This is a genomic window from Ilumatobacter sp. (assembly GCF_046290335.1).
In the GTDB taxonomy this organism is placed as follows: Bacteria; Actinomycetota; Acidimicrobiia; order Acidimicrobiales; family Ilumatobacteraceae; genus Ilumatobacter_A.
The window spans coordinates 57,672-173,014 of the sequence record NZ_JBKAGH010000007.1; the positions used below are offsets into that span (position 1 = coordinate 57,672).

The window sequence follows — 115,343 nt, forward strand, 5'->3', positions numbered from 1 at the left end:
GGGGCCCCGATCACGCCGACCCGACTCCCGCGGAGTCGACCGTCGACGGCGGACGCCTCGGCCACCGCGGCCGGCTCGCCACGTCGCCCGACCGTGACCGGCACCGCCAACTCCCCGGATCCGGCGAGCGCGGACTCGATCGCCCACGCAACCCTCGCGCCGCTGGACGGGTGGAGGGGATCGATGTGGACGAACGCGCACGGATGTCGACGGCGCCGCAACGAGTACGCGGCGAGATTCGCTCCGCACAGCGAGTTCAGTCGGAGCCGAGCACCCTTCCTGGGTTCGGGAAACGACCACACGACGATCGGCAGTGGTGACGTCGCCGCCAGCGAGATGACGGCATCGGCATCCGCGAACGTGGCCTGCAACACGATCATGACGTCAGCGTCGTCGAGCGACACCGCATCGAGCGCTCCAGCGAGTCCCTCGGCGGCGGTGATCACGTCGTCGCCGCCGAGCACGCTGACGCCGAGGTCGCCCAGCACCGAACGAGCGGCGCGAGCCTGCTCGGTACCGAACTCGAGGTCGAAGGTGACCCGACCGATCGACACGACCACAGCTGAGATGGCGACCATGTCTCCACGGTGCGCTGATCAACCGGCTTCGCACCAGAGCCGAACGACCCACCCGCAGGCTGCCAAGGCTGCCTGGCTCGACTCCGGCCGCCTGGCTCGACTCAGGCCACCGGAGCGCCGACGGCGTCCGCGCCGACCAGGCCGCCGACGACTCGCAGCCATCCGGGGCCAAGGGTGCCACCGGTGTCGACGTCGCTGCGATGGAGCAACCTCGCGATCGCACACGCCACCAGCGATCGTGCAACCTCGTCACCAGCCCGGTCGGCAGTGGCCTCTGCCGCAGCGAGCTCGTCTTCCGCCTCGACGGTCCGCCCCGCAGCGAGCGAGGCGGACGCCGCTGCCAACCGGGCGAGCACGAGGTCGAGATACGTCGAGGTCGCGTCGTCGACCACGCGATGGGCGTGATCGAGGGCGGCGTCGACGTCGCCGAGCATCGCGTGCGCGAGCGCAGCGACAGCGTTGGAATACGGGCGCTCGACCACGACGTCGAGCAGCACGGTCAACGCCTCCTCGGGCGCGCCGACCTGACAGTGACCGAGCGCGAGCCCGATCCGCGCCTCGGAGCCGTCGGCATGCATCGCCGTCATCCGCTCGACGGCGACTTCGCCCAACGCCACGGCCCGTTCACCGAGCCCGAGATGCGCGGCGGTTCCGGCAGCCGCCATCGTCGGGAACGCGAAGTCGCCGAACGCATCGGCGAGCGACACCGTCTCCTCGAGTCCGCGCTCGGCTTCTTGACGGCGGCCCAGCGCCACCAGCGCGCGCATCTGCGGCGCCAACGCTTGCAGGATGCCGAACCGGTCGTTGAGCTCCCGGAAGCCGTGGAGTGCGCGCCTCGACAGTTCCTCGGACTCGTTGAAGCGTCCGCTCCACAACCGGATCGACGCGACGAGCGCATCCATCATCGCCGGCGCCCAGCGCTCCCCCAGTTCGAGCGCCTCCTTGCGCACGATCGTGGCCAGCGCTTCGGCGTCGTCGAAGCGGCGTTCGAAAAAACGGACGTAGGCGAGCAAGCCATTGGCCCACCCGGTGCCGGATCGATCGCCCAGATCGTCGAACAGGCCCGACGACGCCGTCAGACGCTCCTCGGCCAGTTCGGTGTCACCGGAGAGGAACGCGACCCAGGCCTGATGCTGACGAATCCAGGCGAGTCCACGTCGATCGTCGAGGGAATCGGCCAGCGCTTCGGCTTCGGCGAGAATCTCATCGGCGCGGTGCAGCGACCCGCCGAACACCTCGACGAACCCGCGATCACTCAGCGACGCAGCGAGTTCCCGATCGTCGCCGAGCTCGCGGAGGATCTCGACGCTGATCTGCAGCTCGTGACGAGCGGCGGTCAGATCGCCCTCCTGCTGCGCGATCACGCCGAGCAACCGTCGCGCCACCGCTTCGTCTGTCCGGTCTCCCGCGTCGATCGCTGCCGCCAGCGACGCCTCGGCATCGTCTCGCGCAGCGATGGTCTCGCGGCGCTCGACTGCCGCGGTTGCACGGAGCAGGCGCAGCGCTCGCACCTGGTCGACATCGGCAGCGCCGAGGTCGAGCGCCCGGGACACGTGGCGAATCGTCTGACTGAACGCGCCGACGTCGAGCGAGCGCTCCGCAGCGTGCTGCAAGAGCGCCACGGCACGAGGGCCGATGTCGAGCGGGACCGCCTCGACGCGACCGATGTCGGCGACCAGTTCCGCGGCGCACGCCGCGTGGTGGGCGACCTGATCGATCGGCGCGAGACCGTACTCCTGCATCACCAGCGCGGTGCCAGCATGGCGCTGCGCCCGCGACGACTTCGTGAGCGTCTGATACGCGACCTCGCGAACGATGTCGGATCGGAAGCGCCACCATCCGTCGACGAGATCGAAGAAGCCATCGTCGACGAGCGCATCGAGATCCGACGGGTCGAACACCTGCTGCATCTCGACGGCGAAACGACCGAGCGAACTCGACGGGCCAGACGCGCCGAGCACCGACGCGTTGTCGATCATCTGTCGCTGCGTCGTCGTGAGCGCGTCGAGTCGCGACGCGATCAGTGCCCGCAGCGAGCCCGGGAGTTCGTCGGTGCCCGGTTGATCGTGCGCCACTCTGGCGAGTTGCGTGAGGAACAGCGGGTTGCCGCCACTGCGCTCGTAGAGCCGGTCGCCGAGTTCGTCGGACACGCCGTCGACGAAGACCTCGGCCAGCATGACCTCGGCCTCGGCTCGACTCAGCGGTTCGAGCGGCATGTGGATCATGATCGGGTGGTCGGACTGCGGCGGCCACTCGATCTCGGCGTCATCGCGTTGCGCGGTGACCAGCAACACCGGGCGGTCCATCAGCGATCGTGTGATGCGTGACAGCAGCTCGACCAGCAACGGGTCGGCCCACTGGACGTCGTCGATCCAGACCACGACCGGCGCGAGTTGCGAGCGACGGTGCAGCCCCTCGATCACGACCTGCATCAGGATCTCACGCGCTTGTGACGGGGCCACCCGGTCGAGTTCCGACGGGTGATTGAACAGGTGCATCGCACCTTCGACGAAGCGCTGCAACCGCGGATCGGTGTCGTCGAACCCGTAGAGCTCCAAACCCTTCTCGCGCACCGTGATCCGCAACTGTGACGGATCGACCCCCCGATCGACCGACATCAGCTTGAACAACGCGTTGGCGATGGGGGCCCAGACGTTGTTCTCCCCATACGGCGCACACACTCCCGAGAAGACGACCACCTCACGGCTCGGGAAGCGGGCGAGCGACTCGTTGACGAGTCGGGTCTTGCCGCTCCCGGCCTCGCCCGACACGGTGACGACCGCACCGTTTCCGTCGGCGACGAGACTCATCACCGACTGGAAGAGCTCACGCTGGCGAACCCGACCGACGAACGACAGGTCGTGGCGGGACCCCGAGACGAGCGAGCGATTGACCCGACCCAGGATCTGCCACACATGCTCGGTTTGCTCGCGGCCGCGCACCTCGAGCTCCGCGACGAGCACGCGTTCGATCCCTGTTGAGAGTTGCGCTTCCGTCGACGCCCCGACGTAGGTGCCACCCGGCGGAGCCATTGCCTGCAAACGAGCAGCGACGTTGACCACATCACCCATCGCCGTGTAGCCCTCGGTACCCGACACCGCTCCGACGACGACCTCGCCGGTGTTCACCCCGACCCGCAATCGGACCTGTTGATCGATCTCCGGCTGCGTCGCGACGTAGTCGGCGAGCGCACGGTGCATCTCGATCGCCGCGCGCACGGCGCGCTCGGGATCGTCCTCGTGGGCGGTCGGTGCACCGAACAGCGCGAGAATGCCGTCGCCCAGCACCTTGTCGAGCTTGCCGCCGAAGCGTTCGACCTCGGCGATCATTCGTTGAAATGCCCCGTCGACGAGTCGCTTCACACGTTCGGGGTCGAGGTGCTCGGACAGTGCGGTGTACCCGACGAGGTCGGCGAACAGCACCGACACCACCCGACGCTCGTCGCCCACGATCGCGTCGACCTCGCGCCCGCAGAAGGGACAGAAGCGCGCTCCGTCGGGGAGCGGCCGCGAACAGGATGCGCACGCCATCAGCCCTTGATCGTACGCCCGATCCGCCGCGAGGGGGATCAGCGAGTACCAACCCAGGAGTAACGTCGTTGGTGCATGTTGGACGAGCGACCGATCCGATGGCCCGCTCCGAGCCCCTCATTTCGCCGACCTCGGCCGATTCGGTGGTTGCGCGAACATCCCCGCGAGGGTGACATGATCCTGGCGGTGCTGCTGACCGCCGTCACCGTGTCGGTGCACTTCGCTCAGGTCGAGGTCGACGGTGCCGAACCCGTCGAGCCGACCTGGTGGTCGGTGCCGCTCACCGTCGTTGCAACGTTCCCCATCGCGTGGCGGCGCAGTCACACGCTGTCGTCGACGTCGGTGATCGTCGCCGCCCAGGTCATCTTGTCGTTCGCAGGCGTCGACAGCTCTGGGTTCATCGGCGTGCTCGTCGGGCTGTACTCCGTCGGTGCGCATTCGAGCGGGCCGATACGAGCCCGGGTCCTGCTCGGGATCGTTCTCGCGCTCGGTGGCCTGTTCGTGGCCGGCGTGATCGTCGACGAACTCGACATTCCATCGTTCGTCTCCAGCTCGGTGATCCTCGTGACCGCGTTCGTCGTGGGCGACAACCTCCGCCGCCGACGCGACGCTGCCATTGCCATGCAGGAACGAGCCGAGCGGGCCGAGCGCGAGCGCGAACTGCTGGCACAGCAGCAGGTCAACGCCGAGCGCAGCCGCATCGCTCGAGAGCTCCACGACGTGGTGGCCCACTCGGTCAGCGTCATGGTGATCCAGGCGGCAGCAGCGCGGCGCAGCCTCCACACGTCCCCTGACGCGGCCGAACAGGCGCTCAACAACATCGAAGACACCGGACGGCAGACGATGAACGAGTTGCGGGGCATTCTCGGCGTGCTCCGTCGATCCGATCCGGCGTCGGCCTCTGGCGTCGACCTCGATCCACAACCCGGCCTCCCCGAGCTGTCACACCTCCTGCACATCGGCGACGGGCTGCCGGTCGAGGTGTCGCTGTCGGGCGACCTCGACGACCTGCCGCCGAGCGTCAGCCTGACCGGGTACCGAGTGGTCCAGGAAGCACTGACCAACGTTCGCCGTCACGCCGGCGAGGTGACACGCGTCGAGGTCGACGTCGCTCGCCACGACGACCATGTCGACATCTGCATCGTCGATGACGGCCGTGGTGCAGCGTCGGGCCACACGGAGCCCGGTTTCGGGATCGTGGGAATGAGCGAACGCGTCGCCGCCGTGGGCGGAACGATCAAGGTCGGGTGGCGCACCGGCGGCGGCTGGCAGGTCATCGCGCGCTTGCCGCTCGAACCGACCCGGCAGGTCGGTGCCGCAGCAGCACCGGTGACGTCATGATCCGCGTGATGCTCGTCGACGACCAGGCGATGGTCCGCACAGGCTTTCGAATGATTCTCGAGGCCGAATCCGACCTGACCGTCGTGGGCGAGGCGGTCGACGGCCTCGACGCCGTCGAGATGGTCGATCGGGCTCGCCCGGACGTCGTGTTGATGGATGTCCGCATGCCACGGATGGACGGCATCGAAGCCTGCCAGCGAATCTGTCGGCCGTCGACCACGCATGAGCCGGCCGAGGCCGTCCCGAGAGTGATGATGCTCACCACGTTCGATCTCGACGACTACGTCCACGCTGCGCTGCGCGCCGGCGCGAGCGGTTTCATGCTCAAGGATGCGCCACCCGAGCAACTCGTCGATGGCATCCGCATCATCGCGAACGGCGATGCGCTCCTCGCGCCGTCGGTGACCCAAGCACTCATCGACGAGATCGCACGGCGGCCGGCGAGTCAGCCCGATGCGTTTCCCGGCATCAACGAGTTGACCGAACGAGAGATCGACGTCATCAAGTTGATGGCAAAGGGGTTGAGCAACGCAGAGATCGCCTCGGCGCTGTTCCTCGGTGAGGCGACGATCAAGACCCACGTCGGCCGCATCCTCGCCAAGCTGCACGCCCGCGACCGGGTCCAGGCGGTCGTGGCCGCCTACGAGTCGGGGCTGGTCGTTCCCGGCGAGTGACCCCGGAGACAGCCCCGATGCCTCGACGACGCGGCAACGACGCTGCGCTGTTGATCCGCCGTCGTTCTCGCGACGGTCGTGAATCATCCTGAGGGTGGACTACGCGGGCGCCGATCGGCGCCACGATGGAGCGATGAGCACTGATCTGCAACCCCCCGTTCCCCCGGCCGGCGCCGACGCCACGGGGACGACGGCTGCCGCAACGAACGCCGCCGGCTCGGTCGACGCCACCAAGATCTACGGCACCGGCGACGCCGAAGTCCGGGCCCTCGACGGCGTCACCGTGGCGTTCGAGCGCGGCAAGTTCACCGCGATCATGGGCCCGTCGGGCTCCGGGAAGTCGACGCTGCTGCACTGTCTGGCGGGCCTCGACAGCCTGACGTCAGGTGCGACCTACATCGGCGACACGTACCTCGCTGCGCTCGACGACAAGGCGCTCACCGAGCTCCGCCGGACCAAGGTCGGCTTCGTCTTCCAGGCGTTCAACCTCATTCCGACGCTCACCGCCGAAGAGAACATCAAGCTGCCGATGATGCTCGGTGGCGATCCGGGCGACCGGGAATGGATCGATCTCGTGATCTCCACCGTCGGTCTCAGCGATCGCATCACCCACCGGCCAAGCGAGTTGTCCGGAGGCCAGCAGCAGCGCGTCGCCGTGGCGAGAGCGTTGGCGTCCAGGCCGGAGATCATCTTCGCCGACGAACCGACCGGCAACCTCGACTCGACCACCGGTGCCGAGATCCTCGACTTCATGCGGCGGGCGGTGCGCGAGTTCGGCCAGACGATCGTCATGGTGACCCACGATCCGAACGCAGCGTCGTACGCGGACCGGGTCGTGTTCGTCGCCGACGGCAAGATCGTCGACGAGGTCTTGAGCCCGAGCGCCGATCAGGTCTTCGACGTGATGAAGCAGATCGGCAACTGACGTGGCGGGCTCCACCTCACTCATCGCTCGCAAGAGCATCCGGGCTCGGCTCGGACGGACGATCGCCATCGTGTTCGCCGTCCTCGCCGGTGTCAGCTTCGTGTCGGGGTCGTTCGTGCTCGCCGACAGCCTGACGCGATCGTTCGATCAGTTGATCGAGGAACTCGTGCAAGACGTCGACCTCCAGGTTCGCACCGAAGCCGCGTTCGAGAACGACGATCTCGGTAACGACGGCACGCGCCCTCCGATTCCCGTCGAACTCGCCGACACGGTCGCCTCCGTCGACGGCGTGGGGATCGTCGAGCCCGACATCACCGGACGCGCCCAATTGATCGGCACCGACGGCGAGCCGATCTCGGCGGCGGGCGGACCCGTGCTCGGCGTGGTCTGGACCGGCGAAGAAGGTCTCACCGGCGTCGTGCTCAAGGACGGCCGCGCACCGACCGGACCTGGCGACGTCGCGCTCGACAAGGCGACCGCCGATCGTGAGAACTTCGACATCGGCGACGACATCACCTACGTGACCGACAACGGCCGCTTCACCGCCGAACTCGTCGGCACGGTCGGATTGTCCGACAGCGACAGCTTCCTCGGAGCGTCGGTGGTCGTGCTCGACATCGACACCGGACTCGACCGGTACGGCGCCAACGGGCTCGTCGACGTCATCAACGTCGGCCTCGCCGAGGGCGCCGACGCCGGCGAGGTGACCACCGCGCTCGAGGCCGCACTACCCGACAATCTCGAAGTGGTCACGCGCGAGGTGTTGATCCAAGAAGCGCAGGACCAGGTCGGCCAGTTCATCTCGATCTTCGGCACCGGTCTACTGATCTTCGCCTTCATCACGGCGTTCGTCTCGGCGTTCATCATCAACAACGTGTTCCAGATCACCATCGGCCAGCGCCTCCGCGAGTTGGCGCTGCTCCGAGCGATCGGGGCGTCGGCCAAGCAGGTCAAGCGCCTGATCTCGGTCGAGGCACTCATCGTCGGCATCGTCGGCACCGTGCTCGGCGTCCTCGGCGGCGTCGGCGTTGCGCAGCTGATCGTGATGGCGTTCAACGCCGCAGGCGCAGGGTTCCCGAGCCCGTCGCCGGTCATCCTGCCCCGCACGATCATCGTCGCGGCCGCGGTCGGCATCGGCGTGACCATGTTGTCGGTGATCATCCCGGCGCGTCGCGCCGCCAAGATCCCCCCGGTCGCGGCGATGCGCCCCGAGATCGGTTTTGCGTCGATGCGCCAGCGTCGCCTGGCGATCGGCGCGACCCTCACGGCGATCGGCGCAGCGATGTTCCTCGTCGGCTTGTTCGTCCGCCCCGGCGGAACCCCCGGACTGATCGCGTTCGCCGGTGGCGGCGGCCTGGCGCTGTTCCTCGGCGTGGCGAGCCTGTCGGCGACGTTCGCCGCGCCGGTGACCCGATTCATCGGCTGGCCGGTCGCCAAACTGTTCAAGACCCCCGGACGCCTCGCTCGCGACAACGTGGCTCGAGCGCCGCGCCGCACCTCGTCGAGCGCCGCGGCGCTCATGATCGGCGTCGCGCTCGTCAGCGCCGCGGCGGTCTTCGCGTCGTCGTTGCGAACGTCGATCACCGCGACCTTCGACCGTGTCCTCAGCGCCGACTACATCGTGCAGAGCGAGGGCGGCGGCGGGCCGGGCAATGGCTTCCCGCCCGTGGTCGTCGAGACGCTCAGCGGACTCCCCGAGATCTCGGCAGCCACGCCCTTCCGCGTCGCGTTCGCCGAAGTCGAAGGTGACGTGAAGACCCTCGCCGCCGTCGACCCGGTCGCCGCTGCACAGCTCGTCGACTTCGATGTCGTGGAAGGCGACCTCGAGTCACTCCCGACCAACGCACTCGCCGTCTTCGAGGACTCCGCCGAAGGCGCCGGGTTGGAGGTCGGCGACATGACCAGCGTCACCTTCGAGAGCGGCGACGTCCGCGACCTCGAGGTCGCCGTCATCTTCGCCGACAACTCGTTCGGGTTGAACTGGTTCATCGGCCTCGACCTACTCGACGACGTGACCAACGGAACCCAGAGCGACATCTTCGCCTTGGCGAAGCTCGCCGACGGCGTCGACCCAGCGGTCGGTGACGCTGCGGTTCGAGAGGCGATGGACGTCTTCACGCAGGTGACGTTCCAGTCGAACGCCGAGTTCCTGCAGGAGCAGGAAGACCAGATCAACCAGCTCCTCACCCTCATCACGTTGCTGTTGGCGTTTGCCATCTTCATCGCGATCATCGGCATCTCGATCACGCTCGCCCTCGGCGTGTTCGAACGCACCCACGAGATCGGACTCCTACGGGCGATCGGCATGAACCGGCGCCAGACGCGCCGTTCCGTCCGCTGGGAGGCGGTGATCGTGTCGGTGTTCGGTGCGGTCATCGGCATCGTGCTCGGCACGTTCCTCGGCACCGTGCTGTCGCTCGCCGTCCCCGAGAACATCATCAGCGAGTTGGCGTTCAACCCGACGATCGTGGCGTACATCCTCGTCGGTGCGGTCGTCGCTGGTTTCATCGCAGCGATCTACCCGAGCTCGAAAGCGAGCAACATGAACGTGCTCCAGGCAATCGCCACCGAGTGAGTCGACTCGTCGCACCGCAGGCGGGTGTGGCACCGGGTCGTTCGTCGGGGTAGAACGCTGTCATGGCGCTCGACCCCGACGATCTCTCCGACGATGTCCTCACCTTCCTGCGTGAGCGTCACCTGGCGACGTTGACCACACTGCGCACCGACGGATCACCGCACGTCGTGGCGGTCGGTTTCAGCTACGACGCTGCTGCGAAGGTCGCCCGCGTCATCACGTGGGCGACCTCGCAGAAAGCGCTCAACGCCGGCCGGATGGAAGCTGCTGGCCAGCGAGCGGTCGTGTGCCAGGTCGACGGCGGCCGGTGGTTGGCGCTCGAAGGGCCGGTGCGCCTCGTCACCGATCCGGACGGCGTCCAACCCGGCGTCGACGGCTACGCCGCCCGCTACCGGGAACCCAAAGCCCGCGACGACCGGGCCGTCATCGAGATCGACGTCGACCGCATCCTCGGCCGAGGCTGAGACCCGAGATTCCCGACGTCGTCACCCGACGTGACGATTCCAGGGGAGGTCGGCGAGGAAGCGTTGTGCGGCGGGGTGCGGGTCCATCGTCGGCGTCGCGTCGGCGGCCACGTCGACACGCGGGTCGAGGTGTGTCTGGCAGCCAGGGCACCAGTAGAGCATCCGGTTCTGCTCGCCCAGTCTGCGCATCTCGATCGAATCCGAACAGCGAGCACAGCGCTGGCCGATCCGCCCGTACACGGCGAGCCCGCCCTTCACCTCGGTGGTCGTCACCCGCGACGCTTGCGACAGATTCGCCCGCAACTGGCTCGCCGCCGTGTTGACGATGCGGATCGCATCGCGCTCGGTCAGCGAGCCGACCGGGGCGAACGGACTCAGCCCGGTCGCCCACAGCACCTCGCAGCGGTACACGTTGCCCACCCCGCACATCACCCGCTGGTCGAGCAGAACCTCGGCGAGACGAGCGTCGCTGTCGGGATACGACAGGAGCAGGTTGACGACGACGCCCAGATCGGTCTCGGGCTTGCACAGGTCAGGGCCGAGGCGCCCCATGCCAGGATGACGCCGGCGGTCCGGTTGGCGATAGGTCTCGACCAGCGGCGCGTTGAAGCACACGGCGACCCATTCCTCGGTCTCGATCGCCGCTCGCATCTGCTCGTACGGCTTGCGCCAGCGCTCGCCGCGTCGGTAGAGGTGCCACGACCCGGACATGCGCATGTGCGTGTGGAGCACCATGGCGTTGTCCCACTCGATCTCGAGGTGCTTGCCGTGGCTCTCGACGCGTTCGACGATGCGACCGGCCTGGGGAACCGGCCCGACGAGGCGCGGCGCATCGAAGCGCAACATCGGGCGTCCGGCGAGCGCAGTTCGCAACGCACTCGCAGCGCGATGGATGGTGTCCCCCTCCGGCATGGTCATGCCAACACTACGCGTTCGGGAGGCCCGACACGTGCCATCTTCGAACCCGATTCGCTCCGCAGCGACCTGGTGGTCAATCTGGTGTCAGGAGGTCGCGCGGATAGGTGACCATCCACCGGTCGGTGGGTTGGCTCGGTTTTCATACCGAGTGCGACCCAACTAACCGACCGGGGAGGTCACCCATATGATGCGCGCGCTCGATTCTGAAGTCCACGATGCGGTGTTCGAAACGATCCGAGGCTTGCTCCCGGACCGGCCCGAACATCCGTTGGGTTGTCATCGGCCCCGTATCGACGACCTGGTCTGTTTGCGGGGTCTGTTGATTCGTCTCGTGACGGGCGCATCGTGGGAGACCGTCGAGTTCTTGATGGGCTACACCGTGTCCGACACCACCCTGCGGTCCCGTCGCGACGAGTGGATCGACGCCGGGGTGTTCGATCAACTGCTCGAGCAAGCACTGGCCGCGTACGACCGAATCATCGGTCTGGACCCGACCCATGTCACCATCGACGGCAGCGAACACTTTGCCCCGTGCGGGGGTGAAGGAACCGCTGCAGGCCCGAAAACCCACGGTCGTCTGGGCTGGAAGTGGTGCGCCGGCGTCGACGCCGACGGCATCCCGATCGGCTGGGTCATCGACGGCGCAAACCGCCAGGACTACCGACTGTTGCAACCCACCCTCAACGCGATCACCGCACATCCCGTCACCGCACGGATCGGCACCCTGCACCTCGACCGAGGATTCGGCTACAAATCACTCCCCGACAGACTCGCCGACTACACGATCGGCGACGTGAACGTGATCCCACGAAACCAGCCAGGTCAGGGCCGCATCCAACTCGTCGGATTCGGGCGCCGCTGGGTCGCTGAACGCACCCACTCCTGGTTCACCAACTACGGCCAAATCCAACGCAACACCGACCGCCGAGCAACACACCGCCACGCCGCCCTCTGCCTCGCAACCGTGTTCCTCATCACCGCACGACTCATCGACCACCGCAACACCAACTACCGCCCTATCCGCTGACGCTCCAGACACCACGTTGATGCGTGAACTCGACGAAGGATTCGAAACGGTGTCCGATTCGGGCGGTGTCGTTCGTCGTGTCTGTGACAATCATCCACGAACACCCACCGAAAGGACCTTCGACATGAAATACATGCTCCTCCTCACCAGCGACCCGGCCGACGAACCGACACCCGACAGCGACGCCTTCGGCCCGTACATGGCCGAGTGGGCCGCCTACAGCGAGGCCCTCGTCGAAGCGGGGGCCATGGTCGCCGGCGAAGCGTTGCACGGCAACGAGGCCACCAGTACGGTCCGAGTCCGCGATGGGCAACGGATCGTCACCGACGGGCCCTTCATCGAGTCGAAGGAAGTGATCGGCGGGTACTACGTCATCGACGTCGCCGACCTCGACGAAGCGCTCGACTGGGCGGCGAGGATCCCGAACGCCCACTTCGGCACCGTCGAGGTTCGACCCGTCGTGGACTTCGACAGCTGACCGGCCGGCCTTCGAACCACCGACGAGACCCCGACGCTCGATGAGTATCGCCGACGTCTTCCGCACCGAATGGCCACGCTTGGTGGCGACGCTCGTGCGCGACGTCGGCGATCTCACGATCGCCGAAGACGCTGCTCAGGACGCGTTCGTCGAGGCATCGACGCGATGGCCCGTCGACGGCACACCCGATCGGCCGGGTGCGTGGTTGCTCACGACCGGCCGCCGCAAGGCGATCGATCAGATTCGGCGCCTTCGGCGCTTCGAAGATCGACTCCCCGCGCTGACGGCGAACGCGGCCGAGCTCGACGTGGCGAACGAGCAGCGCGACTGGCAGGCCGTGGGAGTCGCCGACGAGGGTGCGCTCGACGACCAACTCGCGCTGCTCGTCGGATGCTGCCACCCGGCGCTCGGGCCGGAGGCGCAAGTCGCCTTGACGCTGCGGATCGTCGCCGGGCTCTCGACCCCGCAGATCGCACGCGCCTTCCTCGTCTCGGAGGAGACGATGGCGCGACGGCTCACACGCGCCAAGTCGAAGATCCGTGCGGCCCGCATCCCCTTCGAGCCGCCGACGCTCGACAGCCTCGGCGAGCGTGTCGGGGCGGTCTGCGAGGTGATCTCGTCGATCTTCACCGAAGGCCACGCGAGCGCGACGGACACGGCGTTGATTCGAGGCGACCTGTGTGAGGAGGCGATCTGGCTCGCCGAACTCCTGAGTCGGCTCGTGCCCAACGACCCCGAAGTCTCCGGCCTCCACGCGCTCCTCTTGCTCACCGACGCTCGACGCCCGAGTCGCCTCGACCACCACGGCAGCCCGATACTGCTGGCCGACCAGGACCGATCGCTGTGGGACCAGCCGATGATCGGCCGCGGCCTCGCCGAACTGGCGAGAGCGCACTCGCTGCAACGAGGTGGTCCGTTCCAGTTCCAGGCGGCGATCGCTGCCCTCCACGCCACCGCCCCCAGCTTCGAAGCGACCGACTGGGCTGCGGTACTGCGGTTGTACGACGTGCTCCTCAACCGCCAGCCGACCGCGCTGGTCGCGCTCAACCGGGCAATCGCCGTCGATCACGTGCACGGGCCAGCAACCGCGCTCGCCGCGCTCGACGCGATCGCGCAGGCGGACGACCTGGACGGCGACGTCGACGGCTACGTGTACTTCCACACCGCTCGGGCCGACGCCCTACGACGACTCGGGCGTCTCGACGAGGCCGCTGTAGCGCTGGACCGTGCGATCGAGTGCAGCACGAACGAATCGGAACGATCATTCCTTCGCCGTCGCCTCTCGGAACTCTGACCCGCACGTCAACCTGGTGTCAGACACCACGTTGACGTGCGGCGACGGCCACGCGTCGATGGAGCGCAGTCGCCTACGGGAGTTTGCCGACGTGGGCGAGGGCGAGGCGGATCAGGCGGTCGTGGCCGCTCGTCATCTGGCTGCGGACGTCCGGGCTGACCGCCTCTTCGGGGGTGAACCACGTGAGGTCGAGCGCCTCCTGGGTCGGCTCACAATCCCCTTCGACCGGCACCACGTAGGCGAGGGAGACCGCGTGATGGCGCGGGTCGTAGAAACCGGATCGCTGCGGATCCGGGAAGTACTCGACGACCGTGAACGGCGTCGGGTTGGCCGGCACTCGCGGCATGGCGATCGGGCCGAGGTCCTTCTCGCAGTGTCGCATCAGCGCCTCGCGCACCCGCTCGCCGAACAGCACCCGCCCGGTGACGACCATCCGACTGATCGTCCCGTCGGCGGCGACGCGCAACAGCAGACCGACCTGGGTCACGTTGCCGAGCGAATCGACGCGCACCGGAACGGCGTCGACGTAGACGATCGGGACGTTGGCGCGCACCAGTTCGAGGTCCTCGGGCGACAGCCAACCCGGCTCGTGCTCGGTCTGAGTGTTGAAGACGTCGTCGATGTCGGTCACGGGTGACGATGATCTCACGTGGGGCGGTCGAATACGAGCATCAGCTCCGAGACACCGGGCACGGACACCGGGCACCTGCGGCGCCGACTCTGGGCAGGCACCGGCCGACCTGCTCGCGGCAGTACCGTGACGCCGATGTACACCGACGGCATGATCGACGTCTACGTCGACTCCGAGACGGCACCGCTGCGTTCGGTGATCGTCGGCTACCCCGACAACTTCCTGCAGGTCGAACCCGAGATCATCAACGAGACGCAACGCCAGTTCTACCACGGCCCCGACGCCCCGACCGTCGAAGCCGTCACCGAGCAGGTCAACGGGCTGATCGACGTGCTCGAAGCACACGGCGTGGCCGTCGTGCAGCCGCATCCGTTGCCGTATCTGCCCGACCAGATGATGACGCGTGACATCGGCGTGGTCATCGGCGACACGTTCGTCGTCACCACGATGGCAGCGCGGAGTCGACGCCACGAGTGGCGGGGCTACGCCCACCTGTTCGAGCACTTCCCCGAGCACGTGAAGATCCTGTTCGGACCCGAAGACCTCGTGATCGAAGGCGGCGACGTGATCGTCGACCGTGGCAAGGTGTTCGTCGGGATCGGTCAGCGCACGACGCTCGCCGGCGCTGCCTGGTTGATGCAGTTGGTTCCCGAGTACGAGATCGTCCCGATCCAGCTGAGCGGGCTCCACCACGGGGAGGACGTCCTTCATCTCGATTGCTCCTTCCTCCCCGTCGGCGACGGCTACGCCCTGATCTACCCCGGCGGCATGATCGACGTGCCCGCTGCGCTGCGCGAGACCTACGAGTTGATCGAGGTGACGCGCGAGGAGCAGCAACGGCTCGGCACCAACGTGCTGTCGCTGTCGCGCGAACTCGTGATCTCACAGCCGACGTCCACGCGCATCAACGCCGAGCTGCGAGCCCGCGGGATCGAGGTCATCGAGGTGCCCTACAGCGAGCCACCCAAGACCGGCGGCAGCTTCCGTTGCTCGACCCTGCCGTTGTACCGGGTGCACTGACCGACATGCACGACGACGCCACCCGCTGGGATGCCCGCTACGACGGTCATCGGCTGGCGAGCCCGTCACGACCCGACGCGTTGACCGACGAACTCGAATCGGTGGTGCCGACATCGGGCCGAGCGCTCGACGTCGCCGCCGGAGCGGGGGCGCAGTCGCTGTGGCTCGAGCGACGCGGTCTGTCGGTGGTCGCGCTCGACGTCTCGCCTGTCGCGGTCGGACTCGTCCGAGACGCCGCCGACGCGGCCGGGCTCGCGGCCGGCATCGAGGTGCGGGTCGCCGACCTGGACGACGGGCTCGATCCCGATCTCACGCGGTTCGACGTGATCGTCTGCCAGCGGTTCCGCGCACCGCACCTCTACGCGGCCTTCGTCGAGCGACTCGTCCCGGGCGGAATCGCCGTCGTCACCGTCCTGTCGCAGGTCGGCGCTGATCAGCCGGGTCCGTTCCATGCCCCGGCCGGTGAACTCCTCCAGGCGTTCGAACGAGACGACGTGGAGTTGCTGCGTCACGTGGAAGCCGACGGGCAGGCATCGATCGTCGTTCGTCGACGCTGAGCGAGCAAACCAGCCGACGCGTCACCAGCGCGGACCGGTCAGCCCGTCAGCTGCGTTCGTCGTTGGCGAGCATGACCTCGCGCAGCGTCGCCTGATCCGGACCGGGCTCGGTCGTGGCGAGGAAGTCGAGGAGCACCTCGACGAAGCGCTCCGGCGCCTCGACGTGCGGGAAGTGACCGATGCCGTCGAGGATCTCGAGGCGGCTGTGCTCGATTGCCTCGTGCGCAGCGACCCCGTGGGCGACCGGGATGACACCATCGTGGTCGCCCCACACGATCATCACCGGCACTCGCGCTGCGAGGTAGAGCCGGTCGGTCGCGTTGACCGTCTGGCCGCCCGGTTCGATCACCCCGCGCATCGTCTTCACGAACGCCTGGCGATTCGACGCACCGGCGAGCGACGAGTAGGCACGCCAGAACTCCCCGAGCTTGGCCGATCGGATGTTGCGCCGTCCGAGGAGCCGGCCGACGCTGGTCGCCCCGTCGACGACCACCTTCGGCATTCCGAGCGGCATCAGGTACTCGGCGCCCGGGAGCGCCAGCATCCGCAGGAGCGGCGACACCTCCCGGCCGAGCCCTCCCGAGCCGACGAGCACGAGCCGATCGACGAGGTGTGGGTGCTGGTACGCCAGTTGCATCGCGACGCCGCCGCCGAAGGAATGGCCGACGATGGTGACGCTGTCGACCTCGAGCATCGCGAGGAAGTCACGCAGACCACTCGCGAACGCGCCGAGGGAATAGTCGCCGACGGGCTTGGCGGACTCGCCGTGGCCGAGCAGGTCGGGAGCGATGACGTCGTAGCGCTCACCGACCGGCCCGATCACCGCGTCCCACGTCTTCGAACTCCCGGCGAGTCCGTGGATCAACAGGACGGCTTGGTCGTGTTCCTCACCGAGACGCCGGTAGCTGACGTCGTGCCCGTGGATGCGCACGTGACGGAGCGGCTCGCGCTTGACCATTCGCTCAGTATTGCCGCGTGGCAACGCTGTCAGACCACATCACGGACGTGACGCTCGACGCCCGGCCGCCGATCTCGCTCGCCCTCGGTGTGACATTCTCCCTCGGTGTGACGTTCTCCCTCGGTGTGACGTTCTCCCTCGGTGTGACCTCAGTGCCGGCGCGTTGCGAGCACCACGCCACCGCCGAGGACGAACAGCCCGATCGCCAACAGCATCAGCGTGGTGGTCTGGCCGGCGTCGTTGCCGGTGGCGGGCAGCAGCGTCGCGATCGTCGTGGACGGGCCTGCTGTCGTCGGCGCAGCGGTCGTCGGCGCAGCGGTGGTGGGCGCCACGCTCGTGGTGGTCGTGGTGGTCGTCGTGGCCGGGGCGGCGAAGCTCACCGTGACGACACCAGCAGCACGGTTCAGGCGGGTCAGCGTGAAGTCGGGTCCTGCCGGCGCCTCGACGTTGGCCGCTGCGCCATCGACCGGACGCAGTTGATTCGACGGGTCGGGCACGGCGGCGACGACCACGCTGGCCGTGTAGCCCTCGGGGACGTCGACGGCGAGACGGTAGGCACCGATCGGCAACTCGAACTCGGCCGAGGCGTTGCCCTCCCCGAGCGCCGGGTCGACTCCGGTGGCGACGATCTCGACGTCTTGACCGCCGACGGTCTTGATCACGCTGATCACGAAATCCTCCGACGTCGCCGGACCGGGATCGTCACCCTCGACGACCACGTCGGCGGTCACGATCTGGGTCACGTAGGTGTTGTAGAGCGTGCAGTACGTCGACTCGCTGGACTCCTCGCTGACGGTGAAGTCGAAGCTCGGTGACGGCAACATCTCGCTACCGCCAGGTTGCGCGACGAAGCACTGGAGGAACGCAGCCTCGTAGCCGTGCGTCGGCAGCACTTCACCCATCGTGTAGCTCCCTGGTGCCAGCGGCACCGCAGCGCAGTCGCTCTCCTCCACCGGTGTCACGAACGACTGCACGCCGGGCGGAAGCGGAATGATGATCCCACCACCTTCGCCGCCTTCGCCATCTTCGTCGTTGTCGGGGACGCACCCATCACGACTCGAGTCGATGATCGGCGCGTCGACGGGCACGAGTTCGCCGTCGGCGTCGTACACCTCGAGGGTGAAGTCAGCCGGGTCGGTGACGTCGTCAGCGCCCAGCAGACACACGTCGTTGCTGGCGAACCCGACGCACTGGTCGTCGGTGAGCACCACCTTGTCGATGTACACCAGCGGTTTGGGGTCGATGTCGACGTAGCACACCCACGTGTCACCGGGCGCCGGTGTGATCGGCGGTGGAGAGCTTTGGGAGCCCTGAGATTCGTTGTAGCAGTTGATGTTCCTGATGTAGAAGTGGTTCGGCAGGTTCGCCACACCGAAGTCGAAGGCCGATCCGGTGACGTCCACCGCGTCACACTCGAGGACCTTCTGGTAGCCCCGACCGTTGGTCGGATTCGGGCTCGTCGCCGTGTCCGGCTCGTCACAGACGGCCGTGCCGGAGATGTCGGCAGGAGCCGACCCGGCGGTGTCGAACAACTCGGGGTCGAGACCGTCGGCCTCCGCTTGCGTCAGGGACGCTGCCGTCCCGGGTTCACCGTCCTCGACGTTGTAGTTGATCGTGATCGACGCCGTATCCGGGCCCTCCTCGCCGGCGTCGACGACGCTCGGCCCGGCGACGCCGGCAAGGGCCACCGTTGCGGCGATGAGGGCAGCGCCGAGGGCGCGTCCGAGTGTGCTCGTCGTGGTCATGATGTCCGTCCCGCTTCCCGTGTGGTCGACGGCCACTGTAGGTGATGGCCCATTCAGGATGTCGACTTCATGACCGTCCGAGTACTGTCGCCCCACATGCCCGACGCGAGCGGACCCAGCAACGACGTGCGGCACGAGCGGCCCGAGATCGTGGTGCTCGGTGCGATTCCCGAGCCCGGCCTCGAGGTGCTGCGCGGCGCCGGAGACACCTGGTGCCTGACCCCGGGCGTTTCGGCGGGGGAGCTTCGGGAGCGGCTGGCGTCGGCCGACGCCGTCGTCTCGCTGATCACCGACGTCATCGACGACGCGTTCCTCGACACCGCACCGCGGTTGCGGATCGTGGCCAACGTGGCCGTCGGGTACAACAACATCGACGTCGACGCGTGCCGTTCACGCGGCATCGTCGTCACCAACACGCCGGGGGTGCTCACCGAGGCGACCGCCGATCTCGCGATGGGGCTGGTGCTGATGGTCACCCGCCGCCTCGGTGAAGGTGAACGACTGATCCGCTCCGGCACGCCGTGGTCATGGGGGATGTTCATGATGCTCGGCACCGGGCTGCAGGGACGTCGACTCGGGATCGTCGGCATGGGCGACATCGGCCAGGCGCTGGCGCGGCGAGCCGCCGCGTTCGGGATGGAGATCGTGTACCACAACCGCAACCGGGTCGACCCGACCGTCGAAGCGTCACTCGACGCGACGTGGCTCGAGCTCGACGAACTCCTCGCGACGAGCGACGTCGTGTCGCTCAACTGCCCGTACTCCCCCGCCACGCATCACCTCGTGGATGCCGCGGCACTGGAAACGATGCGATCGAGCGCGTTCCTCGTCAACACGGCTCGCGGCCCGATCGTCGACGAAGCGGCATTGGCGGCGGCACTGCGCGATGGCACGATCGCCGGGGCAGCCCTTGACGTGTTCGAGCACGAACCCGACGTGCACCCCGATCTGCTCGGACTCGACAACGTCGTGCTCGTTCCCCACCTCGGCTCGGCGACCGTCGAGACCCGAAACGCGATGGCAGCACTGGCGGCGCGCAACGTCGTCGCCGTCCTCGACGGCGACGACGCGATCACCCCGGTGGGCTGATCAGACGAAGCGTCGGCGCGAGCCGACGCCCATCAGTGCGAGGCCGGCGAGCAGCACGAGTCCGCCCGAACGCAGGAGCCAGTCGGTCTCCGAGCCCGTCGCCGGGAGTTGCGGAGTCCCCGCTGCGGTCACGACCACCGTCTCGGCGGGGTCGCCGCATTCGCCGATCGCCGGCAGGTTGTTCGCGTCGCCGCTGTACGACGCAACCCAGCGGTACGTCCCAACGACCAGCGGCGTGTACAGCGCGGAACGGATCGTCCCACCCGCAACCGGGTACGGCACGTTCAGGTCCTCGAACACCGGCGTGCCCGAGCACGTCGGATCGGTCGGGCCGTAGAGACGGAAGCTCACCGTGGCGCCCGGCTGCGGGTTGACGCGACCGTTGACGATCGCTTCGTCGGACAGCTGACCGATACCGACCGGCACGCTCGGCGACGCCTGCGTGACGATCGTCGGCTGGCCCAACCGGACCTCGACGGTCTCCGCGGGGTCACCGCACTCGCCGATCGACCCTTCGTTGTTCACGTCGCCGGAGTACTCCGCAACCCAGCGGTAGACGCCGACAACGGTCGGGGTGAACCCACTGGAGGTGACCGTGTCGGCATCGGCCGCGAGAGGCACCCCGAGCTGCTCGAAGATCGGGCTGCCCGAGCAGTCGTCGTCGTTCGGGCCGTACAGCCGGAAGTCGATCGTCGAGGCGAGCGGTTCGATCCGCCCGGTCACGGTCGCCGTGTCGGTGAGTTCGTCGCCGATGCGCACGTCGTCGCCGGCGTCGGTGGTGAGCACCGGCAGCGCCCGGTCGACGACGGTGGACTCACCCGGGTCGTTGCACTCGCCTTCGGCCGCAAGGTTGTTCACGTCACCGCTGTACGAAGCGATCCAGCGGTAGACCCCGGGTGCGGTCGGGGTGTAGCCACCCGAGACGACCGGGCCGTCGGCCACCGGCTGCGACACGTTGTTGCTCGTGAAGATCGGCGTACCGGAGCAGTCGTCATCGTCGGGCCCGTAGAGCGCGAAGCTGATCGTGGCGCCCGGCTGCGGGTTGATGCGGCCGGTCACGTTGGCGGTGTCGGTGAGTTGGCCCTCGCCGAGTCGCATCGCCGGCGACGCCTGCGTGGTCAGCGTCGGCTGACCCGGTGCGACCACGACGCTCTCGTTGGCGTCGTTGCAGGCGCCGGAGACCGGGCTGTTGTTGGAGTCACCCAGATACGAAGCGATCCAGCGGTAGGTCCCCACCGACATCGGCGTGTACGGCGGGCTTGTCACCTGATTGCCGGCGCTCGAGATCTGGACGGTCTCGTCGAACACCGGGGTGCCCGAGCAGGTCGCGTCATCGGGCCCGTAGAGGCGGAAGCGCACACCAGCGGTCGCGTCGGGATTCACGCGGCCCGTCACCAGCGCGGTGTCGGTCACCACGCCGTTGCCGAGCGTGATCGCCGGTGACGCCGTCGTCTCGATCTCCGGCTGCGCACGGTTGATCGTACGGCTCGAGCTCACCGCACGGTCGGCCGGCTCGAAGTTGCCCGGGTTGCCGTCATCGGGCGAGTAGCCGGTCACGGACGCGAGGATGCCGGTCTGTTGGCCCGTCGCGCCCGGCGACCAGTCGCCGGTCGGGAAGCTGACGACGTCGAGGCTGAACGAGATCGTGCACGTTGCGCCGCCGGGCGGCAGCACGATCTGGCCGGGGGCGGCCAGTCCGAGCGGCGTGAATCGCCACGTGCCGGACGCTTCGATGTTGATGCCGAAGGTGACGCCGGCACACACGCCACCGCCCGTCGCGGTCAGCGACGTCGGCTCGAAGACGCCCGGATCGAGCACGGCACACGTCGTCGAAGCACCTTGGCCAGCACACGACGGCGTGAGCCCGATTCCGATCTGGTCTTTCGGCGGCGCCTCGCTCGACGTGCCACACGGAGCGGGATCGCCGTTGTTGCAGACGAAGATCTCCTGGTTGACGTCCACGTCGTCGCTCGTGTTCGACAGCGTCAGCACGACCGGAAGGTTCGTGTCGCCGACCGTCAGCGGTTGCGGGGGGAACGAGAACGAGACGTTGAGGTTGACCGATGCCTGGGCGACGCCCGGCAGGAAGGCGATCGAGCCGACGACGGCGACGAGACCGGCGACGAGAATTCGGAAGAACTTGGACATTTTCGGGAGGTCTCCAGACGTCGTGACGAGCGGCAACGAGCGCCGTCGTCGACGACGACACCGTGCACTGCGGTCACGACACTAGTCAATTCTTTCAAGAAGTTTTCAAGTGTCGACGGCGATCGGCCATGAGCTGGCGCGATTGCGTCCGGCGACGCGTTCGTCAACCGCGCAACGCGGTCGACGCCGCTGAGGCGACGTCGTCGAAACGCTCGATCAGCGCTGTCAGCCAGGCGGGATCGTCGTCGGCGAAGGCGGCGCGAACCTGGGCGCGAATCGCCGTCGATGCATCTCCTGTCGGGTCACCGTGGGCGTGCAGCCATGCATCGGCGCGCAGCGCCTGGAGCACCGTGATCACGTCGACGGTGCCGAACTCGAGCGCCGCCGCGGTGACCTCGGCCGTCGGCACCCAGCCGTCGACGGCCGCCAGCCAGTCGCCGATGAGCGACGCCGACACGCTCTCGCCGTCGCGCATCGAACGCACGTCACCCCACCAGACTGCCCCACGCTCGTAACCGGGATCGCCGATCGACTCGTGGGAGATCAACTCGCCGTGCCCCCACGGGCCGAGCCCGGTGTGCAGATCGACGAGGCCCAGTCGGCTCGCCGACCCGACGAGTTCGGGCAGGTGCTGCTCCAACCAGCGATGCGACCACACCGGCCCGGTCCCTCCGTAGAACACCCCGGTCGGATGTGAATACTGACCGCTACTCACCATCTCTTGCAGCCGCTCGAGCCCGACCTCCGCGGCGACGTCCAGCAAGGCGCCAGTGGTCGACGCTTGTGTCTCCTCGTCCCAACTCGCCGGCACCAGCAGGTCGGCGATACGGGCGTAGCCGTCGTTGGTCGGTGGGTTCGTCCAATCGACGAAGTTCCGGTTCAGGTCGACGTTGTCCTCGTTGACCCGACGGACCCACGAGAACCCGACCGGGTTCAGCGCGTGCACGACCACGACGCGGACCCCCGCCGGCCGCTGCGAGCTGCGCTCCTCGAGCCACCACGACTGCAGCGCCGAGCCCGCGTACCCCTCCACCCCATGCGTTCCCGACACGATCACGAGTACGGCGTCGTCGTCGATGTCACCCAGCACGGCGACGTCGATCGCCAGTTCTTCGCCCTCGCGGCCGAGGTCGGGATGAGGAAACGACGTGAGCTCGGCGCCCGCCGTCGCCGCTGCGGCGAGGAATCGAGCACGAGCATCGGCATACGTCGAATCGAGTCGTCGACGCGTGGCGCCAGGGTCGCAAGCGGCGGGATCGTCCGGAGCACTCATGTGACGATGATTTCAGACCGACGACGATCCGCGACGATCCTGGTAGCCGGCCCCGAGATTTGGCAGAGTATGGCGTGCCCTTGACCGGACCAGCCGCCGCCAGGCTGTACGACGATCACGTCGACGCCATCCATGCGATGGTGACGCGTCGAGTCGGCCCGGCGCGCGGGGCGTCGGTGACCGCCGAAGTCTTCGAACACGCCATCCGTTCGTGGGATCGATTCGACGACACGCAGCGGACCGAGCGGTCGTTCCTGCTGGGCCTCGCCACCGTGGTGCTCCGCCGCCACAACGACGACGAACGCCAGCACCTGCTCGCCCTTCGCCCAGCCGACCGATCGAGCGGCATCAACCGCGACCCGCTCGTCTCGGTACGCGGACCGGACGGGCGCCTCGTCGATCAGAGCGCACCGCCGTACGACCAGCCGGCTGACGACGTGACGCTCACGATGCAGGCGGTCGTCGATCTCGACCCCGACGACCGCGACATCCTCCTGCTGTCGCTGTGGGAAGGCTGCCAGCACGCAGCGGTCGCCGAAGCGCTCGATCTGCCCGTCGGCACCGTTCGATCCAGCCTCACGCGCATCCGACGCGATCTGAAGAAGGCGGTCACGGCGGCAAGATCGGGCCCGCCTGGCGACACTCGAGGCGCGGCCTCGTGAACCCGGCCGACATCGTCGAGTCGGTTCGGCCCAGCGTCGACCCGATGCCCCTCATCGAACGACGCATGATCCGCGAGCGGCTGTTCGGCGCCGGGCACGGCGACGTCTCGCGAAGCATCTCGGCCCGTTCTGCGAGCGGCGCGGTCGTGTCGACCGCGCCGCGCGGGATGCGAGCGATGGCGGTCCCACCCTCGCCGCGCACCGGGTCGCTCCCGAAGGTCGTCGCTGGCTTGCTGCTGTTCGCCGCGCTCGGAGCGCTCGGGTGGGCCTTCCTCTCGGGCAACGATTCCGAGGAACAGACCGTGACCACGTCGACGCTCGTACCGACCAGCGTCGCGGCCACCACGACCGCCGCCCCGACCACGGTGGCGTCGACCGAGCGGACCGGGGTGAACGAGACCTTCCCACTGGTGCTGCCACGCGAGGCATTGGCGGTCGACACGGTGAACATCGGAGCACCAGCGCCGGGCAGTAGCGCTGCGCTCTTGCGAGCACCCGACGGCACGACCGTCTGGGTCGCCGAAGTCGACGGTGACCCAGCCAACACCGACGGGCTCACGGTGCAGCAGGTGGGTGCGATCGGCGTCGGCACTGCCAGCGACATCGGGGAAGGCGACCCGGCGTCGTACCAACTCCAGGTGCCATGCGGCTTCGTGATCCTGAACGACGCTCCCGGCCAGGCCCTCTACCGACCCGCGATCCAACAGCTCTTCCAGTCGATGTCGATCGATGCCTTGGCGACCATCGACATCTCGCTGCCGCCAGGGTGGAGCGTGGTCGACATCGGCACCAGCCTCAACTCGTTCACCGCTCAGTTCCAGGTGCCTCGGTTCGCCGACACGGTCCCGGTGATCCTCTCGCAGATCCCAGGCGGGTCACTCGCACAGCTGACCTTCGGTGGGCGGCAGTTGCAGGCGACCACGTTCCTCGGTGGCGACGCGTTCGTCGACAGCCAGCCGCTCGACCCCGACCTGACGAGCATCTATTGGCGTGACGCCGACACCGTGTTCAACGTGCGCAGCGAGGCACTCGACTTCGCTGCGCTCGAGGACTTCGTGGCGTCGCTCGAAGCCGTCGAGGCCTCGGCGTGGGAGACCCGCTTCGATCAGATCGCGCCAGCCGCTCCGGCACTCGAGAGTTCGTGCACGCCACAGCCTGCCTTCGGCCAAACACTCGACCCCTGAGCCGCTCTCGACGTTGCGAAAGGTCATGGTGCGAGGTCATGGTGCCAGGCACGATGACCTCGCACCACGCCCTCCTCACCGCACGCTCGACGAGGAGCCGACGTGCGGGTCGATCAGCTGGTCGTCACTGCGTAGTCGGTGATCTGCGCGTCGTCGACGCCGAGATCGGTGTAGTTGTCGTCGGTACGAGCCCGCATGTACTCGCGCCACACGAACGGCGAGTACCGGGGGCTTCCCTCGGCGAGTTCGGGGATCGGCTCGATCACCGCAGGACGAGACGGGTTGTAGAAGTACGGGATACTCATCCGATCGACCTCGGTCATCGGTAACACTCGGTGGACCGCGGCGCGGTACCGGTCGTTGGTCCACACCTGCATGGCATCGGCGAGGTTGACCACCACGGTCCCTCGTCGCGGCGCGACGTCGACCCAGTTGCCGTCGGCTTCTTGAGCCTGCAACCCGCCCGTCAGGTCTTGGAGTAGCAGCGTGAGCACACCGGGATCGGTGTGATGGCCGAGTGCAGTCTCGCCCAGTTCGCGCAACCCGCCGCGCTCCTCCTCCGGCACCGGATCACCCACTGGGTAGTGGTTGAGCCGAACCGAACTCGTCGTGCGGTCGCCGCGGTAGTTCGCTGCGACGTCATCGGTCAGGCCGAGCGAGCGGTGCACGAGCGAGACCGTTCGCTGCGCCAGGTCGCTGAATGCGTCGTAGAACGCAACCATCGTCGGGCGGAACTCGTCGACGTCATCCGGCCAGCGGTTGAACGCATCGACGGTGGCGAACGACGGGTCGGTGAAGTCGAACACCTGCTTGTGATCGCGGCGCCGTTTGGTGAGCTCACGATCGAACCAGCCGAGTGGGTTCTCGTCGTTGCGTCGCACGGCGAGACGCACCGCTCGGTCGGCGGTGAAGAACCTTCGAGCCGCAGCCCACGTCGCGTCGATCACCTCGTCGAGGCCGTGTCCCGTCAGCAGAAAGAAGCCGTGATTGCTACAGGCGCGGTCGAGCGCGTCGAACTCGGTCGCCGACGGATCGGAGATGTCGATGGTCGGCACGAGGTCGTCGATGGCCATGTGACGATTCTCGCAGACCCGGTACCGGGGTGTGACGTCCCGGTCCAACGACCCAGCGTTAGGGTCTCAAGTCCCTGGTCAGCGTCGACGAACGCCCCGAGACTGCACCGAACGCCCATGTCCCCGCATCCCACCACGTCGAATCGCCGAACCCCTCGCCGCCGAACCCCTCGCCGCCGAACCCCTCGCCGCCGAACCCGTCGCCGCCCCGCTGCCATCGTCGCGCTCGGCGTGACGGTCGCGCTCGGATTGTCGGCGTGCAGCGGCGGAGGATCCGACGATGGCAGCGAACTGCCAGCCGTCGATCTGCTCGACGCCGACGGCAACGTCGTGCCGACGCGTTCGCTGGTGGGTGAGCCCCTGGTCGTGAACTTCTGGTATTCGACCTGCCCGCCGTGCACGAAAGAGCTTCGCGAGTTCGCCGCCGTGCACGAGGATCTCGGCGAATCGGTCCGCTTCGTCGGCGTGAATCCGCTCGACGAGGGGCCCGCCATGGTCGCGTTCGCCGCCGAGCGGGGGGTCACCTACGAACTGCTCCGTGACGAACTCGCCGAGCTGCAGACCGAGCTCGAGATCACGGCGTTCCCGGTGACGCTGTTCGTCCAGTCCGACGGCACGATCCTGCGCCGGAGCGGCGTCCTCGACGAGGACGGTCTGCGTTCCGAGATCGACCTACTCCTCGAGGCCGAGGCATGACCCCGTCGAAGCGAGCCGGGTCGACGTCAGCGTCGCAGCGTGTGCAGGCGGTCGCGCACGCGCATCGTCTGCAGGCCGCGCCATCCGTTCCAGCCGGGCGAGCCGGCGATCATCCACACCAGGAACAGGCCGACGACTTCGGTGATGTGGACCGATTCGGCGAGTGCGCTTCGTCCGCCGTCAAGGACGTCGGCGGTCGCGCTGACCAGCATCGTCGCGATCAACGCCGAGGCGAACGGCAGGAGTCCGAACGCTCGCTGCGGCTTCCATGCCACGTACGCGAAGCCGACGGCGAGAGCGACTCCGAATGCTCCGAGGTGCCGAGCGAGATGCACGTCGGCCCCTTCGACTCGACCGAGGACGAGCGCAGCGCTGTTCTGCACGAGGATCACCAGCGACACCCAGGCGAGCGCCGGACGCAGCCAACCGCCACGGCCCAGCGTCGCCGGACGCACTCGATCGGTCACCGTCGCCACCAGATTCGGCACGGGCTCCGCCGGGCGGAGCCGAACCTGCCGATGCAGGTGACGCATCCGGCGTTGCAACAGCACGCAGTCGGCACAGTCATCGAGATGCGTCTCGAGCAGCGCCTGTTCGCTGGCACTCGTCTCGCCGTCGGTCTCGGCCGACATCAGTTCGAGCGCATGGTCACAGGAGAGAGCGTCGTGGCGCATGACGGTCAGGTCGTCGCCCACCCGTCGCCGGTTCCCGGAGGTGAGCGATGAGCGCGATGCAGAAGACGACCCAACTGCTGCTCGACGCGCAGGCGGGCGATCACGACGCTCTCGCCCGCTTCATCGGGGCAACGCAGGTCGAAGTGTGGAACCTCTGCCGATACCTCGGCGACGCGCGCGACGCCGACGATCTCGCCCAAGAGACTTTCGAGCGGGCGATCTCGTCGCTCCATCGGTTCCGTGCCGACGGTTCGGCGCGTTCGTGGATCCTGTCGATCGCCCGCCACGTCTGCGCCGACCACGTCCGGCGCTCGCAGCGGCGCCGCCGACGCGACGACCGCTACCTCCAGTCGACGATGGCCGGTGGTGGCGTCGGCGCGGTCGTGGCCCCCGACGACTCGGGTCGCACCGACCTCGACCTCCTGCTCGCTGCGTTGAGCGACGATCGACGTGTGGCGTTCGTCTACACCCAGGTGCTCGGCATGTCGTACGAAGACGCCGCCGAAGCACTCGATTGCCCGATCGGCACGATCCGTTCGCGGGTTGCCCGCGCTCGACTCGACCTCGTCCAGATGACCCAGGCCGGCCGTGACACCGGCCGTGACACCGGCAGAGAGACCGGCCGTGACACGGTCGCGTCGATGGGAACCAACGAGCGCCCGGAAGCGACCGGAACGTCATGAGGTTCGCACTGCTCTCACGCGCCACCGGATCGACCGCGCGCCGATTGGTCGGTCTCGCGACCGCGACGGCGTTGCTGGCGACGGCGTGCGGAGGCGGCGACGAGCAGGCTGGCGTGCTCTCGGGTGTCGTCCGCGATCCGCTGCCGACGATGAGCAGCGAGACGCTGCCGTCACTGAGCGAACCCGGTGAGCAGGTCGCGTTCCGCGCCGACCCGGGCGAGCTCCAGGTCATCTACTTCGGCTTCACGAACTGCCCCGACGTCTGCCCGACCACGATGGCCGATCTGACCGTGGCGTTGCGCAAGCTCGGCGACGACGCCGACAAGGTCGATGTCGTGATGGTCGGCATCGATCCGGACCGAGACCTCGACGTGCTCGATCGATATGTCACGAGCTTCGTCCCGGATGCGACCGCAGCGGGCACGAGCGACGAAGAACTCCTGCGAACGATTGCCGAGCCGTTCGGCGCCAACTGGGAAGTACGAACCCTCGACGACGGCACCATCGAAGTCGATCACTCCCCGTTTCTGTACGCCGTCAACGACGCCGGCGAGCTCGTCATCTCGTGGCAGTTCGGCGCGACGTCCGACGACATGAGCAGCGACATGTCGATCCTGCTCGACCGGTACCAGGCGTGACGATGTTCGCGATTGATTCATTTTCCGAGGTCGTCGAACACCTCGATCGACCTGCACACTGAACCGCACACCGAACGAAGAGGCCCACGATGTCCGACCTGCTCACTCCTGCGTCCACCTCGACCACCTCGACCACCTCGACCACCTCGACCACCTCGACCATGTCGTCCCGACATCGATACCGCTTCGTCGGCGCATTGTTCGCGTTCGGGTTGCTCGCTGGCGCCTGCAGCGCGGATGGCAACCAGGCTCGTCCGGGATTTTCCGAGACCGGCAGCGACGCCGTCGCCAGCTACGAGTTCACGATTCCGGTCGGCGCCGGACTCGCGCTCGATGCGGGCACACCCTTGTCGATCCTGCCCGGCGAACTCGAAGTACGCGTCGGCGAGACGATCAAGATCGTCAACGAAGATGACCGCGGCCACAACGTCGGCCCGTGGTTCGTCGGTGCCGGTGAGACGCTGCGCCAGGAGTTCACTTCGCAAGGCGAGTTCGAGGGCAGCTGCACCGTGCATCCGTCGGGTCAGCTGATCCTGCGCGTGCTCGACGCTTGACCGACATGGCGATACTTCGGCGGTTCGGTCTCGCAGCATTCGTCTCGATCGTCGCGACACTCGGTGTCGGGGAGACCGCGTTCGCCGATCCGGCCGGGCCGACCGACTACGAGTCGGAGATCCTGTCGATCGAGCCGGAGACCGAGTCGATCGAGGTCGCCATCCTCGGCGGCGACTCGTTCGTCCAGCTGATCGCGTCGCCTGGAACCGAGGTGCTCGTCGACGGCTACCGAGCCGAGCCGTATCTGTGGTTCCGATCCGACGGCACCGTCCTCGAGAATCGGAACTCGCCGACCACCTACCTGAACGAGGAGCGTTACGGCAGCGACGAACCGCCGGCGTTTGCGACCGCCGATGCCGAACCCGACTGGGAGCAGGTCGCGAGCAACGGTCGATATGCCTGGCACGATCACCGCGCCCATTGGATGCAGCCGATCCGCCCTGCCGGCAAAGGGCCGGGCGATCGCATCGTCGAAGCGGTCATCCCGATCGTCGTCGACGGTGGCGACGTGTCGATCACGGTCGCCAGCACGTGGTTGCCTGAGCCGTCGCCCGTGCCGTTGGGCATCGGGATCACCGCCGGTCTCGCTGCGGCAACGGTCGGTGGATGGTTGGCGATGCGCCGCTCGCGTTGGACGACGGTCACCGTGCCGCTCGCCGTCGTGGCCGCCGGCGTCGGCATCGTGCAGTTCCGATCGTTGCCGAGCGAGACCGACCCGCGGCTCGTGTGGTGGGCGCTCCCCGTCATCGCTGCGGTGGCCGCCGCCGTCGCTGTGTCGCTGTGGGCACGCGACCGTTTCATCGCCTCGGCGGCCGCCCTCATCGCCGGCGTGCAGCTCGCGATCTGGGGTTGGATCAAGCGGGACGGCTGGACGGCGGCAATCATCCCCACCGATGCGCCCGGATGGCTCGACCGGGCGACCGTCGCCGCCGCGATCGTCGGCGGCACCGCGATCACCGCGATCGCGTTGTGGCAACTGTTCTTCCCACCTCGGGAACCGAACCAGGCCGGCTGACGACCCGCTTTCCGTGAACACAACATCAACGACCACGACTCGTCGCGCCGTCGCGCTCCTCTGTGCCATCGGTATCTCGCTGACCGCCTGCGGCTCGGACCACGACGGACACGACGACGGCTCCGAGGCGCCCGCCGCGACGGGCGAGATCACGATCGACGATCCGTGGTCGCGTCAGCCCGCCGACGGACAGACGAACTCGGCCGTGTACGGCGTGCTGACCAACGGCACCGACGAGACGATCACGGCCGTCGCCGCCGCGACCGACGTGACCGAGACCGTGGAGCTCCACGAGGTCGTCATGAACGACGACGGCACGATGACGATGCAGGAGAAGGCTGGCGGCTACGAGATCGCCCCGGGCGAATCGCTCACGTTCGAGCCCGGCGGCCCGCACATCATGGTGCTCGGGATCGACCCCGCCGCCTATCCCGACATGGTCGACGTCGACCTCGAGTTCGACAATGGCGAGGTCCTCACCTTCACTGCCGAGGTTCGCTCGCTCAACATGGACATGGACGACATGGACATGGACATGGACATGGACATGGACATGGACATGGACATGGACCATTCTGAGATGGACATGGATTCCGAGATGGACATGGATTCCGAGATGGACATGGATTCCGAGATGGACATGGATTCGGAGATGGAGGACGAGTAGTCCCCCATCTCGCTCGCACGCTCGGGCGCGGCGGAGTGCGCCGGTTAGATCGCCGTCCAGAGACGCCCGATCCGGCGTCCATCCACGGCAGCGGCGAACGTCTCGTCCCCGAGCGTCAGCTCGAAGTCGAGCATGGTCTCGGCGATGCCGAACGATCTCGGCAGCGAGATCGCCAGCGTGAACGTCGAGGTCCGCAGGTCGAACGACGCATAGCCGGACAGGTTCAGCGAGTAGCAGCGGTTCCAGATCCGCACGAAACGCCGATCGGCGACCTGTTGGCCCTCGATCGACAGCCCGAGCCTCGGGCATGACGAGAACGTCGCATCGACGCTGCCCTGGACGATCGCCGTGCCGCCCCCGCGTCGACCGAGCACGATGAGTGCTCGGTCGATGTCGAGGTCGCCGACGTCGACGACATCGCCACCAACGGTGATCCGGCCGAGCCCACCTTCGGGATAGGCGTCGGCCGTGACCTTGCCCACTCCGATGAAGTAGTTCGCGAGCGACTGCTGGTACGTCACCGGCAGGTTCACGAACTCACCGTCGGCGAGGTTGAACGGGAAGTCGTCACCGTTGCCGATCGTGAAGGAGTTGGTGGCCAGGTCGACGCTCGGCGCTCCGGGCACGATCACACCGTTGCGCACGACGACGATGTCGTTGCTCGGATCGTCGTCGTTGAGCGTGAGCGTGAGCTGTCGAACTCGCTGGCCCGGTGTGGTGATCGTGACGACGCCGTCGGCGTCGCGAGACACCTGCTGCGCCGGTTGTGTCGGGTCGTACACCAACTCCATGCCGGAGAGCTGCGCGAAGCGGCCTTCGGCGGCGAGCGTGCCACCGGTGGTCAGGTTCGCCGACACACCCCGCTCGAGGAGTGCCTTGAGCGTCTCGGGGTTGACGTCGACGACGGCGCTGACGAAGTTCGAGAACGGCGCGATCTGGAACGTGTCGAACGTGGTCACGTCACCGTTCGGCCCGAGCACGACGTCGTTGCGTATGCCGCCGGCGTTGGTCAGCGCCACGGTGGGCCGAGTGCTGCCGAAGCCGACAGCGCCATCCTCGGCTGTGACCCGAAGTGCATCCGCGAAGAATGAACCGAGGTTGGTCTCCTGCGTTCGGACGTTGCCGCGCACGCCGTCGAGGGCTGGCTCGGTCGTCGCGATCACGTCGCCCTGCAGACCGGCCACGTAGGCGGCAACCGGTGCCTCGACGTTGGCGAGGATGAACGGGTCGGGCTCGACGGCGTCGTCGTAGACGACATCGGGATCGAACACGTTGCGGACCGGACCGGAGCGATCGTCGATGGCGACGACGTTGCCGTCGACGTCGATGTCGACGATGAGCCGACCGACGTACCCGTAGGAGCCCTGCGTCGTCACGATCGGGACCTCGGCACCGTCCGCCGCTGTCTGGATGATCGGGTACGGAGCGAAGATCGGCCCCGATCCCGGAAGGAGCGGGTCGTCGGCGTTGGCCAGCAATTCGTCACCGCCACCGGCAACCGCGATGTCGAGGCCGGACAGTTCCGCGATCAGTGCCTGGTCCTCCGCGATGTTCTGCAGGTGGGAGATGAGGATCACGATGTCGGTGCCGTCGGCGGTGGCCGCGTCGATCGCATCCTGGACGGCGGCTCCGACGTCGGGATCGAGGACCACGTCGGGACCCGGCGACGAGATCGACGGCAGGCGCGGTGTCGTCGCGCCGACGATCGCGACACGTTGGCCGCCCGCGTCGACCGTCGTCCATTCGACGAGGGTCCCGGCGGCGCCCGGTGCGGTGTCGACGAACTGCGCCAACGCTGCGTCCCCGGTCACGTCGAGGTTCGACGACACGAAGCGGATGTTGGACGTGTCGAACTCGCTCAGGAAATAGCCGAGCGTCTGCGGACCGAAGTCGAATTCGTGGTTACCGATCGCCGATGCGTCGTAGCCGATCCGGTCGAGCGCGATCGCGTCGTAGAACGGGCCATCGTTCGTGTAATCGGTGTCGCCGTCGTCGTTGTCGAGCGACGCCTGCAGCTGCGGTCCGGCGAGGAAGTTGTCACCCGACGACACGAGCAAGCTGTCGGCGTTGCCCGGCTCGACGGCCGCTTCGGCACGCAACTGGTCGACGAGGGTGGCGAACCGGGCGATCCCGCCGACCGGAGCGGCGGGCAGCAGCGCCGACTCGCCGTCGTTGTTGTGCAGCAGCGTGAGTCGCAATGGCTGATCGACCGGTTCCGCGTCGAGGTCGAGCCCGACGATCACCGGATCGTGATCCGACGAGCGGAACGGATCCGGTGCGTAGATCGCGTCCTGCGCCGGCAGCTTGAACGTCGTGTCGTAGTCGAGCAGGTCCGGCTCGTCGGCGTTGACGTGCCAGACGGTGGTGCCGGTCACCTGGCCGAGCAGCGCCGAGTTCGCCAGCGCGTGATCGAGGTAGCCGAACTGGCCGTCGAACACGTACGAGTAGGCGGCTTCGCCCCCGAACTGGGCGACGAGGTCGGCGTAGTCGTCACCGGTTCCGACCGTGTCGTCGTCACCCGCGATGATCGCGTCGATCGGCGTCTCGGTGTCGTAGGCGTTGAGATCGCCGATGATCAGCACGTCGGCATCGCCGCTGCCGGTCGGGTCGCTCGCCAACCAGTCGACGAGCGCTTCGGCGGCGGCGGTACGCACGCCGTTGCAGTTGCCCGACCCGTCGCCGGTGTCGGGATCGCCGACGTCGACGCAGGCTGAACCCTTGGACTTGAGGTGGTTGACCGCAACGGTGACGGTGCCACCGGTCGCGGCATCGGCGAACGTCTGGGCGAGTGCCGGGCGGTTCTTCGAGTCGAGGAAGCGGGCGTCGACAGATCCGTCGAGCACGGCGAAGTCACCGACCGGGGTCACCGAGGCGGGCTGATAGATGAAGGCGACCTTGATCGCATCGGTCCCGATGGCACCGGTGTCGATCGAGGCGTACGTGCCAGGTCCGTTGACGGCGTTGAGCGAGTCGACGAGGTCGATCACGGCGTCGTCGGTGGGATTGTTCTCGATCTCGATCAGCCCGACGACGTCGGCGTCGATCGCCGAGATCGCCGCAACGATCTTGTCGCGCTGTCGAACCAGTTCTTCCGCGGTGTCGGCGCCGCGGCATTCGAACGTGCCCGACGGGCCGCAGATGTCGTTGACGCCGTCGTCGAGCGTCGTGAAGTAGTTGAGCACGTTGAACGAGGCGACGGTGATGTCACCGCCGACGGCGTCGGGCGCAGCCTGGCGGGGGTTCTGTTGCGTGTACGTGCCGTACGTGGTCGGCTGGAGCCGGAAGAGTCCGAAGGTGTCTTCGATCACGCCGGTGATGCCGGCGATCGTGTCGCCGCCGCGGAACAGGTTGGTGAGATCGAACGCACCGCCGTTGCCGGGGTGGATCGCCGGGTCGGGGTTCTGGACGCTTCGAGCGTCGTCGATCGTGATCCGGTCGAGCAGGTTCGCTTCCGCAGCCGCGATCGCGGCGGGCCCGGGTTCGAACTCTGCGGTCGGCGTGAGCAAGCGCTCGCTCGACAGCACCACTTCACCGAAACGGTCGAAGTTGAAGTACTCCGAGATCGTGAGCGCCTGCGGCAGCGTGACGAGCATGCCCTCGACCGCTTCGAGTGCATCGGGGCCTGCGAGCGGGAGGGTGACCGGGGTCGGCTCGATGGTGATGGGCGCGTCGTCGCATGCTGCGATGGCCGACGGCGCGATCTCGGTGAGCGACGAGGCCCCACCGCTGGTCGTGAACTCACCGACCGTGCCCGCGACGCGAACGGTCGTCCCGACCGCAAGGCCGGCCGGGAGCGTGCCGCCGAAGACGGAGATGCCCTCGGACGTGGCGGGGTCGCCGTCGGAGTCGGCTGGCTCATCTTGGACCGTGATGCGCCCGAGGCCGGGCAGGATGCTGGTGACGACGCCCTCGACGACGACCGAGGCGCCCACGAGCGGCGACGTGCCGCCCGCGCCCTGGATCGTCGAGATCAGCGTGAGCACGGCACCGTCGGTGCACGCCAGCGGCGGCACCACGATCTCGCAGGTGTTCGCCGCGCCGGGCGTCGGCACGAACGTCGCGTAGGTGCTCGTCTCGAGCGCAGCACCAGACCCATCCGGGCAGCGCTGCATCGACTCGGTGGTCGCTGCGCCGTTCGCGTTCTCGTTCACCTGCGGCTGACCCGGAGCGAGCAGAGCGAGGAGTTCGGCATCGTCGGCGTCATCGGTGTCGTGGACGATGGCGTCGAGCAGCCCGACGGTCGTGATCGCCGTACCGTTCGGGAAGTCGACGGCATCACCGTCGTACAGCGCGATCGCGTCGGCACCGTTCTGGATGAAGTTGGTGTCGGGGCCGTCGTCGAGATCGCAGTTGGCGACCGTCACGGCGTTGGCGCAGACGACCGCGTAGCCGTCGGCGTTCGTCGAGATCCCGTCGAGGTCGATCGCGTCGTAGGAGAGGTCGTTGCTGCCGTTGAAGAAGACCAACGTCAGACCGGACAGGTCGGTGTTGCCGACGCCACCGTCGGTCAGCTCGACGAACTCAGCGCTGTCGGTGCCGGGCTGGTCGGCGTCGACTTCGTTGATCAGGATCGTCGGCGGTCCGGCTGGAGCGCAGTCGATGGTGTGTGTTCCGAGTCCGTCGAAGGTGTCTTGGGCGAGCACCTGCCATTCGGTCGATGCGTCGAACGCGTCGCTCGGGTCGGTGTCGCCCGAGCACACGGTCGGCAGTCGGCGCAGCGTGTCGTTCGTGCTACCACCGGGCCATTCCGAACCGGGGTCGACCCCGACCTGTCCGAAGGAGTCGACGACGAGGTCACCGCCGACACCGTCGGATTTGGCGAGCACGATCGCGTCGTCGCCGTTCCAGTTGATCGCCCCACCGTTGGTCACGTCGGCGACCGCGAGGATCGCCGCACTCGCCTGCGGGTTGGCGGCGACGAAGGTGCCGCCCGGCGCGATGGTGCCGCTCAACGACAGCGTCGAGTTCGCGGCGGCGTTGCCGTTGCTGAACAGCTGGACCTCGTAGCCAGCGGCCGCCAGATCGACGGGCGCTCCGGTGCCGTTGTAGAGCTCGATCGCCTTGTTGAACGACGACCCCTCGACGTACTCCGAGATGATCAGGTCGGCCGGCGCAGCTGCGGCGACCGGCGACGCGGCTGGCACGGCCACCGAGGTCAGCGCGGTGGCGCCGAGGAGCCAAGCCAAGCCGAGTGCAACCCGGCGTGTGTGCGATCTTGCGGTCACGATCTCTCCTCCGTCGTCACGACCTCCAGCGTGGAGGCCGAATCGGTGTGAATCCGTCCGCTCCGGAAAGTAGAGCACATATTCGAACGCCGTGCCGCCGCGACGTGAACGCACCATTTCGATTCGGCGAACGCTTCGGTGGTGCGACGCAGGCGTCGCAGCGCTCGATGACCGAGCGCTTCGCCATCGGTCGCTCGACGATGTCGATCCGTCGGACGGCTCGCTCGACGGGCACCTGGACGGGCCCTCGAGTTCCAGCCAGCGGCGCGTGGCCGCAAGCGCACCGTAGATGCCGATCCACTGCGCCGAGACAGTGACGGAACCGGCTAGCGGTCGAGGACGGTGGCAAGCAGGTCGTAGTAGCGGGTTGCCACGAAGTCCGCGCCGACCTCGTTGTAGTGCACGTCGTCGGCGAGCATGTCATCGGTGAAGCCGGTCTCCATGTCGACGGTCAGTACCTGCGATGTCGCAGTCGATCGCTCGTCGGCGATCGTCCTCACCGCCGAGCGGATCGCGTCGAAATCGCCAAGCAGTCGGTCGGTCATCAGGTCAGATCTCCCAGGAGCCAGTTCTTCGAGAACTACGGTCACCTCTGGGTTGCTCGATCGGAGGATGCCGATGATCTCCACGATGTTGGCGACGATGTCGACGAGCGGTGTCTGCCCGTTCAAGATGTCGTTGCCTCCTGGAGAGCTGAACAGCACGACGTCGGGAGCTCCGGTCTCGTCGAGCCAACCCTCGATTCCTTCGAGGATCTCCCCGGAGGTGTAGCCGCCTCTGCCCTCGTGGTCGTCGTCGAACTCGTTGCCCTCCAGTATCGGGTAGCGACCGTTGTCCGACTGCGTGCCGACGAAGTCGAACTCCCAACCACCCTCCACCAAGTCGATCCACAGTTCGTATCGAAAGCTCTCGAAGTCCGGTCGGGCCCCTTCGACTCGGGAGGCGCCCAGCGGCAGGATCCGGTTCGGGGAGTCGCTCGGTGGTTCGTTCGTGCTCGGGTCGTCGCTGCACCCAGCGAGGAGCAAGAGCAGAGCGCCGAAGGCCGCGACGACGGGTCGCCTCACGAGGTCGGTCGGCACCTGCCCGACGTCCGGTCTCGCCGCCGTGCGAGCCTTCTCGCCTCTCCAGCGCAGCGAGCGCCTCCGCGAGTTCTGCGCGATTGGTTCGTGGATCATGCGGGGGTCCTGGAGCCTGGCTGCCGACGTTGCGATCGGGGGGAGACGGTCACCGGAAAGTCTCGCGCAGCGCGAGGGAGCATGCCGAGGCTCCGCTCGGACGGTGCGGCGCTGGCCGCTGACCGAGCGTCATCAAGAGCGCGTCATCGAGGAAACGTCGTGGGACGACACATCGGTACGACTCCGACGGGGTGGAGCGCTGACCGTAGGGTCGTCGCATGCAGCACGTGAAGTTCGGGCGGACGGGGATGCGCGTCTCGAAGCTGTGTCTCGGCACGATGACGTTCGGCACCCAGTGTGACGAGGCGACGTCGTTCGACATTCTCGACACCGCGTTCGACGCCGGCATCACCTTCGTCGACACCGCCGACATGTATCCGAATGGGCAGGACGGCGAGCTGTCGGGCCTGACCGAGGAGATCATCGGTCGATGGATGCGTGAGCGACAGCGCCGCGACGACGTGATCCTCGCCAGCAAGTTCTGGGCGCCGATGGGCCCCAACCCGTGGAACCGCGGGGCGAGCCGCAAGCACATCGTCGGTGCGCTCGATGCGTCGTTGCGACGGCTCCAGACCGACCACCTCGACCTGTACCAGATCCACTTCTTCGACAGCGACACCCACATCGACGAGACGTTGCGCGCCCTCGACGACTCGGTGCGGGCCGGCAAGGTGCGCTACGTCGGCTGTTCCAACTTCGCTGCGTGGCAGCTCGCCAAGGCGATCGGCCGCAGCGAGGCGCTCGGGATCTCTCGCTACGAATCGGTGCAGCCTCGCTACAACCTGTTGTTCCGTGACATCGAACGCGAGCTGTTGCCACTGTGCCGCCACGACGGCGTCGCCGTGATGGCCTACAACCCGTTGGCGGGCGGCCTGCTGACCGGCAAGCACGCTGCGGCAGCCGGTCCGACCGTCGGTACACGCTTCACCCTGGGCAGCGCGTCGCGTCGCTATCAGGAGCGGTACTGGGCCGACGACAAGTTCGAGGTGGTCGAGGCGATGCGACCGCTCGCCGCCGACGCCGGGATCAGCCTCGCCCACATGGCGATGGGCTGGGTGTTGTCGAAGCCGGATGTGACGACGCCGATCGTGGGTGCGAGTTCGAGCGCACAGCTCGCCGATGCCGTCGCGGCCGAGGCCGCTCCGCTCGATCCGAACCTCGTCGCCGAGCTCGACGCACTGACTCACCACTACCGCGCCGTCGACACGCCACGCTGAAAATTCGAGTCGGCGACGCTGGGTGTCGGCGCGGACGACGGGATGGACCCAGCGAGGTCGTCGGCCGCCGCCGTTGTCAAGAGTTCGTGTGGTCCAGCGCGACGTCCAGGTGATCGACGCCACACTCTGCACTGTCACGAGGTGATCCGACGCGTCTCGTGGCGCGCACGAGCAGGAACCATGCACCCCGACCTCGACCTCCCGACGACGACACCGACCGGTGCCGGGCTGCTCGATGGCGCCGAGTTGTCCGCCGACGTGGTCCGGACGACACTCGACCAGCTCACCCAGGCCGTGTACCTGTACCGACCGATCTTCTGCGATGGACGTATCGTCGACCTCGAGATCGTCTATTGCAACCGAGCCGCACTCGCGCTTCCACTCACCGAACGAATCGTTCCCGGAGCGCTCGCCAGCGACGTGTTCCTCGATGTTCATGTCGCGCTCGAGAACGCGGAGACCGCATGGGCGGGCGACGAACCGGAGCGCTATTCGGTGCTACGACGAGGCGTGGTCGACGGAGCGCTGAAGACGATTCGCTACGAGATCTCGACCGGACGAGCCAACGACCTGCTCGTGCAGACCTCGCACGATCACACCATCGACGATCAACTCGAGCAGAGCGAGTTGCGCATGCGCACGGTGGTCGAGGCGCTCGACGAGGCGATCGTGCTGCTCGAGCCGCTCTTCGACGACCAACTCCAGGTGGTCGGTTGCCGACCGTTGTTCGCCAACAGCAGCGTTCGGCGACTCGATGCGCTGCTCACGATGCGACCGGAGCTGTCGTTGAGCGCTCCACCCACCGAACTGCTCCGAGCGGCCTGGGACGGCAACGACCCGATCGATCGGTCCATCGACAATCTCGACGAGTTGGATCCGACGCTTCCCGCCGTCGCCGTCGATCTCCGCCTCGAGCGCGTCGGCGACGTGCTCGTCCATGTCGCCACCGACCACACGCGACGCCTGGTGGCGGCCCAGGCCGAGGATCAGGCGAAGCGCAGATTCGCCGCGACGATCGATGTCATCCAAGAGGCGGTCGGTGTGTTCGAGCCGATCCGCGACGCTGACGGCGATGTCGTCGATTTCGAACTCGTCCACGCCAATGCGTCGATGAGCGCATGGCTCCCGACGACGGACCGCCTGTCGAGCGTCGAGACCGTCGGCGGCGACCCGATCGCCTGGGGCAAGGCTGCACTCGAAGCTCCCGGCGAGCGGGTCCGGGCCACGCTGTCGATGGCGTCCCGGGAGCAACCCGAGTCGATAGCGACGATCAGCGTCAGCGTCGTGGCCAGCGAGCGGCAGGTCGTGATGGTCGGCGCCGACATCACCGAGATGCAGAACGCGCTGGCGACGATCACCGCATCCGACGACATGCTGCGCGCCGTGCTGGAGTCGCTCGCCGAGAGCGTGCGGGTGTTCGACGCCGACGGCGAAGTGATCCTCGCGAACCAGTCGTCGTTCGAACTCCTCGGCACCCCGCCGGGGCCCGATTCGACGTCGTACCCGTACGACGTCTGCGCGCCCGACGGTAGTCCCCTCGACGAAGCGGACTGGCCGCTGCAGCGGGGCCAGCGCGGCGAACGGGTCGACGATCTCGTGGTCGGCGTGCAGCGGCCCGATGACGACCTCCGGATCTGCCGCGTCGCGGTGCGACCGATCAGCGAGCAGGGCGACAGCGACCGGACCCGAGCGGTGGTCGTGTCGGCGCACGACATCACCGAGTCCACCCGACGCGCCGAGCAGCTGGCGTGGATCTCGTCGCACTCGACGCTGACCGGGATGTTGAATCGGCTCGGCCTGCTCGACGAGTTGTCGGCGAGGCCCGAGGTCCTCGAGGGCGGCTTCATCGTCGCCTGGGCGCGGCTGTCCGCGCTCGAATCGATCCGTCCGACGTTCGGTATCGAGACCGCCGAGGCAGCCGTCCAGTCGGCGGCAGCGCGGGTCCGGTGGGTCGCCGACTCCTTCCACGGCCACGCTGCTCACATGTCGGACCACGAGTTCGTCGTGATCGCTCCGGGGAGCCACGTCGGTGCGTCCCGACTGGCGGAGGCGGTGGCGAAGGCGTTGTCCGAACCGGTCGGTGCTGCTGGCGTCACGCTGTTGATCGAGCCGTCGATCGGCACGGCGATCGCCCGTCGCGGCGAGGATCCGAGCGACGCCATGCAACACGCACAGGCGGCATCGTGGGCTGCCGACCAAAATGGGCTGGCTCAGGAACGTTGGCGCGATGACATCGCCGCCGGCCAGATGCGCCGGGTCGAGCTGCTCGGCGACGTCCGCCGCGCACTCGACGACGGCGAGATGATGCTGCATTATCAGCCCAAGCTCGACGTGCGATCCGGTCATCTCGTCGGGTCCGAGGCCCTCATCCGCTGGACGCGGCCCGGCGACGGCCCGGTTCGACCCGACGAGTTCATTCCGGCGGTCGAGGCGAGTGGACTCGCCGGTCCGTTCACCCTGTGGGCGATCCGCCGGGCGATCAACGAGTGGGGCACGGTGCTCGACCGCCATCCTGAGACGTCGGTCGCCGTCAACGTGCCGAGCCTGTTGATCGTCGATCCGAAGTTCACCCGGTCGGTCGAACGCGAACTCGGAGCCGGGGTGCCCGACCTGAAGCTCGTGCTCGAGATCACCGAACGAACGGTCGGCGCCGACGTCGAATCGATCAGTGCTGCCATCGACCGATTCGCCGAGTTCGGCGTCGGCATCTCGATCGACGACTTCGGAACGGGGCAGTCGTCGCTCGCCTACCTGCGCCACCTCCATCCGACCGAGATCAAGGTCGACCGCACGTTCGTCGCCGGCGCCGCCGACGGGAGCGACCCCGTGGGGCGCAGCGTGCTGCAGGCGTGCGTCGACATCGGCCGGTCGGCTGGCGTGACCGTGTGCGGCGAAGGGGTCGAGACCGACGCCGAACTGGCCCTCCTCGACGAACTCGGCTGCGACACCGCGCAGGGCTACCTGCTCGGCCGCCCCGGACCCATCGACCTGCTCGACGCCTCCTGACCAACGTCCGTCGCCACCGGACTCGGGATCGAGATCTCGCGATCCGGTGTACACGACGCATGTCCGTCGACCGGACGGACGAGTCGAAGGAGGCCGTCATGACCGAGACCGAGGAGCGTTCGGACCGACCGCCTCGGCGACTGCCCCTCAGATTCGCTGGTAGCGCCACACGGCGATCGCCCCGAACACCACCGTGATGCCGACGCTCCACAGCACCGACTGGAGCGCCGCGTCGGCCACCGGCCCACCGATCGACAGATGACGCGCTGCGTCGGCGGTGACCGACACCGGGCTGTTCTCGGCAAACCAGCGCAGCCAACTCGGCATCGTCTCGATCGGCACGAAGACGGTGCTGGCGAACACCAGCGGAAAGATGGCGACGAAGCCGGCCGACTGAGCAGCTTCGGCTCCGTTTGCGACGAAGGCGATCGCAGCGAACACCCAACTCAAGGCGTAGCCGAACAGCAGGATCAGGCCCAACGACGCCGCTGCGGCCGCGGCGCCACCTTGGAAGTCGAATCCGACGAGGTAGCCGACGGCGATCATCAAGAAGATGATCACCGTGTTCCGGAACAGGTCGGCGAACGTGCGGCCGGTGAGCACTGCCATCCGGCTCATCGGCATCGAACGGAACCGGTCCATCACGCCGCGTTGCAGATCTTCGGCGAGCCCGACGGCGGTCTGGCTCGCACGGAAGGCAACCGACTGGACCAGGATGCCCGGCAGCAGGTAGTCGACGTATTCGACGCCGGGCGGGAGTGAGCCGCTGATGGCGCCGCCGAACACGTAGACGAACAGCAGCACGAACATCACCGGCTGGATCGTCGAGAACAGCAACAGGTCGGGCTGGCGCACGAAGTGCCACAGATTGCGTCGGGTGACCACCGCTGTGTCGGTGAACGTCCGGCTCAACGTGTTGCTGCTCCTGGTGGTGCTGCTCCTGGTGGTGTTGGTGGTGGTGGTGGTGGCGGCGGTGGTGGCGGTCCTGGTGGTGGTGGTGCTCGAAGTCATTTCGTCGGCACCTCCTCGTTCGCAGCGTCGTCAGCTCCGGTGTCGGCGCCGGCCGTGGAGCTGTCGGTCAGCCGGAGGAAGACGTCGTCGAGGTCGGGGCCTCGCAACGAGAGGGAACGAACGTCGATTCCGGCGTCGCTGATCGCCTCCGCCGCCCGTCCGAGCGCGGCGACCGGTTCGTCGGTCGTGGCGATCGTCCACGTCCGAGTCCCGGATCGGTGGATCTCGTCGTCGTCCAACCCCCTGATCCCACCGAGCAACCGCTCCACCTCCTCGTCGTCCATCTCGTCGGCGGTCGCCAGTTCCACGACGAGCCCGCCCGACTGTCGCTTGAGTTCGTCGGCGGTGCCAGCGGCGATGACCTTGCCGTGGTCCATGACCGCGATCCGATCGGCGAGAGCATCGGCCTCGTCGAGGTACTGGGTCGTCAGAAAGATGGTGGCGCCGTCTTCCGACAGGTCGCGGATGACCTGCCAGATCGTGTTGCGGCTCCGGGGGTCGAGCCCGGTCGTCGGTTCGTCGAGGAACAGCAGCTGCGGATCGGTCAGCAAGCTCGATGCCAGATCGAGGCGTCGACGCATGCCGCCCGAGTACCCGTTGACGGCCCGACCACCGGCGTCGGCGAGGTCGAACCGCTCCAGCAGTTCACCCGCTCGGCGACGGGCGTCGCGGCGGGAGAGCCCGAACAGTTGGCCGAACATCTCGAGGTTCTGTTTGCCCGTGAGTAGCTCGTCGACCGCTGCGTACTGACCCGTGAGAGCGATCGACTCCCGCACTCTGGCGGGTTCCTCGACGACGTCACGTCCGAAGACCTTGGCCGTCCCCTCGTCGGGTCGCTGCAGCGTCGCCCAGACCTTGACCGCGGTCGTCTTGCCCGACCCGTTGGGTCCGAGCAGCGCCAGGATCTCCCCGGCCTCCATGGTGAGGTCGAAGCCGTCGAGCGCCGCCGTCGACCCGAACCGGACGACCCCGCCCTCCATCTCCAACGCCACATCACTCATCTGAATTCGAGCAGTACCCGGTTTGCGTCCCTGTAGTCCTCCCTCGAGTCGATCCGCTCATCTGGCTCGCCGTCGTTGCGACAGCCGAGCGCATCGGAGCGTCGCCGTTGTCAGACCCCGTAGAGCCGGGCGATGTCGGGCACGCGGGTCATCGTGTTCGGGTCGGGGCACGGGTGGTGGACGACGCCGCCGGGTTCGAGGGGCGCCGTGCACGGGCGCCCGTCGAGGTGTGCGATCCAGCGCGAGATGTAGTCGGCGAGGCCGAACGCACCGCGGGGCTCGAGGTGGACGCCGTCGGGATGCATCCACCCGGTGGAGCGCTGGTTGTAGGTGCGCCAGTCGGCGATCACCAGGTCGGGGTGGCGCGGCGCCGACTGCCACAGCAGCATCGTGTTCTCGGCGTAGACGCCGATCGCAGTCGCGCTCGATCCCGGCCAGCGACCCGTGCTGAGCGTGAGCCACACCACCTGTTGCGCGCCCTTCGACCTGGCGGCGGCCATGATCGTGTCGACGAACGATCCGAACGGGTCGTGCCAGTCGTTGTGGCCCGACATCACCACGACGACGTCGAGCACTCCGGGCGTGCCCAGGATCGCTTCTTCGATGGTGTTCGGCACCCGCAGGTCGCTGTCGCTCCAACACGAGGGCCACACGAGGCGTCGACAGCCCTGGGCGTCGAGCACCGGTTCGAACCCGACGAAGAGCTCGTGCGAGGCGGTGGCGTTGCGAACAGCGGCGAGGGTCGAATCGCCCACCATCAAGACGCGGCGCTCAGGAGGAGCGACCCGAATCGCCGGGGCGAGCGAGTCGAGGTTGCCTCTGGCTGCAGCGTCGAGCGCCGAGAGTCGGACACGGTCGCTGTGGGATGGCGCTGCATCCACCGCGTCACCAGCGGTCTGCGTGACGGTGACGCCGATGACCGAAGCGAGTGCGAGCACCAACACCGCGCACCGTCGCATCACGTCGTGTCGCCGAGCCATACGGTGCATATCGACCGCCCCGCCCACGCCCTTGAGCCGGGCACGCCGCCGGTGAGCCACGGCCGGCTTCGCGCAGCGCGAGCAGGGCTGACCGTCGACCCCCCATCGACGGTCAGCGCTGTCCGAGCTCTGGGTCAGATGGTCGCATCAGACGGTGAAAGTCGGAGTTCCCCGGTGATCGCGATCACCGAACTGACCGTCGTCGAGCGCGTCGTCAGTCGCCGGAGTAGGCAGTTCTCAGAGCTGGATGACCGCTTCTTCGAATTGGTCGAGGATGTGTTCGGTGAACAGCCGTGCGATGAGTTCGCCGCGGCTGTTCACGTTCGCCTTGACGAACACGACCTTGAGGTGGTCGCGCACCGTGTGTGACGAGATGCCGAGTTCCAATGCGATCTCTTTCGTCCCGAGTCCGCGGCACAGAGCGAGCACGATCTCGGTCTCCCGGCTCGACAGTCCGTACGACGACAACAGCAACGGCTGGAGATCGCTGGCGGTGGCCCGATCGATGGTGACGACCACGTGATCCGCGTCGCCTTGGAGCGCCTCGGCGTGCACGCGGACCCAACATCCGCTGCGGCCTCGAAGGCGGGTCGTGACGCGGTCGACACCTCGGCGCCGCGCCTTCGACGCGGCGATCATGATCGTTCCCGGAATATCGCGGTCGATGTCGATTCGGAGGTCGTCGAGGTGCTCCGCGGCGCCGCTCGTCGCAGACACCAAGGCGCCGCCACCGTCCAAGATCAACACCGCTGGCGCCGTCATCGCAGCACGATTCGGTTGATGCAACGCCTGTCGCAGCACCACGACAGCAGGCTTCAGCAGAGCGGTGGCATCACGAATCTCGGTGAGTGAGTACTCCTCGCCGTCAGCGCGAATGAACGCCCCGATCGCGAGGCACGTGGCGCCAGCCATGAGCGCCACACGAAGCTCGTCGCTGGTGCCGTACTCGGCGTACAGCTTCTGGAAGCGCGGACTGCGTTCGAGGTCACCATCGGTTGCGTCGGAGAGGGTCGCGACCGGTTCGACGCGGCGCGCCAGGTCGTTGAACTTGTTGAAGTCGGGATCGAGCAGTTCGTTGTCCCAGAACGGAACACATGCCGCGGGTTCGAAACCTGCGACCACTCCGCCCGCCGGCAGGTGCGTCTCAGGGTCGGTGCTCATGAGTGCAAGCGCGTCGCAGCGGGCGACCTTGCTGATTGCCCGGGCGACGACCGAACATGCCGCTTCGCCGGTCAGCGTGACGTCGTCGGCTGCTGCCAACAGCGAGTCTCGGGCGGCGGTGAACGCGGCGATGCTCATGCGCGAAAGGTAGCCAACCCGGAGCCGGCGCGGTATCCCTCGAATGAGGGGGACCACCCCCTCCAGCCGGCGAGCGTGCGCCTCGATGAGGGGATTCACGTCGCCCGGAAACAACCGTACGGTCGCTCCCATGACCGCACAGAGCCCAGTCCTCATCGCCCGCAACGACGGTGAACACTTTCACTTCCTCAACAATCTCTTCACCGCCAAGGTCACATCGGAGGAATCCAACGGGGTCATGTCGGTGATGGAGTTCATCGGGCCGAAGCACTTCGGGCCGCCACTGCACCGTCACGACGTCGAAGACGAACTCTTCTACATCGTCGACGGCGAGGTCTGGTTCTCGTGTGGCGACGTCGAAGGAGTGTACGAGACCGGCGCGACGGTCTGGTTGCCTCGTGGGCGACCGCACACTTTTCAGATCCGCTCCGAGACGGCCCGTGTCCTGCAAGTGACCACACCGGCCCAGTTCGAACGTTTCGTTGCAGCACTCGGGCGGCCCGCCGACTCTCCAACGCTGCCCGAACCCGAAGAGATCGATGGAGCCCACGTCGCCGCAGTGTGCGCAGAGTTCTCGATCGAAGTGCTCGGACCACCACCGGCCCCATTCGACGACGGGAACAAGGCATGAGGCGCAAGACTTCGTCGGCCCTCCACGAACTGGTCGCGTTCCGGCTCGCCGATGACGAGACACGGTCGATCGAGGAACTCGTGACCCTTCCGTCCGATGAACTGCTCGGTCTCGTCGGCCGCGAGCCCGCCGCCGTGCTGCTTGCTGCGCCCGGCGGTGAGATGATCGCAGCGGTCGGCGATGGGACCCTCGACGGGGTCTGCCCGGTTCTTTGTGGGTTGAACGCCCCGCCGCTATCAGCCCCGACCGGCAAAGCGCTCACGTGGCTGAAGCAGCGCTTCGGAACGAGGCGAGATCGCCCCACTCGTCTTCACCGTCGATCGGGTGGGCTTCGTACGCTGCTGCATACGTGGCGTCGATCTCGGCAGACCGGTAGCGATCGAGAAGAGCCGTCAGTGCCGCGTCCACGAGTTCGGCATCGGTGGTTCCAGGGTGCAGTCGGCGAGCATCATCGAGCAGCGTGCGGTCGACAGTCGTACTGATCCGAGCGCGGGTCATGCCACTATTAGGCCACGATCATGCTGCGTTGGGAACCGCTCGGAATGTGCAGCCATGCGGCCGTGCCTGCGCCGACCTGCAGCGAGGCGGCGAGTCGTTCGGCGTCGCGCTTGGTGCCGCGCACGGTCCGCGAATTCTGCGCCCGCTCACCACGCGAGTCGGTGCCCGTGAACACACGAACCTCCCACACGCCGGGCTTCTCTTCGCGCATCGTCGCCATGGGCAAAACTTTGCGCTCGAGATGGAGAAAACCCGAGGGATGATTCCAGGGATGGCCTACGGACAGATGTTCGTAGGCCATCCCTGGAATCGAAGTCACTCGATACGCAGGCCGGAGATGGCCCGGCTGATGACCAGCTGCTGAATCTGCTCGGTGCCTTCGAAGATGTCGTGGCTCACCTTCACCGGTTTTGTGAATGACGCTCAGGGTTGCTGAGTTCGTCTGACCAGGGGTTTCGCGATCGGTTTGTCCGCTGGGTGTCGCTCAGTCCGCAGAGTTCTAGGGCCGACTAGGGATGAAATCGCGATTTCGGAACTCCCTTGGATCACGGCAAGGAGTTGGCGCATCCCCTGGCATCGACCGCTAGAGATCCGACGCCGCTGCCAACTCGGCGAACGTCTCGAGTGTCAACTGCGGTGAAGTGCGTAGGATTCCCGTCAACTGTCGAGGCGTCCCACCCTTGCGTGACGAGCCAGCTTTGCCGGTCCGCTTCGAGATCATGGACCCATCGACAAGGTCCAGCACCTCGACGCCCTTCTTGAGCCTCGAACCGGAAAACTGGCTCAGGTCGAGCATGAAGACTTCAGCTTTTTCTCCAGCCTGGTGAGCATCGCTAAGGCTGGAGTTGATCATGTGGTTGAGTCGAAGTTCGCTTAGCGCAATGAGCAGCGCATACTCGTCGGGGTGGGTGTCCCGATCTCGAAAGTCGACTCGGTAGTAGGTCGATTCCGCCAGATCGAGGCAGAAAGATCGAAGCATCTCGAGAGCTCGAACGGTGAGCTGCGCCTCGCCTTCTTGGGTCGACAGATCCTCCTCCAACTCAACGATTTTCGACTGTGCAGCGTCACCGGCAGCCTCGTTGACGTCTTGCACTCCGGCGAGCTGACCACTGGTCCGGCGCTGCGCTTTCGCAATCGCCGCGCCAGCCAGCACCAAGTAGTCGCGTGGGACGCCGCCACAGGCCAATACCAGCCGATCCAGCGCGGCACCCCGAAACACTGACGTGAGCAGCCCGATTCCACACTCGCTCGCATACTTCTCGAGGATTGATTCCAGAAAAACCTTGGCTTTGGCTGGCTCTTGAAGAGTCACATCAAGATCGATGATGTCCGCATCCTGCCCCGTCTGCAGACCCGTCGGTGGCGAGGGAACGAACCATCGCGTAAGGGATTGAATCGACGCAATCTTGAGCCAAGCGTCGCAGTCTCGAACGCACGAGTGCAAGGCGTCCAGCAGGGACGCCTGATCCGCTTTCGGCACGAAATAGAAATCGTCGAGGAACACGTACAGGCGACGTCCAGTGGCTGCTGTGTAACGCTTGATCCCCCGCTGAATCGTGGGAATGAGTCGGTCGACCTGCTTTCTTGTCGGCTCATCGGTCGCCAGCAGCGCCGTAACCTCGTCGTAGATCTGAGCGAGCGCCGAAATCGTACGGCTGGACTTCATCGACTGTCGGCTCTCCTGCAAGATGGACTCGAAAATGGACTCCAAGATGTAGAGGAGCATCCGTTCGGTGGGTTCGCGACGAAGCACCTGGAGATTCGTCCAAGAGGCGATCTCTCCGCCGCTAACGATGCGGCTCTTTGCCTCGAGCAGCAGCGCTGTCTTCCCAACTCCACGACGACCGAGAACCAGATGGTGGCGCGGTGCGACCGCCGCGGCAAGGCTGGCCGAGCTGTCGACGATGTAGTGCAGGCTTGGCAGGGCATCCGACGTCCGCGAACGAGATGTGAGTAGTTGGACGAGGTCGCTGCACCTTGGGTCGTGAACCCCCTTCACACGCCCGGTCGGACGGACCTTCGAGACTTCTGCAGATCTGACTCGCACCGTGACGAACCCGGAAAACCCGTCGGCTTCCATGAGTTCTGTGACCGCGATGCCGACGGCAATCGCCTCATCGAAGTCCTCAGGTGAAACCACTGCGACGAAGATCGCTTCGTCGGGGAAGTCGCGACGCACAAGCTCTGCGAGACCCAGCCCTCGCTCTTCGAACTTCGCTCGTATCGAAGCGTCGTCCCACACCCCTTCGCTAGACCTAGACATAGCTGCAACCCTTCAGGCGTAGATAGGCACGACAGGTCGCAAGAAAATCGGTGGCGACCGCCTGCCATGAGAGCGCCGTGCCGCGCCAGGCACGAGGCGATTTCGGATAGGGGTCGTAGTCAGCCCTGTTGCGATCGAGTCGTGCGCCCGTCATCGCGTTGAGCCACCGATTCCGATCGGGAAAGTCACCTGGGAGCTGTCCTGGCAGCGAACTGTGTTCTTGGTGATCATCTCCCCCCTTCTGGAAGTACACGACTGCGCGACCTGCTTGGTAGATGCAGTAGTAGAAGCGACTCACAGCGCTCCGGTACGCGCCGGTTGACTCCGTCGCGCAGGCAACGCCGTCGACGCGAAGACTTGCGGCCAACACGATCCGGTCCGCGACGACCCGATGACGTAGCTCCTCAAGGGTCCGTCCGGTCGAAGCCTCAAGGTGAATTCCACGACCCCACGCAGAGAGATCGGCCTTCCCGGCCTTCGAAACAGCGAGGAGGGTTTCATCAGATGCAAAGGAGGCCACACCCGCCACGATCCTTCTCTTTCGGAGACATGCGCCGACGCTACCGCGAAGCCCTCCCTGACTCAGACCTGGTTCTCCGGGAGACTTCGGTCCTCTCGAGCAACGCAATGTCGCCCGCAGCGCAGTCGGCCCTGCCGAAACGCGGAGCCCACACACGCCGAATCAGGCGAAACCCAGACAGCCGGCGCGGTGGTGGATGGTGACTCAGAGGTCGATACCCAACTCGACGGACGCCGGCTGCGGCCTCAATCGATGGAGCTCGGCTCCTTGCGCCTCGGGCCATCGAGTGAACCATTCGTTGAGCTGACCCATTCCGGGAAACTCTCGGTGATCCGCAAGTGTGGACGCGATCTCAACCAAGGACGAGGGACGGACATCGCGACCGTCTGCCCAGTCCTTCCATCGGTCAAGGGCTGCGCAGAGTTCGTTGGCTCGGACGACAGCGCCACCGAGGTCCTCCCACTCGTCGAGGATTCGGCGGGTCGAGTCGAACTGGCGGTGATCGTCGATGATTCTGCGGAGGTCATCGAGTGGCGCACGGGTCGGCGCGGCGAGTTCCTCGGCTCGTGCCAGCCGATCGTTGGCGGCGGCGAGTGCACCGGTCGCTGCTTCGACCTCTCGGCGAGCTGATCGACGGTGAACTCGACCGGACTTGCGTAGCTCGAACTCGGCCTCCCACAGCGCTGACCGCGACTCGCTCACGACGTGCTTCGCGGCGAGGACATTCTCGTTGAACGGGGCGTGTGCCGCTTCGGCTGCGGGCAGGCGACGGCTTGCTTCTGCCACTCGCCTTTCGTCCGCGGCCCGCTCGGCGTTTCGCTCGTCGAGCGATTGTTGGGCGGCTCGACGTTTCTCCTCGGCCGTCGCCCGCAGCTCATCGAACCACTCGGGGATCTCCAGGCGTGGCCGTGGCCTCGAACTCGGCACGGCCTCGGCAAGCAGTCGACGGTGGGTCGTTGCGGGGATGTCTGCTCGGTCGATTGCGATGGCTGCTTCGAGGATGCCGATTGCTTCGGCGATGTCGAGTGTGTCGGTGACGACGAGAGCGAGGTTCTCGTCGCGACCACGGGTCATGCCGACGCAGAGGCCTCGGCCGGTCGTGGCTGTTGTGGCGAGAGTGATGCTGCGTTGGGCGGTTTCGCCTTGGGCTCCGTGTTCGGTGGTGGCGTAAGCGAGCTCTACGTGTTGGCGGGCGTAGTCGGCGGGGAGGGTGATGGTGCCGTGTCCATCAAGTCGGGTCACGGTCATCTCGCCGTTGCGGTTGGTGTCGGTGATGGTCCAGCGTTCTCGGTTGCGTACGGGTTCACCGGTGGTGGTACGGAGTCGTCGGTCGTTGCGGCGGGTGGACACCATGTCGCCGACCATCGCCCACTCGTCATCGATCTGGACGAGCGTGTTCTGGTCGAGTTCGCCGGCTTCGATGCGGCGTTGTTGGATGTGGTGGTTGATGGTCTGGACCTGTTCGTTGCGGGTGGTCGTGATCGAGATCGTCTCGCCGTCATCCCGTGATCGGGTCCAGGCGTCGGTGATCGTGTCGAGGTGGTCGTCGAACGTGCCGGCCCGGATGCGTCCGAAGGTGTTGTAGCAGTGGAGTGCTTCGGGGTCGCCTTGTCGGAGTCGGAGCGAGTTGGTGGCTTCCCATTCGTTGGTGAAGCGGTGGAGGTGTTCGAGTTCGTTCGTGCGGCCGGTGGTGCAGAGTTCTTGGAACATGCCGCCTCGGCCGACGGCTTGGAGTTGGTGCGGGTCGCCGATGAGGGCGAGTCTCCATTGGTGTTGTTCGGCGTGAACGACGAGTCGGTGGAGGTCGGCGGTGTTCAACATGCCGGCCTCGTCGACGATCACCGTCGTCCCCGGTCCGCAGTCGAACCACGATCGGCCTGGGTCGGGGTGGTCGAGTTCGTAGAGGAGCTTGGCGACGGTGTCGGCCGGCATCCCGGTCTCGGTTGCCAGGACACGGGCTGCCTTGGCCGTGGGGGCGAATCCGATCACCGGTCGGGTCTGTGCGTGGAGATCGGTGACGGCGGCTTGGAGCGTGCGGGTCTTGCCGGCGCCGGCCGGGCCGACGACGAGCACGAGCCGGTCGTGTCCGGCGACCGCGCTGGCTGCGCCGTGTTGAGCGTCGTCCAGTGCGTGGTCGGTGACGGTCGTCGACGGCTGCGGCCGGCCTGCTTGAGCTTCCAGCGCCCACGTGATGATCCGCTCTTCCTGGGCCAGGACGTGCTCGCTCGTCGCCTGCCGTGCGACGGGCTCGATGTGCAGCGCCCGCCCATCGGATGATCGGCGAGCCGAGTTCGGTGCGGCAGGGTCGAGGTCGATGCACGCATCGAGCACGGTGTCGACGGCTTGGTCGAGTGCGGCCGCCCAGGTGGTGGCGTCATGGGCGGGTTGCGGTGTGGCGAGGTCGGAGATGGCGCGCAGCACATCGAGGCAGTTCCACGTCGACCCGCGTTCGGCGAGCAACTCGAGAACGTCAGCAACCGCGACCGGCGACGCTGCAATCGGCCGCCGCTGCGCCTCGGCATTCAGGGCGTCGACGAGCGAGATCGGGTCGTGGCCAAGAGCCGCGGCCTCTCGTGTCCAGCGAGCTCGAAGTTGGTCGGCGCCGAGTCCGGTCTTGCGCGCTCGGGTGTCGCCGGATGCTTCGCGTTCCATTGCGGAGAACTCGCGGTGGCTCGGTTCTCGGCCGGTGCGTTCGATGAACTCCGCGACGCGGTGGTCCATCTCGATAGCGATGTCGTGGGCGCGTTTGGAGAACTGGTGCAGCAACTCGGTGGCGACGCCGGCGATCTCGGCTTGGCCGTTGACGATGGGATCGAACGCGACGCCGTAGCGGGCGGTCAGCTCGGCGCGCAGGACCGATTGGTAGAAGTAGCCGAACGCCTGCTGATGCCGCTTCAACACTCGCCCGTCGAGCGCATACCAGCGGCCGTCGGCGGTCTGGACCTTGGCGGAGATGACGACGTGGGTGTGGAGCTGTGGGTCGTCAGCTCGGCTCGTCGACTGACGGAACACGCCGATCGTGAGCCCACGGGTTTCGGGATGGAGCCGTGTCCCGTTCGAGCGGACGCGGGTGGTCGAGCCGTACTTCTCGATCATCTCGATCGCTGCTTCGACGGCTCGGTCGTGGCACTCGGCGAAGCCCTCGTCGCCGGTGAGTCCCCACAGCACCGACACCGACTTCGGTGCCGAGAACGTCGCGTCGTAGCCGGCGACCGCCTTGATCACGTTGCCCTTCTGGTCGATGCGGTCGAGCAGTTCCCGACCGAGCGACTCCCCCGTGAACGGGTGACGGCCGAGCAGGACCGCTTCGAGACGATCGGGTGTGACCTCGCCGATGAGGCCGAGGTCGGGTGCCTGCCTCCCAGTCCACCGACCGGGAAGCTCACAGCTGTTCTTGGTGAGGTAGCCGCCGTAATAGGCCGCCGTTGCACCGGCCGTGCGAGCGAACAGCGTCGTCACCCGGATCATGATCGAACCCGACCGCCCGCGGGCACCTGTCTACGGGTTATTGATTTGTACACGGGTTATTGATTTGTACGGGTTATTGATTTGTGGTTGTGGGTGGTTGGTTCGGTCATGGGGGGTGTTCCTTCAGGAGTTGAAGGTGAGGGAGAGTTGGCCGGTATCGGTGGTGTTGGCCGTGTCGGTGGTGTTCGTGGTGTTGGTGGTTCGACGGTGTGTTGTCGGGTGAGGTCGTCGGTGGTTCGTCGTCGTTGATATGTCGACGGTGAGGCAGGCGGTCGGGACGTCGAGCCGGTAGGAGCCGGTCTGGAAGACACCGCTGTCGGAACGGCGTTGCTCGGCTTCGATCACGCCGAGGTCGCGGAGCCGTCGAACGGCGCGGGCGACGGTGTCCTTCGCAAGACCGAGCGACGAGGCGAGCGAACGGATCGACACCTGGGCGACGAGGTGATCGCCGTCGCCGGTCGAGCGCTGCATCATCTCTTCGAGCACGGCCCATGCCGTCGAGCCGTCGTACGCGCGCAGCTCGTGCGCTCGCGGACCGAGGACGATCATGCGGCGGATCGGGTCAGCGTGCAACGGAGGCTCCCTCGACGGGTGCCTCCGCATCGCACAGCCGCACGACCCGGCCGGTCCTCACGAGTTCCATGAGCGCCCAGCGCGGAACCCGGAGGCACTCCTTGCTGAACCGGATCACCGGAAGCCCGGACGTGCCGCCCGAATTCAGATACTCGTGAGCGAGCTGGTAGCCGAGCGTGCGACCGATCCGCAGGATCTTGCAGGCCTCGCGCATCGTGAGGAGCGGGTGCTCCTCCGACTCAGCGAACTCCTCCAGCGACGACATGGACCATCAGAAGTACACCCATGTGATTCGGTCGGCAAGCCCCGTGTTTATTGGGGTTCCGGACGGAATGGCACCAACGCACACCAACGGACACTGATGCGCACCAGACGGCACAAAACAGACGGTTCGATGTGACCAGGATCACAGCCTTGGTCACGTCCCAGAACTCGTGACACGGGCGCGTGCATCGCCATTCAGCTACTACTTCGACGAAAGGTACCGAACGTTGTCGAGGTCAGCTCCCAGCGTGAACGGATCCTCACCCACCCCACGTCCGCTGATTGAGAAGGTATTGATGGTGGTCGTCTCCCGAAAATGACGCAGGACTGCAGGGATATCGGCGTCGGTGTAGGCGCCGCTCAAGCCAGCGGACTCGCCCGCCGGAACCTCCAGATTTTTGCTGGCCGCAGCGTCAGACGCCGCAACGGCCAAAGTCAGATAGCTCCCCGGGTTGGCAAGGTACTTCGACTCGGAGGCAACGAACCGGCGGGCACCCCAGTGCAGCACGAACTCCCCGTCAGATCCGATGGCATCTGCAAAGGTCGACTTATGCAAGCGGACATTCCCGGAACCGAGGTTCACCCCGGGCCGAAATCGCAAGTCTCGAGAAGTGACGGCGATGCGCTCTGCGCAGTCCGAGTCGCCCCGACCACAAATCTGCACGTAATAGAGGGGATCTATCCACACCCACTCGACCCATCCATCGACTTCGTTGCGAGTGCGGGCGGGTCCAAGCACGCTTTCGACATAGCTCAATCGCAAACCAGGTGTGATCCGTTCGACGAGATCGCGGGCATGGCGGCGCCTGCCGATGGTCCGTACCCAACCCGCACGGACAAGTGTTGCGAAACCGACGGTTGCGCTTGTACCGGCAAATATGGCTAGGGCGAGCTCGACAATCTCCACGTTCAGATCATGACCGCTTCGGGCGGCGGGCGCCGCCTGTTCGTCACCAGCGCACCCCGTAGCGAACGCTGACCTTCATGTCGTGGTCTTCGCTCATCACCCGGGATCTGCGAAACTCCTGTCCATGGTGGGACTTCATCGATGTGCAGGCGGCGCGGACCGAGTGGTCGTGATCGACACCGAGACGACCGGGTTGTACTCCTCCGATCGGATCGTCGAGATTTCGATCGTGACGTTGTCGCTCGACGGCGACGTCGTCGACATCTTCGACACACTCGTTCAGCCCGAGCGCGACGTGAGCGCAACTCACATCCACGGCATCACGGCGTCGATGGTCGCATCTGCGCCGACCTTCGCTGACGTCGCAGGCGACGTGGCGGTGCGGCTCGACGGTGCGTGCCTTGCTGCGCACAATCTGGCGTTCGATCATCGCATGCTCAACGCCGAGTTCGAGCGGGTGGGAACCACGGTGACGACGAGTGCCGGTATCGACACATTGCGCGCAACCGGCGTTCGGCTCGCCGAGGCGTGTGCGGCACACGGCATCGCGCTCGACGGAGCACACCGATCGCTCGTCGACGCGACCGCCACTGCCCACCTCGTTCGCGCCATCGCTGACCTGTGCGACGTCGGCGGGCCGACCGCGTTGTCGATGAGACCTCCCCGACTCGGGCGCGTGCTTCGACGCGAAGACACCGCCCCGGTCGAACTGCCCGACCCCCCACTCATCGCATATCTTGCGGCTCGCCTGCCGCACTCAGGGGTCGCCGTCGACATGCTCCCCTACCTCGAACTCGTCGGCCGTGCCGTCGGTGATCTCCACCTCGACCCGACAGAGCGACAGCAACTCGAAGCGCTGGCCATCGCGCTCGGACTCAACGAAGCTCACATCGCTCAGGCCCACCGGCGTTTCGTCAACGAACTGATCGACGCCGCGGTCGCCGACGATGTGGTCACCGCCGACGAGTACGAGACGTTGGTCCGCGTCGCCGCAGCGCTCGGAGTCGACCAGCAAGTCGTCGAGACCCGCACGCATCAGCTTCGCTCCGTCGGGACATCGCTCCGTATCGACGCCGACGTCTCGGTCGTGTTCACGGGAGACCATCCGGCCATCGAGCGCTCGACGTTGGTGGCGCACGCCGAGCAACTCGGCATGTCCGTGGCGAAGGGCATGTCGAAGAGGATCGATCTGCTCGTTGCGGCCGACCCTGATTCCAACTCAGGCAAAGCGAAGAAGGCGCGCCAGTACGGGATTCCGGTGCTCGGTGCCGAGGCCTTCGCCGCTTCACGATCTGGCGACACCATCGAGGCAACCGGAATCGGACTCGAGACACTCAAGGTCGTCACGTGCCCGGACTGCCTTGCGACGACGACCGTGCCGGCGACGACTCGAAGCCAGTCGTCGAAGCGTTGTGACGACTGCGTGCCGGTTCGATAGACCGACAGCGAGGCCGAATCCCCATTGCCCTCACCGGCCGCACCTCCTAGTCTTGAGGACGCGAGAACGCCCCGGCGTACGAGGGTCGACGTTGTCGCTTGATCATCATCGAGGAATCGGTGTTGGTGACGCCGCCTCCGGCCAGCGCTGGAGGAAGTGGGCCCGGCTGCCTACCGGAAGGGTAGGGGAGCCGGGTTTCGCGCTTTTCAGGCTCCATCGATCCTGCTGTCCCGCTCTGCACAAAGTCGCTTGCGACCGGGACAGCCGAGCCGTACCGTTCGCCTCGCAAGGTCTGCCCCTCGTACGAGGATCAGCGGGTCTTGCTCGTCCGCCGTCGAGCGATCGATCAGCGGCGGCGAAGGCCTCAGGTGAGTACCTGCAGGAAGTGGACCCGGTTGCCTGCCCGTAGGCAGGGGAGCCGGGTTCCGCGCTTTTCGGGCAGTCCTGACCTCTTGCAAACGGACAGCGAGGCGCGGATACTGCAAGGTGCGCCGGGCGTCTTGAGCCCGGTGAAGTAGAGCCTCGGAGGAGCCAGCGACACCGCAAGGTGATTGTGGGAGCCGGGGCTCATACGCGTGATGCGACCGGATGCTGCGTCGGCAGTCTCATCCCCCGGCAGCGCCGAACACCCTCCGCCTAGGATCGCTGTCGATGGCCACGATCGTCTACATCGACGGGTTCAACTTCTACTACGGCGCGGTCAAGGGCACACCGAACAAGTGGCTCGATCTTGAGGCCCTCTCCCGTCGACTACTGCCCAACGATCAGATCGTCAAGATTCGCTACTTCACGGCAAGAATCTCAGCGCGGCCCGATGACCCGCAGCAGGCTGTTCGGCAGGAGACGTACCTTCGAGCGCTCAACACGCTCCCGCTGGTCGAGACCCACTTCGGGCACTACGTCACGCGCCCGACCAGGATGCCGTTGGCGAATCCACCGGCGACGGGCGCTCGCACCGTAGAGGTGCTGAAGACGGAGGAGAAGGGGTCCGACGTCAACTTGGCGACTTACCTACTGCTCGACGCGTTCCGCCAGAACTGCGACACGGCGGTGGTCATCAGCAACGACTCGGATCTGGCTGAACCCGTCCGCGTCGCCCGCACCGAGGCAGGTATCAAGGTCGGCGTGATCAATCCGCATCGAGCGAAATACCGATCGCGCCGACTGCAAGGAACGTTCTTCAAGCAACTCCGACCCAACGTGCTCGGTCAGTGTCAGCTACCCGAGACGCTCCACGATTCGGAGGGTTCGATTACCAAACCGACGAGGTGGTGAAAAACGCAGAGGCCCGCCGAAGCGGGCCTCGCACCCAGCCACCGAAGCGACTGGGGGAATGACTTCAATGTAGCAGTCTGATCGCCAATGTGAAGAGCGCGACAGCGAAGACCCCTCACGATACGTTCGGCTCTACCTCTCGAAGACCGGAACGAAGAATGGCCAACCCTGCAATCCAATCCCTCATCGCGGAGCTCGACTCGATCACCGAGTCTGCTGCCAAGTTGCAGAACGACGCAACGACGGATGCCGAGGCGGCAACGATCGCCGATTCGTACTACGACTGGTATGGCCGAGCACTCAGCCTCTTGCCCGATCAATTCCATCCGCGATCAAGAGATGCCTTCGAAGGCGGAACTTTCACGATGAAGATCGAGGCCTTCCTCGCGAACCCGAAGGCACCCAGCCCGTTGTTCGACGCAAGCAAGCCGGACAATCTGATTGCGTCTTCGCCCTTTCAGCATGACTTTCAGAAGCACTTCCGGACCCACGCGAGAACACAGCGCCAGATCCTGATCGAGGCCAGCCACTAGTCACCAGCAACGGGCCCGGCTTCGCAGGTTGACCCGGGCGGCGACGTGTTCATCGTTCATGGTCACGCCGAAGAACAACTGCACGCCGCAGCCCGCCTCATCAACAAGTTGACTCAGCGCGAACCCGTGATCCTCCGCGAACAGCCAAACGGCGGTCGCACGATCATTGAGAAGTTCGAATCTCACGCCTCCGAGTGCGCCTTCGCAATCGTGTTGCTGACGGCCGATGACCGTGGTCGATCCGCAAAGGTGCAAGACGAGCAGCCGCGCGCTCGACAGAACGTGGTGTTTGAAGCTGGATACTTTGCAGGCCTTCTCGGTCGCGGCAAGGTCGTATTGCTCCACGAACCCGGGGTCGGACTACCTTCGGATCTGGATGGCGTCCTCTACATCGAACTCAGCGGAGGTTGGCAGACAAACGTGGGAATTGAGATGCGCGCAGCCGGCTTGGACATCGATCTGAATCGACTCTCGTCGGGCGATTGATCGACCGGGCCCTGCATTCAGTCATCGTCGCCACGAAGCAGGTCACCGAGGCCGGCGGCGAGGGCTTGGTCGGCAGCAGCAAACGCGTGGGCGTAGACGCGCAGGGTCATCGCCGGGTTGGAGCGGCCGAGGCGGCCCGCAACGGTTCGCACGTCGTGGCCCTGGCCGATCGAGACGGTGGCCGGCCAATGGCGCGGGTCATGCAGCCGCCACTTCATGTCGATGGCCGGAGCCTTGCCCGCCGTCGTCCGCTACCAGCCGATGTGATCCGGCGGGACAAGGTCGGGACCGACCCCGAACATCCACGGGCCGCATCGCTCGCGTGCACGACACAGTGTCGAGCGACATCACTCACCTGGGCTGCCATTCGGGCGAGAGTACGCCGGAGGTGTCACACCGAAGAGCGCACATCGCTCGGGTCGAAACGACGAACGGCCGGTCGACGACCGACGTCGTCGACCGGCCATCAACTCAGAATCACTCGATACGCAGGCCCGAAATGGCCCGGCTGATCACGAGCTGCTGGATCTGCTCGGTGCCTTCGAAGATGTCGTGGATCTTCGCGTCACGGTGCCAGCGCTCGACCGGGTACTCGCGGGTGTAGCCGTAGCCGCCGAGGATCTGGATCGCCCGCTCGGTCACCCACGTCGCCGTACGGCCGGCCTTGAGCTTGGCCATCGAACCTTCGGCGTTCTTGAAGCCGCGCTGCTTGCCGAGCCACGCGGCCCGCCAGATCAGTGCGCGAGTCGCTTCGATCTCGGTCGCCATGTCGGCGAGCATGAACGCGATCGACTGGTTCATGATGATCGGGCGACCGAACGCGTGACGCTCCTTCGCGTACTCGGTCGAGTACTCGAGCGCCGCACGGGCGATACCGAGCGCCTGTGCGCCGACCGCCGGTCGAGTCGCCTCGAAGGTCTGCATGGCGGCCTGAGCGTTGCCCTTCTCGCCGCGGCGAACCTTCGCCAAACGCTCGTCGAGCTTCTCCTTGCCGCCGAGGAGGCAGCGACCCGGCACGCGCACGTCGTCGAGCACGACCTCAGCCGTGTGCGACGCGCGGATACCGTGCTTCTTGTACTTCTGCCCCTGCGAGAGCCCCTTGGTGCCCGGCGGCACGACGAACGACGCATGCCCCTTCGAGCCGAGCTCGGGGTCGACGACGGCGACGACGACGTGGATGTCGGAGATACCACCGTTGGTGATCCACGCCTTCGTGCCGTTGAGGACCCATTCGTCCTTGGCCTCGTCGTACTTTGCCGACGTGCGGTAACCACCGACGTCGGAGCCCGCGTCAGGCTCGGACGCGCAGAACGCACCCAGGGCGAGCTTGCCGGTGTCGGCGTTCTCGTAGCACTGCGGCACCCACTCCATCATCTGCTCGGGGGTCGCCGACGAGGCGATACCGGCAGCGGCGAGTCCCGATCCCATGATCGCCATGGCGATGCCCGCGTCGCCCCAGAACAGTTCCTCGATCGCGACAGGCATCGACAAGCCGGTCGGATCGTTCATCATCGCTTCGGCCATGAACTCCCAGCTGTACAGGCCGATCTCCTTGGCCTGCTCCACGATGGGATAGGGGAACTCTTCCTTCTCGTCCCACTCTTCACCGGCCGGACGAACCACGTTCTCAGCGAAGTCGTGTACCCACTTCTGCAGGGTCAGCTGATCTTCGTTGAGCTTCATCGAGAAATCGGTCATGCCTCCAAGTTACCCGCTGGTAACCACGGTGTCTACTCGTCGGTAACCATCGACCGGTAGGGCCCTGCGCCGTCAGCGGCGGACGGTGGTGCCGTCTTTGGTGGTCTCGACGGTCCAACCGTCGGCCTGCAGTTCGGCGCGCAACGCGTCGGCCGTTGCGAAGTCCTTCGACGCACGCGCCACGTCGAGGGCGGCAGCCTTCGCGGTGACGTCGGCGGGCACGTCGTCGCCGCCCGCTGAGAGTTCGAGGCCGAGGGCCGCGCAGATCTCCATCACCGCGGCCACGAGCGGACCAGCCGAGGCATCGCCACTGTCGATCGCCGAGTTCGCTGCTCGCACTGTGTCGAACACGATCGACATCGCCTTGGGAGTGTCGAGGTCGTCGTCCATCGCCGCGCGAAACGCATCGAGCAGATCCTGATCGGGGTCGGCGCTCGGCACGTTCGCGGCGCGAGCGGCGAAGGCGTCGAGCCCGGCGAGCGACGCGACCGCCTGGTCGATGTTGCCCTGGCCAAGCTTCACCGGGCTGCGATAGTGCGCCTGCAACAACACGATGCGATAGGCGCGCTGGTCGTAGTGCTCGATCAGGTCGAGCAGGTTCGAGACGTTGCCGATCGACTTCGACATCTTCTCGCCCTCGGCGTCGACGACGAAGCCGTTGTGCATCCAGTGCTGCGCGAAGGTCTTGCCGAGCGCCACCGCCTGGGCACGCTCGTTCTCGTGGTGCGGGAACCGCAGATCCTGGCCACCGCAGTGCAGGTCGAACCCTTCGCCGAGCAGACCGAGGCTCATCACGACGCACTCGCTGTGCCAACCCGGGCGCCCATCACCCCACGGCGACGGCCACGACGGCTCGTCGGGCTTGGAGAACTTCCACAACACGAAGTCGGCGGGGTGGCGCTTCTGAGCCGCTCCGTGGACCTCACGGTCGCCGCCACCCGCTCGCATGTCATCGAGCGTCTGGAACGCGAGCAACCCGTAGTCATCGACCGATTCGACGTCCATGTACACACCGTCGTCGGTGATGTACGCCTTGTCGATCGCGATGAGTTCGCCGATCATCTCGACCATCTCGTCGACGTATTCCGTCGCCCGAGGCACATCGGTCGGTCGCTTGACGTTGATGCCTTCCATCGCCTCGAACCACATCGCTTCGCACTTCGTGGTGATGTCCTGCCACGGACGATCTTCCCGCTTGGCCCGGTTGATGATGTTGTCGTCGATATCGGTGATGTTCGAGACGAGCCGTACCTCTAGCCCACTCCATTCGAGGTATCGGCGAAGGATGTCGTAGCTCAGCGTCGCCCGGCCGTGACCGAGGTGCGCGGGGCCGTACACCGTCGGCCCGCACAGGTAGATGCTGACCTTGCCCGGCTCACGAAGAGCCAGCTCGCGCACGGAACGAGTCGCAGTGTCATACAGGTGCAGCACGACGCGAAGTGTACGAGCCCACCCCGACCGACCCGTATCGGTTTGTCTCAGACACAAACCGATACGCCCGCACCGAGCTCGATGACGTTTCGCTGACGCTCCGAGGCACACGGTGGCGGGCATGAGCAAACCCGCACGACTCCCCGCTGGCGCGCCAGCCTCGCTCCGACAGTTCGTTGCCTGCACCCTCGACACGACGACCCTCGACCTCACCGACCTGGGCTGGATTCCCCGCCCCGCCGAGGTCCCCGACGCCCTCGCACCCTCGGTCTCGATCGGCGACGACGCCACCTCGACGAGCGCGACGATCAAGGTCGGCTACGGACCCTTCATCGCTGTCGCGCTGCCTGCATCGATCGTCGAGGGCGAGCTTCGCATCGATGCCGCCGACCTCCCCTTCGGCATCGGACCGAACGTCACGAAGTGGGTGGACGCGTTCAACGCCACCCTGCGCGCCAACGGCAAGCGACTCGACGAGTTCTCAGTCGACAGTGACTCCATCTCGCTCACCAAGAAGCCTGCCGTGACTGCGACCGACGGCTCGACGGTCGCCCCCAGTGCATCGACGACCACGGTTGTCGCCGCGCCACCTGCGACCGAGCCGCCGAAGAAGTCGGGCTCCGGTTGCCTCGCCTGGGCCGCCGGAGCGGTCGCAGCGATAGCCGTGGCCGTCGGAATCGGTGTGGTCGCCACCAATTCCGGCGACGACACCGCCCAGACGAGCGACAGCATCATCGTCGTCGACGAGCCGGCCTCGACCGAACCAGCAACCACCGGACCAGCAACCACCGGACCAGCAACCACCGGGCCAGCGACGACGATCGCACAGGTCGGGCAGAGCGACGGCCTGTCGCTGATCGACAACATGGCGCTGTGCCACGCCTTTTCGGATTCCGACAGCGACAGCCCCGACCAACGAGGCATCGACTACGGCAGGATCTCCCTGCCCTCCGGCCCGTGCGAGCCCGTCGTGGCGGGGACACACACCCCGCCGTGCCCGGCGACGTCACTCGTCTGTGAGGTGCCCGGCGCGCCGCCGTTCGTCATCGGCGGGACCTTCGGCACCGACCACACTCGACAGATCACCGACGCCGCCACTGGCATCCTGAGCAACTCCACCGCCGAACAGATGCTGTTCCTGATCGACGAAAGCGGACTCGGCGACTCGGCGGCGAACGTGGTGCTCGACTGCAACGGCCAACGCATGGTGGGCAGCACCGTGCTCCGAGCCGGAGCCATCAGCTCAGCTGACATCCCGTTGCAGTCATACGGAACCTGCCAGCCGGCACCGCTCGAGTTCCTCGACGGACCGCAGTCGGGCCTCCTCGTCGTGGTCTCACCCCCGGGCGACCCGTACACCGTCGACGATGCCCAGCCGGACCCTGGCGAACCCGACGTGGAGCGATACGTACGAAGCAGTGCACGATTCTCGGTCGAACCGACCTGGGCCGATGCAACGTCGATCATCCATCAGACCATCGCCGGTGCACCAGTCGACGACCGATGCACCTGGTTCTTCGACGCTGCCGACGTCGGGCAACTCGTGCGTGTGCTCGACGGATGCGGCACCCGACAGAACCTCTGGGTGTTCGCCGCTGCGACGACCCCCGTCGACATCGACGCCGCGATCTCGATGACGGACACGGCGATCGGGACCACGGCCACGCTCGTCGCACCGCCGCCGGATGCCCCGGACGACACCGGCGCCTTCGACGCGCTGTTCGACAACACGGTCTTCCCGTGTGGCTTCGGCTACATCGCCTACACCGCGTGTAGCGACGACGAGCCGGACATGAACGCCAGTGGTCTCGTCACCGTCAGCGCCTCCCTGCTCGATGCGGTTCCGATTCCCGGCGACGGCACCGACCGGGCCCACGTCGTCGACTTCGGGAGCAACGGCGGACCGACGTACACGATGCGACAGGCCGACGTTGGCTGGGGCGTCGAGTCGTCCGCTGGCACGACCCGAGCACGGGCACTGATCCGCGGCAACTCGATCACCCTCGTCGTTCCCGACGACGAGATCTCCGTTGCCGACCTGGGCTATGTCTGGCGCACCGAGATCGACGGCCAGGTCGCGGAGCAACCACCCGTCGCTGTCGTGGGCCGCCTGACCGTCCCGGCGCTTGCCGCCACGAACCCCGACGAGCAGCCCGAGCCAACCGGGCCAAGCGAGCTTCCCGAGCAGCCTGTCGCCGTCGTCGAGACGCTCCCCGAGTTCTACGCGAACCTCTCGGCGAGCCTTGCGGCGGGCGACGCCGGATTCGCCCTCGACCGGCTCGATCCTCGAGTGTTCGAGGCATTCCCCGAGTCGTGCCCGGCGGTGCTGCAGACGGTCGCCGACCCCGACTTCGGGATCGACCTCGTCGAAGCCGGACCAACCGAGGCGTGGACCTACGAGGCGGCCGGGCTCGCGATCTCGATCCCGGACGCGATCGCCGTCACCGTGCAGCTCCGCGGTCGGGGCCAGACCGGCACACCGACACGATCCCACCTCACCCTCATCGACGGCCGCTACCACTGGTTCACCCGCTGCTGACCAAGCGCTCGTCGACCCGTATCGGTTTGTCTCAGGAGCGTCAGCGGATAGGGCGGTAGTTGGTGTTGCGGTGGTCGATGAGTCGTGCGGTGATGAGGAACACGGTTGCGAGGCAGAGGGCGGCGTGGCGGTGTGTTGCTCGGCGGTCGGTGTTGCGTTGGATTTGGCCGTAGTTGGTGAACCAGGAGTGGGTGCGTTCAGCGACCCAGCGGCGCCCGAATCCGACGAGTTGGATGCGGCCCTGACCTGGCTGGTTTCGTGGGATCACGTTCACGTCGCCGATCGTGTAGTCGGCGAGTCTGTCGGGGAGTGATTTGTAGCCGAATCCTCGGTCGAGGTGCAGGGTGCCGATCCGTGCGGTGACGGGATGTGCGGTGATCGCGTTGAGGGTGGGTTGCAACAGTCGGTAGTCCTGGCGGTTTGCGCCGTCGATGACCCAGCCGATCGGGATGCCGTCGGCGTCGACGCCGGCGCACCACTTCCAGCCCAGACGACCGTGGGTTTTCGGGCCTGCAGCGGTTCCTTCACCCCCGCACGGGGCAAAGTGTTCGCTGCCGTCGATGGTGACATGGGTCGGGTCCAGACCGATGATTCGGTCGTACGCGGCCAGTGCTTGCTCGAGCAGTTGATCGAACACCCCGGCGTCGATCCACTCGTCGCGACGGGACCGCAGGGTGGTGTCGGACACGGTGTAGCCCATCAAGAACTCGACGGTCTCCCACGATGCGCCCGTCACGAGACGAATCAACAGACCCCGCAAACAGACCAGGTCGTCGATACGGGGCCGATGACAACCCAACGGATGTTCGGGCCGGTCCGGGAGCAAGCCTCGGATCGTTTCGAACACCGCATCGTGGACTTCAGAATCGAGCGCGCGCATCATATGGGTGACCTCCCCGGTCGGTTAGTTGGGTCGCACTCGGTATGAAAACCGAGCCAACCCACCGACCGGTGGATGGTCACCTATCCGCGCGACCTCCAGAGACAAACCGATACGGGTCGAGGTGGCGTCGATAGCCTCGGGCCACTATGACGACTGTTCCCGACAAGCCGACGCTGGACGGCATCGAGTCACGCTGGGCCGCCCAGTGGGAGACCGATGGCACCTACCGCTTCGATGTCGATGCCGTACGTCAGGACGTGTTCTCGATCGACACGCCACCCCCGACCGTGAGCGGTTCGCTGCACGTCGGCCACGTGTTCAGCTACACCCACACCGACACCATCGCCCGCTACCAGCGCATGGCCGGCAAGCAGGTCTTCTACCCGATGGGGTGGGACGACAACGGGCTCCCCACCGAGCGTCGGGTGCAGGCCTACTACGGCGTTCGCTGCGACCCGAGCCAGCCCTACACCGAGGGCTTCGAGCCACCGTTCCGGGGTGATCCACCGAAGAAGCACCAGGCGATCCCGATCTCGCGCCCCAACTTCCTCGAACTCTGCGACGAACTGGTCGAGATCGACGAGCGACTGTTCGAGCAGCTGTTCCGGCACCTCGGCCTGTCAGTCGACTGGGCGCTCAAGTACGCCACGATCGACGAGCGCTCCCGCCGAATCAGCCAGCGTGCGTTCCTCCGCAACGTCCAGCGCGGCGAGGCCTACAGCCAAGAAGCCCCGACCCTGTGGGACATCGATTTCCGCACCGCGGTGGCCCAGGCCGAGCTGAAAGACGAAGAGCGCCCCGGTGCCTACCACAAGATCCCATTCCGGATCGTGGGTGACGAGGCCGACACCATCGACATCGACACCACCCGCCCCGAGCTCCTCGCAGCCTGCGTCGCGCTCGTCGCGCATCCCGACGACGAACGGTTCCAGCCGCACTTCGGCAAGCGCGTCATCGTCCCGCTGTACGGCCAGGAAGTCGAGGTCCGCGCGCACGAACTGGCGCAGCCCGACAAGGGCACCGGCATCGCGATGATCTGCACGTTCGGCGACACCACCGATGTCACCTGGTGGCGCGAGCTCGCGCTCGAGATGCGCGCCATCATCGGCCGCGACGGCCGGATCCTTCCCGACGCGCCCCACGGCGTCGATCCCGACACGTACGCACTGATCGCCGGCAAGTTTCCCAACCAGGCGCAGAAGGCCGTCGTCGAGCAACTGATCGAACAGGGCATCCTCATCGGCGAACCCCGCCCGATCACCCATCCCGTGAAGTTCTACGAGAAGGGCGACCGACCGCTCGAGATCGTCACCTCCCGGCAGTGGTACATCCGCAACGGCGGCAAGGACGCGGATCTGCGCGCCGCGCTCATCGCACGCAGCGGCGACGTCGTCTGGCATCCCGATCACATGCGCCACCGCTACGAGAACTGGGTCGAAGGGCTCAACAGCGATTGGCTCATCAGCCGCCAACGATTCTTCGGCGTGCCCATTCCCGTCTGGTATCCGCTCGACGCGTCCGGTGAGCCGATCTACGACACGCCGCTGCTGCCCGACGAAGCCGACCTGCCGGTCGACCCGTCCATCGACGTGCCGGCCGGTTACCGAGACGACCAGCGCGATCAGCCCGGCGGGTTCGTCGCCGACCCCGACATCTTCGACACGTGGGCGACCTCGTCGCTGACACCCCAGATCGCCGGCGACTGGGAAGGCGACTCCGATCTCTTCGAGCGCATCTTCCCGATGGACATGCGGCCCCAGGGTCACGACATCATCCGCACCTGGCTGTTCTCGACCATGACCCGCAGCCATCACGAGCACGATGCGGCGCCATGGAAGCACGCGGCGCTCTCGGGCTGGATCCTCGACCCCGACCGCAAGAAGATGGGCAAGTCGAGTGGCAACGCCATGACTCCCGAAGGATTGCTCGACCAGTTCGGCACCGACGCCGTCCGATACTGGGCCGCGTCCGGACGACCGGGCGTCGACACGACGTTCAGCGAAGAGCAGATGAAGGTGGGTCGCAAGCTCGCCAACAAGCTGCTCAACGTGTCGAAGTTCGTGCTGTCGTTCGGTGACGTCGACATGTCCGGCGCACTGAGCGACACGGTCACCGACCCCGTCGACCTGTCGATGCTGGCCAAGCTCGATGCCGTCGTGGCCGAGGCGACGACCGGCTTCGAGGCCTTCGACTACGCCCGCGGCCTCGAACGCACCGAATCGTTCTTCTGGTGGTTCTGCGACAACTACGTCGAACTCGTCAAGAACCGGGCGTACGAATCGATGGGTCCACACGCCGCTGCGTCGGCGCGACGGGCGCTGCGCGAAGCGTTGTCCACATGCCAGCGGTTGCTCGCCCCGATCCTGCCGTTCGCAACCGAAGAAGCCTGGAACTGGTGGCACGACACGAGCATCCATCGCGCGAGTTGGCCGACGGCGAGCGAGCTCGGCGGTGACCCCGACCTGATCGATCCGACGATCGAGGCACTCACGATCGTGCGTCGCGCCAAGTCGGAGGCCAAGGTCAGTCAGCGAGCCGAGGTGGCGTCGGTGACGATCTCTGCTCCGTCGGCACTGCACGAGGCGCTCGCCGCCGGCCGTGCCGATCTGGCCGCAGCAGGATCGATCGCCTCCATCGAGATCGCGACCGCCGACGAACTCGACTGCTCGGTCACCCTCGCCCCGTCCGACTGAACGGCGCCCACTTGCCCGCGACGTCATCCGGTGCTACTCGACACCATCATTTTCTGGTCGGCGGCGATGTTGCAATCAGGTGACGGATGTCTCGTCACGATGCGATAACCTGCGGGCGTATGCGGTCGTCGTCGAAGTTGCTGGTCACGCTGGCGATGCTCGCGTCCGTGCTGGCGTTCGGCGGCATGCACGCCGGAGCGCAGGCTGACACTCCCACGACCGACGAGACCACCACCACCGAGGCGGGTGACGACGACACCTCGACGACCGACGACACGACCGCTCCAGACGAGACCGCTCCCACCGATCCGGGTGACGACGAGAACACCACGACCACTGACGACACCACGACCACTGAGGCGACGACTGTCCCCGAGAGTTCGACGACACTCGATCCGTTCCCGGACCCGGTCGACATCTCCAGCCTCAGCGTGCCGTCACGGCCCGGAACCACGTTCCAGACCCGCCCGCTGCCTCCCCCGCCGACAACCACCACGACGCTGCCCGACCCGACACTGCTCCCCGCCAACTCCGGCACCGGTCGCCGCGCGGTGTACTCGAAGTCGGCCCAGCGCGTCTGGGCGGTCGACGCCAACGGCACCGTGTTGAAGACGCATCGCGTGTCGGGCAAATTGACATGGTGTGACCCACGGGTCGGCACCTATGAGGTCTGGTCGCGGTCGCGTCACACGTATTCGATCAACAACCCGACGATCAAGTGGGGCTATATGGTCCGTTTCACCAAGGGGTGCAACGGCGGCAACATCGGATTCCACGAGATCCCGTTCCAATACGGCCAGCCCGTTCAGACGATCGCCCAACTCGGGCAGCCGCTCTCCGGCGGGTGCGTCCGCCAGGCTCTGCCCGACGCCATCTGGATGTGGAACTGGGCACAGTTGGGTACCAAGGTCGTCGTCCTGCCTTGAGTCGGCGCTCGTCGGCGGTAACGATCCCCCACTGCTGAACGAAGCGACGACGTTGGACTCGGTATCGTCTCCGTCTTCATGGCTGCCGAGGTTCCCCACGACATGACCCCTCCGCTGGCGCCAGTGAAGCTCCGCCGTACCTGGCCGCAGCGTCTCCTCGTGCTCGCTGTGTCGCTCGCGGCCGTGGGCTCCTTCGCCGCCGCCGCGGCGATCTGGTTCGTGCAGCAACAACTCGAGGATCGCAACCTCGTCGCGATCGACTCCGGGACCGGCTCGAGCGGTGTCTCGTTGTCGCCCGGCGACGCCACCGTCTCGACGGCCGAACCAACCCCCTCGGCTGACGACGAGACGGTGGCCACCGAACCGCCAGCACCGGTCGAGACATTCCCGCCCGCCGAGCCGGCCGCCCGAAACATCTTGGTCACCGGCGCCGACAACAACTCGTGCCTCGACCCTGATTCGCCGTACGCCGCGGCGTTCGGAAATCGCGACGGCTTCGGTGAGCGAAGCGACACGATCATGATGTGGCGCGTCAACCCGGCGACCTCGCAAGTCGCCGTCCTCTCGTTTCCTCGCGATCTGTGGGTCAGCATCGACGGACGCTCCAGCAAGAACCGGATCAATACCGCCTACGAGCGCGACGATCCCCAGCGGCTGATCAACACGATCTTCCAGAACTTCGGCATCGCCACCGACCACTACGTTCAGGTCGACTTCTGCGCCTTCAAGACGATGGTGGACGCGGTCAACGGCGTGGCGGTTCCGTTCGAGCGGTCGGTGCGCGACGTGAAGACCGGCTTGAACGTGCAGATCGAAGGCCCGAGCTGCTTCGAGTTCGACGGCGATCACGCGCTCGCCTACGTCCGGTCTCGATCGCTCCAGGTGATCCAGGACGACGGCACCTGGCGAACCGACCCGTTCTCCGACCTGAGCCGCATCTCGCGCCAGCAGGACTTCATCCGGCGCGTCGTCGACGAAGCCATTGCGAATGCCTTCTCCCCGAGCGTCATCACCGGCCTGCTCGACACGAGCAAAGAGTTTCTGGTGACCGATACGGGGCTCACACCCAATCGAGTCCTGCAGTTTGCGGGCGTCGTCCGGACGGTCGATCCTGCCGCGATCACGACGTATCAGATCCAGGCCAGCGGCCAGACGATCTCGGGGAACTCGGTGCTGGTGCCGCGACTCAATGGCGACAACATGCAGGCCGTTCTCGCGCTCTTCCGCGGGGAGGCCACGCTGGCAGAACGTCCGATTCAAGATCTCGATGCCGACCTCGACGGCGACGACACTCCGAGCGCGACGACGGTCCCGCTCACGACGACCCAGGTCGAGCCCGACTCGGCGGCTCCGGCCGTGACCGACGCAGCGACGACCACGACCGAGGCCATGCCCTTCGAGCCGATCCCGCAGGTTGACGCCGAGAGCGACGTCGTTGGTTACGTCCCCGACGGCAGCATCTCCTGCACCTGACCGCCGGACACCGATCCACGACCACCCCGGCGAACCACTGTCCTGCGACTGAGCACACCGCCTGAATCGCGGGCCGCGGAACCGGTCAGCTGTCGAGCACGCTTGCGAGCGCCGCGGCCGCCGCGCTCGGCCCCGCGACCGTCGTGAGACGAGCTCCGGTCTGCTCGGCCAATGCTTCGGCTTCCTCGCTGTCGCCTTCCGGAGCGATGATGACGAGTTCCTCGAGTCCGGCGGCCGCGCTCACGACGTCGCCCGGAACCGTCGCCCGACAGTCGGACAACAGCACGGTGATCTTGCGGCCAGCGTTGGATCGACGCAGTTGCTCGGAAGCAGAGAGCAACGCGCCAGCGACATCGGTCGTGCCAAATCCTCGGAGCGCGAGCACGGCGTCGACGACCGCCTCGTTCGACTTCGTTTGGTCTTGCGACTTGGCAGCCACGATGTCCTTGCCAAAGGAGAGCACCGAGTAGTCGTCAGGTGAGCGCCACGCGACAGCCGAGGCGGTAACCGCCGAGGTCGCCAGCGGTGCGCCACCCATCGAGCCGCTCCGGTCGACGAGCAAACAGATCGCCGTGCCCGGCGTGACCCAGCCGCGCACCCGCAGGTCGTCTGGATCGACCGCCGATCGCGTACTCCGAGCGGTCAGCACCGCATCCAGGCTGGCATCGAGATCGATGTCGCCGGCGTCCGGGCGATAGCGCTTCGTCTCGAGCTTGCCGATGCCTCGCGGTCGAGACGGCCCACGCTTCGCGAGGTCGAGGAACAGACGTCCGGCGAGCCGCCGAGCGAGCTCTCGCAGCGCCGGATCGGTCGCGCCGGTCAGATCGGCGAGCATCGCCAACATCTGATCGGGGTCGTCCTCCATTGCCTCCTCCACCGCCCCCTCGTCGAGTTCCCCCACCTCCGGTGAGATCTCCTCAAAGTTCGGCTGCTGAGCGAGCTCACGGCGCGACGTGGTCTTCTTGCGTGCCTTGCTGACCTCTTCGTCGGCGTCGTCGCCTTCCTTGGCCTGCGGCGGTGGGCTGTTCAGTTGGAGGTCGTGGCCCCAATCGGGGCGCCAGCTTTTCCCTCATCACCGGCCCCCTCATCACCGGCGACCCGTCCGAAGACCTGCTGCCACAACTCCGAGATGACCTCTTCGGAGGTTCGGGTGGTGCCTTCACGCAATCGCACCCGTCCCGACAGCGCGACGAGCGCGGCGTCGAGCGACACACTCGGATTCTCGACCGGATGCCCACGCAGCTCAGCGAGCGATGCCGCAACGAGCACCATGTCGATCGCTCCACGAACCGATGACCCGACACGCAGATCAGGGTGGGCCCGAGTGAGCCGAACCAACTCCACGACCTGATCGACGCCGCCGCCGACGCCCGCCCCGGCCGCTCGGCGAACGATCTCGGCCTCGTCGGGAGCCGACTGATACCCGACGGCGATCCGACACACTCGGTCGTACACCGCGCCGGAGATCCGCGCCGTGCCGACGGCATCGAACGGGTTCATCGCCGCCACCAGGCGGAACCCCGGCGACGCTTCGATCCGACCCAACCGTGGCACCGTGATCTCCCGTTCGCTCATGACCGTGATCAACACGTTGAGCGTCTCCTCAGGAACGCGGTTGAGCTCCTCGATGTAGAGCAGCGAACCGTTCTGCAGTGCGCTGGCCAGCGGACCGGGCACGAACACGTCGGCGTCGTAGCCCTCTGACAACACGCGAGCCGGGTCGAAGTGACCGACCACGCGAGCGGGCGTGAGCTCGGCGTTGCCTTCGACGAACTCGAAGCCGATGTCCATGGCACGCGCCACTCCGCGCAGCAGCGTCGATTTCCCGGTACCCGGGGGGCCCTCGATCAAGATGTGGCGGTCGGACGCGATCGCCGCGACCACGAGTTCGATCTCGCGCACGCGTCCGACGACGCCAGAGCTGAGTCGAGTGACGAGGTCGTGCAGGTCGACTGGCTGCTCACCCATGCAGGATCACACCTCGGATGTTCTCGCCGTCACGCATGGCTTGATAGCCCACGTTGATCTCGTCCAGCGAATAGGTCTTGGTGATCAATTCGTCGAGCTTGAGCTGTCCTTCCCGGTACATGCTCAACAGTCGGGGGATGTCGGCACGCGGGTTGAGGGACCCGAAGATCGTGCCCTTGATCTCCTTGTTCCACATCGCCAACTCGAACAAGTTGACCGACGACTCGGTTTGGGTGATCGGCGCGACGCCGGTGACGACGATCGTGCCACCCTTGCCGGCGAGGCCTGTGCCCAGCGCCATCATGTCGCCGTACAACACGCCCGGCGTCAAGATCACCTTGTCGGCCATGTGGCCCCAGGTCATCTCCTGGACCTGTGGAAACGCTTCTTCCATCGACGAGAACGTGTGCGTCGCGCCGAACTCCATGGCCTGCTCGCGCTTGAACTCGATCGGGTCGATGGCGATGACGTGGCGAGCGCCCGCGATCTTCGCTCCTTGCACTGCATTCATGCCGATACCACCGATACCCACCACGACGACGGTGTCGCCGGGCTGGACGTTGCCGCGCTCGGTGGCCGATCCGAAACCGGTCGCCACGCCACACGAGACCAACGCCACGGCTTCGAGCGGCAGGTCGTCGTCGACCTTGATGACCTGCGACTCGGCGACACAGGTGTGGTGCGCAAACGTCCCGAGCTTGGCGAGCATGTTGAGCTCGGTTCCGTCCTCCAGGCGATGCCGGGAAGTCTCGTCGGTGATCATCCCCTTGCGGAACGTGCCACCGCCGGCGTCGCACAGATTCTGGCGACCGGTCGAGCAGTAGCGGCACCGACCGCACGACGGTACGAACGAGGCCGAGACGTGATCGCCCACCGCAACGCTGGTCACGCCGGGGCCGACCGCAGCGACCACGCCGGCGCCCTCGTGCCCACCGATCAGCGGCCACATGCTGTCGATACCGAGCATCTCCCACGCCTCTTCGGGCGGCACCATGTCGCCGGTGATCATGTGTTCGTCGGAATGGCACAGGCCAGCGGCCTTCCACTCGACGATCACCTCGCCGACCTTGGGATCGTCGACCTCGATGTCGACGACCTCCCAGTCCTGGCCGGTACCTCTGATGATCGCTGCCCTGGTTCTCACGACGACCCCCTGTCCCCACGGATGTTCGGCGCCGACGGACCGGCGCCTTCGTGAGCAACGTAGCCGGGCGACCCGCACACCACCGCAGTGCAGGTCATCGTGCCTGGCACGATGACCTGCACGCTGCTTCTCGAGGGCGGGTCAGGGTGCGACGTACGCCTTCAGGGCGTTGGTGTACTGGGTGGCGTCGGGGGTGTTGTAGTACTCGGTCTGGCCCTCGTCGACGAACACGAAGAACGGGCACTCGGTGTCGGCCGCTTCGATCGTCTCGGTGCCGACCACCTCACCGGTGGTCGCCTCGTAGACGGTCATCTCATAGGTGATGTCGACGAGATCGAGCGGGATCACCTCGCCCTCGTCGGCTTCGAGCTCGCACTGGACGCCGTTGGGCGTCTGCGCGACGACCTTCGCGCAGGCGATCAGTTCGATCGCGACGAACTCGCTGTTGTCGTCGAAGTTCGAGTCCTGCTCGATGGTCCAGCCGGCCGGAAGGTCGAGGAAGCTTGCGTCGATCCACAGTCCGCTGTCGGACTCCTGCATCAGCATCACCGGGCGGGGCCCGGCACCGTCCGACAGCGGCGTCGCTCCGCCGAAACCGACCTGGGTGTCACAGACACGGCTGAACTCGGAGGTGAACTGCGGCAGGTCCGCCACCAGGCCTTCCCCCGCCGGAGCGTCCGTCACCTCGTCGGCGGGTGTGTCCGTCGCATCGTCGAGCGCGCTGTCCGCGTCGGCCGCCAGATCGTCGAGTTGGCCCTCGGCGTCGGCCGCGATCTCGTCGAGGGCAGCTTCGGCCTCCGCGGCGATCTCCGCCAACTCCTCATTGACGGCATCGGCGTCGCTGTCTGAACCGCCGCAGGCGGCGCCCAACACGGCGACGACAGCGAGAGCGGGAATGAAACGGCGTTGCATGATCTGGTATCTCCTCGTTCACGCGGCTCGTGGATCGAGCCGTCGCCGAGGAACCTACGCAGGCGCCGTCAACCCAGCGTTGCTGCCCCACCACGCTGGGGCAGCAGACCTCCACATGACGTCAGTAGACCACCGGTCCGCGTCAGTAGACCATCACGCCGCGGATGTTCTTGCCCGCCCGCATGTCGTCGTACCCGTCGTTCACGCCGTCGAGCGTGTATTCCTTCGTGACGAGGCCGTCGAGGTCGAGCTGACCCTCGCGGTAGAGGCTCAGGAGCTTGGGGATGTCGGCGCGCGGGTTGCCCGAGCCGAACAGCGACCCGACGACCTGCTTCTCCATCAGCGTGAGATCGAGCAGGCTCATGTTGGCCGACATCTCCATCGCCGGGTGGATGTTGGTGACGACGACGCGTCCGCGCTTGGCGGTGAGGGCCAACGCTTCGGCCATCAGCTCACCGGAGCCGACGCCCATCGTGAGGATGACTTTGTTGGCCATCGTGCCCCACGAGGCAGCGCCGAGCGGCTCCATTGCCTCGGTCATCGATGCAGCCGTGTGCGTGGCGCCGAACTCCATCGCCTTCTCGCGCTTCGACTCGACCGGGTCGATCGCCCAGATCTGCTTGGCGCCGGCGAGCTTGGCGCCCTGAATGGCGTTGGCGCCGATGCCACCCACGCCCACGACGGCGACCACGTCGCCGGGGCTGACCTCGGCGGCGTACACCGACGAACCCCACCCGGTCACGACGCCACACCCGAGCAGGCAGGCCCGGTCGAGCGGCACGTCCTTGTCGATCTTGATGCAGCTCGCCTCGTTGACCACGGTGTCGTGCGCGAACGTGCCGAGCATGCACATCAGTCGCAGGTCCTGACCCTGCCCATGGTGACGCGAGGTCATGTCGGACGCCTGCATCCCGGCGCCCATCAGCGCACCGAGGTCACACAGGTTCTGATGGCCGGTCGAACAGCTCGCGCAGCGACCGCACGACGGGATGAAGCCGAACACGACGTGGTCACCTTCTTCGAGCCAGCTCACGCCCTCGCCGACGGCGGTCACCACGCCCGCGCCTTCGTGGCCACCGATGATCGGCAGTTCGAACGGCAGGTCGCCGGTGACGAGGTGTTCGTCGGAGTGGCACATGCCGGACGCGGCGAGCTTGACGCGCACTTCGCCTGCTTTGGGATCGTCGAGTTCGATGTCCTCGACGCTCCACGGTGCGTTGACTTCCCAGAGAATTGCGGCCTTGGTCTGCATGAAACGATCGTAGGTCATGTGACCGCCTTCACGTCAACGCAGCGCGCCCCGCACGGCCTGCACTGAGTGCTGCGCTCGGCCCCGTACTCGGTCCTGCGCTCCGTCACCACCGGGTGATACCAAGGTGGCCGACCGGCCGACGGTCGGCACACTGGTTCGATGAGTGACGACGATCTGGCTGCCCACCTCGACGCGTTGCACCTCGACGCGGTCGCCGCGCTGGTGCGTGACATGTCGGACGACGAGTTGCACCATCTCGCGGAGCTGGTGCGTCACGTGCAGATCGAACGAGCGGTCGCGAGCGGCGACGAAGACTCGATCATCGCCTCGGCGTTCGAAACCGGATTCAGTCGCGACGGACTCGGCGTCTTGCCGTGGATCGAAGGCAACGTCATCGTGTGTCCCGGCGGCATGGTGTCGAAGTCGAAGACGAGCCATCGATGCCGCTTCGTGAGCGTCGACGACGCATGGGTCTGGGAGTCGAGCCTGCTGCTACGCGAAGACAAGCGGTCATCTCCCGGCACCGATGAAGGGTTTCGGGCGATCGCGCTGCTCCCGGTGGTCGATGGCACCCAACTCGACGTCGTGAGCGGCAAAGCGCGAAGTGGCCAGCACTCGGTCGACCACGTCGTGAGCTATGAAGTGCGTGGCGGCGAGCTCGTCGAGGTGTCACAGCGCAACGTGTCGCCGCGCCACTGAGCAGCCGATCGTCGAAGGCGCCGATCGACGTCAGGAACGAGGCAGTACTCGCACTTCGATGTAGCGATCGGCCGGAGCCCAGCGGTTCAGCGCCGAGCGCACATCGTCGAGCGTCACCGACGACACGATTTCGAGTTCGTCGAGAAAGTCGTCGAAGTCGTCGTTGCCAGCCTCGTCGACGAGGACGTCGAGGACCTCGTCGTTGACCTGGCCGTTGTTGAAGAAGTTCAACTGTTCGGTCACCGTCGCCAGCGCATTGGTGAACTCACGTTCGCTGGGGCCGTCGGTGCGTAACGCTGCGAGCTGATCGATGACCGCCTGCGAGACACGGTCGACCTCGTCCGGCGCTGTCGACACCGACAGATAGAACTCGCTCGACGGCTCACCGCCGCTCCCGAGCGAGAGTTGGCCGAACGGCGAATACGAGTCGCCGAGCTCTTCGCGCACGACGTCGGTCAGGCGATTGTTGACGACTTCTTGCACGACTCGAGCGAGCACGTCGTCGAAGCGGTCGGTACTGGCGGTCCCGGTGAAGAGGAACGACACGTTCGCCGTGTCGCCCTGCCCGGCGAAGGCGTCAACCTGCACCACCCCTGGCGGTGGCGGTTCCTCCTGATATCCCGTGACCTCGACCCGATCGGTGGCCGGCAAGGTGGCGAGGTAACTGCCGGCCAGCTCGATCGCGTCGTCGAGCGAGAAGTCTCCGCTGAAGGAGAACGTCCAGTCGCCGGCATCACCGAACCGATCGGCTGCCACCGCGGCGATGCCCTCGGCGTCGACGGTCGCCAGGCTCTCGGGAGTCGGCAGCAGGAATCGGATGTCGTCGTATCGCGCCGCGCGCAAGGCGAGGAACTCGGCGTAGGCGGCGTCCAGATCAGGCTGTCGGGCGAACGCCAACTCGCGATCCAGATACTGCTCGAGCGCGACCGAGTCGACGCGCGGGGCTGTCATCGACAGGTGGATCATCTGGAACAGCACGTCGAGGTCGGACGTGGCGACGTCACCGAACATTCCTTCCTCGAACGGTGCGATGTAGCCCGACAACGACACGTCCTTGCCGTCGAGGAAGGCATCGAGCGACACGCGGTCGAAGTCGCCGAGTCCGCTGTCGCCGATCACTGCCGCCGCGGCATCGGCATCGGGAACGTCCTCGTCGGCCACCGTGGCGAGTCCGCCCGGACTGCGCGCTTCGAAGAACACGCGTCCCTCGACGATCGTGTTCGTGTTGAGGGCCACTCGAACCCCGTTCGGGAACGTGACCACCGTCGGGTCGATGAAGTTCGGAAAGGGCCGGTCGGCGAGCGCGTTGACTGCCGATGGCTCGATCGAATCGGGTTGCTCGAGCAATTCGTCGCCGATCGAGACGCCGCTGGATCGAGGCTCCAGCTCGCGGTCCGCGACGGACGACACGATCGCCAGTACCTCGTCCTCCGTCGGAGCGTCGGCTGCCTCTTCGTCGGTGACCGCTGCGAACACGTGCGGTGCAGCAGCGTCGACGTGCTCGATGAAGACGTGCGCGAGGTGCTCCGGACGGGCTCGGTCGAGCACCTCGGTGATGAACTCGAACTCCGTCTCGGCCGCGACGAACGGCTCGTCGAGCAGGACGTGGTCGACGTACTCGTCGGCGAAGGACGCGTCCTGGCGCGACTCGCGTCCGTCGAAGGTCGTCTGTGCGGCGCTGCGCACGGCACCCACGGCACGAGCGACCTCTTCGGGGGTGAACCCGAAGCGAACCACGCGCTCGTACTCGTCGACGATCGCCTGCACCGCGTCGGCGACATCACCCCCGTCGACACGTACGTAGATCTCGGGGGCGACGAGCGAGCGAACGAACTCGCTGTTGGCAACCTCGGCGGAATCGAACGGGGCGTCGCCTCGCAGCGCGTCGTCGTTGAGGCGGGTGGCGACGATGTCGAACGCCATCTGGCGGTAGATCTCGGCCTGCAGGTCGGCTTCGATGGACGCGCCCGGCGACGCCGCGACCGGCAACGTGACGAACGCGTACCCCTCGACGAGGTCCGGATCGCTCACCACCCGCACCTTCGGATCGGTCGACGGGTCGACCGTCAACTCGGGTCGCTCGGGTGACGAGCCACGCGACGTCGCCGACTCGAAACGTTCGACGATGGCGTCCTCGATGGCGCCGACGTCGATGTCGCCCACGACGATCACCGCGGCGTTGTCCGGCCGATACCAATCGTCGTAGAAGCGGCGCAGCGGCGCCGGCTCGGTCGCACGGATGGCCTCCTCGCCGCCGATCGGCAGGTGACCGTCGTACACGGTTCCGGCGAGGAAGAGGTCGGCGATCTCGACCAGCAGTCGCCCGTCGGCGGTCTGATCGCGCACGCGCCACTCGTCGAGCACGATGCCACGCTCGGCGACGACGTCGTCTTCGGCGATCGTGGCATGCGACAGCCACTGCTCCAACACGTCGAGACCGGTCTCGACGACCGACGGGTCGGCGGCGGGCACGGTGAGTTGGTAGACCGTTTCGTCGAAGCTCGTGTAGGCATTGATGTCGGCGCCGAATCCGGCGCCGAAGCTGCGGAGTACGTCGATCAATTCGTTCTTCGGGAAGCGCTCGGTCCCGTTGAACAGCATGTGCTCCAAGAAATGCGCACCGCCGATCTGGGCGTCGTCTTCGAGCCCGGAGCCGGCATCGACGACGAGGCGCATCTCCGCCTTCGCGCCGGGGTTGTCGTTCTCGCGGATCAGATACCGCAGCCCATTGTCGAGCGTGCCGGTGATGGTTCGATCGTCGAGTTCGGACAACACTGGCAGCCCGCCGGCGTCCGGAGCGATCGTCGGGGTCCGGCCGGGCACGTCGTCGACGAGTACACCGCCGTCGCTCGTGGTGGTCGGGGTCTCGTCGGTGGTCGGGGTCTCGTCGGTCCCGGCGAACGTGCTGTCGTCGGGGCGAACCGACGACTCCTCGTCGACCGGCTGGGTCGACACGCAACCCGCGAGCACCACCGCCGACGTGACGGCGAGGAATCGCCGCGCCGACGAAGAGAAACGATCGAAACGACGAGCCCGTGACGCCATCAGAGCACTCTACGATCGCGGCGACGCCGCAGCGGTGCAGTTCGTGTCACGGCACCGTTCGTATCGGTCGGTGCGGTCCCGACGGCGCGCCGGATCACGAGCGGGCGAACAACTCCTCGAGGCGAGGGCGCCAGTCGATGTCTTCGGTCGACTCGCCGCGAGCTTGCAGCGCTGCTCGCTCGGCAGCGAGCACCTCCGCGATCTCCGCGACACGGTCGTCGAGGATCTCGGCGAGTCGGTCGCGCAGATACTTCGCCAACGCCGGGCTCGCACCGTCGGTGCTGATCATGCCGGTCACCCGACCGGATCGAGCGATCGCCGGCAGGATGAACTCGCAGTCGACCGGCTGGTCGGCCGCATTGGTCCAGATGCCACGCGACCGCGCCACCGCCGAGATGACACGATCCGTCTCGATGTCGCCGGTCGCGGTGATCACCAGACGGATTCCGTCGAGGTCGGCGTCGACGAACGGCCGCTCGATCACTTCCCCCATCGCCTCCTCGAGCGCTCGGCGATCGACGTGCTCGCTCACCTCGCTCGCGACGAGTCGAACCCGAGCGCCGGAGCGGACGAGTGCCTCGGCCTTGCGGGCGCCGATGCGACCGCCGCCGACGACCAACACGGCGACGTCGTCGAGGTTCAACACGATCGGATACGAGAACGTCGAGCGATGTCGTGCGAATTCTGGACGTGTTGTCGGCGACATTCTCCCAGCGTAGACCGGATGTTCCGAGCGAATCATTACAAAGTTGATCGTTTTGGTCGGCTTTTGATTGAATGTCGCCATGCAACTCGCTCGGCCCACCGAATCCGACGACCCGATCCGTGACGCTCGGGCAGTACTCGAGTGGGCCGCCGAGGCGCACGGCTCGTCGATGTGTGTGACCGCCAGCTTCGGCGACGCCACCCTCGCTCACCTCGCCGCATCGACGCTTCCGGGGATCGAGATCACGCTGCTCGACACCGGCTACTTGTTCGCCGAGACCGAGTGGTACGCCGACACGCTGCGCGACCGCTTCGGGCTGAACCTGCGAATCATCCATCCCGACCCGCACCTCGAGCGCGACGTCTGGCAACGCGACACCGACGCCTGCTGCGCTGCCCGCAAGGTCGAGCCGTTGGGGCGTGCGCTCGCCGGCAAGACGGCGTGGGTGACGGGGCTCCGCCGCGACGATTCGCCGAGCCGAGCCCGCACACCGATCGTCCACGACGACTTGTTGAAGCGGATCGTCAAGGTCAATCCGCTTGCGGCGTGGACCGATGCGCACGTTGCTGACTACACCGCAGCGCACGGACTGCCGAGCCATCCACTCGCCGACCGCGGCTACCCGTCGATCGGGTGTTGGCCCTGCACGCGGCCCGTCGAGTCCGGCGCCGACACCCGATCGGGCCGCTGGGCCGACGACGCCAAGACCGAATGCGGACTCCACCTGTGAGCAGTTCCACTCCCGACACGAAGGACGCACGATGAGCGCAGAAGACATCAAGATCGAGAGCGGCTACCTGGCGGGGTCGATCGGCGCGGAACTCGGGGGCGACACCCCCGACTTCGGCCACGACGCCGAGTTGCTCCTCAAGTTCCACGGCATCTACCAGCAAGACGATCGCGACGTCCGGCGAGCCCGAACCCAACAGCAGCTCCCGGTCGACTACTCGTGCATGGTGCGCGCCTCGGTTCCCGGAGGCGTCATCTCTCCCGAGCAGTGGCTGGCGCTCGATCGTGTCGCCGGACTCGCCGACGACAAGCTCCGCCTCACCACTCGCCAGGGAGTGCAGTACCACGTCGTGTACAAGAACGAGTTGCACCAGCTCGTCAACGGAATCAACTCGTCGTTGCTGACCACCCTCGGTGCGTGTGGCGACGTGGTGCGCAATGTGATGGCGTGCCCACTGCCGCACCCCGAGCGGCGGGCCGTCATCGAGCCGGTCGTCGCCGACCTGGTCGCACGGTTCCGACCGCAGACCGAGTCGTACTGGGAACTGTGGGTCGACGGCGAGCCTGCCGTCTCGGCGATCAAGCCGGATCCGTCGCCACTCGAGCTCGACGCGATCGACGACGTCGAGCCGCTCTACGGCAGGGCCTACCTGCCTCGGAAGTTCAAGATCGCCGTCGGTTGGCCCGGCGACAACTGCGTCGACATCTACACCAACGACGTCGGCATCGTCCCGACGCTCAGCGAAGGAACGCACGGCGAGCTGACCGGCTTCGTCGTGCTCGCCGGTGGCGGCATGGGCATGAGCCACAACCGTCCCGACGACACCTACCCGCTGCTCGCGCAGCCCGTGGCGTGGGTACCGCCTGCCGACCTGGGCGTCGTCGTCGAAGCGATCGTCGCCACCCAACGCGATCACGGCAACCGCGACGATCGCAGCCGTGCGCGACTCAAGTACCTCCTCGAAGCGCGAGGTGTGGCGTGGCTGCGCGACCAGATCGAGGAGCGCACCAGCCTCACGCTCGCCGAGCCGGTGGCGATCCCGGCGGCAACGGTCGATGCGCACCACGGCTGGCACGAGCTGGAGTCAGCGTCGGGAACCACCGCGGCGCTCGGCCTCCCGGTTCCGTCTGGGAAAGTCGCCGGTGGATTGCGCTGGGCGCTCAAACGCCTCGTCGCGGATGGTGTCGTGAGCGAACTCCGCGTCACCGCACGCCAAGATCTGCTCCTGCTGGGTATCGACCCGGGCCAGATCGACACCGTGGAGAACCTGCTCCACGCGAACGGCGTCCCCCTCGCCTCCGATCAGAGCCCGACGCGCAACCTCGCCATCGCGTGTCCGGCATTGCCCACGTGCTCCAAGGCCCTCGGGGAAGCCGAGCGGGTGCTGCCCGACGTGGTCGATCGCCTCGAGAAGGTCCTCGCCGACACGGGCAACACCGGGCTGCCATTGCGCTTGAACATGACCGGCTGCCCGAACGGCTGCAGCCGTCCGTATGCCGCGGAGCTCGGGATCGTCGGGCGCACGAAGCGCAACTACGACCTGTTCGTCGGCGGCTCGCCGGCGGGAGATCGCCTCGCACGTCGACTCCGCGCCGACGTGCCACTCACCGACCTCCCCGAGTTGCTCCGGCCCTTGCTCGAACGCTTCAGCCACGACACCGGACCCGACGAGATCAGCTTCGGCGACTGGGCATGGCAGCAGGACTGGGAGGAACTCGAGCGCCTGCTTCCTCCTGACACCTCGCGCCGGGCCCGCCGATCGGGCGATGCTGCCGACGTTCCCGCCGAGGTGTCGCCATGACCGTCGCATTGGTCGGAGCCGGCCCCGGTGATCCCGACCTGTTGACGCTGAAGGCCGCGCGCCTGCTGAGTGAGGCCGACGTGGTCGTCCACGACGCGTTGGTCGGATCGGGCGTGCTCGATCTGATTCCCGAACGGGCCGAACGCATCGACGTCGGCAAGCGCGTCGGTCGCCCGGTGCCCCAGGAGATGATCTCCGCGCTGCTCGTCGAGCTGGGCCGCCAAGGCCAGCGTGTGGTCCGGCTCAAGGGGGGCGACCCGTTCGTGTTCGGCCGAGGGGGCGAGGAGGCCGTCGCGCTACGCAACGCCGGCGTGGCGTTCGAGATCGTGCCGGGCATCACCTCCTCCGTCGCCGCCCCGGCTGCGGCTGGCATCCCGGTGACGCATCGAGGCGTCGCTGCAGCGTTCACCGTGGTGACCGGCCACCGGCGACCGGGTGAACCCGATGTCGACTGGCGGGCGCTCGCCCGGTTCAACCGCCGCGGCGGCACCATCGTGGTGTTGATGGGGGTCGCTCACCGTCGGGAGATCGCCGAGGAGTTGATCGCAGGCGGACTCGATCCCGACACGCCCGTCGCCGCCATCCGCAGCGGCACGACCCACGAACAAGAGGTCGCACGCTGCGACCTCGCCGAACTCGGCGACACCCAGGTCTCCTCGCCCGCCACGATCGTCATCGGCGCCGTCGCTGCGCTCGACCTCACCGCTGTTGCCCACGCGGCAACGACGCCTCGCCTGGCGATGGCCGCTCAGCGGACCTCGTTCCCCAGCGCGATCTGACCCTCGCCGGCGACCACGCAACCGACGGCGAGCAACGAGTTCCGCTCGGCGTTGATCGTCCGCAGCACGTCGAGATCTCGGTCGATGCCGGGCTGCGGCCGGGTCACCATGACGCAACGATCGATCTGCTTCAGGACCTCGAGCGAGACGTCGCCGATCGAGATGGTTCGGCCGACCAGTTCGTCTTCTCCCGCGCCATCGACGACGATGTTGGTACGAAATCGACGGCGATCCCACGCGCCGAGGGACGCCGTCGAGACCAGCGACACCCGTGCTCGGGGCGAATCGTGGAATGCGTCTCCCGGGCCTTGCCAGCTCACCCAGTCCGCGTCGTGTTCGAAGTCGAGCGGCGCTTCGTAGGTGCCGCCCTCACCACCAGCAGGGCGCAGCTCCACCTCGCGGCCCAGCCAGGCCGACAGGGCGGCGTCGTCGCCTTCGCCGATCCGCTGCCCGTCCGGCAACTCGACGGCGACGTCGCCGCCGATCACGCGTGCGCTCGCGAACAACAGTTCCGGCGCGCGACGAGCGGTGAGCGTCGTGCCGCTCTCGACGTCGAACACGCCCCACCCGCGATCGCCGACGATGCCGGCGGCGCCGACGTCGGCATCGAGCAGCGACTCGCCGCCCATCGACTTGACGGGAAACCTCCAGATCTCGGTCACGCGCATGCGCTCGAACGTAGCGGCCGGCGATCCTGTGCCAGCGGTGCAGCGAGGCGTATCGGTTTGTGTCAGACACAAACCGATACGCCAAGGGCGGCAGCGCTTGGGCGTCGTCGTTCGATGCGGATACGGTATGGCGATGGACGAAACGACCATCGCCACCGACGAGAACAACGTCGCGGACACCGATTTGATCGAGCCGGCACTGACCGAGCCAGCGCTCGTCGAGGACGCGCTCGTCGACGAACTGCTCGTCGAGGAGATCTCGATCGACGGGATGTGCGGCGTCTACTGAGACGCCCACCAGGCACCGCCACATGCTCGACTCGGCGCTCGAGCTGCACCCGCAGGTCGCGCTTCGGCCCGAACCGTTCGGGGCGTTGGCCTACCACTACGACACGCGCAAGCTCGTCTTCTTGAAGCATCCCGACGTCGTTCGCGTCGTGCAGACGCTCGCCGATCACCCGACGGTCGCCGCCGCCCTCGCCGCGTGCGACATCGACGAATCCAGGTGGCCGTCCTTCGACCGAGCCCTCACCTCCCTCTACGAATCGGAGATGCTCCATGACCGCGCTTGATCCCCACACGACGCTCGTCGACCAGCTCAAGGGCGGACTCGACGCACCCATCTGCCTGACCTGGGAACTGACGTACGCGTGCAACCTCGAGTGCGTGCACTGCCTGTCGTCGTCTGGTCGACGCGACCCGCGCGAACTCACGACCACGGAGGCCAAGGCCGTGCTCGACGAGCTCAAGGCACTCCAGGTCTTCTACATCAACATCGGTGGTGGCGAACCGATGATCCGACGCGACTTCTTCGAGTTGCTCGAGTACTCGATCGGCAACGGCATCGGGGTGAAGTTCTCGACCAACGGCGCGTTCATCGATGCCGACAAGGCTCGGCGACTGGCCGCGATGGACTACCTCGACATCCAGATCAGCCTCGACGGAACCGACGCGACTGTCAATGACGCCGTTCGCGGCGAGGGCTCGTTCGAGACCGCGATCCAAGCGATGGACCATCTCCGCGATGCGGGCTTCGACGACTTCAAGATCTCCGTCGTCGTGACACGACACAACGTCGACCAACTCGACGAGTTCAAAGCGCTCGCCGACGCCTACGGCGCCACGCTGCGGATCACCCGGCTGCGCCCCTCGGGGCGAGGTGCCGATTCGTGGCACGACCTGCATCCCACGCAGGCCCAGCAGCGCCAGATCTATCTCTGGCTCCTCGAGCACGGCGACAACGTGCTGACCGGCGACTCGTTCTTCCATCTCAACGCGATCGGTCAGGAGATGGGGACCGGCCCGCTCCCCGGACTCAACATGTGCGGCGCCGGCCGCGTCGTCTGCCTGATCGACCCGATCGGCGACGTCTACGCCTGCCCGTTCGTCATCCACGACGAGTTCAAGGCCGGATCCGTCCGCGACGTCGGCGGCTTCAGCAAGGTGTGGAAGCACAGCGAACTGTTCCGCGAGTTGCGCGAGCCGCAGTCCGCCGGTGCGTGCGCGTCGTGCGGCAGCTTCGATGCGTGCCAGGGCGGCTGCATGGCTGCGAAGTTCTTCGTCGGGATCCCGCTCGACGGGCCCGATCCCGAGTGCGTCGACGGCTTCGGCGAGGAAGCGATGGCCCTCGCGGCCGCCGGCACCGTGGCGCCACCTCGCCCGATGATGGACCACTCGAAGCCGGCCCGGGTGCCGGTGACGATCAGCAAACGCTGATCAGCGCTCGACGACTGGCACGACCGGCCCGGGCGGCAACCGTGTGCCGTCGTCGAGCCCGAGCGCTGCCGCTGCGCTCCCCCGCAGTGGCACACCGGCTCCGAACACCAGCGGCAGCCGGTAGTCGTATGGTCCGGTGGTGCCGACGAAGGGATTGGTGCTGGCTCTGCTGACGACCGAACCGGCGCTGCGCCCGCTGAGCCGCCGCAACGCGTCGTCGTCCGCGGCGAAGCCGAACGACGCGGGCCACTGCGCCCAGCGAAGTAGGTGAGGCGGGCTGCCACCGTCGGGCATCCAATAGGCGTTGTGGTCGAGTACCACGCCCATCTGCGCTGCCGATCGCTCACCGGTCCAGTCGTTGACGTCGATCACGGCCTTGGATCCCGGCCGCACGTCACCCACGGTGTTGTTCTTGATCCTGACGTTGCCGACGTCGGCACGCGGGCCGTCTTCGACCTCGATCGCGTTGGTGTTGGCGAAACTGGCGTTGTGCAGCACCTGCACGTCGCTCGACTCGAGCACCCAGATGCCCGCTTCTCCGTTGCCGAGCACGACATTGCTGAGCACGTTCACGAACTGCGACAACTCGACCTCGACACCGGCTCGGCCGTTGGCCTCGACGAGGTTGCGAACGATCGTGACGTATCTCGTGTCGAGGTCGGTCCAGATACCCGGACCGCCGTTGCGCGACACGTGACTGTCGCGAATCGTCACGCCCGTCGACGAGGTGACCTTGATGCCCGACGCCGAGTGGAACGGATCGAAGCCGACCTTGTTGTTCCCGTGGACCCCGACGCGTTCCACGACGAAGGTGTCGAGTCGGTTGCCGTGGACCCCCATGTGGCCGTTGTCAACGACCCTGCTGTCGCGGAGCACGATGCCGGACCCCATGGCGGACACGCCGATGCGAGCGTTGTGCTCGACGATCAGCCCGTCGAGCACGAGGTCGTCGGAGTAGGCGCGGATGGCTGCCATGTGACGGCGTTCGGTCGCGTAGCGGCGCACGGTCACATCGGTCAGCGACGACCCATCGGCCCGGTGGAAGTAGAAGGCGTAGCTGGCGGTCGACGCTTCGACGAGTCGACCCGACGGGTCGTCGCCGATCCACAGCCGATCTGCGGCGGTGTCGTGGAAGAACGTCCCCGGCTCGACGTCGTCACGTCGCAGCACCTGGACGAGCGGACGACCGTCGAGGAACACCTGATCCGGATAGCCGGCCTCCGGTCGGGTTCGCGCCACGTCGGCACCGCTTCGCTCGCTGTAGAACTGGCGTGTCCATCCCGGGCTCGACCAATCGTCGCCTTGCGGTTCCCACCCCTCGACCGGCACGGCCGCGTCGAGTACGGCTCGCTCCCCGACCTCGGAACGCAGATGGACGGCTTTGCCGTAGATCTGGACCGACTCGCGGTAGGTACCGCCGCGCAGCACGACGGTGGTGCCGCTCTGGGCTCGGTGCACGGCGATGTTGATGGTCCGGAATGGATCGTCGACGGATCCGTCGGCGGCATCGTCTCCCCACGGCGCGACGTACAGCAGGGGCCCGTCGTTCACCGGGGGCGTCTGATCCCGAACCGGCGCGATGGCGACCAGCCCCATCGCAACTGCGGCGAGAAAGCCCGACATTCGTGTGCGCGGCGGGAGCGTTGCCATCGATCGGGTCCGGGGAGACCATCGAGACCGTGGCAACCATCGGGTCAGCCGGGAGGGGAAGGAGGTGTGCATGAAGAGACCTGGGTCGCGACCCCACGAAGGCCCTCCCGCCGTCGTGCCGCCGCACATGTCCGACTTTCGAGCCGCCAAGCCCGCCGAACCTTTGTCAAGCGTAGCGCCACCTTCACCCGCCGTCCACTCGTTGCGTGACGCCCGAGCGCGCTGAGTGGTCGACGGTCGCGACCCTCGAGCCGGGACGTGGCGGGAGACCGCTGCGTCCACCCCGCGAGATGCGTCCGCCAGGTGGGCCGAGGCCACGCCGACCTGTAAGGATCACTACCCGTGCCGATTTTCCTGGTCGTCGTCGGATATCTGCTCGGTACCTTCCCGAGCGCGATCCTCATCGCTCGCGCGAACGGCATCGACATCTCCTCCGTCGGGTCGGGAAATCCCGGAGCCTCCAACGTGACCCGAGCGCTCGGCTGGCGCAAAGGAGCGTGGGTGTACGCCCTCGACGCGTGCAAAGGCGCGCTCGCTGCGGGTCTCGCGCTCGGCTTCGATGGCCGGCCGCTCGCGTACGCCGCTGGCGCAGCCGCGGTACTCGGGCACATGTTCCCGATCACCCGGGGGCTCCGCGGCGGCAAGGGCGTCGCAACCGGATCGGGCGTGTTGTTCGTGATCCAGCCGATCATCGCGCCCTTCGCCGTGATCCTGTGGTGGACGGTGTCACGATTGACCGGCAAGGCAGCGGTCGGCTCGCTCGTCGCCGTCGGCCTCGTCCCAGCCGGGCTCGCGTTGCTCGACCGACCCGCCTGGGAGTACGCGGCGATGGGCGCGCTCTGCGCGTTGATCCTGGCCAAGCACTGGCCCAACGTGGTGCGACTGGTACGCCGCGAGGAACCTGCGCTGAGCAGCGTCGGCCAACCCGCCGACCCGACGTCCACCGGCTGATACCGGCGTCTCCTGGCTGCCACTCGATTCGGTTCGGCCGGCATTGCTCGGCAACACTCTCGACGATGAGTGCCATCGACAAATTCGACCTCACCGGCCGCGTCGCCGTCGTCACCGGAGGATCGCGTGGCCTCGGCCGCGAAATGGTCCTCGCCTTCGCCGAGCAAGGCGCGGACGTCGTCATCGCCAGCCGCAAGTTCGACAACTGCGTGTCGGTCGCTCGGGAGGTGGAAGAACTCGGTCGAGCGGCGCTCCCCATTGCCTACCACGCAGGAGAGTGGGACGACTGCACACGGCTCGCCGACGCCGTCTACGAGCGATTCGGGCGCTGTGACGTGCTCGTGAACAACGCCGGCATGTCACCGCTGTACCCGAGCGTCGATGCCATCACCGAAGCGCTCTACGACAAGGTGATGGGCGTCAACCTCAAAGGCCCCTTTCGGCTGTCGGCGCTCGTCGGCACACGCATGCGCGAGGCCGTCGCCGCTGGCACGCAGTCGAGCGGCTCGATCATCTTCGTCTCGTCGATCGCGTCACATCGGCCGAGCCCGCAGGAACTCGTCTACGGGGCGGCGAAGGCCGGCGTGAACAATCTGACGTCCGGCCTGGCGCGCACGTTCGGCCCCGAGGTCCGGGTGAACTGCATCGTGCCGGGCCCGTTCCTCACCGACATCTCCAAGGCCTGGGACATGGAACAGTTCGAAGCCGCAGCCGCCACGGGGTACGCGCTCGGGCGAGGCGGCCGGCCCGACGAGATCATCGGGGCCGCGCTCTATCTCGCCAGCGACGCGTCGAGCTACACCACGGGTTCGCTGCTCGACATCGACGGCGGGCCTCGCTAGCTCGAACGTCGACGTCGCGAATCACACGGTGTCAGCTTGACCAGACGACGACACGGGGCGGGCACACCACCGCTTGGTATCCCAGTGCGTTGTCGGTCGCGACCGGAGTGGTCGCCCACCTGACGTTCGCCCGGCTGGCTGCTGCCTGGTCGTTCGACGACGTCGACGTCAACGTGCTCTGGCCCACCACCGGCAGCACCTGACCCGCCGGTCGGGCGCGGAGGCAACGCTCCACAGCGGAGGCCGACAGCCCCCCGCATCAGCTTGGTGACAGTTGCCACATCGCCACCGAATACAGTCGGCGGCATGGAAATGCACTTTGCCACCGTATGGGAATCGATCGCCGACGCGATCCCGGACCATGTCGCCATCACGCATGCCGACACCTCGAGGACGTGGGCCGAGTTCGACGAACGCGCGGCACGCGTGGCCCAGGCATTCACCGCAGCGGGCCTCGGCCCCGATTCCAAGATCGCTCTGTATCTCTACAACGGCAACGAGTACATGGAAGCGCACTACGGCGCGTTCAAGATGCGTGGCGTGGCGATCAACGTCAACTACCGCTACCTCGACGAAGAACTCTGGTACCTCCTCGACAACTCCGACGCCGAAGCGATCGTCTTCCACTCGTCGCTCGCCGACCGGGTCGCACGCGTCGTCGACCGGCTCCCCAACCTGAAACTGCTCATCGTGGTCGACGACGGGCCGGGCGACACCGTGCCGGGCGCACTCGAGTACGAATCCGTCCTCGCCAGCCACGAACCGATGGAACGCATCGAGCGCCGCGAAGACGACATCTACATGCTCTACACCGGTGGCACCACCGGCATGCCCAAAGGCGTCATGTACGCAGTCGGCGGGCTGTGCGAAGGCTTCATCACCCAGGGGTTCCCGATCGTCGGGTTGCCCGCGCCGGAAGATCCGGCACAGGTCGCGCAGTTGGTGAAAGGTGCCGTCGAAGGCGGGTCCCGGATGGTGTCGATCTCGTGCGCTCCGCTGATGCACGGCACGGGCGCGTGGATCGGCTGGTTCATCCCGATGTGCGCCGGCGGCGAGATCGTGACGCTCACGAGCCGCAGCCTCGACCCCCACGAGGTGCTGCAGACGATCGAGGATCGCAAGGCCACCGCGATCACCATCGTCGGTGACAGCTTCGCGAAGCCGCTCGTCCGGGCGATCGACGAAGGCAAGCCCGACGGCTCGTCGTACGACCTCTCGTCGGTCGCAATGTTCTTGTCGTCGGGGGTGATGTGGACGACAGAGGTCAAGCAGCAGATGCTCGACCGGGTCGAGCAGGCGGTGCTCGTCGATGCGATGGGCTCCTCCGAAGGCTCGATGGGCACGCAGATCACGATGAAGGGCCTGGCGACCGAAACCGCCAAGTTCACGCAGTCGCCCACGACGAAGGTGTTCACCGAAGACGACCGGGAGGTCGTGCCAGGCTCCGGCGAGATCGGGATGGTCGCCGCTGGCGGCAACGTCCCGATCGGCTACTACAAGGACGAGGAGAAGTCCGCCCGCACGTTCCGCGTGATCGACGGTGTGCGGTACTCCTTCCCCGGAGACTTCGCACAGATCACCGAGGACGGCACGTTGATCCTGCTCGGCCGCGGCAGCCAGGTCATCAACACCGGCGGCGAGAAGGTGTTCCCCGAGGAGGTCGAGGAGTCGGTGAAGCGCGTCGAGGGCATCCTCGACTGCCTCGTGGTCGGCGTCGACGACGAGAAGTTCGGTCAGGCCGTCACCGCGGTGGCCTCACGAGTCGAGGGCTCCGACGTCGACGCCGCCACGGTGATCGCGTCGGTGAAGCAAGACCTCGCTGGCTACAAGGCGCCCAAGTCGGTGATCTTCGTCCCGAACGTCCCTCGCGCGCCGAACGGCAAGGCCAACTACAAGGTCGCTCGCGAACTCGCCACGCCGGCGTCGTAGAACACCGACCTCGACGGCTCGACCGCCCGGTTTCAGGTTCTCGGTTTCAACTTCTCGTCGAAGAAGTCGAGGACGCGCGCCACGCTCGCGTCGTCGCGCTGCTCGGTGAGCACGGAGTGATCGGACGGCTTGGAACTCGGGAGTTCGACGGCGATGAACGCATCGCCGAGTTTCTCGCGCAGCGTCGCGAACCGGTCGCCCACCAGCTTGTCACCCGTGAACCGCAGGCCGAGCACCTGGCAACCGTTGTTGGCGCGCTCGATCACCGCCGCCTCGTCGTCGGGCGAGAGGTTGAGATCGCCAGCTCGACGCTTCCCGATCGGCAACGGACTCGACGGCTGCGACAGAACCGGAGCGAGCATGATGTCGTCGACCATCATCCCGAGCGCGAACCCGCCGGAAAAACACATCCCGACCGCACCGACGCCCGCACCACCGACGTCGAGGTGAACGTTGCGGGCCAATGCCCGAAGCCATGAGATGATCGGCGACGTCCGGTGCAACGCCATCGTCGTGAACTCGCGGGCGATGCACACCTTGGTGATCGACGCGAGACCGTAGGGGATGCTCGGGGCCTTGCCGGGCGTACCGACGAGATCAGGCATCACGACGGTGAATCCACGGTCGACGACCTCCTCGGCGAACGCCGCCACCAACGGCGTGATGCCCGGCACCTCGTGGACGACGATGACCGCGGGTCCACTGCCCTTCCGGTACGTGTCACGCGTGATGTTCGCCGCGGTGAACTCCGATCGTTCCCAACCTGCCAGCACGTCGCCGCTCATCCGATCACGGTACTTGAAGCGCCGAGAGCGCTGCATCCGCCAGCCGTTCGACGCCGACGCGGAAGTTCTCCAGAATCTCCGGTTCGATCTCCTGGTCGCCCATCGCTCCCTTGACGAAGCGGGCGTAGACGCCTTCGGAGATGACCGCGAGACGCCACGACGAAAACGCCACGTAGTAGCCGATGTTCGTCAGGTCGCGGCCCGTGCGGTTGGCGTAGCGCTCCAACAGCTCCGAGTAGGTGGGGAACCCTTCGATGCCGGTCGGATCGTTGGGGCGAAGCTGCTCCTCACCGGGATCGGACCAGTACACACCGAGGTATCCGACATCAGCGAGCGGATCTCCGAGCGTGCAGAGTTCCCAGTCGAGGACACCGACGACCTTCGCCGCGTCGGTGTCGACGAGGCAGTTGCCGAATCGATAGTCGCCGTGCGCAATGGTGACCCCGACCTGTGTCGGCAAGTTCGCGGCCAGACGCCGGGCGATCTCGTCGATCGCCGGCAGCTCGCGCGTCTTGGACTTCTCCCACTGCGTGGTCCACCGTTTGACCTGTCGCTCGATGTAGCCCTCACGTTTGGCGAGGTCACCGAGGCCGATCGCGTCGATGTCGACCGCGTGCAGATCCGCGAGCACGTCGATCAGGTGCTCACCGGCCGCACGGCGCTGCTCGACGCTCATGCCGAGCGCCTTCGACGCGTCGTCGAGCACCATGCCGTCGACGAAGCTCATCACGTAGAACGGTGCGTCGTTGACGGCGAGGTCTTCGCAGACTCCCAGCGTGCGAGGCACCGGAACATCGGTCTTGCCGACCGCGGAGATGATGCGGTGCTCGCGCACCATGTCGTGCGCAGAGGCCAGGACCGATCCGGTCGGTGGGCGCCGGAGCACGAACCTCGTTCCATTGCCGTCGGTGACCAGATACGTGAGGTTCGAACGCCCGCCCGTGATGATCTTGAAGTCGTACGGGCTGCTCAGGTCGCCGACATTGGCATCGAGCCACGCCGACACGTTGTCGAGGTTGATCCCCACTGGTGCGTCGTTCACGTGCTCGAAGGTAGCCGTCGGGGCGTCCGCGACTTCAGGTGAACCCGCCCGATGACCGCAGCGGCCGACGACGCGGGAGTCGCACCGCGGGACGGGGACGTCAGCCGGGGCGGCCGACGCCGGAGACCTTCGACCAGTTCACGCTTGCGATCTTCACGACATCGCCGGTCGCCGGGGCGTGCACGAGTTGGCCGCCGCCGAGGTAGACGCCGACGTGGCTGATCGGGCTGTAGTAGAAGAGCAGGTCGCCGGGCTGAGCGGCGTCTTTCGACACGTGCGGGATCGACGCGAACTGCTGCGCCGACTGATGTGGCAGGTACACGCCGGCCTTGCCCCAGGCGTACTTGGTGAGGCCTGAGCAGTCGAAGGCGACCCCGGGGCTCGACGTCGCATAGCGGTAGGGCACGCCCTGCTGGTTCAGTGCGGCGTTGACGGCCACGCTGGCCAGTGACGACACCGGTGGGGCGCTCGATCCGCCGCCCGAGCTGCTCCCCGAATCGCCGCTCGAACCCGATGATCCCCCACTCGTGTTGGTGGTGCCCGACGAGCCCGAGTCGTTCGAGCCCGAGCTGTTCGAACCCGAATCGTTCGAGCCGGAGCTGTTCGAGCCGGAGCTGTTCGAGCCGGAGTTGCTCGAGGCGTTCTGGGATGCTGCGATCTCGGCTTGGATGCGCGCAGCTGATTCGGCTGCTCGACGCTGCTCTTCTTCGACGATGAGCTGGCCGAGTTCGGCTTCGGCATCGATGCGAGCTTGCTGATACTCCGCTCGGAGTCGTTCGGTTTCTTCCTGCGCCGAGACCAGCGACGCAGCCAGCTGCTCAGCCTGCCTCCGCTTGTTCTCGAGCTCGGTTCGATCGTCTTCGAGATCGGACACGTAGGCGTCGATCTCGTCGGTCGTGACGTCGCCGGCGCTCAGGGCCGCTCGTGCGAGCTCATCGCGCTGCAGCACGTCGTTGAGGTTGGCCGACTCTTCGAACAGCGGACCCAACGGTGCACGACCGGTGCCGATGAACGAACGGACGGCCATTTCGCCCAGGTCGGAGCGCAGCGTGTCGAGCTCGACCTCTTGCGCCGCGATGTCGGCTTCGAGGTCGACGATCTCCTCGGCGAGCAGGCGTTGATCGTCGAGGGCTGCGGTGTATTCCTCCCCAATCCGCAACGCCTGCTCTTCGAGGCGTTCGAGTTCGTCGACGATGTTCTCGACGCGCTGACGCTGCTGCTCGACGGGGCTCGCCGACGCGAGACCGGGGTGCATCGTCGGGACGACGACGGACACCATCAAGGCGATCGGGACGACTCGCGCGAACCGCCCGACACGAGTGCTCCGGCGCTGCGACCATCGCCGTGTGGAACGTCGCGGAGAGCTGTGCGTTGCGCGCTGTCGGAACCGCTTCATAGACAAGCCGCGAGTGTACCGATTATGACGAACTTGTTGCGATCGGCGTCATCGTTTCGTCCACCAGTTGGTCGGGCTGCCTGCGACGTCATTGCCGCTCAGACGTCATTCCCATTCGATGGTGCCCGGCGGCTTGCTCGTGATGTCGTAGACGACTCGGTTGACACCGTCGACCTCGTTGATGATGCGCTGCGACATCACCTCGAGCGTCTCATACGGGACGCGCGCCCAGTCGGCGGTCATGGCGTCATCGCTCGTCACCGCGCGAATGACGACCGGGTGACCGTAGGTTCGTTCGTCGCCCATCACCCCGACCGAACGGACGTCGGCCAACAGCGCGGCGTACGACTGCCAGATCTGGCGTTCGAGACCAGCGCGCTGCAGTTCTTCGCGAACGATCGCGTCGGCTTCCTGCAACACGGCAACGCGCTCCGGCGTGACCTCACCGATGATCCGAACGCCGAGGCCCGGCCCCGGGAACGGCTGACGCCACACCATCTCGTCGGGCAGACCGAGTTCGGATCCCAGCGCCCGCACCTCGTCTTTGAAGAGATCGCGCAGGGGCTCGATCAACTCGAGTTCCATGTCGTCGGGCAGCCCGCCCACGTTGTGATGGCTCTTGATCACCGACGCCGTGCCGTCGGTTCCCCCCGACTCGATCAGATCGGGATACAGCGTGCCCTGGACCAGGAACTTCGCTTCGGTGAGACCACCGGTGTGCTTCTCGAAGACTCGGATGAATCGCTCGCCGATGGCTTTGCGCTTCGACTCCGGTTCGGTCAACCCGGCGAGCGCTTCGAAGAACGTGGCGCCCTCGTCGGCGTGGATCAGTTCGATGCCGAGGTTGCGGCGGAAGGTCTCGACGACCTGCTCGCTCTCGTTCTTTCGCATGAGGCCGGTGTCGACGTAGATGCAGGTGAGCTGCGCCCCGATCGCCTTGTGGACCAGCGCCGCAGCGACGGAGGAGTCGACGCCGCCAGACAGGCCGCAGATGACGCGAGCGTCGCCCACTCGTTCGCGTATGAGATCGACCTGCTCGTCGATCACCGACGACATCTCCCAGTCGGCAGCGACACCGACTCGTTCGCGCAAGAACCGTTCCATCGTGCGCAACCCGAACGGCGAGTGCACGACTTCCGGGTGGAACTGCACCCCGTAGATCTCCCGCTCCTCGTTCTCGAGCACGGCCACCGGCGCGCCGGCCGACGACGCCGTCGCCACGAAACCCTCGGGCAGTTGCGTGATCCCGTCGAAGTGGCTCATCCAACACTCGTGGACGTCGGGAGCGTCGTCGGGAAGGATCAGGGACGGGCCCATGCGGGTGAGCTTCGTCCGCCCGTACTCACCGGCCATGCCGCGTCCGACCACGCCGCCCTCCAACTGCTGCGCGAGCAACTGGGCGCCGTAGCAGATGCCCAGCATCGGGATACCGAGGTCGTAGATCGCTGGATCGAGCGACGGCGCACCGTCGACGTGCACGCTGGCGGGGCCACCCGACAAGATGATCGCCACTGGTGCTCGCTCGGCGATCTCGGCGGCCGTGATCCGATTCGGCACGATCTCGGAGTACACGTGCAATTCGCGTACTCGGCGGGCGATCAACTGCGCGTACTGGGCGCCGAAGTCGACGACCAGTACCGTCGCCCGACCGGACTGCGCCGACGGCGAACGCGACGTCTGAGCGCCGCCGGACGTGACGACATCGGGGGTGGGACTCGTGGACTGGGGCGCTTGACTCAAGTCATGCATCGTAGAGGCCCGGCCGTCGCTGTCGCCAGGTTGCTCGCCGCCTTGGCGGCCGCGTTCGTGGCGCTGACGCTGGTCGCCCCGATCCCGGTCTCTGCACACCCGACATCTGCCGACCCGACATCTGTTGCGAGCGCGGGTACGCCCGCAGCAGCGACACCCGACACCACACCCGACACGACACCCGACACGACGGTGCCGACGACGCTCGAGGAGCAACCGCCGCTCCAGGAGCGGCCGCCGGTCACGGCCAGCGACTTCTTGCCCGACGATGCCAATCTCAGCGACTGCATCGGCTTGGTCGAGCGACCCGGCTGCGGAAGCGAAGCTCGTGGCGGAATCGGACAAACGGCCGTCTTCGTCGCGCTCGTCGCCGGTCTCGGCCTGATCTTCTGGCGCATCACCGCAGGTGTCCGCCGCAACCGCGCCGCGATCGACGCGGCACGACGCAGCAGCGACCGTGGCGAGCAGCCGGCCGACCCAGGCGCCTGAACGGTTCGTGCTGAACGGTTCGTGCTGAACGGCTCGTGCTGGCCGGTTCGACTTGCGGCTAGGCGTGGCGGATGCGCAGGTCGGGAAGCCCCCAGCAGGCGATCCCCATGTCGTAGGCCAGCATGCCGAGCCCTTCCGTTTCGACTTCGCCGATCTCGTCACGCTCCAACACCACCGGGTCACGACGGATCCGCTGGTTCGGCGCGCCGTGCAGGTATGCCGGCCAGATCAGGCCGTCTCGATGCCGATCAGCACGAACCAGCAGCATGGTCCCGCCGACTGCGTGGAGTTCGACGAGTTCGGTGCCGACGTAGTCATCGAAGTGATACCGCCCGTGATCGGTCCAGGCGTTCAGGTCGAACGTCCGGCCGTTCGGATCGACACAGTGCGGCTGCACCACCTCACCGCCGACCTCGCGGAGTCGAGCGACGACATCGGTGGGGTACGAGACGACATCGACATCGATCCACAACGCCCAGTCGGCATCACCGAGTCCCCGTGACAGGAGATGATTGCGGCTGCGGGCGAGCACCAAGCGTCGTTGGAGCTGGATCTCCGGCGCCCAGCGCGGGACACCGGCGGGGATCACGTATCCGAAGTCACGCTCGTGGACGGCGCTGTCGATGCCCGCGTCGGCGAGACGGTCGAACTCGGCCCGGAACGCATCAGCGGTTCCGTCCCTCGAGTCGCTCGCGAGCACCTCGACGCGCAACAGCGCTGACGGATACTCCAGCGCGAGGATGCGATCTACATACCCGGCTGCATGATGCGCCGCATCCTTGATCGGGGTGAGGACGACGATGCGCTCGTCGGGATCGACGACGATCGACGACCCAACGGCGCGACGAGCCCCATGCGGCGACACCGGCGAGCGGTCGAGTGAGTCAGCGAGCAGTCCGGCCATCTGGGCGCCGACGACGTCTGGCGAGTACCGGGCACGAAGCTCCGGTGCAAGGGCCCGAGCTCGCTCGACGAGTGACGAAGCCGTTCCGGCGACCACCGAACGCAGGAGGTCGACGGCGGCGTCCATGTCAGCGTGCGCCCACTCCGTCCCGAACTCGAAGAGTTCCCGATCGTCGTGCACGGTCCGTACACGTCGATACGGCAGCAGGCCCGGGTAGTCGTCGCCCAGGTACTCGATCTGTCCACCGAAGCCGGTGATGATCGCCGGGATCCCCATTGCCGCAGCGTCGAACGTTCCGAGCCCCCACCCTTCTGAAGCGGTCAACGACAGAGTGCAGGTCGATCGAGCAGCCAGCCCCGCCATCTGTTCGTCGGTCCAGACCGCCGTGCTGTAGTGAACGGCCGGAGGGTCGGGGAACTGCTCGGTGATTCGATGGATCAATTGCGCGATGTCGCGCACCCCACCAGGCCACGAAACGTGCCACGGGGTGGTCTTCACAGCGAGCACCACGGGGTCGGCGCTGGTGAATGCCCGGCAGAACGCCTCGATGGCGCGGTCGGGACGCTTACGCCAGTCCCAGGCCGAGACCATCGACACCACCGCGACGTCATCGGGGAGGGGCATCGGCGGTGGCGTCGGTGCCACGTCGGCCACGATGTGCGGAACGACGTGCACGGGTCGCGAGAACGCTCGCTCGAACGCACGACGGTTCCACTCCGTCGGCACCCAGAACTCGTCGACACCGGCCATCTGATCGATCCAGGCGGTCGGGAGATCGTCGAGTTCCCAGACGCTGTGTCCGATTCGATAGCTCGGCCGCAATTGCGCAGCGACCCCAGCCCACCCGCCTGGCACGGAGTGGTGAACGAGCGTCTCATCATCGACGCGTGGCCGCCGCAGCGCCCGGAGCCACGCCGCAGCCGACGACGAGTCATCGGCTCGTTGCCGGCCATCGACGGTCGCCTCCAGCGGTTCCCAGGCGAGACCGATCCGCGCATCGGTCGACGCCCCGGCCACATCGACCTCGCGGTGTTGCAGTAGCGCACGGATGCTTCGCTGTGCGGCGACGCCGATGCCTGCGGTCGTCCACTCGCACGCATAGCGAACCCTGCCGACCATCGACCGTCAGAGTAGCCATCGATCCTTCCGGCCGTCGATCGTTCCGGTTCCCGATCGTTCCGGTTCCCGATCGTTCCGGTTCCCGATCGTTCCGGTTCCCGATCGTTCCGGTTCCCGATCGTTAGGGTGCCAATGGTGAGAATCGCCTTCGTGACGCCGATCGAGCCCGGGCAACGCGGGAACGGGTCGGCCCAGCGAGCAGCCTTCTGGCAACGAACGCTCTCCGAGATGGGAGAGCTCACGACGATCGTGGTGCCACTCCTCGGGAGTCCGCCGATCTGCGAGGGCTCCGACCGGGACGGCGAACTCGTCGTCGTCGCGCCGATGGAGATGTCGCATCCCGATCATCCGCGGCTGGCCCGTCGCGCGCCGCAGTACCTCGGAGCGCGCCTCGCCACCGAGCTCGAACCGTTCGACCTCGTCGTCGTGTTCAAGTCCTACCTCGGGCCGTTCGGTGTCGGGCTCGTCTCGGCGGACCACACGCCACTCGTCGTCGACCTCGACGATGACGACGCCGCATTCGCAGCGTCGTATGGCGACCACGACACCGCTCGCCGCTTCCGATCGATGATCGCCGAGATCAGCCCACGCGTCGCACTCATGTCGAGCGCACGGGGATTCGGCACCACGTTGGCCGTCCCCAACACGTATCCCCTCGAGACGCCGGTGCCCCAGACGCCGAATACTCCACGCTCCGACGACCTCGTCGTGATGGTGGGCAACTTCTCCTACGGCCCGAATCTCGACGGCGCTCGTTGGCTGGGGCGTGACGTCTGGCCGGAGGTGCAGGCAACCCACCCGGCGGCTCGGCTCGTCATCGCCGGGCTTGGCAGCGACGACATCGACCACGGCGTCGGATTCGTCGACGACCTGACCGAGCTCTACCGCAGCGCCACGATGACCGTCGTACCCATCCACCATGGTTCGGGCACACGGATCAAGATCCTCGAATCCTGGATCCAGCAGGTTCCGGTCGTGTCGACGCCGCTCGGTATCGAAGGGCTCCACGCCGTCCACGGCGAGCACGCACTCATCGCCGGCGATGCCCGCGCGATGGCGGAGCAGATCTCCCGACTCCTCGACGACCCCAGCCTTCGTCGCCGGCTCGCAGCGGCCGCGGCGACGCTCGTCCGCGAGCGATTCGATCCGGACACGATCGGCGCCGACGTCCGACGGGCGCTGGAGCGTGTCGTCGTACCCCCGATCGGTCCGTGCCGTCTCGATGGCCCCGTCGCGACGGAAGTCGACGACGGACTGGTGGTCGACGACGAGAGACACGGCTTGGTACATCATCTCGACCCCATTGCCGCGATCGTCTACTCGCTGTGCGATGGCGACCTCACTTCGCTCGACCTCGCCGAGCTCCTCGCAGAGATCCTCGGATCGACCTCCGACGCAGAGTCGGACCTGAACCTTCGGCGGTTCGTCATCGCGCTCGACCAGCTCATCGACGTCGGTCTCGTGAGCGAGGATCCCGCCTTCGAACGCTGCGTTCTTCCAGGAGGCACCCGCCGGATCCGAATGCGTCCGTCGACCTTCGATCACCGGGTGGCGCACCTCGTCTACAGCGAGCAGGAGTACGGCGTCCCTGACCAGCTCCCGCCAGGCACGATCGGCATCGACATCGGCGGCCACATCGGCTCGTTCACCGCGAGGATGATCGACTCCGGCGCAGCCCACGTCATCGCCCTCGAACCGCAACCGGACAATCATCGGCTGTTTCAGATCAATCTGGCCGCCGAAATCGAAGCCGGGCTCGTCGATCTCCGCCGCCGAGCCGTCTGGAGTCCGCCAGCAGGCCAGGAGATCGTCATCGGGGCGGCGCCGGTGTTCGTGGAGCCCGGCCGACAGCCCTCGGTCAACACGGGCGGGCACGCTCCTCGACGGCGAGCCAGCGATGTCGTGACCGGTGATGACGAGTTCGTGGCGAGGTCGGTCTCGCTCGACGAGCTCATCGACGAGGTCCGCCGCCAGCACGGTGATCGAGGCAACGTGTGGTTGAAGATCGATTGCGAAGGCGCCGAATGGTCGACGTTGGAAACCGCCGAGCGGCTCGGCCAGGTCGATGTGATCGTCGGCGAGATCCATCCGGCCCACGGCTCATCCGAGCGGCTGGAGCGGCTCCGTGACCGACTGGTCTCGTTCGGTTTCGAGATCGAGTTCGACACCGACACCGACGCGACCGACCAACCCGTGTTGTTTCGAGCGATCGCAGCACGCGCATCGTCCTGAGCCAAGCGGCATCTCAGCCGAGAGCCAAGCGGCATCTCAGCCGACACCGAACCCGCCGACATCTCACCCGACTTCTACGGGCCGATGTTCATGGCCGGCGGCGGACGCGAGCGGCGAGCGCGACGGCGGCGGTGCGAAGTGCAGCGTCGTTCGGATTCGCCACAGCGGCCTCCGACATCGTCGCCGCGGCGCCGCGCACATCACCGAGGGCGAGTTGGCAGTCGGCGAGCAGCGTCCACGCCCACGAGGCGAACATGTCGTTGTTGTACGCAAGTGAATCGTCGAGGGGGTCGATGCCCGTGTCGATGAGGCGACGGAGGTGCGGGATCGCCAACGACGGCCGATGCTGCGTGGCGTGGTTCTTCGCAGCGATCCAATCGATCGTTCGATACCAAGGGCAGACCGCCCACATCTCGTCGACGAGCGCCGCCACATCTCGTCCGTTGGCGATCGAGCTCAGCGCGTACCCGGCGTAGCAGAGGACATCGGTCCGGTCGGTGAGTCCATTGCGCCGGATCACATCGATACCCGTCTGCCAAGCATGACGCGCCCCGTCGACATCACCGAGCGCCTCTCTGACGTTGCCGAGATGGTTCCACAAGTAACAGCGGTCGGGCAGCTCGCGAACGCGTGCTTCCAGCAACGGGAGGTTGCGCCGATGCTTGGCGGTCTGGTCGCCCTCGTACCCATGGTGCGTGATACGGAGGTGGGCGGAGTCGTGCACCGCGAGGCCCTCGTCGGCCTCGATGCGTCGGAGGTCCGGCACCATCGTTTCGTGGATTCTTCCGACGAAGCGGACGTCCGGGCGGTGACGCCAGACTCGAAATTCCCGATACGGCGACCAGATCGGACGGGCACGAAACCACACCCGCAGCGCCACGGCGTCGGTCGCCCGCAGCAGTTCGTCGCGGATCGCCGCCGGATCTGGAGCCTCCAGTTGCTCGTCGGCGTCGATGTAGAGAATCCACCTCCCGGTCGCCAACTCCAGTGCTCGGTTCCTCGCCGCAGCGAAGTCGTCCTCCCAGGGGTGCAGCGCCTGCACCGCACCGAACGACGCGGCGACCGCAACAGAATCGTCCGAACTCCCGGTGTCGACGACGATGATTTCGTCGCACACGTCGGCGATCGTGGTGAGGCAGCCTCGGAGGAGGTCGGCCTCGTCCTTGACGATGATGGCCGCCGACAGCAGCGGCCGCGGCTCGGACGGCGCGTCCGAGCCCGGCGTCATTCGGTCTCGGGGAGCGTGGCGTCCAACGGCAACAGCGCCGACGGCGTCGTCGTCGCGGGCGGCGTCGTCGTCGCGGGCGGCGAGGTCGTCGACGTCGTGGAGGTCGTGGAAGTCGTGGAGGTCGTCGGTGCCACCGACGTGGTGGTGCTGTCGGGGACACTGGTCGTGGTCGAGCTGGTCGTCGAACTCGTGGTCGACGACGTCGTGGTCGTGGTCGTGGTCGTGGTCGAACCGGTGTTGCTTCCGCCGCCGGTGTTGCCGCCCCCGCCGGTGTTGCCGCCCCCGCCGGTGTTGCCGCCCCCGCCGGTGTTGCCGCCGCCGCCGGTGTTCGCGGGAACGAGTGGGGCCGGCAGCGCGACCAGCGGTCCCTCGGACGACGCCCCTCCCAGACGGAAGGTGGCGACCGCTGGCACGGCTACCGCTCCGGCGACCAACGCCATCCGCCGGATGAATGCCCTGCGCTCCAGCACGTCCTCGGCCGGTTCCATGTTCATGTCAGTCATCGCGTGCCCTCCCAATCCCTGGGCCGGTGGGCCCGATGGCACCCTAGCTCGACGGGCGGGGTCGAGGAGCGGGTTTCTTGGCGATCGGTAGGGTTCCGTCGTGACCCCTGACGAGTTCCGCCGCCACGGCCACGACATGGTCGACTGGATCGCCGACTTCCTCGACGACACGGGTTCCGGACGGCGAGTGTTCCCGGAAATTCAGCCCGGTGACGTTCGTGCTCGACTTCCCGAGCATCCTCCGAGCGAACTCGAGTCGTTCGACGACGTCGTGGCCGATCTCGAGTCGATCATCGTGCCGGGCCTCACGCAGTGGCAGCACCCTGGTTTCTTCGCCTGGTTTCCGTCGAACGTGTCCTACCCATCGATCCTCGGCGAGTTGATGTCGGCCGGTCTCGGCGTCAACGCGATGGCGTGGGCCACTTCGCCCTCCGCAACCGAACTCGAAACGCTGATGCTCGACTGGATGCAGGAATTGTTGGGCCTGCCCGCGCGGTTCCGATCGACGAGCGAGCACGGCGGCGGTGTGATCCAGGGCACGGCGAGCGAAGCGACGCTGGTGGCGATGTTGGCCGCCAGATGGCGGGTGACCGGCGGCGACATCAACGCCGACGGCGACACCACCCGCCTGGTCGGCTACTGCACGTCCCAGGCTCACTCGAGCATCGAAAAGGGATTCCGCATCGCCGGTATCGGGTCCGAGCGGGTTCGTCTCGTCCCGCACGACGAGCGTTTCGCGATGCAACCCGGCGCGCTCGCCGAGATGATCGCAACGGACCGATCCGCCGGCTTGCTCCCGTTCTTCGTCTGCACCACGCATGGTACGACGTCGTCGATGGCGTTCGACCCCACACCTGCTGTCGCTGAGATCTGCGAGCGCGAACGCCTCTGGCTGCATGTCGACGCGGCGATGTCGGGCATCGCTGCACTCGAGCTGTCGCTGCGATGGGTGAACGACGGGTTGGACCGCGCCGATTCCTACACCACCAACCCGCACAAGTGGATGGGCATCAACTTCGACTGCAACCTGTTCTGGACCGCCGACCGTGCCTCGCTGATCGGCGCGCTCAGCATCTTGCCGCCCTATCTCCAGTCCGCGGCAGCCGAAGCCGGTGCGGCCATCGACTACCGCGACTGGCAGATACCGCTCGGTCGCAGGTTCCGCGCGCTGAAACTGTGGTTCGCGCTCCGCACCGAAGGCGTCGAACCCGTGCAGGCGATGATCCGGGATCACGTCGCCTGGACCCAGCAACTCGCCGACATCTTCGGCGCCGACGACCGCTTCGAGGTGCTCGCCCCGCATCCGCTGAACCTGCTGTGCGTGGCGCTGCGCGGCGACACCGTCGAGTCGGCGAACGCGGCGACCGATGCGCTCATCGACGCGGCGAATGCGACCGGCGAGGTGTTGTTCACGCGCACGCTCCTCGACAATCGATCGGCGCTGCGGATCTCGGTCGGCGCCCGGGCGACGACCCACCGTGACGTGCTCGGCGCCGCAGCACTACTGCAGCGACTCGCTCCGGCACGCTGACCGCCACCCCGGCCACGGGCGCCACCGACGCGACGCGTACCCACGGCTGATCGAGAGGTGGACGGCAACGATCGTGTGCCGCGCTGCTCGACGGATGCCACGGCGAACCGGGCCGCATGGCACGATGCGATGATGACCTCGTCGTCCGCTCGTCCCGTCGCACTGATCACCATGGCCACCGGCTACGTCGGCCCCGCGCTCGCCCGAACCCTGGCCGCCCGAGGATTCGATCTCGTCCTGCACGGTATCGATGGCGACGCAACCATGGTCGGCGTCGAAGCATCGTTCGCCGACCAGCGTCCGGCGCTCGAGGCGGCAGGAGCCACGGTCGTGACGGTGAGCGATGTCGATCTCTCGACGGCGGCCGGCAACGCGACGCTCGTGTCCGCTGCGCTCGACCGGTTCGGACGGCTCGACTCGGCCTGCCTCGTCACCGGGGTGATCATCGTCGGCAAGTTCCTCGACATGACCGACGAACAGTGGGAGACGATCAAGCGCACCAACCTCGACATGGTGTTCCACGGATTGCAGGCGGTCCTTCCACCGATGGTCGATGCCGGCGCCGGCCAGACCGTTGTCTTCACCTCGGCGACCGGAGGCCGCCCCGGCCCGATGACCTCGATCTACGGGGGCACGCGCGCCGGGGCGAACGGACTGGTGCGAGCGATCGGCCTCGAGCACGCCGCCGATGGCATCCAGGTCAACGCCGTCGGTACGAACTTCATGGATTTCCCCGGTTTCCTCAAGGCCTCCGGTGCCGGACGCGACCCCGAACGCCGAGCACGGATCGAGGCACAGACACCGATGCGCCGTCTCGGCACGATGGACGAGTTGGCGGCATTCACCTCGGTCCTGCTCGACGGGACGAGCCGCTTCCAGACCGGTCAGTTCTTCGACTTCTCCGGCGGCTGGGGCGCCTGAAACGCCTCCCCGTGCCGACCGCACGGCCGTCAGCGAGGGAGCGTGAGGAGATCGAAGATCATGCGGGCCGTGGCGCCCCAGACCGTCTCGTCGTCGAGGTGGAAGAAGTGCAGCGGGCGGTCGAGCGGTGCGAGCCCCCAACGCTCGCGGTGATACGTGCCCGGCATCGTCAGTTCCCGAATCGGCGTCCACATCACGCGATCGGCCTCCATCGTGCGTGGGGCCAACGCGACGGGTTCGTCGAGTCGGGCCACGACGGGCACGATGTAGCTCTTCGACACGATCGTCGAGAGATGCTCGAGTTCGCCGATGACCTGCGGCGCGTCCGGGTCGAGCCCTACCTCCTCGTGCGCTTCGCGGATCGCGGTCTCGACGGCGGACTCCCCGTCGTCGCATCGACCGCCGGGAAAACTGATCTCACCCTTGTGGTTGCGCATCCGCATCGAGCGTCGAGTGAGCAGCACCTCGGCACCGTCGGGACCGTCGGCGAGCAAGAGCAGCACCGCGGAATGCTTCGCGTCGGGAAAGGTCGGCAGCATCGGTGCCGACGACGCGGCGACCGGCGCGATCAATTCGTCGACGGACCACGTTGCATGCAAGTCCCACGGCGCGTCGAATTCCACGATCGTGTTCGACGGACGAGGGATCTGCTGGCGACCACCGGGTCGACGGGTCGCGCCGTCCGGACGCTCGATCGCTCCGGCACTCATTCGTCCGACGACATGTTCTTCTTGGCTCGCCGTGCGAAGTTCACTCCGTCGCCGACGAGGCGGCCCGCCTTCTGACCGACCTCTTCGCTCGTCGGTCGTGACGGCCGCCGACGCGTCGACTTCGTCGCCATACGGCGAGCCTTCCGCTCGTCTTTCGTCGCGAAGTCGGTGTTCCACCAGACGAAGGCGAGCACCACCGCCAACATCAGCATCAGCAGACGCGCATTGTCGCCAACCGAGACCACCGGTTGCACAGCGGCCGACACCACCGCCACGACGATCACGACATCGATGATCCGATGGACTCGCCGATGCAAGAAGCTGAACGCACCGGCCGGCCCATGCGTGCACGCGGCATTGAGCATGACGCCGACCCCGAGCACGGCAGGGATCGCAGGCGCCTCGCTTTGGATACTCGACGAGATGAACACGGCGCCGATGACGTACTCGACGACCTGATGCAACCAGAACGGTCGCATTGCTCGATTCGACTCACGTGCCATCCACCGAAGGGTACCGAACACCTCGACGCGCTCGACGGGAGTCCCCGCGGCGTTCGGAGAACGCAAAAGGGGAGCAGGCTCGATGCCTGCTCCCCTTCCGATTGAGGTCGAAGACCGACGATGTCGGACTTCAGCTGACGGAGTCAGCGGCCAGGACGAGGTCCTGGCCGGGGCTCACATCATGCCGCCCATGCCGCCCATGCCGCCCATGGCGCCAGCGCCACCGTCGGCTTCGGGCTCATCGGCGATCAGGCACTCGGTGGTGAGCACCATCGCAGCGATCGACGCAGCGTTCTGGAGACCCGCACGGGTCACCTTGGCCGGGTCGATGATGCCCGCAGCGATGAGGTCCATCATCTCGCCAGTGGCAGCGTTCATGCCCACGGAGCCTTCGGCCGCCTCGACTTCGCGCACGACGACGGTGCCTTCGAGGCCCGCGTTGTTGGCGATGTTGCGACCGGGAGCGACGAGCGCTTCCCACACCGTCTTGGCACCGACCTTCTCGTCACCCTCGAGCGAGTCGACGACGGCCTGCACGGCGGGCCGCGCCCGGATGAGGGCGGTGCCGCCACCAGCGACCACGCCTTCCTCGATGGCTGCACGGACCGACGACACGGCGTCTTCGATGCGGTGCTTCTTCTCCTTGAGCTCGACCTCGGTCGCAGCGCCGACCTTGATCAGCGCAACGCCGCCGGCCAGCTTCGCGAGGCGCTCCTGGAGCTTCTCGCGATCCCAGTCGGAGTCGGTGTTCTCGATCTCGGCCTTGATCTGGTTGACGCGGCCTTCGATGTCGGACGACTCGCCGCCACCGTCGACGATGGTCGTGTTGTCCTTGGTGATCACGACGCGCTTGGCGGTGCCGAGCAGGTCGAGCGTCACGTTGTCGAGCTTGAGGCCGACTTCTTCGCTGATGACCTGGCCACCGGTGAGGACCGCCATGTCCTGCAGCATCGCCTTGCGACGGTCGCCGAAGCCCGGGGCCTTGACGGCCGCTGCGTTGAACGTGCCGCGGATCTTGTTCACCACGAGGGTGGCGAGCGCTTCGCCTTCGATGTCTTCGGCGATGATGACGAGCGGCTTGCCCGTCTGCATCACGGCCTCGAGGGTCGGGAGCATCGTCTGGACCGTCGAGATCTTGGCGCTGTGCAGCAGGATGTACGGGTCCTCGAGGACCACTTCCTGACGCTCGGCGTCGGTCACGAAGTACGGCGACAAGTAGCCCTTGTCGAACTGCATGCCCTCGGTGAAGTCCAGCTCGGTGCCGAACGTGTTCGACTCCTCGACCGTGACGACGCCGTCCTTGCCGACCTTGTCGATGGCGTCAGCGATGACTTCGCCGACCGACGAGTCGGCGGCCGAGATGGTGGCGACGGACGCGATGTCCTTCTTGTCGTCGACGTCCTTGGCCTGGCTCTTGATCGACTCGACCGCAGCGGCAACAGCCTTCTCGATGCCGCGCTTGATCTCCATCGGGTTGGCGCCAGCAGCGACGACCTTCATGCCGGCGTTGACCATCGCCTGTGCGAGCACGGTGGCGGTCGTGGTGCCGTCACCGGCGATGTCGTCGGTCTTGGTCGCGACTTCCTTCACGAGCTGGGCGCCCATGTTCTCGAACGGGTCTTCGAGTTCGATCTCTTTCGCGATCGAGACACCGTCGTTGGTGATCGTCGGTGCGCCAAACTTCTTGTCGAGCACGACGTTGCGGCCCTTTGGTCCGATGGTCACCTTGACGGCATCGGCGAGCTTGTTGACTCCGGCTTCGAGTGCGCGGCGCGCCTCGTCGTCGAACTTCAGGATCTTTGCCATGTTGAGTTACTCCTCTTGGCTTGCAGTTTGCTTCGAAATGTATGTGGGAACGGACGTCTGAGCGTGAGGCTCAGCGCTCGACGATCGCGAGGACGTCACGGCTGTTGAGGACGAGGAGATCCTCGCCACCCGAGTTGACCTCGGTGCCGCCGTACTTGCTGTACAGCACGGTGTCGCCGACGTTGATGCCGACTTCGATCAGTTCGCCGGTGCTGTCCGAGCGCTTGCCCGGGCCGACAGCGAGCACTTCGCCCTGCTGCGGCTTTTCCTTGGCGGTGTCGGGGATCACGAGACCGGAAGCGGTCTGCGTCTCGGCCTCCGCGGGCCGGACCACGATGCGGTCCTCGAGTGGCTTCAGGTTCATGTTGCATGCCTCCATTGGCAGTCATCTACGGAATTCGTTGTCAGATCCGAGGAGGTCCCCGCAGCGTTGCCGCTGGCACTCCCTTCGATCGAGTGCCAGAATACGACGACATCGAGCGATTGGCAACCGGCAATCGAGAGTGCCAACTCCTTCTGTCCCGGATGCTGGCTGGATCCCGGCGAGATGCCGACCGCGAGATCAGTCCGTGGCAGCCACGACCGGCGCCGGTCCGGACGGGGCCGCCGACGGACCGATCCGGCCGAGGGGTGCAGCGAGCAACGACGTGGCCACTCCCCCGGCGACGAGCAGCCACCAGACCAGGCCGAAGTGGTCGTTGGCCTCCGCCAGACTGGTGGGACGACCGACGAACGCGATCGTCAAAGCGACACCGAGCGTCCCGCCGAACTGGCGGATCGCCTGATTGACACCGCCCCCGACACCGAGTCGATTGGGCGGCAATGCCTGCGCCACCACACTCGACAGCTGCGGTAGACACAGCGCGACGCCCACGCCGGTGAAGAACATCGACGGCAGGTAGTCGATGACGTACGCGGGTTCGACCGACAAGAACACCAGCCGCCACAGACCACCAACGGCGAACAACGCGCCTCCGATCAACAGCAGCGGTCGCTGCCCGACCTTGCCGGCCAGGGCACCGAATCGCGGCGCCAGCACCGCGACCAGCGCCGGCCCCGGAGCGACGGCGAAGCCCGCGCGCAGGATCGAGTACCCCCACACCTCGGTGAGAAACAGGATCGAGGAGAAGAACATCGCCGTGAACGCGACGCCGAATGCCATCGAGGCTGCGTTGCCCCACGAGAAGTTCGGGATCGAGAAGAGTTCCAGGTCGACCGCGGGCCTCGACGTGACGCGCTGATGCCGGACGAACACGCCGAGGAGCACGACGCCCGCGATGATCGATCCGATCGTGCGCCCGTCGGCCCAGCCCCACTCCTCGCTCTGCACCACGCCGAGCGAGACGAACCCTGCCGACATGATGATCAGCACGACACCGGACCACGCGGGCAGCGCCGTCGACGGATCCTTCGACTCGGCGAGCAGGCGTCGGCCGATCACCAGGGTGGCGATGCCGATCGGTAGGTTGATGAAGAAGACCCAGCGCCAGCCGCCGACCTCGACGAGCGCGGCGCCCAGTGTCGGACCCAGCGCTCCGGCAACCGCACCGGTCGCTCCCCAGATCGCTACCGCAACGGGCACCTTTTGCGGCGGGAACGCTCGCAGGATCAACGCCAACGACGACGGCAACAACGTCGCCGCGCCGACAGCCTGCACCAGCCGGAATGCGATGAGGAGTTCGGCGCTCGGCGCGACGCCGCACAGCATCGACCCCACGGTGAACACCGCAGAGCCGACGAGAAAGGCCCGCTTGTGGCCGACCCGATCTGCGATCTTTCCGGCCGGAACCAGCAGTGCCGCGAAGACGATCGTGTACGCGTTGAGCACCCAGGACAGCTGTGCAGGAGCGACGTCGTCGAACGAGGCGACGATGTCGGGGAAGGCCACGAACAACACCGTGGTGTCGAGGAAGGCAGCGAGCACGGCGAGCGACGAGACAGCCAGCGTCTTCCACGCTGCCGGCGACACCACGATCGGGGGGCTGGCGGTGGCGGTCATCGCCAGGTTCGCGTCGGGTCTGATGCCAGCTGGACTGGCACGTTCGATAGCATGAACATGTTTTACAACCAACCTCACCCACTTTTCCAAGTCAACGAGAAATTCCTCGCATCGTGAAACTCGAACCGTGACCAGTCGCTCCTACCGCCAGCACTGTGGCGTCGCCGAGGCGCTCGACGTCCTCGGTGAGCGCTGGACGCTCCTGATCCTGCGCGACCTCTTGCCCGGACCGCAGCGGTTCACCGACCTCGCTCGTCGCCAGCCCGGCATGGGCACCGACCTCCTCACCAGTCGGCTCCGTCGACTCGAAGAACACGATCTCGTCGAACGCGTCCCGCTGCCGGCACCCGCCAACGGGTCGATGTACCAGCTCACGGAACGCGGCGACGACGTCCGCCCCGTGCTCGCGGCGCTGGCGCGTCTCGGCGCCACCTGGCTGCCGACGACGCCGACCGGTAGACGCCGCTACGACGCATCGTGGGCGCTCACGACGATCGCGGAACACCTCGGCGATCGCGCACCGACAGCGCTCGGTCTCACGGTCACCTGTGACGGGCACCATCACTCCCTGGTCGTCGCCGACGACGGCACCACGTCATCGGTCTACGGCGACCTGCTCGATCCCGCCGTTCGGATCGAGGGTCCGACCCGCAACATCCTGGCCGTCCTGTTCGGCCGAGTGGCACGATCCGAGGAGCCCGATGTGCAGATCACCGGCGACGACGCCGACATCGATGCCTGGCTCGACGCGATCGCTCACGCCGTCCCCTTCGCCACGCGCTGAGCACTCGCGACCGATCGGTTCGCTACGACAGCCCGCTCGGAGACGGCGGAAGCAGTGACGCCAAATGTGTCGGGTCGAGATCGATCGCCAGCCAGAGCGGCCGGTCGAGCGCGGCACGATCGGGGGCCGTCGTTGCGATCACGAGACCCTTGGACACGATCGCCTGGTCGACGACCTGGCGATGCTGCGGGAGCGGGATCGCGACGGCGAACACACATCGGACCGGAACGCTGATCTGCACGGCGAGCACGAGTACCTGGTGGATGCCAGCCGCCTTCGCGTCGGCGCCGGCCTCGACCAGCGTTCCTTCGGTGGCGATGTCGCCGATGCCGTCGATGGCGTGCACCCGAGCGAGGTCAGCGACCTCGGGATGATCGGCGGCGTCGATGACGATCGTCGGCATCTCGGTGCCCTGGTCGTCGATCGACGTCCCGCTGTCGAGCACGGTGAACACCGGCGGTTCCACGCTCACCGACGCGCCCCCGTCAGCATCCCCAGCAACGCCCCCGGCAACGCCCCCAGCAACGCCCCCAGCAACAAGGTCACGGTGACACTCATCGACCGACGGTGTCGCCCGATCGCACCGCTCGGCGAAGCATGCCGAGTGTCTCTGCGAGCGGGAGACCGATCACGTTGGTGACGCTGCCGTCGACGTGCTCGACGAAGGCGCCCGCAGCCCCCTGGATCCCGTATGCGCCCGCTTTGTCGTCGGCTTCGCCCGTGGCCAGGTACCAGTCGATCATGGGCTCCGTCAGCGCGACGAACGCGACGTCGGTGCTCACCACGAGCGTCTCGAAGGTCTCGTGGCCGCACTCCGACGTGAGCACCGTGACTCCCGTGTGGCACCGATGCACACGGCCGGACAGCAACCGCAGCATCCGGCGGGCGTCGTCGCGGTCGACCGGCTTTTCGAGGATCGAACCCTCGAGTTCGACGGTCGTGTCGGCGGCCAGGATGATCTCGTCGGGCCGGGCGACGGCGACCGCCTTCTCTCTCGACAGTCGCTGGACGTAGCGGATCGGGTCGTCGCCGCGCGGACGTTCGTCGATGTCGGGCGGGCGAACGACGAACTCCAGCCCGACCGACGCCAGCAGTTCGCGCCGTCGTGGCGACCCCGAGGCCAGCACGAGGTCCAAGCCGTCACCGAGTTCGACGAGAGCCCGACCCGTCATCCGCCCGACATGGCCATCTGCTGGTCGTCGTCGGGAACGGTCACGTCGGTGTCGAGCGCTGCCCGCTGCTGCCCGTCGAGCCAGCCGTCGGGGATCGAGACCTTGGTGGGTCCGCGTGTGTGCCCTCGCTTGATGCGTTCGCCACCATCGACGATTCGGGTCTCGGCGCCACATTGGTCGAGGACCTCGCCGAGGATGTCGTCGAGTTCGTCGAGCGTCGCGACCATCGCGAATCGCCGTCGAAACTCCGAGCCGATCGGATAGCCGCTCATGTACCAACCGGTGTGCTTGCGGAAATCGCGCAGCGCGTGATTCTCCCCGAGATGGTCGGCGAGCATTCGAGCGTGGTCGGCCATCACCGACACCACCTCGCCGAGCAGTCGGCTCGGGGCGACGTCTCGCCCATTGAGCGCGTCGACGAGGTCGGCGAACAGCCACGGTCGGCCGAGGCATCCTCGTCCGATGACGACACCGTCACAGCCGGTCTGCTCCATCATCGCGACCGCGTCGGAGGCTTCCCAGATGTCACCGTTGCCCAGCACCGGGATGTCATAGCCGAGGCCGACGATGTGCGCCTTGAGTTCCCCGATCGCTTCCCATCGGGCCTCGCCCGAGTAGTGCTGCTCGACCGTTCGAGCGTGCATCGCGATGGCGGCCACGCCTTCCTCGGCGCACACCTCACCGGTCCGCAGGTGGGTGAGCCAATCGTCGAAGAGACCCATCCGGAACTTCGCTGTCACCGGCACCCCGTACGGTGCGGCGTTGGACACCGCGGACCGCAGGATCGAGCGCAGCAGCTCCGGGCGGGCGGGCACCGCGGCTCCGCCGCCGCGACGGGTCACCTTCGCGGCCGGACACCCGAAGTTGATGTCGATGTGGTCGACGCGACCGTCGTCGCACAGCCGGTGAACTGCCTGGCCCATGACGTTCGGGTCGCTGCCGTAGATCTGCTGGCTGCGAGGCCGTTCGTCCGGACCGAAGCTGATCATCCGATGGGTCTTGGCGTTCGCATGCACGACCGGCGTCGCCATCACCATCTCGTTGACGTACACGAGGCCGTCGGCGTAGCGCCGACACAGCGCCCGGAACGGCGCGTTCGTGACGCCCGCCATCGGTGCGAGCACGACGGGCGCAGCCAGTTCGTGAGAGCCGATCGAGAACGTCATATCAACCTCCACGGTATCGGCGACCTCAACGTCGCCGACGGGACCTGCGAGGGTCACGAGCCCGATCGCTCAGGCCGCGTCCGGTTCGCGGCCGGACGGGTGGTCAGGTCGGTTCGAGCACGGTGTCGATCACGTGGATGAATCCCTCGTCCGACGCGAGATCGGTGTCAATGATGCCGGCGCCGCCGATCGTCGGCGGTGTCGCTCCCGCGTCGACGGGTTGTGGCCCGCCGAACTGCATGTCGATCGAAGTGCGCGTCAGGACCTCTGCGGCATCGATCGCCTCCCCCGACAACACGTGGGCGCGCACGAGGTCGCGGGCGATGCCGGCGTTGGAGAGATCGGGGCCATCGGGGTCGTCGATGAGCGCAGTGATCGCATCGTCGTCGGGGGCGAAGATGGTCACCACCCGCGTCGGGTCGTCGAACTCACTGCGCAGTCCGGCGAGATCGATCAGCTGCACGAATCCCGACAGGTCCGGCTCGGCCCCCAACACCGCCAGGGGCGACCCGGCAACCGGCGGGGGAACGGTCGTCGTGGTGGTGGTGGTCGTGGTCGTGGTCGTGGTCGTGGTCGTCGTTTCCGGCACCGTCGTCGTGGTCGTCGTTGCCGGCACCGTCGTCGTGGTGGTGGTGGTCGTGGTCGTGGTCGTGGTCGTGGTCGTCGTTTCCGGCACCGTCGTCGTGGTCGTCGTTGCCGGCACCGTCGTCGTGGTGGTGGTCTCCGGCACGGTGGTGGTCGTGTCCGGCACCGTCGTCGTCTCGGCCGTGGTGGTCGTCGGGTCGAGCACCGTGGTGGTCGTCTCGACGCTGGGCGCGTTGTCGATCAGGGTGCAATCGATGCGGTTGCCGCTGCGGAACTCAACATTGGGAAACCGCACGGTCATGATGCGCAACGAGTCGGAATCGGCACCCGAGAACGAGATGTCGACGGCGAGGACGCTCGGGCTGCTGTCGGCCCCACGGTCGACCGTGCACTCCGCCGTGACGCCCGCCTCGGCGATGGCCGGCTCGACCGGCTCGCCCAGTTCGACGGTCGTCGACCAGTCGTCGGCGTCGAGACTCACCGTGGGCTCCCAGCGGAACTGCGCCCGGCCTCCGGCATCGGTCTGGCGGATTGCGGGCTGCCCGGCCACGGCCTCGGCAGGAACGATCCAGACGTAGTCGGCCGCGATCGCCGTCGGCGAGGACACGACCGCCGTGATCGTCGAATCCCGGGCGGCGCCCGACGCGTCGAGCCGCGACACGTCGAGTGACACCGGCGCATCGATCTCGCCGAGCACCTCCTCGTCGTCGTCACCGCCGCCGAGCACGATGAGCAAGATGACGAGGCCGATCACGGCGAGCACTCCGAAGAGCACGAGCGCGAGTTGCCCCGGCTGGCGGTACCACGGCGGTGGGTCGTCGAGCGTGGCGATGTAGGGCTGCTCGGCGCCGGGCGGCGGCCCGGGCGGCAGGTTCGGATCGACGGGTTCGCCACGCTCGGGGGCACCCGGAGGCTGAGGTGTCCCGGCCGCAGGCGGCAACGTCGGAAACACCTGAGTCGGCTCCGTCGGCGCGCCCTCCACCGGATTGTTCGGCAGCCCAGGAATGTCGCCGGGCTCACCCGGCGGAGGGAACTCGTCATTCGACATTCCCCCAGTGTCCCACGCCCGCACGTCAAGATGGCGTCTGGGCCATGCTGCAGGCCATGCTGCAGGTCATGGTGAGGTCATGGTGCCAGGCACGATGACCTGCTGCAGCGGCGCTCAGTCGAGGAGAGGGAGGCGAAGGTTGGGGGTGGCGCCCGTGGCGAGCGAGGAGGGGCCGTCGGAACGAAGTCGATGCCAACCGGTCGCTGCGATCATCGCCGCGTTGTCGGTGCACATCGAGCGGCTCGGCAAGAACCCCTGGATTCCATCGGCTTCGCATGCGCCGAGCAGTTCTTCGCGCAACAGCGAGTTCGCTGCCACGCCACCCCCGAGCACGATGCCCGTCGCACCGACCTGCTTCGCGGCACGGCGCGCCTTGTGCACGAGCACGTCGACG

Annotated in this window: 97 protein-coding genes and 1 pseudogene (2 of these 98 cut by a window edge); 45 read left to right on the forward strand and 53 right to left on the reverse strand. The window is 66.8% G+C overall.

Translation table 11 applies throughout. The features are described from left to right. Positions 1–578, reverse strand: partial view of a hypothetical protein gene (locus ACE37B_RS20965; RefSeq protein ID WP_409925297.1) — the 5' portion only. Its footprint begins 916 nt before the window's first position; the window shows 578 of its 1,494 coding nt (coding positions 1–578); the start codon lies at positions 576–578; the stop codon falls past the left edge of the window. 101 nt (positions 579–679) lie between these two features. Then, a complete protein-coding gene (locus ACE37B_RS20970) occupies positions 680–4,108 on the reverse strand; it encodes an ATP-binding protein (protein WP_409925298.1) in 3,429 nt (1,142 codons plus the stop codon). Between the two features lie 174 nt (positions 4,109–4,282). Here ACE37B_RS20970 and ACE37B_RS20975 point away from each other — a divergent pair, with 174 nt between their 5' ends. From ACE37B_RS20975 to ACE37B_RS20995, 5 genes are all read left to right on the forward strand, one after another. After that, entirely contained in the window at positions 4,283–5,449 is a 1,167-nt protein-coding gene (locus ACE37B_RS20975) for a sensor histidine kinase (protein ID WP_409925299.1), read from the forward strand. Next, positions 5,446–6,123, forward strand: coding sequence for a response regulator (locus tag ACE37B_RS20980; protein WP_409925300.1), 678 nt, complete (start codon positions 5,446–5,448; stop codon positions 6,121–6,123). The genes ACE37B_RS20975 and ACE37B_RS20980 overlap by 4 nt, the downstream gene beginning before the upstream one ends. 133 nt (positions 6,124–6,256) lie before the next feature. Next, entirely contained in the window at positions 6,257–7,048 is a 792-nt protein-coding gene (locus tag ACE37B_RS20985) for an ABC transporter ATP-binding protein (protein ID WP_409925301.1), read from the forward strand. A 1-nt stretch (position 7,049) separates the two neighbouring features. Beyond that, positions 7,050–9,623, forward strand: coding sequence for an ABC transporter permease (locus tag ACE37B_RS20990; RefSeq protein ID WP_409925302.1), 2,574 nt, complete (start codon positions 7,050–7,052; stop codon positions 9,621–9,623). 62 nt (positions 9,624–9,685) lie between these two features. Further along, complete coding sequence (locus ACE37B_RS20995; protein WP_409925303.1) at positions 9,686–10,087, forward strand: pyridoxamine 5'-phosphate oxidase family protein; 402 nt, start codon at positions 9,686–9,688, stop codon at positions 10,085–10,087. A gap of 21 nt (positions 10,088–10,108) precedes the next feature. Here the strand turns inward: ACE37B_RS20995 and ACE37B_RS21000 are convergent, their stop codons facing one another. Then, entirely contained in the window at positions 10,109–11,005 is an 897-nt protein-coding gene (locus ACE37B_RS21000) for a DNA-formamidopyrimidine glycosylase family protein (protein WP_409925304.1), read from the reverse strand. Positions 11,006–11,189: 184 nt separating this feature from the next. On the opposite strand from ACE37B_RS21000, the gene ACE37B_RS21005 reads away from it, so the two are divergent. The 3 genes from ACE37B_RS21005 to ACE37B_RS21015 all read left to right on the forward strand — a co-directional run bounded on the left by ACE37B_RS21005 (position 11,190) and on the right by ACE37B_RS21015 (position 13,804). Then, positions 11,190–12,032, forward strand: a complete 843-nt coding sequence (locus ACE37B_RS21005; RefSeq protein ID WP_409921328.1) for an IS5 family transposase — start codon at positions 11,190–11,192, stop codon at positions 12,030–12,032. Positions 12,033–12,156: 124 nt separating this feature from the next. Continuing rightward, complete coding sequence (locus tag ACE37B_RS21010; protein ID WP_409925305.1) at positions 12,157–12,510, forward strand: YciI family protein; 354 nt, start codon at positions 12,157–12,159, stop codon at positions 12,508–12,510. Between the two features lie 40 nt (positions 12,511–12,550). Further along, positions 12,551–13,804, forward strand: a complete 1,254-nt coding sequence (locus tag ACE37B_RS21015; protein ID WP_409925306.1) for an RNA polymerase sigma factor — start codon at positions 12,551–12,553, stop codon at positions 13,802–13,804. Positions 13,805–13,877: 73 nt separating this feature from the next. Here ACE37B_RS21015 and ACE37B_RS21020 read toward each other — a convergent pair whose 3' ends face one another. Beyond that, positions 13,878–14,435 (reverse strand): NUDIX hydrolase family protein, encoded by a 558-nt coding sequence (locus ACE37B_RS21020; protein WP_409925307.1) that lies wholly within the window; start codon positions 14,433–14,435, stop codon positions 13,878–13,880. A gap of 135 nt (positions 14,436–14,570) precedes the next feature. Between ACE37B_RS21020 and ACE37B_RS21025 the strand changes: the two genes are divergently transcribed. Then, a complete protein-coding gene (locus tag ACE37B_RS21025; protein WP_409925308.1) occupies positions 14,571–15,455 on the forward strand; it encodes a dimethylarginine dimethylaminohydrolase family protein in 885 nt (294 codons plus the stop codon). Positions 15,456–15,460: 5 nt separating this feature from the next. Continuing rightward, positions 15,461–16,012, forward strand: a complete 552-nt coding sequence (locus ACE37B_RS21030; RefSeq protein ID WP_409925309.1) for a class I SAM-dependent methyltransferase — start codon at positions 15,461–15,463, stop codon at positions 16,010–16,012. Between the two features lie 46 nt (positions 16,013–16,058). On the opposite strand, the gene ACE37B_RS21035 is transcribed toward ACE37B_RS21030, so the two are convergent. Next, the gene (locus ACE37B_RS21035; protein WP_409925310.1) at positions 16,059–16,970 is read right to left on the reverse strand and encodes an alpha/beta fold hydrolase; all 912 of its coding nucleotides are present in this window, start codon (positions 16,968–16,970) and stop codon (positions 16,059–16,061) included. A 149-nt stretch (positions 16,971–17,119) separates the two neighbouring features. Then, complete coding sequence (locus tag ACE37B_RS21040) at positions 17,120–18,715, reverse strand: hypothetical protein (protein WP_409925311.1); 1,596 nt, start codon at positions 18,713–18,715, stop codon at positions 17,120–17,122. A 96-nt stretch (positions 18,716–18,811) separates the two neighbouring features. Here ACE37B_RS21040 and ACE37B_RS21045 point away from each other — a divergent pair, with 96 nt between their 5' ends. Then, positions 18,812–19,804 (forward strand): 2-hydroxyacid dehydrogenase, encoded by a 993-nt coding sequence (locus tag ACE37B_RS21045; protein WP_409925470.1) that lies wholly within the window; start codon positions 18,812–18,814, stop codon positions 19,802–19,804. Here the strand turns inward: ACE37B_RS21045 and ACE37B_RS21050 are convergent, their stop codons facing one another. Both ACE37B_RS21050 and ACE37B_RS21055 read right to left on the reverse strand, forming a co-directional pair. Then, positions 19,805–21,952, reverse strand: coding sequence for an LPXTG cell wall anchor domain-containing protein (locus ACE37B_RS21050; RefSeq protein WP_409925312.1), 2,148 nt, complete (start codon positions 21,950–21,952; stop codon positions 19,805–19,807). Positions 21,953–22,115: 163 nt separating this feature from the next. Then, entirely contained in the window at positions 22,116–23,225 is a 1,110-nt protein-coding gene (locus ACE37B_RS21055) for a DUF2817 domain-containing protein (protein WP_409925313.1), read from the reverse strand. 80 nt (positions 23,226–23,305) lie between these two features. Between ACE37B_RS21055 and ACE37B_RS21060 the strand changes: the two genes are divergently transcribed. Then, on the forward strand, positions 23,306–23,887 hold the full coding sequence (locus ACE37B_RS21060; RefSeq protein WP_409925314.1) for an RNA polymerase sigma factor: 582 nt from the start codon (positions 23,306–23,308) through the stop codon (positions 23,885–23,887). Positions 23,888–23,931: 44 nt separating this feature from the next. Continuing rightward, positions 23,932–25,071, forward strand: coding sequence for a hypothetical protein (locus ACE37B_RS21065; RefSeq protein ID WP_409925315.1), 1,140 nt, complete (start codon positions 23,932–23,934; stop codon positions 25,069–25,071). Positions 25,072–25,184: 113 nt separating this feature from the next. Here the strand turns inward: ACE37B_RS21065 and ACE37B_RS21070 are convergent, their stop codons facing one another. Continuing rightward, entirely contained in the window at positions 25,185–26,144 is a 960-nt protein-coding gene (locus tag ACE37B_RS21070) for an isopenicillin N synthase family dioxygenase (RefSeq protein WP_409925316.1), read from the reverse strand. A 117-nt stretch (positions 26,145–26,261) separates the two neighbouring features. Here ACE37B_RS21070 and ACE37B_RS21075 point away from each other — a divergent pair, with 117 nt between their 5' ends. Beyond that, positions 26,262–26,840 carry a TlpA family protein disulfide reductase gene (locus ACE37B_RS21075; protein WP_409925317.1) on the forward strand — a complete coding sequence of 193 codons (579 nt, stop codon included), beginning with the start codon at positions 26,262–26,264 and terminating at the stop codon, positions 26,838–26,840. A gap of 26 nt (positions 26,841–26,866) precedes the next feature. Here the strand turns inward: ACE37B_RS21075 and ACE37B_RS21080 are convergent, their stop codons facing one another. Beyond that, entirely contained in the window at positions 26,867–27,514 is a 648-nt protein-coding gene (locus ACE37B_RS21080; RefSeq protein WP_409925318.1) for a zf-HC2 domain-containing protein, read from the reverse strand. Between the two features lie 56 nt (positions 27,515–27,570). On the opposite strand from ACE37B_RS21080, the gene ACE37B_RS21085 reads away from it, so the two are divergent. The 5 genes from ACE37B_RS21085 to ACE37B_RS21105 all read left to right on the forward strand — a co-directional run bounded on the left by ACE37B_RS21085 (position 27,571) and on the right by ACE37B_RS21105 (position 31,072). Further along, the gene (locus ACE37B_RS21085; protein WP_409925319.1) at positions 27,571–28,197 is read left to right on the forward strand and encodes a sigma-70 family RNA polymerase sigma factor; all 627 of its coding nucleotides are present in this window, start codon (positions 27,571–27,573) and stop codon (positions 28,195–28,197) included. Further along, positions 28,194–28,835, forward strand: coding sequence for an SCO family protein (locus ACE37B_RS21090; RefSeq protein WP_409925320.1), 642 nt, complete (start codon positions 28,194–28,196; stop codon positions 28,833–28,835). Before ACE37B_RS21085 ends, ACE37B_RS21090 begins: the two co-directional genes overlap by 4 nt. A gap of 89 nt (positions 28,836–28,924) precedes the next feature. Further along, positions 28,925–29,389: a hypothetical protein gene (locus tag ACE37B_RS21095; RefSeq protein WP_409925321.1), complete on the forward strand. Its 465-nt coding sequence runs from the start codon at positions 28,925–28,927 to the stop codon at positions 29,387–29,389. Between the two features lie 5 nt (positions 29,390–29,394). Continuing rightward, a complete protein-coding gene (locus ACE37B_RS21100; RefSeq protein ID WP_409925322.1) occupies positions 29,395–30,405 on the forward strand; it encodes a hypothetical protein in 1,011 nt (336 codons plus the stop codon). 13 nt (positions 30,406–30,418) lie between these two features. Further along, a complete protein-coding gene (locus ACE37B_RS21105; RefSeq protein ID WP_409925323.1) occupies positions 30,419–31,072 on the forward strand; it encodes a copper chaperone PCu(A)C in 654 nt (217 codons plus the stop codon). Positions 31,073–31,116: 44 nt separating this feature from the next. On the opposite strand, the gene ACE37B_RS21110 is transcribed toward ACE37B_RS21105, so the two are convergent. Next, entirely contained in the window at positions 31,117–36,297 is a 5,181-nt protein-coding gene (locus tag ACE37B_RS21110) for an ExeM/NucH family extracellular endonuclease (protein WP_409925324.1), read from the reverse strand. Positions 36,298–36,623: 326 nt separating this feature from the next. Then, positions 36,624–37,472 carry an SGNH/GDSL hydrolase family protein gene (locus tag ACE37B_RS21115; protein ID WP_409925325.1) on the reverse strand — a complete coding sequence of 283 codons (849 nt, stop codon included), beginning with the start codon at positions 37,470–37,472 and terminating at the stop codon, positions 36,624–36,626. A gap of 218 nt (positions 37,473–37,690) precedes the next feature. Here ACE37B_RS21115 and ACE37B_RS21120 point away from each other — a divergent pair, with 218 nt between their 5' ends. After that, positions 37,691–38,689, forward strand: coding sequence for an aldo/keto reductase (locus tag ACE37B_RS21120; RefSeq protein ID WP_409925326.1), 999 nt, complete (start codon positions 37,691–37,693; stop codon positions 38,687–38,689). 180 nt (positions 38,690–38,869) lie between these two features. Then, complete coding sequence (locus ACE37B_RS21125; protein WP_409925327.1) at positions 38,870–41,695, forward strand: EAL domain-containing protein; 2,826 nt, start codon at positions 38,870–38,872, stop codon at positions 41,693–41,695. A gap of 147 nt (positions 41,696–41,842) precedes the next feature. Here the strand turns inward: ACE37B_RS21125 and ACE37B_RS21130 are convergent, their stop codons facing one another. The 4 genes from ACE37B_RS21130 to ACE37B_RS21145 form a co-directional block, all read right to left on the reverse strand. Then, entirely contained in the window at positions 41,843–42,706 is an 864-nt protein-coding gene (locus tag ACE37B_RS21130; protein WP_409925328.1) for an ABC transporter permease, read from the reverse strand. Then, on the reverse strand, positions 42,703–43,707 hold the full coding sequence (locus ACE37B_RS21135; RefSeq protein WP_409925329.1) for an ATP-binding cassette domain-containing protein: 1,005 nt from the start codon (positions 43,705–43,707) through the stop codon (positions 42,703–42,705). Before ACE37B_RS21135 ends, ACE37B_RS21130 begins: the two co-directional genes overlap by 4 nt. 110 nt (positions 43,708–43,817) lie before the next feature. Then, positions 43,818–44,687, reverse strand: a complete 870-nt coding sequence (locus ACE37B_RS21140; protein ID WP_409925330.1) for a hypothetical protein — start codon at positions 44,685–44,687, stop codon at positions 43,818–43,820. Between the two features lie 237 nt (positions 44,688–44,924). Next, complete coding sequence (locus tag ACE37B_RS21145; protein WP_409925331.1) at positions 44,925–45,986, reverse strand: helix-turn-helix transcriptional regulator; 1,062 nt, start codon at positions 45,984–45,986, stop codon at positions 44,925–44,927. A gap of 130 nt (positions 45,987–46,116) precedes the next feature. Between ACE37B_RS21145 and ACE37B_RS21150 the strand changes: the two genes are divergently transcribed. Beyond that, the gene (locus ACE37B_RS21150; protein WP_409925332.1) at positions 46,117–46,617 is read left to right on the forward strand and encodes a quercetin 2,3-dioxygenase; all 501 of its coding nucleotides are present in this window, start codon (positions 46,117–46,119) and stop codon (positions 46,615–46,617) included. A 258-nt stretch (positions 46,618–46,875) separates the two neighbouring features. Here ACE37B_RS21150 and ACE37B_RS21155 read toward each other — a convergent pair whose 3' ends face one another. From ACE37B_RS21155 to ACE37B_RS21185, 7 genes are all read right to left on the reverse strand, one after another. After that, positions 46,876–47,115, reverse strand: coding sequence for a type II toxin-antitoxin system VapB family antitoxin (locus ACE37B_RS21155; RefSeq protein WP_409925333.1), 240 nt, complete (start codon positions 47,113–47,115; stop codon positions 46,876–46,878). Between the two features lie 7 nt (positions 47,116–47,122). Next, complete coding sequence (locus ACE37B_RS21160; RefSeq protein ID WP_409925334.1) at positions 47,123–47,416, reverse strand: hypothetical protein; 294 nt, start codon at positions 47,414–47,416, stop codon at positions 47,123–47,125. 282 nt (positions 47,417–47,698) lie between these two features. Continuing rightward, positions 47,699–49,357 (reverse strand): hypothetical protein, encoded by a 1,659-nt coding sequence (locus tag ACE37B_RS21165; RefSeq protein ID WP_409925335.1) that lies wholly within the window; start codon positions 49,355–49,357, stop codon positions 47,699–47,701. 745 nt (positions 49,358–50,102) lie between these two features. Further along, positions 50,103–53,357, reverse strand: coding sequence for a MobF family relaxase (mobF, locus tag ACE37B_RS21170; RefSeq protein WP_409925336.1), 3,255 nt, complete (start codon positions 53,355–53,357; stop codon positions 50,103–50,105). Positions 53,358–53,489: 132 nt separating this feature from the next. After that, a complete protein-coding gene (locus tag ACE37B_RS21175) occupies positions 53,490–53,939 on the reverse strand; it encodes a winged helix-turn-helix transcriptional regulator (protein ID WP_409925337.1) in 450 nt (149 codons plus the stop codon). Next, the gene (locus tag ACE37B_RS21180; protein ID WP_409925338.1) at positions 53,929–54,204 is read right to left on the reverse strand and encodes a hypothetical protein; all 276 of its coding nucleotides are present in this window, start codon (positions 54,202–54,204) and stop codon (positions 53,929–53,931) included. Before ACE37B_RS21180 ends, ACE37B_RS21175 begins: the two co-directional genes overlap by 11 nt. Before the next feature lie 201 nt (positions 54,205–54,405). Continuing rightward, positions 54,406–55,110, reverse strand: coding sequence for an ETEC_3214 domain-containing protein (locus ACE37B_RS21185; RefSeq protein ID WP_409925339.1), 705 nt, complete (start codon positions 55,108–55,110; stop codon positions 54,406–54,408). A 169-nt stretch (positions 55,111–55,279) separates the two neighbouring features. Here ACE37B_RS21185 and ACE37B_RS21190 point away from each other — a divergent pair, with 169 nt between their 5' ends. The 4 genes from ACE37B_RS21190 to ACE37B_RS21205 all read left to right on the forward strand — a co-directional run bounded on the left by ACE37B_RS21190 (position 55,280) and on the right by ACE37B_RS21205 (position 58,842). Continuing rightward, a complete protein-coding gene (locus ACE37B_RS21190) occupies positions 55,280–56,548 on the forward strand; it encodes an exonuclease domain-containing protein (protein ID WP_409925340.1) in 1,269 nt (422 codons plus the stop codon). Positions 56,549–57,199: 651 nt separating this feature from the next. After that, positions 57,200–57,823 carry an NYN domain-containing protein gene (locus tag ACE37B_RS21195; protein ID WP_409925341.1) on the forward strand — a complete coding sequence of 208 codons (624 nt, stop codon included), beginning with the start codon at positions 57,200–57,202 and terminating at the stop codon, positions 57,821–57,823. Positions 57,824–57,981: 158 nt separating this feature from the next. After that, the gene (locus ACE37B_RS21200; protein ID WP_409925342.1) at positions 57,982–58,356 is read left to right on the forward strand and encodes a hypothetical protein; all 375 of its coding nucleotides are present in this window, start codon (positions 57,982–57,984) and stop codon (positions 58,354–58,356) included. A 45-nt stretch (positions 58,357–58,401) separates the two neighbouring features. Continuing rightward, positions 58,402–58,842 carry a TIR domain-containing protein gene (locus tag ACE37B_RS21205; protein ID WP_409925343.1) on the forward strand — a complete coding sequence of 147 codons (441 nt, stop codon included), beginning with the start codon at positions 58,402–58,404 and terminating at the stop codon, positions 58,840–58,842. A 17-nt stretch (positions 58,843–58,859) separates the two neighbouring features. On the opposite strand, the gene ACE37B_RS21210 is transcribed toward ACE37B_RS21205, so the two are convergent. The 3 genes from ACE37B_RS21210 to cysS form a co-directional block, all read right to left on the reverse strand. Then, positions 58,860–59,060 carry an integrase gene (locus ACE37B_RS21210; protein WP_409925344.1) on the reverse strand — a complete coding sequence of 67 codons (201 nt, stop codon included), beginning with the start codon at positions 59,058–59,060 and terminating at the stop codon, positions 58,860–58,862. 259 nt (positions 59,061–59,319) lie between these two features. Further along, positions 59,320–60,540: an acyl-CoA dehydrogenase family protein gene (locus ACE37B_RS21215; RefSeq protein WP_409925345.1), complete on the reverse strand. Its 1,221-nt coding sequence runs from the start codon at positions 60,538–60,540 to the stop codon at positions 59,320–59,322. A gap of 72 nt (positions 60,541–60,612) precedes the next feature. Then, positions 60,613–61,971, reverse strand: a complete 1,359-nt coding sequence (gene cysS, locus ACE37B_RS21220) for a cysteine--tRNA ligase (RefSeq protein ID WP_409925346.1) — start codon at positions 61,969–61,971, stop codon at positions 60,613–60,615. 121 nt (positions 61,972–62,092) lie between these two features. On the opposite strand from cysS, the gene ACE37B_RS21225 reads away from it, so the two are divergent. Then, positions 62,093–64,510 (forward strand): hypothetical protein, encoded by a 2,418-nt coding sequence (locus ACE37B_RS21225; RefSeq protein WP_409925347.1) that lies wholly within the window; start codon positions 62,093–62,095, stop codon positions 64,508–64,510. A 40-nt stretch (positions 64,511–64,550) separates the two neighbouring features. Here ACE37B_RS21225 and ACE37B_RS21230 read toward each other — a convergent pair whose 3' ends face one another. Beyond that, positions 64,551–65,393, reverse strand: coding sequence for an IS5 family transposase (locus ACE37B_RS21230; protein ID WP_409921328.1), 843 nt, complete (start codon positions 65,391–65,393; stop codon positions 64,551–64,553). A gap of 146 nt (positions 65,394–65,539) precedes the next feature. On the opposite strand from ACE37B_RS21230, the gene valS reads away from it, so the two are divergent. The 3 genes from valS to ACE37B_RS21245 all read left to right on the forward strand — a co-directional run bounded on the left by valS (position 65,540) and on the right by ACE37B_RS21245 (position 70,485). Further along, on the forward strand, positions 65,540–68,086 hold the full coding sequence (gene valS, locus ACE37B_RS21235; RefSeq protein WP_409925348.1) for a valine--tRNA ligase: 2,547 nt from the start codon (positions 65,540–65,542) through the stop codon (positions 68,084–68,086). A 119-nt stretch (positions 68,087–68,205) separates the two neighbouring features. Continuing rightward, complete coding sequence (locus tag ACE37B_RS21240) at positions 68,206–69,012, forward strand: L,D-transpeptidase (RefSeq protein ID WP_409925349.1); 807 nt, start codon at positions 68,206–68,208, stop codon at positions 69,010–69,012. Positions 69,013–69,090: 78 nt separating this feature from the next. Beyond that, positions 69,091–70,485, forward strand: a complete 1,395-nt coding sequence (locus tag ACE37B_RS21245; protein WP_409925350.1) for an LCP family protein — start codon at positions 69,091–69,093, stop codon at positions 70,483–70,485. Positions 70,486–70,570: 85 nt separating this feature from the next. Here the strand turns inward: ACE37B_RS21245 and ACE37B_RS21250 are convergent, their stop codons facing one another. The 5 genes from ACE37B_RS21250 to ACE37B_RS21270 all read right to left on the reverse strand — a co-directional run bounded on the left by ACE37B_RS21250 (position 70,571) and on the right by ACE37B_RS21270 (position 75,761). Next, positions 70,571–71,386 carry a vWA domain-containing protein gene (locus ACE37B_RS21250; protein ID WP_409925351.1) on the reverse strand — a complete coding sequence of 272 codons (816 nt, stop codon included), beginning with the start codon at positions 71,384–71,386 and terminating at the stop codon, positions 70,571–70,573. A 125-nt stretch (positions 71,387–71,511) separates the two neighbouring features. Further along, complete coding sequence (locus ACE37B_RS21255; RefSeq protein ID WP_409925352.1) at positions 71,512–72,453, reverse strand: AAA family ATPase; 942 nt, start codon at positions 72,451–72,453, stop codon at positions 71,512–71,514. Then, positions 72,446–73,597: an NDMA-dependent alcohol dehydrogenase gene (locus ACE37B_RS21260; protein ID WP_409925353.1), complete on the reverse strand. Its 1,152-nt coding sequence runs from the start codon at positions 73,595–73,597 to the stop codon at positions 72,446–72,448. The genes ACE37B_RS21255 and ACE37B_RS21260 overlap by 8 nt, the downstream gene beginning before the upstream one ends. 141 nt (positions 73,598–73,738) lie before the next feature. Then, complete coding sequence (locus ACE37B_RS21265) at positions 73,739–74,509, reverse strand: hypothetical protein (protein WP_409925354.1); 771 nt, start codon at positions 74,507–74,509, stop codon at positions 73,739–73,741. A gap of 142 nt (positions 74,510–74,651) precedes the next feature. Next, positions 74,652–75,761, reverse strand: a complete 1,110-nt coding sequence (locus ACE37B_RS21270) for an NDMA-dependent alcohol dehydrogenase (RefSeq protein ID WP_409925355.1) — start codon at positions 75,759–75,761, stop codon at positions 74,652–74,654. Between the two features lie 159 nt (positions 75,762–75,920). Between ACE37B_RS21270 and ACE37B_RS21275 the strand changes: the two genes are divergently transcribed. Beyond that, entirely contained in the window at positions 75,921–76,460 is a 540-nt protein-coding gene (locus tag ACE37B_RS21275; RefSeq protein WP_409925356.1) for a hypothetical protein, read from the forward strand. Positions 76,461–76,490: 30 nt separating this feature from the next. Here ACE37B_RS21275 and ACE37B_RS21280 read toward each other — a convergent pair whose 3' ends face one another. Together ACE37B_RS21280 and ACE37B_RS21285 are read right to left on the reverse strand one after the other, a co-directional pair. Continuing rightward, positions 76,491–79,505, reverse strand: a complete 3,015-nt coding sequence (locus ACE37B_RS21280) for a M16 family metallopeptidase (RefSeq protein ID WP_409925357.1) — start codon at positions 79,503–79,505, stop codon at positions 76,491–76,493. Between the two features lie 94 nt (positions 79,506–79,599). Next, complete coding sequence (locus ACE37B_RS21285) at positions 79,600–80,211, reverse strand: bifunctional precorrin-2 dehydrogenase/sirohydrochlorin ferrochelatase (RefSeq protein WP_409925358.1); 612 nt, start codon at positions 80,209–80,211, stop codon at positions 79,600–79,602. Between the two features lie 79 nt (positions 80,212–80,290). Between ACE37B_RS21285 and ACE37B_RS21290 the strand changes: the two genes are divergently transcribed. From ACE37B_RS21290 to cobA, 3 genes and pseudogenes are all read left to right on the forward strand, one after another. Continuing rightward, positions 80,291–80,941: a phosphoadenylyl-sulfate reductase gene (locus tag ACE37B_RS21290; RefSeq protein ID WP_409925359.1), complete on the forward strand. Its 651-nt coding sequence runs from the start codon at positions 80,291–80,293 to the stop codon at positions 80,939–80,941. Positions 80,942–80,960: 19 nt separating this feature from the next. Then, positions 80,961–82,742 (forward strand): annotated as a pseudogene (locus ACE37B_RS21295) (NADPH-dependent assimilatory sulfite reductase hemoprotein subunit); the annotation flags it as partial. Next, complete coding sequence (gene cobA / locus ACE37B_RS21300) at positions 82,739–83,521, forward strand: uroporphyrinogen-III C-methyltransferase (RefSeq protein ID WP_409925360.1); 783 nt, start codon at positions 82,739–82,741, stop codon at positions 83,519–83,521. The pseudogene ACE37B_RS21295 and the gene cobA, both read left to right, overlap by 4 nt. Here the strand turns inward: cobA and ACE37B_RS21305 are convergent. After that, positions 83,491–84,189, reverse strand: a complete 699-nt coding sequence (locus ACE37B_RS21305) for an MOSC domain-containing protein (protein ID WP_409925361.1) — start codon at positions 84,187–84,189, stop codon at positions 83,491–83,493. The genes cobA and ACE37B_RS21305 overlap by 31 nt on opposite strands. Before the next feature lie 187 nt (positions 84,190–84,376). Between ACE37B_RS21305 and mftA the strand changes: the two genes are divergently transcribed. Genes mftA through mftC form a run of 3 tightly spaced genes read left to right on the forward strand, consistent with a single transcriptional unit; the run spans position 84,377 to position 85,905 of the window. Further along, positions 84,377–84,478: a mycofactocin precursor MftA gene (mftA, locus tag ACE37B_RS21310; protein ID WP_409925471.1), complete on the forward strand. Its 102-nt coding sequence runs from the start codon at positions 84,377–84,379 to the stop codon at positions 84,476–84,478. Positions 84,479–84,500: 22 nt separating this feature from the next. Next, on the forward strand, positions 84,501–84,761 hold the full coding sequence (gene mftB / locus ACE37B_RS21315; RefSeq protein ID WP_409925362.1) for a mycofactocin biosynthesis chaperone MftB: 261 nt from the start codon (positions 84,501–84,503) through the stop codon (positions 84,759–84,761). Beyond that, positions 84,748–85,905 (forward strand): mycofactocin radical SAM maturase, encoded by a 1,158-nt coding sequence (gene mftC, locus ACE37B_RS21320; RefSeq protein ID WP_409925363.1) that lies wholly within the window; start codon positions 84,748–84,750, stop codon positions 85,903–85,905. Before mftB ends, mftC begins: the two co-directional genes overlap by 14 nt. Here mftC and ACE37B_RS21325 read toward each other — a convergent pair whose 3' ends face one another. Continuing rightward, positions 85,906–87,555 carry a right-handed parallel beta-helix repeat-containing protein gene (locus tag ACE37B_RS21325; protein WP_409925364.1) on the reverse strand — a complete coding sequence of 550 codons (1,650 nt, stop codon included), beginning with the start codon at positions 87,553–87,555 and terminating at the stop codon, positions 85,906–85,908. It lies immediately after the preceding gene. 342 nt (positions 87,556–87,897) lie between these two features. Here ACE37B_RS21325 and ACE37B_RS21330 point away from each other — a divergent pair, with 342 nt between their 5' ends. The 3 genes from ACE37B_RS21330 (at position 87,898) to ACE37B_RS21340 (ending at position 91,277) form a co-directional block, all read left to right on the forward strand. Continuing rightward, a complete protein-coding gene (locus ACE37B_RS21330) occupies positions 87,898–88,506 on the forward strand; it encodes a glycerol-3-phosphate acyltransferase (RefSeq protein ID WP_409925365.1) in 609 nt (202 codons plus the stop codon). Between the two features lie 65 nt (positions 88,507–88,571). Next, complete coding sequence (locus tag ACE37B_RS21335; protein ID WP_409925366.1) at positions 88,572–89,348, forward strand: SDR family NAD(P)-dependent oxidoreductase; 777 nt, start codon at positions 88,572–88,574, stop codon at positions 89,346–89,348. A gap of 306 nt (positions 89,349–89,654) precedes the next feature. After that, positions 89,655–91,277, forward strand: coding sequence for an AMP-binding protein (locus ACE37B_RS21340; protein WP_409925367.1), 1,623 nt, complete (start codon positions 89,655–89,657; stop codon positions 91,275–91,277). A gap of 32 nt (positions 91,278–91,309) precedes the next feature. Here the strand turns inward: ACE37B_RS21340 and ACE37B_RS21345 are convergent, their stop codons facing one another. From ACE37B_RS21345 to guaA, 4 genes are all read right to left on the reverse strand, one after another. Beyond that, entirely contained in the window at positions 91,310–92,062 is a 753-nt protein-coding gene (locus ACE37B_RS21345) for a dienelactone hydrolase family protein (RefSeq protein WP_409925368.1), read from the reverse strand. Between the two features lie 4 nt (positions 92,063–92,066). After that, positions 92,067–93,104 (reverse strand): phosphotransferase family protein, encoded by a 1,038-nt coding sequence (locus ACE37B_RS21350; protein WP_409925369.1) that lies wholly within the window; start codon positions 93,102–93,104, stop codon positions 92,067–92,069. A gap of 100 nt (positions 93,105–93,204) precedes the next feature. Further along, positions 93,205–94,383, reverse strand: a complete 1,179-nt coding sequence (locus tag ACE37B_RS21355) for an NlpC/P60 family protein (RefSeq protein WP_409925370.1) — start codon at positions 94,381–94,383, stop codon at positions 93,205–93,207. 222 nt (positions 94,384–94,605) lie between these two features. Further along, positions 94,606–96,249, reverse strand: coding sequence for a glutamine-hydrolyzing GMP synthase (guaA, locus tag ACE37B_RS21360; protein WP_409925371.1), 1,644 nt, complete (start codon positions 96,247–96,249; stop codon positions 94,606–94,608). On the opposite strand from guaA, the gene ACE37B_RS21365 reads away from it, so the two are divergent. After that, positions 96,244–96,738: a hypothetical protein gene (locus ACE37B_RS21365; RefSeq protein ID WP_409925372.1), complete on the forward strand. Its 495-nt coding sequence runs from the start codon at positions 96,244–96,246 to the stop codon at positions 96,736–96,738. The genes guaA and ACE37B_RS21365 overlap by 6 nt on opposite strands. Positions 96,739–96,796: 58 nt before the next feature. Here ACE37B_RS21365 and ACE37B_RS21370 read toward each other — a convergent pair whose 3' ends face one another. Further along, entirely contained in the window at positions 96,797–98,761 is a 1,965-nt protein-coding gene (locus ACE37B_RS21370) for a hypothetical protein (RefSeq protein ID WP_409925373.1), read from the reverse strand. 135 nt (positions 98,762–98,896) lie between these two features. Between ACE37B_RS21370 and ACE37B_RS21375 the strand changes: the two genes are divergently transcribed. After that, a complete protein-coding gene (locus ACE37B_RS21375; protein WP_409925374.1) occupies positions 98,897–100,993 on the forward strand; it encodes an FkbM family methyltransferase in 2,097 nt (698 codons plus the stop codon). Positions 100,994–101,081: 88 nt separating this feature from the next. On the opposite strand, the gene ACE37B_RS21380 is transcribed toward ACE37B_RS21375, so the two are convergent. Both ACE37B_RS21380 and ACE37B_RS21385 read right to left on the reverse strand, forming a co-directional pair. Next, positions 101,082–102,221 carry a glycosyltransferase family 2 protein gene (locus tag ACE37B_RS21380; RefSeq protein ID WP_409925375.1) on the reverse strand — a complete coding sequence of 380 codons (1,140 nt, stop codon included), beginning with the start codon at positions 102,219–102,221 and terminating at the stop codon, positions 101,082–101,084. Further along, positions 102,218–102,715: a hypothetical protein gene (locus ACE37B_RS21385; protein ID WP_409925376.1), complete on the reverse strand. Its 498-nt coding sequence runs from the start codon at positions 102,713–102,715 to the stop codon at positions 102,218–102,220. Before ACE37B_RS21385 ends, ACE37B_RS21380 begins: the two co-directional genes overlap by 4 nt. Positions 102,716–102,824: 109 nt before the next feature. Here ACE37B_RS21385 and ACE37B_RS21390 point away from each other — a divergent pair, with 109 nt between their 5' ends. Beyond that, complete coding sequence (locus tag ACE37B_RS21390; RefSeq protein WP_409925377.1) at positions 102,825–104,255, forward strand: pyridoxal phosphate-dependent decarboxylase family protein; 1,431 nt, start codon at positions 102,825–102,827, stop codon at positions 104,253–104,255. 132 nt (positions 104,256–104,387) lie between these two features. After that, on the forward strand, positions 104,388–105,176 hold the full coding sequence (locus ACE37B_RS21395; protein ID WP_409925378.1) for an SDR family NAD(P)-dependent oxidoreductase: 789 nt from the start codon (positions 104,388–104,390) through the stop codon (positions 105,174–105,176). A gap of 29 nt (positions 105,177–105,205) precedes the next feature. Here ACE37B_RS21395 and ACE37B_RS21400 read toward each other — a convergent pair whose 3' ends face one another. From ACE37B_RS21400 to ACE37B_RS21420, 5 genes are all read right to left on the reverse strand, one after another. Then, complete coding sequence (locus ACE37B_RS21400) at positions 105,206–105,886, reverse strand: NUDIX hydrolase (protein ID WP_409925379.1); 681 nt, start codon at positions 105,884–105,886, stop codon at positions 105,206–105,208. Further along, a complete protein-coding gene (locus ACE37B_RS21405) occupies positions 105,883–106,389 on the reverse strand; it encodes a hypothetical protein (protein ID WP_409925380.1) in 507 nt (168 codons plus the stop codon). The genes ACE37B_RS21400 and ACE37B_RS21405 overlap by 4 nt, the downstream gene beginning before the upstream one ends. 174 nt (positions 106,390–106,563) lie before the next feature. Then, entirely contained in the window at positions 106,564–108,195 is a 1,632-nt protein-coding gene (gene groL, locus ACE37B_RS21410; protein WP_409925381.1) for a chaperonin GroEL, read from the reverse strand. A gap of 70 nt (positions 108,196–108,265) precedes the next feature. After that, entirely contained in the window at positions 108,266–108,559 is a 294-nt protein-coding gene (gene groES / locus ACE37B_RS21415) for a co-chaperone GroES (protein WP_409925382.1), read from the reverse strand. A gap of 198 nt (positions 108,560–108,757) precedes the next feature. After that, positions 108,758–110,194, reverse strand: coding sequence for a DHA2 family efflux MFS transporter permease subunit (locus ACE37B_RS21420; RefSeq protein ID WP_409925383.1), 1,437 nt, complete (start codon positions 110,192–110,194; stop codon positions 108,758–108,760). Positions 110,195–110,321: 127 nt separating this feature from the next. Between ACE37B_RS21420 and ACE37B_RS21425 the strand changes: the two genes are divergently transcribed. Further along, positions 110,322–110,978 (forward strand): winged helix-turn-helix transcriptional regulator, encoded by a 657-nt coding sequence (locus ACE37B_RS21425; protein ID WP_409925384.1) that lies wholly within the window; start codon positions 110,322–110,324, stop codon positions 110,976–110,978. Positions 110,979–111,000: 22 nt separating this feature from the next. On the opposite strand, the gene ACE37B_RS21430 is transcribed toward ACE37B_RS21425, so the two are convergent. From ACE37B_RS21430 to tsaD, 5 genes are all read right to left on the reverse strand, one after another. Next, complete coding sequence (locus ACE37B_RS21430; RefSeq protein WP_409925385.1) at positions 111,001–111,450, reverse strand: hypothetical protein; 450 nt, start codon at positions 111,448–111,450, stop codon at positions 111,001–111,003. A gap of 82 nt (positions 111,451–111,532) precedes the next feature. Next, entirely contained in the window at positions 111,533–112,150 is a 618-nt protein-coding gene (locus ACE37B_RS21435; RefSeq protein ID WP_409925386.1) for a Maf family protein, read from the reverse strand. After that, positions 112,147–113,316 (reverse strand): tRNA dihydrouridine synthase DusB, encoded by a 1,170-nt coding sequence (gene dusB / locus ACE37B_RS21440; protein ID WP_409925387.1) that lies wholly within the window; start codon positions 113,314–113,316, stop codon positions 112,147–112,149. The genes ACE37B_RS21435 and dusB overlap by 4 nt, the downstream gene beginning before the upstream one ends. Before the next feature lie 103 nt (positions 113,317–113,419). Further along, positions 113,420–114,949: a fasciclin domain-containing protein gene (locus ACE37B_RS21445; RefSeq protein ID WP_409925388.1), complete on the reverse strand. Its 1,530-nt coding sequence runs from the start codon at positions 114,947–114,949 to the stop codon at positions 113,420–113,422. A gap of 114 nt (positions 114,950–115,063) precedes the next feature. After that, on the reverse strand, positions 115,064–115,343 hold the end of the coding sequence (gene tsaD / locus ACE37B_RS21450) for a tRNA (adenosine(37)-N6)-threonylcarbamoyltransferase complex transferase subunit TsaD (RefSeq protein WP_409925389.1). It continues 743 nt past the right edge of the window; the window shows 280 of its 1,023 coding nt (coding positions 744–1,023); its start codon lies beyond the right edge, outside the window — the gene reads right to left on this strand; its stop codon occupies positions 115,064–115,066.

What these genes read in the sequence shown, in the direction of transcription:
- ACE37B_RS21265 (WP_409925354.1), bottom strand. Translation starts at nt 74,509, where the DNA reads ATGCAACGCCGTTTCATTCCCGCTCTCGCTGTCGTCGCCGTGTTGGGC.
- ACE37B_RS21380 (WP_409925375.1), bottom strand. Translation starts at nt 102,221, where the DNA reads ATGACGCCGGGCTCGGACGCGCCGTCCGAGCCGCGGCCGCTGCTGTCG.
- ACE37B_RS21070 (WP_409925316.1), bottom strand. Translation starts at nt 26,144, where the DNA reads ATGGCCATCGACGACCTCGTGCCGACCATCGACATCTCCGATCCGTCG.
- ACE37B_RS21025 (WP_409925308.1), top strand. Translation starts at nt 14,571, where the DNA reads ATGTACACCGACGGCATGATCGACGTCTACGTCGACTCCGAGACGGCA.
- ACE37B_RS21280 (WP_409925357.1), bottom strand. Translation starts at nt 79,505, where the DNA reads ATGGCGTCACGGGCTCGTCGTTTCGATCGTTTCTCTTCGTCGGCGCGG.
- ACE37B_RS21305 (WP_409925361.1), bottom strand. Translation starts at nt 84,189, where the DNA reads ATGCGCGTGACCGAGATCTGGAGGTTTCCCGTCAAGTCGATGGGCGGC.
- ACE37B_RS21420 (WP_409925383.1), bottom strand. Translation starts at nt 110,194, where the DNA reads ATGACCGCCACCGCCAGCCCCCCGATCGTGGTGTCGCCGGCAGCGTGG.
- ACE37B_RS21255 (WP_409925352.1), bottom strand. Translation starts at nt 72,453, where the DNA reads ATGGGTGAGCAGCCAGTCGACCTGCACGACCTCGTCACTCGACTCAGC.
- ACE37B_RS21270 (WP_409925355.1), bottom strand. Translation starts at nt 75,761, where the DNA reads ATGCAGACCAAGGCCGCAATTCTCTGGGAAGTCAACGCACCGTGGAGC.
- ACE37B_RS21275 (WP_409925356.1), top strand. Translation starts at nt 75,921, where the DNA reads ATGAGTGACGACGATCTGGCTGCCCACCTCGACGCGTTGCACCTCGAC.
- ACE37B_RS21245 (WP_409925350.1), top strand. Translation starts at nt 69,091, where the DNA reads ATGGCTGCCGAGGTTCCCCACGACATGACCCCTCCGCTGGCGCCAGTG.
- ACE37B_RS21075 (WP_409925317.1), top strand. Translation starts at nt 26,262, where the DNA reads ATGTCCCCGCATCCCACCACGTCGAATCGCCGAACCCCTCGCCGCCGA.
- ACE37B_RS20980 (WP_409925300.1), top strand. Translation starts at nt 5,446, where the DNA reads ATGATCCGCGTGATGCTCGTCGACGACCAGGCGATGGTCCGCACAGGC.
- ACE37B_RS21285 (WP_409925358.1), bottom strand. Translation starts at nt 80,211, where the DNA reads ATGTCGCCGACAACACGTCCAGAATTCGCACGACATCGCTCGACGTTC.
- ACE37B_RS21120 (WP_409925326.1), top strand. Translation starts at nt 37,691, where the DNA reads ATGCAGCACGTGAAGTTCGGGCGGACGGGGATGCGCGTCTCGAAGCTG.
- ACE37B_RS21150 (WP_409925332.1), top strand. Translation starts at nt 46,117, where the DNA reads ATGACCGCACAGAGCCCAGTCCTCATCGCCCGCAACGACGGTGAACAC.
- ACE37B_RS21045 (WP_409925470.1), top strand. Translation starts at nt 18,812, where the DNA reads ATGCCCGACGCGAGCGGACCCAGCAACGACGTGCGGCACGAGCGGCCC.
- ACE37B_RS21335 (WP_409925366.1), top strand. Translation starts at nt 88,572, where the DNA reads ATGAGTGCCATCGACAAATTCGACCTCACCGGCCGCGTCGCCGTCGTC.
- ACE37B_RS21325 (WP_409925364.1), bottom strand. Translation starts at nt 87,555, where the DNA reads ATGGCAACGCTCCCGCCGCGCACACGAATGTCGGGCTTTCTCGCCGCA.
- ACE37B_RS21195 (WP_409925341.1), top strand. Translation starts at nt 57,200, where the DNA reads ATGGCCACGATCGTCTACATCGACGGGTTCAACTTCTACTACGGCGCG.
- mftB (WP_409925362.1), top strand. Translation starts at nt 84,501, where the DNA reads ATGCTCGACTCGGCGCTCGAGCTGCACCCGCAGGTCGCGCTTCGGCCC.
- ACE37B_RS21290 (WP_409925359.1), top strand. Translation starts at nt 80,291, where the DNA reads ATGCAACTCGCTCGGCCCACCGAATCCGACGACCCGATCCGTGACGCT.
- ACE37B_RS21230 (WP_409921328.1), bottom strand. Translation starts at nt 65,393, where the DNA reads ATGATGCGCGCGCTCGATTCTGAAGTCCACGATGCGGTGTTCGAAACG.
- ACE37B_RS20995 (WP_409925303.1), top strand. Translation starts at nt 9,686, where the DNA reads ATGGCGCTCGACCCCGACGATCTCTCCGACGATGTCCTCACCTTCCTG.
- ACE37B_RS21240 (WP_409925349.1), top strand. Translation starts at nt 68,206, where the DNA reads ATGCGGTCGTCGTCGAAGTTGCTGGTCACGCTGGCGATGCTCGCGTCC.
- ACE37B_RS21435 (WP_409925386.1), bottom strand. Translation starts at nt 112,150, where the DNA reads ATGACGGGTCGGGCTCTCGTCGAACTCGGTGACGGCTTGGACCTCGTG.
- ACE37B_RS21130 (WP_409925328.1), bottom strand. Translation starts at nt 42,706, where the DNA reads ATGACTTCGAGCACCACCACCACCAGGACCGCCACCACCGCCGCCACC.
- ACE37B_RS21340 (WP_409925367.1), top strand. Translation starts at nt 89,655, where the DNA reads ATGGAAATGCACTTTGCCACCGTATGGGAATCGATCGCCGACGCGATC.
- ACE37B_RS21385 (WP_409925376.1), bottom strand. Translation starts at nt 102,715, where the DNA reads ATGAACATGGAACCGGCCGAGGACGTGCTGGAGCGCAGGGCATTCATC.
- guaA (WP_409925371.1), bottom strand. Translation starts at nt 96,249, where the DNA reads ATGCATGACTTGAGTCAAGCGCCCCAGTCCACGAGTCCCACCCCCGAT.
- ACE37B_RS21145 (WP_409925331.1), bottom strand. Translation starts at nt 45,986, where the DNA reads ATGAGCATCGCCGCGTTCACCGCCGCCCGAGACTCGCTGTTGGCAGCA.
- mftC (WP_409925363.1), top strand. Translation starts at nt 84,748, where the DNA reads ATGACCGCGCTTGATCCCCACACGACGCTCGTCGACCAGCTCAAGGGC.
- ACE37B_RS21015 (WP_409925306.1), top strand. Translation starts at nt 12,551, where the DNA reads ATGAGTATCGCCGACGTCTTCCGCACCGAATGGCCACGCTTGGTGGCG.
- ACE37B_RS21210 (WP_409925344.1), bottom strand. Translation starts at nt 59,060, where the DNA reads ATGAAGTGGCGGCTGCATGACCCGCGCCATTGGCCGGCCACCGTCTCG.
- ACE37B_RS21225 (WP_409925347.1), top strand. Translation starts at nt 62,093, where the DNA reads ATGAGCAAACCCGCACGACTCCCCGCTGGCGCGCCAGCCTCGCTCCGA.
- groES (WP_409925382.1), bottom strand. Translation starts at nt 108,559, where the DNA reads ATGAACCTGAAGCCACTCGAGGACCGCATCGTGGTCCGGCCCGCGGAG.
- ACE37B_RS21355 (WP_409925370.1), bottom strand. Translation starts at nt 94,383, where the DNA reads ATGGTGTCCGTCGTCGTCCCGACGATGCACCCCGGTCTCGCGTCGGCG.
- cobA (WP_409925360.1), top strand. Translation starts at nt 82,739, where the DNA reads ATGACCGTCGCATTGGTCGGAGCCGGCCCCGGTGATCCCGACCTGTTG.
- ACE37B_RS21345 (WP_409925368.1), bottom strand. Translation starts at nt 92,062, where the DNA reads ATGAGCGGCGACGTGCTGGCAGGTTGGGAACGATCGGAGTTCACCGCG.
- ACE37B_RS21005 (WP_409921328.1), top strand. Translation starts at nt 11,190, where the DNA reads ATGATGCGCGCGCTCGATTCTGAAGTCCACGATGCGGTGTTCGAAACG.
- ACE37B_RS21445 (WP_409925388.1), bottom strand. Translation starts at nt 114,949, where the DNA reads ATGTCGAATGACGAGTTCCCTCCGCCGGGTGAGCCCGGCGACATTCCT.
- ACE37B_RS21030 (WP_409925309.1), top strand. Translation starts at nt 15,461, where the DNA reads ATGCACGACGACGCCACCCGCTGGGATGCCCGCTACGACGGTCATCGG.
- ACE37B_RS21100 (WP_409925322.1), top strand. Translation starts at nt 29,395, where the DNA reads ATGGCGATACTTCGGCGGTTCGGTCTCGCAGCATTCGTCTCGATCGTC.
- ACE37B_RS21135 (WP_409925329.1), bottom strand. Translation starts at nt 43,707, where the DNA reads ATGAGTGATGTGGCGTTGGAGATGGAGGGCGGGGTCGTCCGGTTCGGG.
- ACE37B_RS21405 (WP_409925380.1), bottom strand. Translation starts at nt 106,389, where the DNA reads ATGGCACGTGAGTCGAATCGAGCAATGCGACCGTTCTGGTTGCATCAG.
- ACE37B_RS20970 (WP_409925298.1), bottom strand. Translation starts at nt 4,108, where the DNA reads ATGGCGTGCGCATCCTGTTCGCGGCCGCTCCCCGACGGAGCGCGCTTC.
- ACE37B_RS21065 (WP_409925315.1), top strand. Translation starts at nt 23,932, where the DNA reads ATGCCCCTCATCGAACGACGCATGATCCGCGAGCGGCTGTTCGGCGCC.
- ACE37B_RS21400 (WP_409925379.1), bottom strand. Translation starts at nt 105,886, where the DNA reads ATGAGTGCCGGAGCGATCGAGCGTCCGGACGGCGCGACCCGTCGACCC.
- ACE37B_RS21365 (WP_409925372.1), top strand. Translation starts at nt 96,244, where the DNA reads ATGCATCGTAGAGGCCCGGCCGTCGCTGTCGCCAGGTTGCTCGCCGCC.
- ACE37B_RS21040 (WP_409925311.1), bottom strand. Translation starts at nt 18,715, where the DNA reads ATGACCACGACGAGCACACTCGGACGCGCCCTCGGCGCTGCCCTCATC.
- ACE37B_RS21160 (WP_409925334.1), bottom strand. Translation starts at nt 47,416, where the DNA reads ATGGCCTACGAACATCTGTCCGTAGGCCATCCCTGGAATCATCCCTCG.
- ACE37B_RS21140 (WP_409925330.1), bottom strand. Translation starts at nt 44,687, where the DNA reads ATGGCTCGGCGACACGACGTGATGCGACGGTGCGCGGTGTTGGTGCTC.
- ACE37B_RS21370 (WP_409925373.1), bottom strand. Translation starts at nt 98,761, where the DNA reads ATGGTCGGCAGGGTTCGCTATGCGTGCGAGTGGACGACCGCAGGCATC.
- ACE37B_RS21000 (WP_409925304.1), bottom strand. Translation starts at nt 11,005, where the DNA reads ATGACCATGCCGGAGGGGGACACCATCCATCGCGCTGCGAGTGCGTTG.
- ACE37B_RS21115 (WP_409925325.1), bottom strand. Translation starts at nt 37,472, where the DNA reads ATGATCCACGAACCAATCGCGCAGAACTCGCGGAGGCGCTCGCTGCGC.
- ACE37B_RS21125 (WP_409925327.1), top strand. Translation starts at nt 38,870, where the DNA reads ATGCACCCCGACCTCGACCTCCCGACGACGACACCGACCGGTGCCGGG.
- groL (WP_409925381.1), bottom strand. Translation starts at nt 108,195, where the DNA reads ATGGCAAAGATCCTGAAGTTCGACGACGAGGCGCGCCGCGCACTCGAA.
- ACE37B_RS21080 (WP_409925318.1), bottom strand. Translation starts at nt 27,514, where the DNA reads ATGCGCCACGACGCTCTCTCCTGTGACCATGCGCTCGAACTGATGTCG.
- ACE37B_RS21215 (WP_409925345.1), bottom strand. Translation starts at nt 60,540, where the DNA reads ATGACCGATTTCTCGATGAAGCTCAACGAAGATCAGCTGACCCTGCAG.
- ACE37B_RS21035 (WP_409925310.1), bottom strand. Translation starts at nt 16,970, where the DNA reads ATGGTCAAGCGCGAGCCGCTCCGTCACGTGCGCATCCACGGGCACGAC.
- ACE37B_RS21095 (WP_409925321.1), top strand. Translation starts at nt 28,925, where the DNA reads ATGTCCGACCTGCTCACTCCTGCGTCCACCTCGACCACCTCGACCACC.
- valS (WP_409925348.1), top strand. Translation starts at nt 65,540, where the DNA reads ATGACGACTGTTCCCGACAAGCCGACGCTGGACGGCATCGAGTCACGC.
- ACE37B_RS20975 (WP_409925299.1), top strand. Translation starts at nt 4,283, where the DNA reads ATGATCCTGGCGGTGCTGCTGACCGCCGTCACCGTGTCGGTGCACTTC.
- ACE37B_RS20985 (WP_409925301.1), top strand. Translation starts at nt 6,257, where the DNA reads ATGAGCACTGATCTGCAACCCCCCGTTCCCCCGGCCGGCGCCGACGCC.
- ACE37B_RS21180 (WP_409925338.1), bottom strand. Translation starts at nt 54,204, where the DNA reads ATGTCGTCGCTGGAGGAGTTCGCTGAGTCGGAGGAGCACCCGCTCCTC.
- ACE37B_RS21395 (WP_409925378.1), top strand. Translation starts at nt 104,388, where the DNA reads ATGACCTCGTCGTCCGCTCGTCCCGTCGCACTGATCACCATGGCCACC.
- ACE37B_RS21010 (WP_409925305.1), top strand. Translation starts at nt 12,157, where the DNA reads ATGAAATACATGCTCCTCCTCACCAGCGACCCGGCCGACGAACCGACA.
- ACE37B_RS21155 (WP_409925333.1), bottom strand. Translation starts at nt 47,115, where the DNA reads ATGACCCGCGCTCGGATCAGTACGACTGTCGACCGCACGCTGCTCGAT.
- ACE37B_RS21055 (WP_409925313.1), bottom strand. Translation starts at nt 23,225, where the DNA reads ATGAGTGCTCCGGACGATCCCGCCGCTTGCGACCCTGGCGCCACGCGT.
- ACE37B_RS21050 (WP_409925312.1), bottom strand. Translation starts at nt 21,952, where the DNA reads ATGTCCAAGTTCTTCCGAATTCTCGTCGCCGGTCTCGTCGCCGTCGTC.
- ACE37B_RS21200 (WP_409925342.1), top strand. Translation starts at nt 57,982, where the DNA reads ATGGCCAACCCTGCAATCCAATCCCTCATCGCGGAGCTCGACTCGATC.
- ACE37B_RS21090 (WP_409925320.1), top strand. Translation starts at nt 28,194, where the DNA reads ATGAGGTTCGCACTGCTCTCACGCGCCACCGGATCGACCGCGCGCCGA.
- dusB (WP_409925387.1), bottom strand. Translation starts at nt 113,316, where the DNA reads ATGACGTTCTCGATCGGCTCTCACGAACTGGCTGCGCCCGTCGTGCTC.
- ACE37B_RS21085 (WP_409925319.1), top strand. Translation starts at nt 27,571, where the DNA reads ATGCAGAAGACGACCCAACTGCTGCTCGACGCGCAGGCGGGCGATCAC.